At 63.0% G+C, this 115343-nt stretch carries 101 protein-coding genes, 1 tRNA gene and 1 riboswitch (2 of these 103 only partly in view); of the genes, 49 read left to right on the top strand and 53 right to left on the bottom strand.

Translation table 11 applies throughout. The features are described 5' to 3' along the window. Both hutU and CTR2_RS00750 read right to left on the bottom strand, forming a co-directional pair. A protein-coding gene (gene hutU, locus CTR2_RS00755; protein WP_087085481.1) for a urocanate hydratase crosses the window boundary here: on the bottom strand, positions 1-52 show its beginning. It extends 1670 nt beyond the left edge of the window; 52 of the gene's 1722 nt are visible here — the first part of the coding sequence; the start codon lies at positions 50-52; its stop codon lies beyond the left edge, outside the window. 31 nt (positions 53-83) lie between these two features. Further along, positions 84-1556, bottom strand: a complete 1473-nt coding sequence (locus tag CTR2_RS00750; protein ID WP_087085482.1) for a purine-cytosine permease family protein — start codon at positions 1554-1556, stop codon at positions 84-86. A 145-nt stretch (positions 1557-1701) separates the two neighbouring features. Here CTR2_RS00750 and hutC (CTR2_RS00745) point away from each other — a divergent pair, with 145 nt between their 5' ends. Continuing rightward, a complete protein-coding gene (gene hutC, locus CTR2_RS00745; protein ID WP_087085483.1) occupies positions 1702-2418 on the top strand; it encodes a histidine utilization repressor in 717 nt (238 codons plus the stop codon). 93 nt (positions 2419-2511) lie between these two features. On the opposite strand, the gene hutH is transcribed toward hutC (CTR2_RS00745), so the two are convergent. The 6 genes from hutH to CTR2_RS00715 form a co-directional block, all read right to left on the bottom strand. Beyond that, on the bottom strand, positions 2512-4071 hold the full coding sequence (gene hutH / locus CTR2_RS00740) for a histidine ammonia-lyase (protein WP_087085484.1): 1560 nt from the start codon (positions 4069-4071) through the stop codon (positions 2512-2514). 67 nt (positions 4072-4138) lie between these two features. Next, positions 4139-4906 (bottom strand): histidine utilization repressor, encoded by a 768-nt coding sequence (gene hutC / locus CTR2_RS00735; RefSeq protein WP_087085485.1) that lies wholly within the window; start codon positions 4904-4906, stop codon positions 4139-4141. Positions 4907-4916: 10 nt separating this feature from the next. Then, a complete protein-coding gene (locus tag CTR2_RS00730) occupies positions 4917-5696 on the bottom strand; it encodes an ABC transporter ATP-binding protein (RefSeq protein WP_034351586.1) in 780 nt (259 codons plus the stop codon). Beyond that, on the bottom strand, positions 5696-6559 hold the full coding sequence (locus tag CTR2_RS00725) for an ABC transporter permease (protein ID WP_202980781.1): 864 nt from the start codon (positions 6557-6559) through the stop codon (positions 5696-5698). Before CTR2_RS00725 ends, CTR2_RS00730 begins: the two co-directional genes overlap by 1 nt. 17 nt (positions 6560-6576) lie before the next feature. Then, positions 6577-7545, bottom strand: coding sequence for an ABC transporter substrate-binding protein (locus tag CTR2_RS00720; protein ID WP_087085487.1), 969 nt, complete (start codon positions 7543-7545; stop codon positions 6577-6579). Between the two features lie 261 nt (positions 7546-7806). After that, positions 7807-8739 (bottom strand): LysR substrate-binding domain-containing protein, encoded by a 933-nt coding sequence (locus CTR2_RS00715; protein ID WP_087085488.1) that lies wholly within the window; start codon positions 8737-8739, stop codon positions 7807-7809. On the opposite strand from CTR2_RS00715, the gene CTR2_RS00710 reads away from it, so the two are divergent. The 8 genes from CTR2_RS00710 to CTR2_RS00675 all read left to right on the top strand — a co-directional run bounded on the left by CTR2_RS00710 (position 8718) and on the right by CTR2_RS00675 (position 19134). Beyond that, a complete protein-coding gene (locus CTR2_RS00710) occupies positions 8718-10007 on the top strand; it encodes a CaiB/BaiF CoA transferase family protein (RefSeq protein WP_176391755.1) in 1290 nt (429 codons plus the stop codon). The two genes, CTR2_RS00715 and CTR2_RS00710, sit on opposite strands and share 22 nt — an antisense overlap. Before the next feature lie 32 nt (positions 10008-10039). Next, entirely contained in the window at positions 10040-11188 is a 1149-nt protein-coding gene (locus CTR2_RS00705) for an acyl-CoA dehydrogenase family protein (protein ID WP_087085489.1), read from the top strand. Between the two features lie 45 nt (positions 11189-11233). After that, positions 11234-11968: a histidine utilization repressor gene (gene hutC / locus CTR2_RS00700; RefSeq protein WP_223305653.1), complete on the top strand. Its 735-nt coding sequence runs from the start codon at positions 11234-11236 to the stop codon at positions 11966-11968. Positions 11969-12105: 137 nt separating this feature from the next. Further along, the gene (recQ, locus tag CTR2_RS00695; protein WP_087085774.1) at positions 12106-14016 is read left to right on the top strand and encodes a DNA helicase RecQ; all 1911 of its coding nucleotides are present in this window, start codon (positions 12106-12108) and stop codon (positions 14014-14016) included. Positions 14017-14265: 249 nt separating this feature from the next. After that, the gene (locus CTR2_RS00690) at positions 14266-15639 is read left to right on the top strand and encodes an aspartate aminotransferase family protein (RefSeq protein ID WP_012836646.1); all 1374 of its coding nucleotides are present in this window, start codon (positions 14266-14268) and stop codon (positions 15637-15639) included. 188 nt (positions 15640-15827) lie between these two features. After that, the gene (locus CTR2_RS00685; protein ID WP_087085490.1) at positions 15828-16889 is read left to right on the top strand and encodes a GNAT family N-acetyltransferase; all 1062 of its coding nucleotides are present in this window, start codon (positions 15828-15830) and stop codon (positions 16887-16889) included. After that, a complete protein-coding gene (locus CTR2_RS00680; RefSeq protein WP_087085491.1) occupies positions 16886-17785 on the top strand; it encodes an arginase family protein in 900 nt (299 codons plus the stop codon). Before CTR2_RS00685 ends, CTR2_RS00680 begins: the two co-directional genes overlap by 4 nt. Positions 17786-17832: 47 nt before the next feature. Then, positions 17833-19134: an SAM-dependent methyltransferase gene (locus tag CTR2_RS00675; RefSeq protein ID WP_087085492.1), complete on the top strand. Its 1302-nt coding sequence runs from the start codon at positions 17833-17835 to the stop codon at positions 19132-19134. A gap of 27 nt (positions 19135-19161) precedes the next feature. Here the strand turns inward: CTR2_RS00675 and CTR2_RS00670 are convergent, their stop codons facing one another. The 12 genes from CTR2_RS00670 to CTR2_RS00615 form a co-directional block, all read right to left on the bottom strand. Then, entirely contained in the window at positions 19162-20166 is a 1005-nt protein-coding gene (locus CTR2_RS00670) for an ABC transporter substrate-binding protein (protein WP_087085493.1), read from the bottom strand. 14 nt (positions 20167-20180) lie between these two features. Then, positions 20181-20510 carry a 4Fe-4S dicluster domain-containing protein gene (locus CTR2_RS00665; RefSeq protein WP_003069544.1) on the bottom strand — a complete coding sequence of 110 codons (330 nt, stop codon included), beginning with the start codon at positions 20508-20510 and terminating at the stop codon, positions 20181-20183. Then, positions 20507-22138, bottom strand: coding sequence for an FAD-dependent oxidoreductase (locus CTR2_RS00660; RefSeq protein ID WP_087085494.1), 1632 nt, complete (start codon positions 22136-22138; stop codon positions 20507-20509). Before CTR2_RS00660 ends, CTR2_RS00665 begins: the two co-directional genes overlap by 4 nt. Before the next feature lie 139 nt (positions 22139-22277). Next, positions 22278-23483 carry a DegT/DnrJ/EryC1/StrS family aminotransferase gene (locus tag CTR2_RS00655; RefSeq protein WP_087085495.1) on the bottom strand — a complete coding sequence of 402 codons (1206 nt, stop codon included), beginning with the start codon at positions 23481-23483 and terminating at the stop codon, positions 22278-22280. A gap of 1 nt (position 23484) precedes the next feature. Beyond that, positions 23485-23871: a DMT family transporter gene (locus CTR2_RS00650; RefSeq protein WP_087085496.1), complete on the bottom strand. Its 387-nt coding sequence runs from the start codon at positions 23869-23871 to the stop codon at positions 23485-23487. A gap of 12 nt (positions 23872-23883) precedes the next feature. Beyond that, a complete protein-coding gene (locus tag CTR2_RS00645) occupies positions 23884-24252 on the bottom strand; it encodes an EamA family transporter (RefSeq protein ID WP_003071857.1) in 369 nt (122 codons plus the stop codon). After that, entirely contained in the window at positions 24245-25153 is a 909-nt protein-coding gene (locus CTR2_RS00640; protein ID WP_087085497.1) for an alpha/beta hydrolase, read from the bottom strand. The genes CTR2_RS00645 and CTR2_RS00640 overlap by 8 nt, the downstream gene beginning before the upstream one ends. After that, a complete protein-coding gene (locus tag CTR2_RS00635; RefSeq protein ID WP_087085498.1) occupies positions 25150-25863 on the bottom strand; it encodes an MtnX-like HAD-IB family phosphatase in 714 nt (237 codons plus the stop codon). Before CTR2_RS00635 ends, CTR2_RS00640 begins: the two co-directional genes overlap by 4 nt. Further along, on the bottom strand, positions 25856-26791 hold the full coding sequence (locus CTR2_RS00630) for an HlyD family secretion protein (protein WP_087085499.1): 936 nt from the start codon (positions 26789-26791) through the stop codon (positions 25856-25858). The genes CTR2_RS00635 and CTR2_RS00630 overlap by 8 nt, the downstream gene beginning before the upstream one ends. Further along, positions 26788-27549, bottom strand: a complete 762-nt coding sequence (locus CTR2_RS00625) for an ABC transporter ATP-binding protein (RefSeq protein ID WP_087085500.1) — start codon at positions 27547-27549, stop codon at positions 26788-26790. The genes CTR2_RS00630 and CTR2_RS00625 overlap by 4 nt, the downstream gene beginning before the upstream one ends. Before the next feature lie 10 nt (positions 27550-27559). Beyond that, a complete protein-coding gene (locus CTR2_RS00620; protein ID WP_087085501.1) occupies positions 27560-28708 on the bottom strand; it encodes an ABC transporter permease in 1149 nt (382 codons plus the stop codon). Continuing rightward, the gene (locus CTR2_RS00615) at positions 28705-30081 is read right to left on the bottom strand and encodes an efflux transporter outer membrane subunit (RefSeq protein ID WP_087085502.1); all 1377 of its coding nucleotides are present in this window, start codon (positions 30079-30081) and stop codon (positions 28705-28707) included. The genes CTR2_RS00620 and CTR2_RS00615 overlap by 4 nt, the downstream gene beginning before the upstream one ends. 233 nt (positions 30082-30314) lie before the next feature. On the opposite strand from CTR2_RS00615, the gene CTR2_RS00610 reads away from it, so the two are divergent. Next, positions 30315-31064 (top strand): response regulator, encoded by a 750-nt coding sequence (locus tag CTR2_RS00610; protein ID WP_003069560.1) that lies wholly within the window; start codon positions 30315-30317, stop codon positions 31062-31064. After that, positions 31049-32221, top strand: coding sequence for a sensor histidine kinase (locus CTR2_RS00605; RefSeq protein WP_087085503.1), 1173 nt, complete (start codon positions 31049-31051; stop codon positions 32219-32221). Before CTR2_RS00610 ends, CTR2_RS00605 begins: the two co-directional genes overlap by 16 nt. Here the strand turns inward: CTR2_RS00605 and CTR2_RS00600 are convergent. After that, positions 32196-33755, bottom strand: a complete 1560-nt coding sequence (locus tag CTR2_RS00600) for a DUF3482 domain-containing protein (RefSeq protein ID WP_176391756.1) — start codon at positions 33753-33755, stop codon at positions 32196-32198. The two genes, CTR2_RS00605 and CTR2_RS00600, sit on opposite strands and share 26 nt — an antisense overlap. Continuing rightward, positions 33755-35203 (bottom strand): DUF2868 domain-containing protein, encoded by a 1449-nt coding sequence (locus CTR2_RS00595; protein ID WP_087085775.1) that lies wholly within the window; start codon positions 35201-35203, stop codon positions 33755-33757. The genes CTR2_RS00600 and CTR2_RS00595 overlap by 1 nt, the downstream gene beginning before the upstream one ends. Positions 35204-35388: 185 nt before the next feature. Between CTR2_RS00595 and trpB the strand changes: the two genes are divergently transcribed. Together trpB and CTR2_RS00585 are read left to right on the top strand one after the other, a co-directional pair. Then, complete coding sequence (trpB, locus tag CTR2_RS00590; protein WP_087085505.1) at positions 35389-36591, top strand: tryptophan synthase subunit beta; 1203 nt, start codon at positions 35389-35391, stop codon at positions 36589-36591. Positions 36592-36712: 121 nt separating this feature from the next. Then, the gene (locus CTR2_RS00585) at positions 36713-38101 is read left to right on the top strand and encodes a glycerophosphodiester phosphodiesterase family protein (protein WP_254913479.1); all 1389 of its coding nucleotides are present in this window, start codon (positions 36713-36715) and stop codon (positions 38099-38101) included. 114 nt (positions 38102-38215) lie between these two features. On the opposite strand, the gene CTR2_RS00580 is transcribed toward CTR2_RS00585, so the two are convergent. Continuing rightward, on the bottom strand, positions 38216-38536 hold the full coding sequence (locus CTR2_RS00580; RefSeq protein ID WP_087085506.1) for a hypothetical protein: 321 nt from the start codon (positions 38534-38536) through the stop codon (positions 38216-38218). Positions 38537-38562: 26 nt separating this feature from the next. Then, entirely contained in the window at positions 38563-39795 is a 1233-nt protein-coding gene (locus CTR2_RS00575; protein WP_087085507.1) for an ammonium transporter, read from the bottom strand. Positions 39796-40004: 209 nt separating this feature from the next. On the opposite strand from CTR2_RS00575, the gene cls reads away from it, so the two are divergent. From cls to CTR2_RS00560, 3 genes are all read left to right on the top strand, one after another. Further along, complete coding sequence (cls, locus tag CTR2_RS00570; protein ID WP_087085508.1) at positions 40005-41450, top strand: cardiolipin synthase; 1446 nt, start codon at positions 40005-40007, stop codon at positions 41448-41450. A gap of 245 nt (positions 41451-41695) precedes the next feature. Next, a complete protein-coding gene (locus CTR2_RS00565) occupies positions 41696-43036 on the top strand; it encodes a C4-dicarboxylate transporter DctA (protein ID WP_087085509.1) in 1341 nt (446 codons plus the stop codon). Positions 43037-43044: 8 nt separating this feature from the next. Next, complete coding sequence (locus tag CTR2_RS00560) at positions 43045-43737, top strand: GntR family transcriptional regulator (protein ID WP_087085510.1); 693 nt, start codon at positions 43045-43047, stop codon at positions 43735-43737. 75 nt (positions 43738-43812) lie between these two features. Here CTR2_RS00560 and metH read toward each other — a convergent pair whose 3' ends face one another. Then, positions 43813-46572, bottom strand: a complete 2760-nt coding sequence (gene metH, locus CTR2_RS00555; protein WP_087085511.1) for a methionine synthase — start codon at positions 46570-46572, stop codon at positions 43813-43815. A gap of 36 nt (positions 46573-46608) precedes the next feature. Then, positions 46609-46718: riboswitch (S-adenosyl-L-homocysteine riboswitch) on the bottom strand. A gap of 419 nt (positions 46719-47137) precedes the next feature. On the opposite strand from metH, the gene gltS reads away from it, so the two are divergent. Next, positions 47138-48376 (top strand): sodium/glutamate symporter, encoded by a 1239-nt coding sequence (gene gltS, locus CTR2_RS00550; RefSeq protein ID WP_087085777.1) that lies wholly within the window; start codon positions 47138-47140, stop codon positions 48374-48376. Between the two features lie 111 nt (positions 48377-48487). Here gltS and CTR2_RS00545 read toward each other — a convergent pair whose 3' ends face one another. Further along, complete coding sequence (locus CTR2_RS00545; RefSeq protein ID WP_140401088.1) at positions 48488-49012, bottom strand: PACE efflux transporter; 525 nt, start codon at positions 49010-49012, stop codon at positions 48488-48490. A gap of 72 nt (positions 49013-49084) precedes the next feature. On the opposite strand from CTR2_RS00545, the gene CTR2_RS00540 reads away from it, so the two are divergent. Together CTR2_RS00540 and CTR2_RS00535 are read left to right on the top strand one after the other, a co-directional pair. Continuing rightward, the gene (locus tag CTR2_RS00540) at positions 49085-49996 is read left to right on the top strand and encodes a LysR family transcriptional regulator (RefSeq protein WP_087085512.1); all 912 of its coding nucleotides are present in this window, start codon (positions 49085-49087) and stop codon (positions 49994-49996) included. 126 nt (positions 49997-50122) lie between these two features. Beyond that, positions 50123-51232, top strand: coding sequence for a PPK2 family polyphosphate kinase (locus CTR2_RS00535; RefSeq protein WP_176391757.1), 1110 nt, complete (start codon positions 50123-50125; stop codon positions 51230-51232). 152 nt (positions 51233-51384) lie between these two features. Here the strand turns inward: CTR2_RS00535 and CTR2_RS00530 are convergent, their stop codons facing one another. Then, positions 51385-52308: a fumarylacetoacetate hydrolase family protein gene (locus CTR2_RS00530; protein WP_087085513.1), complete on the bottom strand. Its 924-nt coding sequence runs from the start codon at positions 52306-52308 to the stop codon at positions 51385-51387. A gap of 209 nt (positions 52309-52517) precedes the next feature. Between CTR2_RS00530 and CTR2_RS00525 the strand changes: the two genes are divergently transcribed. Next, on the top strand, positions 52518-53825 hold the full coding sequence (locus CTR2_RS00525) for a Glu/Leu/Phe/Val family dehydrogenase (RefSeq protein WP_012836621.1): 1308 nt from the start codon (positions 52518-52520) through the stop codon (positions 53823-53825). A 163-nt stretch (positions 53826-53988) separates the two neighbouring features. Here the strand turns inward: CTR2_RS00525 and CTR2_RS00520 are convergent. Beyond that, positions 53989-54065, bottom strand: a tRNA-Met gene (locus tag CTR2_RS00520). A gap of 181 nt (positions 54066-54246) precedes the next feature. Here CTR2_RS00520 and radA point away from each other — a divergent pair. From radA to CTR2_RS00500, 4 genes are all read left to right on the top strand, one after another. Continuing rightward, entirely contained in the window at positions 54247-55632 is a 1386-nt protein-coding gene (gene radA, locus CTR2_RS00515; protein WP_012836620.1) for a DNA repair protein RadA, read from the top strand. 180 nt (positions 55633-55812) lie between these two features. Beyond that, on the top strand, positions 55813-56268 hold the full coding sequence (locus tag CTR2_RS00510; RefSeq protein WP_087085514.1) for a glycerate kinase: 456 nt from the start codon (positions 55813-55815) through the stop codon (positions 56266-56268). Positions 56269-56349: 81 nt separating this feature from the next. Continuing rightward, entirely contained in the window at positions 56350-57288 is a 939-nt protein-coding gene (locus tag CTR2_RS00505) for a branched-chain amino acid transaminase (protein WP_087085515.1), read from the top strand. Positions 57289-57430: 142 nt separating this feature from the next. Then, positions 57431-57640 (top strand): zinc-finger domain-containing protein, encoded by a 210-nt coding sequence (locus tag CTR2_RS00500; RefSeq protein WP_003059801.1) that lies wholly within the window; start codon positions 57431-57433, stop codon positions 57638-57640. Positions 57641-57686: 46 nt separating this feature from the next. Here CTR2_RS00500 and CTR2_RS00495 read toward each other — a convergent pair whose 3' ends face one another. Continuing rightward, positions 57687-58652: a glycosyltransferase family 32 protein gene (locus CTR2_RS00495; protein ID WP_176391768.1), complete on the bottom strand. Its 966-nt coding sequence runs from the start codon at positions 58650-58652 to the stop codon at positions 57687-57689. Between the two features lie 62 nt (positions 58653-58714). Between CTR2_RS00495 and CTR2_RS00490 the strand changes: the two genes are divergently transcribed. After that, complete coding sequence (locus tag CTR2_RS00490) at positions 58715-59848, top strand: glycosyltransferase (RefSeq protein ID WP_087085516.1); 1134 nt, start codon at positions 58715-58717, stop codon at positions 59846-59848. On the opposite strand, the gene CTR2_RS00485 is transcribed toward CTR2_RS00490, so the two are convergent. After that, complete coding sequence (locus CTR2_RS00485; RefSeq protein WP_087085517.1) at positions 59838-60602, bottom strand: glycosyltransferase family 25 protein; 765 nt, start codon at positions 60600-60602, stop codon at positions 59838-59840. The genes CTR2_RS00490 and CTR2_RS00485 overlap by 11 nt on opposite strands. A gap of 76 nt (positions 60603-60678) precedes the next feature. On the opposite strand from CTR2_RS00485, the gene CTR2_RS00480 reads away from it, so the two are divergent. Further along, entirely contained in the window at positions 60679-61977 is a 1299-nt protein-coding gene (locus tag CTR2_RS00480; RefSeq protein WP_087085518.1) for an O-antigen ligase family protein, read from the top strand. Here CTR2_RS00480 and CTR2_RS00475 read toward each other — a convergent pair. Then, positions 61968-62867, bottom strand: a complete 900-nt coding sequence (locus CTR2_RS00475; protein ID WP_176391758.1) for a lysylphosphatidylglycerol synthase transmembrane domain-containing protein — start codon at positions 62865-62867, stop codon at positions 61968-61970. The two genes, CTR2_RS00480 and CTR2_RS00475, sit on opposite strands and share 10 nt — an antisense overlap. Before the next feature lie 32 nt (positions 62868-62899). Then, positions 62900-63916 carry a glycosyltransferase family 2 protein gene (locus CTR2_RS00470; protein WP_087085520.1) on the bottom strand — a complete coding sequence of 339 codons (1017 nt, stop codon included), beginning with the start codon at positions 63914-63916 and terminating at the stop codon, positions 62900-62902. Between the two features lie 265 nt (positions 63917-64181). Here CTR2_RS00470 and CTR2_RS00465 point away from each other — a divergent pair, with 265 nt between their 5' ends. Genes CTR2_RS00465 through CTR2_RS00455 form a run of 3 tightly spaced genes read left to right on the top strand, consistent with a single transcriptional unit; the run spans position 64182 to position 67902 of the window. Further along, positions 64182-65561, top strand: coding sequence for an ArnT family glycosyltransferase (locus CTR2_RS00465; protein WP_087085521.1), 1380 nt, complete (start codon positions 64182-64184; stop codon positions 65559-65561). Next, positions 65558-66568 carry an NAD-dependent epimerase gene (locus CTR2_RS00460; RefSeq protein WP_087085522.1) on the top strand — a complete coding sequence of 337 codons (1011 nt, stop codon included), beginning with the start codon at positions 65558-65560 and terminating at the stop codon, positions 66566-66568. The genes CTR2_RS00465 and CTR2_RS00460 overlap by 4 nt, the downstream gene beginning before the upstream one ends. Further along, positions 66565-67902 (top strand): UDP-glucose dehydrogenase family protein, encoded by a 1338-nt coding sequence (locus CTR2_RS00455; RefSeq protein ID WP_087085523.1) that lies wholly within the window; start codon positions 66565-66567, stop codon positions 67900-67902. Before CTR2_RS00460 ends, CTR2_RS00455 begins: the two co-directional genes overlap by 4 nt. 52 nt (positions 67903-67954) lie before the next feature. On the opposite strand, the gene CTR2_RS00450 is transcribed toward CTR2_RS00455, so the two are convergent. The 3 genes from CTR2_RS00450 to CTR2_RS00440 all read right to left on the bottom strand — a co-directional run bounded on the left by CTR2_RS00450 (position 67955) and on the right by CTR2_RS00440 (position 71407). Then, positions 67955-69175, bottom strand: coding sequence for a HAMP domain-containing sensor histidine kinase (locus CTR2_RS00450; protein WP_087085524.1), 1221 nt, complete (start codon positions 69173-69175; stop codon positions 67955-67957). Next, entirely contained in the window at positions 69175-69924 is a 750-nt protein-coding gene (locus CTR2_RS00445; protein WP_003059830.1) for a response regulator, read from the bottom strand. Before CTR2_RS00445 ends, CTR2_RS00450 begins: the two co-directional genes overlap by 1 nt. 124 nt (positions 69925-70048) lie before the next feature. Next, on the bottom strand, positions 70049-71407 hold the full coding sequence (locus tag CTR2_RS00440; protein WP_254913481.1) for an AmpG family muropeptide MFS transporter: 1359 nt from the start codon (positions 71405-71407) through the stop codon (positions 70049-70051). A gap of 103 nt (positions 71408-71510) precedes the next feature. Between CTR2_RS00440 and CTR2_RS00435 the strand changes: the two genes are divergently transcribed. The 4 genes from CTR2_RS00435 to CTR2_RS00420 all read left to right on the top strand — a co-directional run bounded on the left by CTR2_RS00435 (position 71511) and on the right by CTR2_RS00420 (position 75836). After that, positions 71511-72206 (top strand): helix-turn-helix domain-containing protein, encoded by a 696-nt coding sequence (locus CTR2_RS00435; RefSeq protein WP_087085526.1) that lies wholly within the window; start codon positions 71511-71513, stop codon positions 72204-72206. Positions 72207-72319: 113 nt separating this feature from the next. Beyond that, entirely contained in the window at positions 72320-73192 is an 873-nt protein-coding gene (locus CTR2_RS00430) for a DMT family transporter (protein ID WP_087085781.1), read from the top strand. A gap of 38 nt (positions 73193-73230) precedes the next feature. Further along, positions 73231-74064, top strand: coding sequence for a M48 family metallopeptidase (locus CTR2_RS00425; protein WP_087085527.1), 834 nt, complete (start codon positions 73231-73233; stop codon positions 74062-74064). A 95-nt stretch (positions 74065-74159) separates the two neighbouring features. Beyond that, a complete protein-coding gene (locus CTR2_RS00420; RefSeq protein ID WP_310222454.1) occupies positions 74160-75836 on the top strand; it encodes an acyl-CoA dehydrogenase family protein in 1677 nt (558 codons plus the stop codon). A gap of 6 nt (positions 75837-75842) precedes the next feature. Here the strand turns inward: CTR2_RS00420 and CTR2_RS00415 are convergent, their stop codons facing one another. Then, positions 75843-76745 carry a helix-turn-helix transcriptional regulator gene (locus CTR2_RS00415; protein ID WP_087085528.1) on the bottom strand — a complete coding sequence of 301 codons (903 nt, stop codon included), beginning with the start codon at positions 76743-76745 and terminating at the stop codon, positions 75843-75845. Positions 76746-76912: 167 nt separating this feature from the next. On the opposite strand from CTR2_RS00415, the gene CTR2_RS00410 reads away from it, so the two are divergent. From CTR2_RS00410 to CTR2_RS00380, 7 genes are all read left to right on the top strand, one after another. Then, positions 76913-78475 carry a 3,4-dehydroadipyl-CoA semialdehyde dehydrogenase gene (locus CTR2_RS00410; protein ID WP_087085529.1) on the top strand — a complete coding sequence of 521 codons (1563 nt, stop codon included), beginning with the start codon at positions 76913-76915 and terminating at the stop codon, positions 78473-78475. Between the two features lie 3 nt (positions 78476-78478). Continuing rightward, positions 78479-80041: a benzoate-CoA ligase family protein gene (locus CTR2_RS00405; protein WP_087085530.1), complete on the top strand. Its 1563-nt coding sequence runs from the start codon at positions 78479-78481 to the stop codon at positions 80039-80041. Between the two features lie 190 nt (positions 80042-80231). Further along, complete coding sequence (locus tag CTR2_RS00400; protein WP_087085531.1) at positions 80232-81395, top strand: ABC transporter substrate-binding protein; 1164 nt, start codon at positions 80232-80234, stop codon at positions 81393-81395. A 157-nt stretch (positions 81396-81552) separates the two neighbouring features. After that, positions 81553-82422 carry a branched-chain amino acid ABC transporter permease gene (locus CTR2_RS00395; protein WP_046461729.1) on the top strand — a complete coding sequence of 290 codons (870 nt, stop codon included), beginning with the start codon at positions 81553-81555 and terminating at the stop codon, positions 82420-82422. Positions 82423-82551: 129 nt separating this feature from the next. Further along, positions 82552-83646 carry a branched-chain amino acid ABC transporter permease gene (locus tag CTR2_RS00390; protein WP_087085532.1) on the top strand — a complete coding sequence of 365 codons (1095 nt, stop codon included), beginning with the start codon at positions 82552-82554 and terminating at the stop codon, positions 83644-83646. 19 nt (positions 83647-83665) lie between these two features. Next, positions 83666-84409, top strand: a complete 744-nt coding sequence (locus CTR2_RS00385; protein ID WP_087085782.1) for an ABC transporter ATP-binding protein — start codon at positions 83666-83668, stop codon at positions 84407-84409. Between the two features lie 142 nt (positions 84410-84551). Further along, positions 84552-85253, top strand: coding sequence for an ABC transporter ATP-binding protein (locus tag CTR2_RS00380; protein ID WP_087085533.1), 702 nt, complete (start codon positions 84552-84554; stop codon positions 85251-85253). Between the two features lie 733 nt (positions 85254-85986). On the opposite strand, the gene CTR2_RS00375 is transcribed toward CTR2_RS00380, so the two are convergent. The 4 genes from CTR2_RS00375 to CTR2_RS00360 form a co-directional block, all read right to left on the bottom strand. Then, positions 85987-86460 carry a PaaI family thioesterase gene (locus tag CTR2_RS00375; protein ID WP_003069658.1) on the bottom strand — a complete coding sequence of 158 codons (474 nt, stop codon included), beginning with the start codon at positions 86458-86460 and terminating at the stop codon, positions 85987-85989. Positions 86461-86731: 271 nt separating this feature from the next. Then, positions 86732-88246: an acetyl-CoA hydrolase/transferase family protein gene (locus tag CTR2_RS00370; protein WP_087085534.1), complete on the bottom strand. Its 1515-nt coding sequence runs from the start codon at positions 88244-88246 to the stop codon at positions 86732-86734. A gap of 237 nt (positions 88247-88483) precedes the next feature. Further along, the gene (locus tag CTR2_RS00365; protein ID WP_003069662.1) at positions 88484-89806 is read right to left on the bottom strand and encodes a solute carrier family 23 protein; all 1323 of its coding nucleotides are present in this window, start codon (positions 89804-89806) and stop codon (positions 88484-88486) included. A 232-nt stretch (positions 89807-90038) separates the two neighbouring features. Continuing rightward, entirely contained in the window at positions 90039-91958 is a 1920-nt protein-coding gene (locus CTR2_RS00360) for a B12-binding domain-containing radical SAM protein (RefSeq protein ID WP_087085535.1), read from the bottom strand. Positions 91959-92100: 142 nt separating this feature from the next. Here CTR2_RS00360 and CTR2_RS00355 point away from each other — a divergent pair, with 142 nt between their 5' ends. Then, complete coding sequence (locus CTR2_RS00355; RefSeq protein ID WP_087085536.1) at positions 92101-94242, top strand: acetoacetate--CoA ligase; 2142 nt, start codon at positions 92101-92103, stop codon at positions 94240-94242. Between the two features lie 71 nt (positions 94243-94313). Here CTR2_RS00355 and CTR2_RS00350 read toward each other — a convergent pair whose 3' ends face one another. Then, positions 94314-95063: an enoyl-CoA hydratase/isomerase family protein gene (locus CTR2_RS00350; RefSeq protein WP_087085537.1), complete on the bottom strand. Its 750-nt coding sequence runs from the start codon at positions 95061-95063 to the stop codon at positions 94314-94316. 149 nt (positions 95064-95212) lie between these two features. On the opposite strand from CTR2_RS00350, the gene minC reads away from it, so the two are divergent. Genes minC through minE form a run of 3 tightly spaced genes read left to right on the top strand, consistent with a single transcriptional unit; the run spans position 95213 to position 97090 of the window. Then, the gene (gene minC, locus CTR2_RS00345) at positions 95213-95947 is read left to right on the top strand and encodes a septum site-determining protein MinC (RefSeq protein WP_003069670.1); all 735 of its coding nucleotides are present in this window, start codon (positions 95213-95215) and stop codon (positions 95945-95947) included. Positions 95948-96005: 58 nt separating this feature from the next. Further along, positions 96006-96818, top strand: coding sequence for a septum site-determining protein MinD (gene minD, locus CTR2_RS00340; RefSeq protein WP_034375015.1), 813 nt, complete (start codon positions 96006-96008; stop codon positions 96816-96818). A gap of 5 nt (positions 96819-96823) precedes the next feature. After that, the gene (gene minE / locus CTR2_RS00335; RefSeq protein ID WP_003071985.1) at positions 96824-97090 is read left to right on the top strand and encodes a cell division topological specificity factor MinE; all 267 of its coding nucleotides are present in this window, start codon (positions 96824-96826) and stop codon (positions 97088-97090) included. 124 nt (positions 97091-97214) lie between these two features. On the opposite strand, the gene gorA is transcribed toward minE, so the two are convergent. The 6 genes from gorA to CTR2_RS00305 form a co-directional block, all read right to left on the bottom strand. Next, positions 97215-98579, bottom strand: coding sequence for a glutathione-disulfide reductase (gene gorA / locus CTR2_RS00330; RefSeq protein WP_087085538.1), 1365 nt, complete (start codon positions 98577-98579; stop codon positions 97215-97217). A gap of 129 nt (positions 98580-98708) precedes the next feature. Continuing rightward, complete coding sequence (locus tag CTR2_RS00325; RefSeq protein WP_087085539.1) at positions 98709-99620, bottom strand: TauD/TfdA dioxygenase family protein; 912 nt, start codon at positions 99618-99620, stop codon at positions 98709-98711. Positions 99621-99751: 131 nt separating this feature from the next. Next, positions 99752-100276 (bottom strand): flavin reductase family protein, encoded by a 525-nt coding sequence (locus CTR2_RS00320; RefSeq protein WP_034406713.1) that lies wholly within the window; start codon positions 100274-100276, stop codon positions 99752-99754. A gap of 197 nt (positions 100277-100473) precedes the next feature. After that, entirely contained in the window at positions 100474-101115 is a 642-nt protein-coding gene (locus CTR2_RS00315) for a 3'-5' exonuclease (protein ID WP_087085540.1), read from the bottom strand. Between the two features lie 26 nt (positions 101116-101141). Further along, entirely contained in the window at positions 101142-101633 is a 492-nt protein-coding gene (gene hpaR, locus CTR2_RS00310) for a homoprotocatechuate degradation operon regulator HpaR (protein ID WP_087085541.1), read from the bottom strand. Between the two features lie 113 nt (positions 101634-101746). Further along, positions 101747-103123, bottom strand: a complete 1377-nt coding sequence (locus CTR2_RS00305) for a D-amino acid dehydrogenase (RefSeq protein WP_087085542.1) — start codon at positions 103121-103123, stop codon at positions 101747-101749. A gap of 42 nt (positions 103124-103165) precedes the next feature. Here CTR2_RS00305 and CTR2_RS00300 point away from each other — a divergent pair, with 42 nt between their 5' ends. Continuing rightward, positions 103166-104080 (top strand): LysR family transcriptional regulator ArgP, encoded by a 915-nt coding sequence (locus CTR2_RS00300; protein WP_087085543.1) that lies wholly within the window; start codon positions 103166-103168, stop codon positions 104078-104080. 160 nt (positions 104081-104240) lie between these two features. Here the strand turns inward: CTR2_RS00300 and CTR2_RS00295 are convergent, their stop codons facing one another. From CTR2_RS00295 to CTR2_RS00285, 3 genes are read right to left on the bottom strand one after another with little or no spacing between them, the layout of a single operon-like run. Then, entirely contained in the window at positions 104241-104663 is a 423-nt protein-coding gene (locus tag CTR2_RS00295; protein WP_034375000.1) for a universal stress protein, read from the bottom strand. A 29-nt stretch (positions 104664-104692) separates the two neighbouring features. Continuing rightward, on the bottom strand, positions 104693-105571 hold the full coding sequence (locus tag CTR2_RS00290) for a metallophosphoesterase (protein ID WP_087085544.1): 879 nt from the start codon (positions 105569-105571) through the stop codon (positions 104693-104695). Positions 105572-105584: 13 nt separating this feature from the next. Beyond that, positions 105585-106565, bottom strand: a complete 981-nt coding sequence (locus CTR2_RS00285) for a LysR family transcriptional regulator (protein WP_034351561.1) — start codon at positions 106563-106565, stop codon at positions 105585-105587. A 135-nt stretch (positions 106566-106700) separates the two neighbouring features. Between CTR2_RS00285 and CTR2_RS00280 the strand changes: the two genes are divergently transcribed. After that, positions 106701-107129, top strand: a complete 429-nt coding sequence (locus tag CTR2_RS00280) for a hypothetical protein (RefSeq protein WP_003065220.1) — start codon at positions 106701-106703, stop codon at positions 107127-107129. A 187-nt stretch (positions 107130-107316) separates the two neighbouring features. On the opposite strand, the gene CTR2_RS00275 is transcribed toward CTR2_RS00280, so the two are convergent. Beyond that, positions 107317-109173, bottom strand: coding sequence for a phosphoenolpyruvate carboxykinase (GTP) (locus tag CTR2_RS00275; RefSeq protein WP_087085545.1), 1857 nt, complete (start codon positions 109171-109173; stop codon positions 107317-107319). 321 nt (positions 109174-109494) lie between these two features. Next, complete coding sequence (locus tag CTR2_RS00270) at positions 109495-109632, bottom strand: hypothetical protein (protein WP_003059912.1); 138 nt, start codon at positions 109630-109632, stop codon at positions 109495-109497. 304 nt (positions 109633-109936) lie between these two features. Here CTR2_RS00270 and CTR2_RS00265 point away from each other — a divergent pair, with 304 nt between their 5' ends. Next, positions 109937-110707, top strand: a complete 771-nt coding sequence (locus CTR2_RS00265) for a slipin family protein (RefSeq protein ID WP_003065227.1) — start codon at positions 109937-109939, stop codon at positions 110705-110707. A 21-nt stretch (positions 110708-110728) separates the two neighbouring features. Here the strand turns inward: CTR2_RS00265 and CTR2_RS00260 are convergent, their stop codons facing one another. Continuing rightward, complete coding sequence (locus CTR2_RS00260) at positions 110729-111928, bottom strand: threonine ammonia-lyase (RefSeq protein WP_087085783.1); 1200 nt, start codon at positions 111926-111928, stop codon at positions 110729-110731. Between the two features lie 304 nt (positions 111929-112232). On the opposite strand from CTR2_RS00260, the gene boxC reads away from it, so the two are divergent. Together boxC and boxB are read left to right on the top strand one after the other, a co-directional pair. Next, a complete protein-coding gene (gene boxC / locus CTR2_RS00255; RefSeq protein ID WP_087085546.1) occupies positions 112233-113891 on the top strand; it encodes a 2,3-epoxybenzoyl-CoA dihydrolase in 1659 nt (552 codons plus the stop codon). A gap of 88 nt (positions 113892-113979) precedes the next feature. Further along, on the top strand, positions 113980-115343 hold the 5' portion of the coding sequence (boxB, locus tag CTR2_RS00250; RefSeq protein ID WP_087085547.1) for a benzoyl-CoA 2,3-epoxidase subunit BoxB. The gene runs 61 nt beyond the window's last position; the window shows 1364 of its 1425 coding nt (coding positions 1-1364); it begins with the start codon at positions 113980-113982; the stop codon falls past the right edge of the window.

The following is a 115343-nucleotide window of genomic DNA, read 5'->3' as shown; positions in this document are numbered from 1 at the left end:
CGTAGCGAGGGTCTTGCTTGGCCGCGCTGATGATGGCGTCGTTGGCGTTCATGGTCGTATCCTTCAAAAATAGGTGGGAGGATTCAGCCGGCTTGCACGGCGTAAGTGGCACCAGAAAAGTTCCTGTCTGCGCCTGTGGTCGCGGCAGGAGCCGGGCTGGGGTAAATCATCTGGCCGGGCACATTCATGCTTCTCCTGGCCAGCGGGTAGTAGACGAGCGAGGTGACGATCAGGCTCACGATCCACGAGATGTCGGCGCCGTTCATGGCCTTGGCCAGCGGGCCCACATACATGGCCTGGTTGATGAAGGGAATCTGCACCACAACGCCCATCACATAGCAGCACAGGGCCGTCCAGTTGTAGGCGCCATAGCGGCCCTGGCTGTCGTAGAGCGCCGGGATGTCCACTTTTTCCTTGGAGACCAGGTAGTAGTCCACCAGATTGACGGCGCTCCAGGGAACGAAGACGGTGAGCAGCAACAGCACGAAATTCTTGAAAGTGGCCAGGAAATTGGAGCTGGCCAGCAGGGCCACCAGCACCGTCACCAGCACAAAGCCCAGGATGTAGAGCAGACGCGATGTCGCGGTGAACTGCGTTTTCCGGTTGAAGGCGCTGACCGTTGTCAGCACGGTCATGAAGCCGCCATAGGCATTGAGGCAGTTCACGGTGAGCTTGCCGGTGACGATGACCAGGTAGATCACCACCGCCAGCGGGCCGGCCAGCTGGCCCATGAAGCCGACCTGGTTCTTGATGAAGTTGGCGCCCAGGGCGGCCACCAGCACGCCGAAGCTCATGGCCAGCTGCGAGCTGATGACGCTGCCGCCGAACGTGGTCCAGAAGGTGGCTGCGGTCGAGGTCCTGGTGGGCAGATAGCGCGAATAATCAGCCACATAGGGGGCAAACGTCATCTGCCAGCCTGCCGACAGGGCCATGGCGGTCAGAAAGCTGGCCCAGGTGAAAGGCTTCTGGCCGAACGCCGAGGCCACATCGAACTGGTGGCACAGCTGCCAGGCCAGATAGCCAAAGCCCAGAATGCCGACCACGGTGGAAATGCGCCCCACCACATGGATGAGCCTGTAGCCCACCACCGCGACCAGGGCCGTGAGCGCGCCGAAGATGATGATGCCGGCCGCAGGGCTGTGAAAGCCGAACATCAGATTGATGGCCTGGCCCGAGAGCACGGTGCCCGTGGCGGCGAAGCCCACATACATCAGGATCACCAGTACCAGCGGCAGGGCTGCGCCCTTGACGCCGAACTGCACGCGGCTGGAGATCATCTGGGGCAGCCCCAGGCGCGGCCCCTGGGCCGAATGCAGCGCCATGACGATGCCGCCGAGAATGTTGCCGATCAAAAGACCGAGGATGGCGGTCATGGCTTCGGCACCGAACACCACGGCCAGGGCGCCGTCCACCACCGCCGTGATCTGCATGTTGGCACCGAACCAGAGGGTGAACTGGCTGGAGGGCGTGCCGTGGCGCTCGCTCTCCGGAACCATGTCGATGGTTCTGCTCTCGATGGCGCCAGAGGAACCCAGCGTTGCTGTATCAATACTCATGAAATTGCTCCGTCAATCCCTCTGGATGTCTCTTATATGTCCGAACAACTTTCATTAATTCTCGATAAGTTGTCTAGACGAATTTTGTGATTTACTCCTGACAACGTCAATCATCTAGACAGCTTTTCTAATCCAAACAAACCCTATGTCGCGAACCGATACCACCGCCGCCGTACCTGCGTTCCAGCGCATCAAAGACCATGTGCTGCAGCAGATCCACAGTGGCGTATGGCAGGAAGGCCAGGCCATTCCCAGCGAGGCCGCGCTGGTCAAGCAGTTCAATGTGGCGCGCATGACCGTCAACCGTGCCTTGCGCGAGCTCAGCGACGAAAAGACACTGACGCGTGTCCAGGGCTCGGGCACGTTCGTGGCCCAGCAGAAGTACCAGGCCACCCTGGTCGAGCTGCGCAATATTGCCGACGAAATTGCGGCTCGCGGCCACCGCCATCGGGGGGAGCTGCAGCGGCTCGAGCGCTGCAAGGTCGACACCGCCCTGCTGCGCCAGTTCGAGCTGGGCACCGCCACCCATCTGTTTCACTCCGTGGTCGTGCACTTCGAAAACGATGTCCCCATCCAGGTCGAAGACCGCTATGTGAACCCGGCCGTGGCTCCCGACTATCTGAGCCAGGACTTTGCAAGCCAGACGCCCAATGCCTATCTGGTGCGCGTGGCTCCGCTGCAGGGCGTGAGTTTCTCCATCGAAGCGAGCATGCCCACGGCCGAGGTCGCGGATCTGCTGCGCATGGAAGCCTCCGAGCCCTGCCTGGTGCTGCGCCGCAGAACCCGCTCCCAGGGCCAGGTGGCCTCGGTTTCGGCCCTCTGGCACCCGGCTTCGCGCTACCAGTTCGCGGGCAGCTTCTGACCTGCCGCCCCGGCAAGCGCTGCCGGAATGCCGCCCCGCCGCAGCGAGAACCGCTACTGCCCGATGCTTGCGGCGTGACGACATGGCGCTGGCTCAGGCCGCGCCGCTCGGCAGAATGCTCTGCAACACCTCGGGCCAGGCGGTTTCCAGCGCCCACAGACGCATGATTTCGATATCGGGCGCCAGGTAGCGGTCCTTGTCCAGATAGGGCACCTGACTGCGGATCAGCATGTACTGCTCCTCGATCAGCGGCGAGCTCTTGAGTCGGCGGTCGAAGTCCATCCCCTGGACTGCGGCCATGGCCTCCACGCCCACGATCACTGCCGTGTTCCTGGCCATGTCGGCCAGGCGACGCGCGCCATAGGTGGCCATGGAGACATGGTCTTCCTGGTTGGCCGATGTCGGCAGGCTGGTCACGCTGCTCGGGTGCGCCAGGCACTGGTTTTCGGCCGCCAGGGCGGCCGCCGTGACCTGGGCAATCATGAAGCCCGAGTTGACGCCGCTGTCCTCGATCAGAAAGGCCGGCAGACGCGACAGCCCGGTATCCAGCAGCAAGGCCATTCGACGCTCCGAGATGGCGCCGATTTCAGCGATCGCCAGCGCCAGGATGTCGGCGGCGAAAGCCACGGGTTCGGCATGGAAGTTGCCGCCCGAAATCACGTCGCCGTTGTCGAACACCAGCGGATTGTCCGAGGCTGCATTGGCTTCTATGACCAGCACGCGCGCAGCATGGCTGAGGTTGTCCAGGCAGGCACCCATGACCTGCGGCACGCAGCGGATGGAATAGGGATCCTGCACGCGTCCGCAATTGGGGTGCGAGGGATCGATGGCGCTGCCGTCCAGCAGGGCACGCACGGCGGCGGCCACGGCAATCTGGCCCTGCTGGCCTCTGGCCTCGTGAATGCGCGCATCGAAGGGCTTGATGGAGCCCTGTATGGCTTCCAGCGTCAGGCAACCGGCGACCAGGCCTGCGGCCAGCACGCTTTCGGCCTGGAACAGACCCGCCAGCGCCAGCGAGGTGGAGACCTGGGTTCCATTGAGCAGTGCCAGCCCTTCCTTGGGGCCCAGCACAAAGGGCTCCAGGCCGATATGTTTCATGGCTTCACGGCCGGAGACGAGCTTGCCGCCCACCTTGGCCTGCCCCTCGCCGATCAGCACGCAGGCCAGGTGCGACAGCGGCGCCAGATCGCCCGAAGCGCCCACCGAACCTTTGGAGGGAATCACGGGCAGGACATCGGCGTTGGCCAGCGCCAGCAACGCGTCCACCAGCGCCGTGCGGGCTCCCGAATGCCCGCGGGCCAGACTCACGGCCTTGGTGGCCAGAACCAGACGCACCACATGGTCCGGCAACGGCTCGCCCGTGCCGACGCTGTGCGAAAGCACCAGATTGCGCTGCAGCTCGGCCAGACGCTCATGCGCGATCTTGGTCGAAGCCAGTTTGCCGAAACCGGTGTTGATGCCATAGACCACCTGGTCTTCATCGACGATGTGCTGCACATGCGCCTCGGCCTTGCGCATGGCGCCATAGGCGGCCTGCGCCATGCTGAGCTGCACGCCGCCGTCCTGAATGCGGCGCAGCTGAGCCAGCGTGAGCTCGCCGGGATGCAGTTCCAGTTCGGAGTTCGAGAGCTCTTGGGTGGTGGTAGTGTTCATGGCTATACCTGTCTATACAGTCAAGAGAAACAAAAACGTACTGAGGGATTCAAGGGCCAGGCCGGTATCAGCCGCCGTGCACTGAATCGGTTCGGAAACGGCTACCGAGTCGGTAGCGCATGCCTGGATGCACGCAATGCACCCAGGTGATCGGGACGCCGCGCAGCCAGGTACGGCGCGTGAGCATCAGGCAAGGCTGGTCGGTAGCCATCTGCAGCAGCCGGGCCTGCTCGGCCGTCGGCAAGATCGCATCGACCACATGTTCGATCTGGTCGTACTGCACATTGCGCACCAGATAGACCGAGGGTTGCACGGCAGAGAAATCCTGGTCCATGAAGTCGGGGACCAGGCGGGGGTTCACATAGCGGTCTTCGATCTGGACCGGCAGTTCGTTTTCGAAGTGCACGCCGTGCAGATGAAAGACCGAGGCGCCGACCGCCAGGTCCAGCGCCGCAGCGACTTCGGGCGAGGCGGACTCGCGGCGCATATCGAGCAGCTCGAAGCGATGGTCATGCCCGCGCTGGGTGATCTCTTCACCGATATTGGCGATGCGCAGCAGGGTCGATTGCGGCTTTTCCTCGGCCACGAAGGAGCCGACACCCGCCACACGCACGATCACGCCCTGCTCGGCCAGCTCGCGCAGGGCACGGTTCACCGTCATGCGCGCCACGCCGAACTCGTTGACCAGCTCCTGCTCTGAAGGTACGCGCGCACCTGCGGCCAGCGAACCGTCGCTGATCTTGCGCAGCACATGGTCCTTGACCTGCTGGTACAGCGCGAGCGGCATCTGGGCTGCAGGAGCTGTCTTGCGCGGCGCAGGGTCTCGGACATTCATGATGCAGGCCTCAGTGAGCTGCCGCAGCCAGTGACTCGGCGCGAATCTCTTCCGTCAACCGGGCCTTGAGCTCCATGAACTCTGGCGAGGTCTTGACGGTGTAATGCCGCGGGTGCGGTAGATGGACCGGGATGTCTGCCTTGATGCGGCCCGGACGCGCGCTGAACACGGCCACGCGATTGGCCATGAAGATGGCTTCGTCGATATCGTGGGTCACGAACATCACCGTCTTGCGCTCGGCCTCCCAGATGCCCAGCAGCAATTCCTGCATCAGAACCCGGGTCTGGTTGTCCAGCGCCCCGAAGGGCTCGTCCATGAGCAGGATCTTGGGGTCGTTGGCCAGCGCACGCGCGATCGCCGTGCGTTGCTGCATGCCGCCCGACAGCTGCTTGGGGTAGTGATTCTCGAACCCGCGCAGACCCACCTTGGCAATGAAGTAGTCGCTGCGCTCCTTCTGGATGGCTTCGCTCACGCCTTTCTCGCGCAGTCCGAAGCGGATGTTCTGCGCCACGGTCAGCCAGGGGAACAAGGTGTAGCTTTGAAACACCATGCCACGGTCAGCGCCGGGCTCCTGCACCAGCTTCCCATCCAGCAGCACCTGCCCCGTCGTCGGAAAATCCAGACCCGCAACAATGCGCAGCATCGTCGATTTGCCGCAGCCGGAGGGCCCGAGAATGGTCACGAAATCGTTCTCCCGGACCTCGAAATCCACCGGCAGCAGCGCCTGGGTGCTGACACCTTTGTGGCTGGTGAAGGTGCGCGAAACGCCTTGAATGGACAACTGATTCATCACAGGGAACTCCATTCGAACATGCGACGGTTGACGGTTTTGAAGATGAAATCCGACACCAGACCGATGAGCCCGATGATGATGATGCCGAAGATGATCTGTCCGGTATTGAGCAGCGCCTGGCTGTCGGTGATCATGTGTCCGATGCCCGAGGACGAGCCGATCAGCTCGGCAACGATCACATAGGTCCAGGCCCAGCCCAGAACCAGGCGCAGGGTTTCCGCGATTCCCGGAGCGGCACCGGGAATCAGCACCCGCTTGACGATGCCGGTATTGCTGGCGCCCAGGGTGTAGGCGGCCTCCACCAGATCCTTGCGCGCACCGCCCACGGTCACGGCCACCATGAGGGTGATCTGGAACACCGAGCCGATGAAGATGACCAGCAGTTTCTGGGCTTCGCCCACGCCGGCCCAGAGAATCAGCAGCGGAATGAAGGCCGATGCGGGCAGGTAGCGGCAGAACGAGACAAAGGGCTCGAAGAACGCCTCCACAGGCTTCCAGGCTCCCATGGCAATGCCCAGCGGAACGGCCACGACGCTGGCCAGTATGAATCCCCCCATGACACGCCATACGGTCATGCCGATGTCATGGTGAAAGTCGAACTCCGTGAACAGCAGAATGCCTTCGCGCAGCATCGTCAGAGGGCTGGCAAGAAAGGTCGGCGACACCAGGCCGCCAAAGGTCACGGCGGACCAGACCAGCACAAACAGCGCGAAGAAGCCCGTGCCGAGCAGCCACTTGGCCTTGGGGCTGACAGGCTCCAGAGGGGCCATATAGCGCCGGCGAGCCGGACGTCCGGAAGGCGATGCCACCTGAACCGATGCGGGCGATGCTGACTTGATAGAAGGTGATACCGCTTCCATGTGCAACCTCTTTGCGCTTACTTGATGAAGCTTACGTCGTACATGACGCCGTAGTTCTCAGGAATGCTGCGAATCACGCCAGCCTCCTTGAGGATGGCGGCAGACTCCTTCATGAAAGGCAGCAGGTCGCTGGCAAAGAATTTCTGATTGGCTTCCTTGTCCGACCATTTCAGGAAGGCCGCCGACTTGCCGAACTGTTCACCGCTTTGCTTCACGGCCGCGCCCATGATCTCGTAGCTCTTTTCCTTGTCGGCGTTGATCATGGCGATCGCATCGAAGTAGGACTGGGTCAAGGCCTTGGCCGCCGGTGCATTGGCCTTGAGCCACTTGGGATCGCAGCCCACGGTGTCCATCACCATCGGGTAGTCGATGGTGGTGGCCAGAATCTTGCCGGCGCTGGGGTTGGCGCGGACGGTGGACAGGTATGGCTCATAGGTCATGGCTGCATCGTTCTGCCCGGAGACAAAAGCCTGTGCCGCAGGCTGCGGCTCCAGCGATACGGTCTTGATGTCTTTCATGGTCATGCCGTTCTTGTTCAGCATCCAGGCCAGGCCGAAGTAAGGAGCCGTACCCGGCGCACTGACGGCGACGGTCTTGCCTTTCAGATCGGCAAAATTCTTGACGTCGTTGCGCACGGCAATACCGTCTGCGCCATAGGACTTGTCCATCTGAAAGATCTGCACGATGGGCACACCATTGGTGTTCCAGGCGACATGCGTCTCCACGGTGGTGGCGGCACATTGCACGGCACCCGAGGCCAGCGCCAGATGACGATCCTTCTGGGGAATCATCTTGATTTCGACATTGAGGCCGTTCTTCTTGAAGATCCCTGCCTTGTCCGCGAGCGTCAGTGGCGCGAAGCCAGTCCATCCCGACATGCCCAGGACGATCTTGGTCTCCTGAGCCGCTGCATGTTGTGCAGCAGACACTAGAACGGTTGCGGCGAATGCCAATTGCCAGATTGGAACGCGACGTGTCGATTTCATGGGACTCTCCTCGGTCTATGCCAGAGCAGTTCGGTTGTTGATGTGGACTTCAAGCCTTGCACGACAGTGCAGGCAGCGAAGTTTGCGGTTGCTGATTGAACAGGTATATACAGGCTTACCCGAGCGCCATAGATGACGTATTTCCCAGCTGTATAGACATGAGTCAACCATCGACAAGAGCAAGCTATGTGCCAACTCGCTCGCCCAGGAGCCGCCTCCACCGACTCCTGGGACACGCACCAAAACAGCACCCGAGTTGCGCTAGTCGGGTGCAATCACGCTCTGGGCCACGGTCAGAAACGGTGCAATCAGCGCCGAGGCATTGCTCCTGGGCACCGACAGCACCACGGCCTGCTTGGCGACGCGGCCCTTGATTCGTTTGCAGACCAGTCGCTTGCCGTCATGGGTTCTGTCGACCACCGGGCGCGTGGTCAGCACGCTGACGCCATGGCCGTTGGCGACCATGGAACGCACCAGCTCTATCGAAGCCAGTTCATAGTTCACCGTGGGAACCACCCCCGCCTCGCGGAACAGCGAGAGAAAGTACTCGCGGCTCTGGGGCAGATTGATCAGCAGCAACGGCGACTGGGCCAGCTCCGACAGACTCACGCTGGAGGCTGCGGCCAGCGCATGTCTGGCGGGCAGCAAGGCATAGGGCGGCAGCGCGGCAACCGCGTGCATGTCCAGCAGGGGCCGGGCCAGGCCCAGGTCATATTGCAGGGCAGCATGAATCTCCCCGCGCTCCAGTTGTCGCGTCAGCGAGGCGATGTCTCCCTCGACCAGTTCGATGTCTATGGACGGATGGCGCTTTTGCATCTGGGTGAGCAGCTGCGGAATCCACAGCGCGCCAAAAGTGCTCAGAAAGCCCAGCCTCAGCGTGCCGGCAAGCGCCTGCTTGCGCGGCTCCTGAAGCCGCTGCGCGGCTTCGAGCAGGCTCAGGGCCTCGCGGCTTCTGGCCAGCCCCGCCGCGGTCAGATCCAGCCCGACAGCGTGTTTGCGCACAAACAGCTTCTCGCCCCATTGGGCTTCGAGGTCGGCAATCGCCTTGGAGATGGAGGGCTGTGAAACATTGATGGCCAGCGCCGCCTTGGCCGTGCTGCCGTGGCGTGCGGCGGCGACAAAATATTCGAGCTGGCGCAGATTTATCTGAATCAATTTTTTGAATCCAGTGAATGGGAAATGAATATTTTCCATTGATTCATGTTTTGGGCAGCATGCAGGCATCGCTTCAGATCAACAGCAGGACTCCCATGCTTGCATCCACCGAAAAATTTGCCTCCCGTCCGCTGGACGGCATCCGCATCCTGGACTTCACCCGGGTTCTGGCGGGCCCCATGTCCACGGCCTTGCTGGCCGATCTGGGCGCGGAAGTCGTGAAGGTGGAGCCGCCCCAGGGCGACGACTACCGCGCCATCGGCCCGATGAAGAATGGGCAAAGCGCCTTGTTCACGGTCATGAATCGCAACAAGCAAAGCCTGGTGCTGGACCTCAAGCATGCGGATGCGGTCACCGTGGTGCATGAGCTGGCCCGGCAGGTCGATGTGGTGGTCGAGAACTTCAGGCCAGGCGTGGCCGAGCGCCTGGGCATCGGCCCCGAAACGCTGCGCGCCCTCAATCCCCGGCTGGTGTATGTCAGCGTCTCCGGCTTCGGCCAGACCGGCCCGCTGGCCCATCGTCCGGCCTACGACATCATTGTTCAGGCCATGAGCGGCCTGATGGAAGCCACCGGCGAGCCTCAAGGCGCGCCCACCCTGGTCGGTGAAGCGGTCAGCGATGTGGTTGCCGGCCTGTTTGCCTCCTGGGCGACACTGGCGGCCCTGTTGCAGGCGCAGAGAACCGGAGACGGCCAGCATGTCGATGTCGCCATGTTCGACACCACGCTGAGCTTTCTGGCGACATCGATGTCGCGCTATCTGTTCACCGGCCTGCCTGCACGGCGTGTGGGCAACCGGCATCCGCTCTCGGCGCCGTTTGGCGTCTACAGGGCTCGGGACGGCCACTACGCCCTGGCCGTGCTCAACAAGAAGCTGTTCGATGCCACTGCGGCCGCGATGGAGCAGCCCGAGCTGGCCAGCGATCCGCGTTTTGCCAGCGATGAAACCCGCTCGGCCAACGAGCCTGCATTGCGCGCCGCGCTGGAGGGCTGGAGCACGCAGCACGATGTGGCCGATGTGATGGCGCGGCTCGAAGCCGCTGGCGTTCCCGCAGCCCCCATCTGGAACATAGAGCAGGCCCTGAACTCCGAGCAGATCCGCTCACGTGGCCTGCTCTGCGAGGTCGAGGACGAGCGCCTTCCGGGCCTGCAACTGCCGACACAGCCCGTGCATTTCAACGGCGCTCTGCCCAATCGTGCGCAACGCGCACCGGCCCTGGGCGAGCACACGGAGCTGCTGCTGCAAAGCTGGCTGGGCCGCAGCACGGACGCCATTGCCGCCTTGCGCGAAGCAGGCGCCTTGGGTTGATTTTGATTGACAGAACACAAGGAGAGACCGCCATGTCATTGATTCGTCTGGGCGCGACCGAAGAAGATCAGGCCGTTGCCGATGCCGTTGCACGCTTTGCCGAGGAAACCCTGGCGCCCGTGGCCCAGGCCATGGACGAGGAGGCTTTTTCTGCCACACGCCATGTGCCCGGCCTGTCCGCGCTGGGCGTGATGGGCATGAATCTGCCGGAACGCTTTGGCGGACCGGGCGTCACCCCCACCGCCATGCTGATGTCGCTGGTCGCCATCTCGCGCGCCTGTGCCGCGACCTCGTCCATGATCGGTGCTCACTACCTGGGCACGGATGCCGTTCTCATAGCCGGCGACGAGACGCAGCGCGAGCAATGGCTGCCGCGCTGCGCCAGCGGGGAATGGCTGGCGGCCTTTGCGCTGACCGAGCCGCGCGGCGGCTCCCACCCTGCAGACATGCGTACCCGGGCCGTGCGCGACGGCGACGACTATCTGATCACGGGCGTCAAGCACTTCATCTCGAATGCGGCGGAGGCCCGCTTCATGGTGGTGTTCGCCAAGACCGATGCGGAGGCTGCGGCACGCGGGGTCAGCGCCTTCATCGTTCCGCGCGATCTGCCCGGCATCCAGGTGTCCTCACCCGAGAAGCTCATGGGCATTCGCGGCGGCCATGCCTTTGAAGTCTCGCTGGACAGCGTGCGCGTTCCTGCAGCCAACCGCCTCGGAGCCGAGGGCAGTGGCTTCAAGACCGCCATGAAGGTACTGGACAACAGCCGCCTGGACGTGGCTGCGACCTCTCTGGGCATCGCCGAGGCCGCGCTCAAGGCAGCGGCCGACTGGGCCAACCAGCGTCTGGTGGGCGGCGAACCGATAGCCAACAAGCAGGGCATACAGTTCAAGATCGCCGACATGAAGCTGCGCCTGGAAGCCGCCTGGGCGCTGACCATGCAGGCCCTTGCACTGCGCCAGCAGGGCCAGCCCTTCACCCAACAGTCGGCCATGGCCAAGCTGTTCGCCTCGGAAATGGTGGGCTTCGTGACCGACGAGGCGCTGCAGATCCATGGCGGCTACGGCTATACCCGTGAAATGCCCCTGGAGCGCTATGTGCGCGACGCCCGCATCCTGCGCATCTACGAAGGCTCTTCCGAGATTCAGCGCACCATCATCGCGCGCTCCGTATTGAACGCTTAGAAGGCGCAGCGGCACCCGGCCGGATTTGCTGGTGTAATCCACTCCATGGACAAACACTCTTCGATGTCGCTGCACGGGAAAATTCTCACCGAGATTGAACAGAACATTCTCAGTGGCCGCTGGCCACCCGGCTATCGCATTCCGTCGGAGATGGAACTGACCGTCCATTACCAATGCTCGCGCATGACGGTGAGCAAGGTGCTCAACAAGCTGGCAGAAGCCGGTCTGCTGGTGCGCAAGCGCAAGGCGGGAAGCTTTGTGACGCGCCCACAGACCAGCTCTGCCGTGCTGGAGATTCCCGATCTGCGTCAGGTGGTGCTGGGCATGGGGCAGGAGTATTCGAGCAGGCTGCTCGGACGCACGCAGAGGCGCAGCACGCGCGAGGACATGGAGGCCATGCGCATGGCCCGACCAGCCTCCATCGTCCATGTGCTGTGTCTGCACATGGCGGGATCGCGTCCGTTCTGCATCGAAGACCGTCTGATCAATCTCGAATCCGTTCCGGACGCCGAGCATGAGCCGTTCACCGAGCACAGCCCCAGCTCCTGGATGGTCAACCATGTGCCCTGGAGCTCGGCCGAACACCGCATTCGCGCCGAGGCGGCCAGCGAGGAAACCGCCGGCCTGCTGGAGATCAAGCCCGGCTTTCCCTGCCTGGTGATCGACCGCCGCACCTGGACCGGGCAGTTGCCCATCACCTTTGTGCGCCTGACCTATCCCGCCGATCTCTACGAGCTGGATGCGCATTTTTCGCCCTCCACCATAGGGCAGGCTGGCTGATTGCGCATAACCCGGCCCGGGCAGCGTGCCGGGTCGCGGCGCACAATAGGGCCAGTTCTGTTGCTTGCATCTGAGGTCAAATCAGCCTCAAACCCATTTACAGCAAGCGCTACCAGCTATTGATTCAAGAGTACCCGGTGTCTTCCGCGCAATCCATTCTGCAAGCCGTTTTTGGCTACGAGCAATTCCGTGGCCCCCAGCAGGCCATCGTCTCGCATGTCATCAACGGCGGCGATGCGCTGGTGCTCATGCCCACGGGCGGCGGCAAATCGCTGTGCTACCAGGTTCCGGCCATTGCGCGCCAACAGCTCGGCCATGGCGTGACCATCGTGGTCTCGCCGCTGATCGCGCTCATGCACGACCAGGTCGGTGCGCTGCATGAGGCCGGCATCAGCGCTGCCTATCTGAACTCCACCCTGAGCTACGACGAGACGCAGGAGGTGGAGCTGCGCCTGCAAAGCGGCGACATCACCCTGCTCTACGCCGCTCCCGAGCGGCTGAACACACCACGTTTTCTGGGCCTGCTCGACGATCTGCATGCCCAGGGAAAGCTGTCGCTGTTCGCCATCGACGAAGCGCATTGCGTGAGCCAGTGGGGACACGACTTCCGCCCCGAATACCGCGCACTGAGCGTGCTGCACCAGCGCTATGCCGATGTGCCGCGCATCGCGCTGACGGCCACTGCCGATGCGCTGACGCGCGCCGACATCATCGAGCGCCTGCAGCTGGAAGAAGCCCAGCATTTCATCAGCAGTTTCGACCGCCCGAACATCCGCTACAAGATCGCCGAGAAAAAGGACGTCAGCAACCAGCTGCTGCGCTTTATCGAGCGCGAGCACGAGGGCGAGGCCGGCGTGGTCTATTGCCAGTCACGCAAGCGTGTCGAGGAACTGGCCCAGACCCTGGTGCAGAACGGCATCAATGCCCTGCCCTATCACGCCGGCCTGCCCCAGGACATGCGCCAGAACCACCAGGACCGCTTCCTGCGCGAGGACGGCGTGGTCATGGTGGCGACGATTGCCTTCGGCATGGGCATCAACAAGCCCGATGTGCGCTTTGTGGCCCATGTGGACATGCCCAAGAACATCGAGGGCTACTACCAGGAAACCGGCCGTGCGGGCCGCGACGGCCTGCCCGCCGATGCCTGGATGGCCTACGGTCTCAGCGACGTGGTCAACCAGCGCCGCATGATCGATGAAAGCCCGGCCGAGGAACAGTTCAAGCAGGTGATGCGCGGCAAGCTCGATGCCCTGCTCGGTCTGGCCGAGGCCACCGACTGCCGCCGTGTTCGCCTGCTGGCCTATTTTGGCGAGCAGTATGGACAGGAGCCGAGCCTGGATGGCAAGCCATTGCAGGCCGTTGCCCGCACCCATTGCGGCAACTGCGACAACTGCCTGGAGCCGCCGGCGCTATGGGATGGCACGGATGCGGCACGCAAGCTGCTGTCCACCATCTTCCGCGTGTACGAAGCCAGCGGCCTGACCTATGGTGCGGGTCACATCATGGACGTGCTGCGCGGCAAGGAGACGGACAAGGTCACGCAGTACGGGCATGACAAGGTGTCCACCTTCGGCATCGGCAAGGAGTATTCGGAGCCGCAGCTGCGCGCCGTGATGCGCCAGTTGCTGGCCACGGGGGCCCTGGGCCTGCACAAGGTGGTGAGCGAGAACAGCGGCCATGTGTTTGACACCTTGTGTCTGGCCACCGGCTCGCGTGCCGTGCTCAAGGGCGAGATACAGGTGCAGCTGCGCGAAGCCGTGGCCGCTTCACGCAGCAAGAAGCAGAGCAAGAAGTCTGCGGCCAATGCGGCTGCGGTCAATCTGGGCCCCGATGCACAGGTTCGCTTCATCAACCTCAAGGCCTGGCGCGCCGAAGTGGCCAAGTCCCACAACCTGCCGGCCTACGTGATCTTCCACGATTCCACGCTGGCATCGATTGCCGAGCTCAATCCCCAGAGCCTGCAGGAGCTGCAGGGCGTCAGCGGCATGGGCACCAAGAAGCTCGACGCCTATGGAGCCGAGGTGCTGCGCGTGGTGGCCCTGGGCTGATCGGCCCGCAGCAGCGGCCCCGGTGCCGCCTGGCCAGCCCGTGGCGGCTCCGCCCCGAGCCTTGGGCCAGCAGGAACCACAGCGGGAGGGCTGCCACGCCGGTTTCAAATCCTTGAGGCCGCAGGAAACCGGCCAATAGGGAGCTCTCCACAATTCCCACACAAATGCTCGACAGCCCGGAAATATTGCAAACGCACACTGCTGCCGCATACCGTTGACCGAATCCATTTTTGCGGAGCGCTTTCTGCTGTGATCAATACTGCCCAATTGCTGGCTGACGAAGCCAAATACTGCTCGTTTGGCGACACCGTCCACTACGTCAATCCTCCGAAGATCTTCACGGGCTGCGAAGGCAGCTATATGTACGACGATGCCGGCACGTCCTACCTCGATCTGCAGATGTGGTATTCGGCCGTCAACTTCGGCTACAAGAACAAGCGTCTTGAAGCCAAGATGATCGAGCAGCTGCAGGAGCTGCCCCAGGTGGCCAGCCAGTATCTGCACCCCACCAAGATCGAACTGGCCAAGTTCATCGCCGAAGACGCCAAGGGCAAATGGGGCCACGACGGCCGCGTGCACTTCAACGTGGGCGGCGCGCAAGCCATCGAGGACTCGCTGAAGGTCGTGCGCAACGCCAGCGGCGGCAAGAGCCTGATGTTTGCGTTCGAAGGCGGCTACCACGGCCGTACGCTGGGTGCATCGTCCATCACCTCCAGCTACCGCTATCGCCGCCGTTTCGGCCACTTCAGCGACCGGGCACAGTTCATTCCCTTCCCCTACCCCTTCCGCCGCCCCAAGGGCATGACGGCAGAGGAGTACGCGGAATCCATCGTGGCCGACTTCCGCCGCAAGTTCGAAAACGAATACCACGCGGTCTGGGACCCCAAGACCAACCAGTGCGAATACGCAGCCTTCTACATCGAGCCCATTCAGGGCACCGGTGGTTACGTGATCCCGCCTGCCAACTTCTTTACCGGCCTGAAGAAGGTACTGGACGACCACGGCGTACTGCTGGTGGTCGATGAAATCCAGATGGGCTTCTGGCGTACCGGCAAGCTGTGGTCGGTGGAAAACTTCGGCATCCAGCCCGATGTGCTGGTGTTTGCCAAGGCCCTGACCAATGGTCTGAATGCGCTGTCCGGCCTGTGGGCTCGCGAAGAGCTGATCAACCCCACGGTGTTCCCGCCCGGATCCACCCACTCCACCTTTGCCTCCAACCCGCTGGGCACGGCCCTGGGCCTGGAAGTCATGAAGATGACCCACGAGATGGACTTCGGTCGTCAGGTGCGCGAATCGGGTGCCTACTTCCTCGAAGGCCTCAAGGAGCTGCAGAAGCGCCACAAGGAAATCGGCGATGTGGATGGTCTGGGCCTGGCGCTGCGTGCCGAAATCTGCACCGAAGACGGCTTCACGCCCAACAAGGCGCTGCTGGACAAGATGGTGGACATCGGCCTCGAAGGCGGCCTGGAATACCAGGGCCAGAAGCGCGGCCTGGTGCTGGACGTGGGCGGCTACTACAAGAACGTGATCACCTTCGCGCCTTCGCTGATGATTTCGCGCAGCGAGATCGACGAAGCCATGGTGCTGCTGGATCAGCTGCTGACCAAGGCTAAAAAGGCGTAACCCCCTGAGCGGCTTTGCCTAGGCGGCCCCGCCGCTTCCCCCTCTCTCTTCGGGAAGGGGACGACAGCCTCGCTGTGCGGCGGCGGGGGCCGCCCAGGTCTTGCTCGCTGTCTCTTGCCTGGGTTGTGCCAGTTTTCTGCGCTGCAGACACACTCAGGCACCATCAAAACCGACTACAAAAAGGCGAAATGGCGACGGAAAATTTCCGCAACCGGCTCGAACCCAGTGGCTTGCTGCAGCAGTTCACCAACCATCCTCCAGAAGGCTTTGCCTTGCTGAAGGAATGGCCGGCGCCAGCATTCACCGCCCCCTTCGATTTGCTGACCACCGCAGATGACGCGCTCAAGGCGCGTCTTTTGTCGTTGCCGGGCGGGCGCTGGCTGAGCGCCAGACTCAGGCTGAAGACGGACTTCATCGGCAGCACGGTCAGCGAGTATGCGCCCCTGCCCCAGGGCGTGGAGGCCGCCACCCTGGCGCGGCAGCTGCGTGCCGTTGCGGGCCGGACCATGCTCACCATCGTCAAGGATCTGCCGCAGGCATCGCCCCTGTTGAGCGCCAGCGACAATGACTTTGCCAAGGCCTTGTCGCAGGCACTGGCCGAGCAAGGCTTTGTGGCACTCGAGGGCCAGGCACTGGCCTATGTGCCACTGGACTTTGCCAGTGCCGATGAGTATCTGGCCGGACTGTCCAAGAACCGCCGCAGCAGCCTCAGGCGCAAACTCAAGAGCCGCGCCGGGCTTGACATCCGCCGCATGCCGACCGGCGCCGCCTTTGCCGACGAGAGCCACATCGACGCCTACTACGCCTTGTTCGAAGCGGTGTATGCGCAAAGCGAGATCCATTTCGACAAGCTCTCTCGCGCCTTCCTGGCCGGCCTGCTGCGCGATGCGGACAACGGCGGCATCGTGTTCGAATACCGGGATCGGCAAAGCGATGCTCTGCTGGGCTGGAATCTTTGCTTCGAGCATGACGGCAGGCTGATCGACAAATACATAGGCCTGTCCTACCCGGCAGCGCGCGAGGCGAATCTCTATTTCGTGAGCTGGATGGTCAACCTCGAGTACGCACTGGAGCGGGGTCTGTCCCACTATGTGGCGGGCTGGACCGATCCAGAAGTCAAGGCCCAGCTCGGCGCCAGCTTCACCATGACGCAGCATCTGGTCTTCGTGCGCAACCCCGTGCTGCGCGCGTTGGGGCGACGCTTCTCCGGCCTGTTTGAAAGCGATAGCCAGTGGGGCTACAAGCCATGATGCAACAAACACCTGTGGTGCTCGATGTCGATGGGTCGGTAGGCCCGCTGGTCCAGGAAAAGCGGCTTGCGCTTGCCCAGTGGCAGGAGCTGGTGCGCTTTGGCTGCGGCCTGCGCAGCTTCAGGCGCTTCAGCCAGGCGGTGCATGAACAGCTGCCCGCACTGCACGGCACCGTGCTCATGGGCAGCGGCGACTTTCACCATCTGAGCTGGCCGCTGATCGAGCGCTGCATCGCCCAGAAGGGCTTCAGCGCCAAGCATCCGCTGCGCGTGGTGGTGCTGGACAACCACCCCGACAATATGCGCTTTCCCTGGGGCGTGCACTGCGGCTCCTGGGTGAGGCGCGTGGCCATGCACCCGGCCGTGTCGCAGGTTCATGTGGCAGGCATCACCTCCCAGGACATAGGCTCGGGCCACGCCTGGGAAAACTATCTGCGGCCGCTGCGCGCCGGCAAGCTCACCTACTGGAGCTGCGGCGTGGACACCGGCTGGGCCCGGCGCCTGGGCGCGGGCAAGGCGTTTCGCAGCTTTGCCGATATCTCGGAGCTGGTACAGGCGCTGTCCAACCATCTGCATGACTGGCCGCAGGACACGTATCTGAGCATAGACAAGGATGTATTCGCCGCCGAAGTCGTGCGCACCAACTGGGACCAGGGCCGGATGCTGGAAGAGCAGGCCGTGCAGCTGATCAATGCGCTGCGCGGGCAGATCACGGGCAGTGATATCACGGGTGACGTGTCGTCATGGCACTATGGCACCTGGTGGAAACGACTGATGAGCGCGGGCGACGGCCAGGACACACAGATTGACGCCGCTACGCTGGCCGGCTGGCAGGCCGGGCAGCATGCATTGAACCAGCGGCTGATACAGCACATAGCGCTCAGCAGCACGAATTAGAGCGATTCCACCGACCACTTTTCAACACTTCGCTTCAAGGAGCTGACATGCTGGACCGGCTGACCGAAAAATTGCTGCAACAGGTATTTGCACCTCTGGTCAAAACGGGACGGCTCGAAGTCATCACCCCTTCAGGCAAGGCGCTGATCTTCGGCGACGGCGGCCAGCCCCAGGCGCGCCTGCGCTTTGCCGACAGACGCGCCGTCCTGGCGCTGCTGCGCGACCCCGACCTCAACTTTGGCGAGCTGTTCATGCAGCAGCGCCTGCTGGTCGAGCAGGGCACGGTCTACGACGTTCTGGAGCTGGTGCTGCGCGGCGCCAAGCAGGTGCCCGTCAGCGCCACGGTACGCATGCTCGATGCCTGGCGCATGAAGCTACGGCCCTTGCTGCAGAACAATCTGCGCGGCAGATCGCGTGCCAACGTGGCACATCACTACGATCTGGACGACCGGCTCTATCAGCTGTTTCTCGACAGCGAGCGCCAGTACTCCTGCGCCTATTTCGAGCAGGGCAACGAAGACCTGGAAACGGCCCAGCTGGCCAAGAAGCGCCATATCGCTGCCAAGCTGCTGATCGAGCCGGGCCAGCGCGTGCTCGACATCGGCTGCGGCTGGGGCGGTCTCTCGCGCTATCTGGCCGAGGTGGCCGGTGCCGGTCATGTCACCGGCATCACGCTGTCCACAGAGCAACTGGCCGGCGCGCAGTCCAGGGCCTCGCAGTCCCTCCATGGCGAACGGCTGGAGTACCGGCTGGAAGACTACCGCGATACACAGGGGCCGTTCGAGCGCATCGTCTCTGTCGGCATGTTCGAGCATGTGGGCACGAAATTCCACGACGCCTTCTTCCGCAAATGCCATGAGCTGCTCAGCGAGGACGGCGTGATGCTGCTGCACTTCATAGGCAACAGCGATGTGCCCGACTTCAACAATCCCTGGATAGAGCGCTACATCTTTCCTGGCGGCCATATTCCGTCGATGTCGGAGTTCACGCCGGCCATAGAGCGCGCGGGGCTGGTGATCTGCGATATCGAGGTGCTGCGCCTGCACTATGCCCAGACCCTGCGCCTGTGGCGCGAACGTTTCATGGCACGCCGTGCCGAAGCCGCAGCACTGTATGACGAGCGCTTCTGCCGCATGTGGGAGTTCTATCTGTCCATGTCGGAAACCGCGTTCCGCTATCAGGACATCGCCATCTTCCAGGTTCAGCTGGCGCGCAGGCAGGATGCCGTGCCGCTCACGCGCAGCTATATCGCCGAGCATGAGACAGCACTGAAAGCCAGGGAATCCGGACAGAAATGCAGAGTTTCCGCTATGACAGATCCCATTGAAGCAAGAGCAAATATCGCTTGATTCAAATGATCTTGTCAGAGGAAAAGCTCATGAAAACCCGGAAATCTTCCAGCTCTCAACGGAAAAATCCTTGCGCACCAGCTTTTCATTGAGCAGGAAGCGTTTGGCCTCGGAGATCAAATGCAAGCCTTGCTCCGGATAGGCCTGACCGGGCAGATTGCTCAATGCCACAGAGGCTTTGACCGCAGGCACCGGGAAACCGCTGGCCTCGGCATGAAACGCCAGATACGCTGCGCTGTCGCTACGAATCTCCCCCAAGGCAATGCTGCGTGCACGGCCCCATGCAACAGGAAATTGCGGCAACCTCGCAAGCAGTTTGGGAGAAATCACAATGACCGATGTGCCCAGCAGCGTCGGATATTGCACAGCCTCTGCCAGAACCGGAAAGCCTTGCTGCGCCAGCAACGGCCCCATATTGATCGGTGCTGCAAACGCAGCCACATCCCCACGCTCCAACGCCGGTGCACCATCGCGCGGCAGCATATGCACCACCTTGACCCTGCCGCTCAAACCGTGCTGCCTGAGCAGACCCAGCACAAAGCGGTGCATGTATGAGCCCAGAGCCACGCCAACGACTTTGCCCTTGAGCTCCTCCACCGTCTTGATGCCAGCCTTGGGCGTCAGCAGCCAGGTGTTCATGCCCACGCAATCAAAACCCAGCAACTTACCTTGAAAGCCTTGCGCATGAGCGACCACTGCGGGTGTGTCGCCATAGATGCCAATGTCCAGATGGTTGGCAATGAATGCTTCATTCAAGTCCGGTCCATTGGGAAACACTCGGGTCACGACCTGGGAGAAGCCCAACGTGCTCAGTTCTCGCTGCAAGATGCCCTGCTGCAGCGCCCAGCCCGTGGCATAGGCAGGCTTCTTTCCAGGACCGATATAGCCGATACGCAAGGTCTGCTCCGCGCTTTGAGACTGCGCTTCACCCAGCATGGGAATGCCTGCCGCCAAAGCGCCAAGCAGCCATTGACGACGATTGAAAGCGGCACAAGATCCTGCTTCCGACAAACGGATTTCATGTTCTGACATGGATGACAAAATTTCTAATGCGCACGCGCCAGCAGCTCGTAGCTGGCATCCAGTGCCGCGGTAGATTGGCGACCTTTGCCCCAACCAACGGAGGCGCGATAGCTGCCCAGCAAAGCTTGCGTGGCAGGCGAAAGCTCATCAACATGGGCAGCAGCATCTGCCACCGGTGCGACATACAGAGCGTCCTCAGGGCAATACAGCTCGCACATAAAGCAAGTCTGGCAATCGCTTTGTCGAGCAATTCGTGGAGCCTGCCCTTTGACCATGTCGAACACATTGGTAGGACAGGCATGGACGCAGATATTGCAGCCGGTGCAACGCTCTGAACTGATGATTTCGATCATGCGAGCACTCCTTCGGAAGACTGCACTTCTTTGACCCGCTGACGACTCACCCAGACTTCATCAAGGCCGCCAGAGATCAATCGATGTCTCTGGCCAGGGTCCAATTCTTGATGATCGCGGCGGCGATGCATGCCTCGGGTTTCGGTACGCTGCAAGGCACTCCGGTACATCCATCGCGAGGTAGCCAGCATGGCAGTTGCCTCCCTCAGGCGCAGTCGCTCTTCGATGGACTGGAACTGCACACCAGTACGCAGGCGCAGCCACAAGGCATCAAGGTTCTGCAGAGACTGCTGCAACTCATCGGATTGTCGATTCCAGTTGCGCTCATACGGGAAGACTTCGGCCTGTACCGCTTGAATCAGCTGACTGCTGTCCAGCCGAGCTTGCCCCTGCTCCTCAAGACCTGGACTGCCAGCGCGGTAAAGCTGCCGTGTTTTCATCGGGTTATGCAAGGCAAAGCGCGCAGCGCCAGCACCAGCCCAGAATCCCGAAGAGAGCGCCCAGGCTGCGTTATGACTGCCGCCCCCGGTGAAGCCACCACAGATCAGCTCGCGCGTTGCTGCATCGCCTGCAGCGTACAGCCCCGCCACGGAGGTTGCACAGTCGGCATCCACCACATTCAGACCGCCAGTGCCACGCACCGTTCCTTCCAGCCGCAAGCTGACCGGGAACATTTCATGAAAAGGGTTGATGCCTTTGCGATCAAACGAGACAAAGAAGTTGGGCTGTGCCGTGCGCATCCATGCCTGAATGCTCGCATCGGCTTTGTCCAAGCGCGCAAAAACAGGCTGTGTTTGCAAGGTCTGCGCAATGATGCTGCGCCCGCGCGAAGACCCTGCACCCTCGATCAGCGAGCCGTCTGCATAGTAAAAACGGGCCCAGTTGTAGAACAGTGACTTGGTGACCGAAGAAAACGCCGGCCCCAGCCCATAGGCATTGGAGAATTCCATGCCCGAGAGCTGAGCCCCCACCTCGGCTGCCATCAGGTATCCATCACCGGTCAGCACATTGCAGCCCAGCGCGCGGCTAAGGAAAGCGCAGCCGCCGGTGGCAATGATGGTTGCACTTGCACGCACAACCCAGGTATCTTCGGCTTGCCTGCGCACACCTGTTGCGCCGCATACCGTGCCAGCATCATCCACGAGCAATTCCAGCGCCGGGCTATGGTCAAGAATACGTACACCGGCAGCCTTGACCTGCTTGCGCATCAAACGCATATATTCAGGGCCTTGCAGGGAGTTGCGCCGCAGCTTGCCTTCCACATCGACAGGGAACGGGTAGCCCCATTCAGTCAGCAGCTCGATGTTGTTCCAGGTCTGCTCCAGCACCCGATCCATCCATGCCTGCTCGGCCAGCATGCCTCCCATGGTGTAACGGCTGGCTTTGGCTTTCTCACGCAAATCCCCGGTATTGTCGACATGCCAAACTCCGCAGCCCGAAGGTGCAGTTGCGCCCGATGTTCCGCAATATCCCTTGTCGACCAGAAGCACGTTTGCTCCCTGACTGGCTGCGCTGATGGCAGCCCATGCCCCTGCTGGCCCAGCACCGATAACCAGAACATCCACATCGTGCTGGCAGGCCCCCGCCGCGCTTGACAGCGCTTGCCTCGAGCGTTTTCCTACTCCCATTTTCGCCACTCCTTGTGCCTTGATCTGCGGGGCAATAGGCCATGCAGTCCGTTCAAGTTCAGTGCAGAAACGAGCCGGCGAAAACAGAACGAATGGATTTCTATATCGTTATTGCAGACAGATTGCAGGCGTAGGCGTATCAGCGTGCAGCCAGCGTGTCCAGCAAATCCGCAAAGCGCTCGTCATCCAGCCACGGGCTATTGCTGATGGCCAGCAGGCGCTGCGCCCAGTCGCGCGCCTGGCCGACCGTGTCGCCCCGCGCAGCACCCAGCACATGGTCGTAGCGGCCATAGTCGGGCAGCACATGGACAAAGGGCAGGGACAGACCCCAGCCACCGCCCCAGTGTGCGCGCAGCACGGCATCCCTGGCCTTCTGGCTGGGCATGCGCAGCAGTATCACCGGCCACACGCCCTGCGCCCCGGGCACGGCATCCTGCACGACCTCCAGCCCGCAGGCCTGCAGCTGCGCGATGCGCAGGCCGGCCTGCGTGGATGTCTGTTGCTGAAATGCAGCCAGCCGCCGCAATGCCTTGGCGCCCACGCTCTGGCGCCAGTGCCCCAGACTGTGCTGGGGAATGAGATCGTCGAAGTCATCGCCTGCGGCCTCTACCCAGTCGCCGCGGGACAGCGATTTCTCCAGCGGCCTGCCATAGGCCATGCGCAGGCCGCTGGGACGGTAGAGCATGGCGTAGCCCAACAGCTCGATGCTGCGGCGCAGCTCCCACCATGGGCTCAAGCGCGTGGCGGCGCCTGCGGCGCGCAGCGCAGCACGCATGGAAGGCTCGCGCGCCATCAGCACGCCGCCTTCAAAAGTGCTCAGTCCCTTGCCGACGGCCAGGCTGAAAAAGCCGATATCGCCCTTGAGGCCCACCGAAACTCCGTCGCTGCGCGCTCCCAGCGCCTGGGCGGCATCCTCGATCACATAGGCGCCCACGGCGCGCGCGCATTGCAAGGCAGCATCCACATCTGCCACACGCCCGCACAGATGCGTGGGCAGCACGGCCAGCGTGCGGTCGCTGCACAGGCGCTTCAGACAGACAGGGTCCATGTCCAGCGCATCGGCGCGCAGATCGCACAGGCGCAGCTGCAGCCCGCACTGCGCAATCGCCAGCGCCACCAGCGGACAGGTATAAGCCGGTGCAACGACCTCGCTGCGCCCCTGACTGAGAGCCTGCAGGCTGCGCAGAGCCACCATCAGGGCCGAGGTACCCGAACATTCGAGCTGCACCGCCTCCACGCCCAGCCATGCGGCCAGCTGTCCTGCCAGGCTGCCCGCCCCCGAGGGCCAGAGATCGCCGAGCTGCAGTGGCAGTCCGGCCGTTGGCGGCACGGTGGGCTGGCGCATCTCAGGCGGCCTGCTCGGCCTCTGGCTTCTCGCTCAAGGCCAGGCACATGATGCCGGCCACGATGAACAGACAGCCAATGATCTGCGGCCAGCCGATGGGCTCGTTGAACAGCCAGTACGAGATCGCCAGCACCGAGATGATCTCCAGATGCGAGGCGGCGAATGCCGGGCCGATGGGAGCGTGCTTGAGCAGGCTCATCCAGGTGAAAAAGGCCCCGATGTAGCCCACGAAGGCACCGTAGATCCAGGGCTGGCTGAACACGCGCAGCAGCCAGCCGGTCGAGAACTCCAGCGGCAAGGCGGAATCACCGGCCTGTTTGAAGCTGAGCTGCGCCAGTGTGTCAAAGGCCATGAGTACCAGAAAGCCGACAATGTAAAAACGCTTCATAACCGACGGCCCTCAGTGCAATCCAACGATGGCCACGCCTATGGACACCAGCACGATGCCGGCCACGCGCATGGGCGCGAGCTTTTCACGGAACAGCACCCGGCCCAGAATCATGATGGCAACGATGTTGATCGAGCCCAGCAGCACCCCGTCCGACAGCGGCACCAGCGACAGGAACGCCAGCCAGACCAGAAACTCCGCCACATAGCAGGCAATGCCCACCCACAGCCAGGGCCTGGCCAGCATGAAGCGCCAGCGCTCCGTGCCATTGCGATGCCCCGGCTCGCTGGCCGCGGCCTTGAAAGCCAGCTGTCCACCGCTGTCCACCAGCACATTGAGTATCCACAGCGTCACCACCAGGGGCGAGAGATCACTACCCATTCGCACCCCTGGCAGGCGCCGCCGAGCTGGCAATGCGCGCGATGAATTCGTTGAGCTTGGCAATCACGGTGCGGCGCTCGCGGTCGATGGTGATCATGTGATAGCAATTGTCCAGCAGCACCAGGTCGACATGGGCGTTGACCGCGCCGCGCTGGATATCGTGGGCATTGCTGACCGAGGAAATATCGTCTTCCCGGGCATGAATGACCAGGCAGGGCGAGCGCAGCTGCGCCAGCCGGGTCTGCACATTCGCGGACAGGGCGCGCAGCTCGATGACGCTCCACCAGGGATTGCCGGGCAGGCCCGCGGCAGAGCTGTCGCCGCTGTTCATCTGCTCGACCACGCGCGCGCGCAAGGCCTCGTCCTTGATGCCGTAGGGCGGCGCCTCCATGAAGACGCTGTTGCGGCCGATGCCCAGCAGACGGAACAGCGGCAGCAGGAACGCCAGCTTGGTATAGGCCGGAATGCTCCAGCCGTCATAGCGGAAGGTGGTGGACAGCGCACAGACGCCGGCCACCTTGTCGGGATGGCGTTCGGCCACGGCCAGCGACAGCAGCGCCCCCATGGACAGACCGCCGACCACCACATGGTCCACGTGCAGCGAAAAGCGCTGCAGACCCGACTCCACACTTGCCAGCCAGTCGGTCCAGCGGGCGGCCACCAGGTCTTCCATGCTGCCGCAATGTCCTGCCAGCTGCACCCCGTAGACCGTGAAGCCCTGCTTGTTCAGACCTTTGGCGAGCAGGCGCATCTCGGCGGGCGTGCCGGTCAGGCCATGAATCAACAGCACGCCCGTGCGGGCATTGCGGCCTTCGCCGGGCATGACGAACTCATGCGGCGTCACGCACAGCTGCTGCAAATCCGGCTGCTGCAGCAGCCCCAATCCATCGGCGGCATTCATGCAGTCTGCTCCATGCCGAGCAGGACCTGCTCCAGCAGCTGGGTGGCCTGCGCAAAATGCTCGAAGCGCGCATGGGCAATCCCCTGGCTCTCGCAATAGTCGATGAGCTTGTACTTGGCCAGCACGAAATCCGCCTTGCCGGAAACGCAGAAATCCGAGGTGCTGTCGCCGATATAGAGCACCCGCCCGTGCACGGCCTGCTGCTCGGCCAGGCGTTCGCACTTGCAGTTGCCGCTGGCCCGTGTGCAGCGATTGCTGGCCCAGGGCGAATCCAGCCGCCAGCTGCGCTCGCCCGTCTGCACCAGATGATTGGCGATGACTTCCAGATCCCCGAGGCCATGGCGTGCGAGCACATGGCGAATCGCATAGTCGATGCCGTCGCTGACGACCTGCACCTTGATGCCATGCAGCCTGGCCTCGGCCACGAAGCCGGCAAAGTGCTCGTCGATCTCTATGCCGTCCAGATGGTTCTGCAGCTCGGCCTCGCTCATGTCCAGCAGGGCCACCTGCCCCTTCATGCATTCTCGCGAGCCGATCTCGCCACGCTCCCAGGCATCTTCCAGCTCCTGCCAGCCAGGCTTGCCAAAGCGGTTGAGCAGGGTATCGGTCACGTCCAGCAGGCTGATGGTGCCGTCGAAATCGCTTTGCACCATCCAGCCGGTCGAAGCTGTAGCTGCAGGCGACGGGAAAATCTGAATGCGCTTATTCATGGAAACTGACCCTCACGTTCTGACCGACCTTGACATTGGCGGGCGGCTGGTCAAATGCCAGCACGCATTCCACAACTCTTACCGGGCCGCGCTGCGCGTCGTCCTGCAGCCGGGCCGTGCCGTAGACGGGACTGATGCGCAGCACGGTGGCGGCGGGAAACTCCTGACGGGCAGCGCTGCCGTCTGCGTCAACGGCCACCTGGGCCTTCATGCCTTCGCGAATCGCCGTCACATAGCTTTCGTTGACTTCGGCCCGCACGATCAGGGGCCGCTTGGGCAGCAGTACCGCCACCGGGCTGCCGCTTTGCAGCATGCTGCCGCCCTGGGCCAGCAGGCGCACCACGACGGCGGCCTCGGGCGCACGCAGCTCGTGGCGCTGCAGCAAGGCCCGCAGCTGTTCGGCCTTGCGCTTGGCGACCGTGACTTCCGCAGCCGCAATATCCACTTCGGACTGTGCGTCGCGCAGTGCCTGCACGGCTTCATCCACGCTCTGCAGATCCGCCGCACCCTGCTTGGCAGCGGCCTGCCAGCGCGTCAGCGTGGCCTTGAGCGCGGGCAGGCGATCCTGGCGTGTCTTGAGCTTGGTCTGTGCCAGCTGCAGCTCGGACTCCGCCACCGCCAGATCGGCGCGCGCCGCATCGTCCGCGAGACGCAGCACCGGCTGGCCTTTCTGTACGCTCTGGCCTTCCTTGACCAGCAACTGCTGCACCACGCCCGATGCGGCCGACGAGAGATCGAGCAGACCGCCCTCGACGTCGATCTTGCCCCGCGCAACCGCCACCTGGCTTTGAGGCTTGACCTGGGCTGCAGCCGGGGTGACCACGGAGGCCGCGTTCTGAGACGGAGAGCACCCGCCCAGCATCAGCACGGCCGCCACCAGCAACGGCGCGCCCGACACAATGCTGAGACGAAATGGGCTTGGGTTCATGTTGATTCCTTGATGGGGCTGTTCTGGCGCCAGTCGCTGCGAATGGCGCCGTCTTCCATGCCCAGCACACGATCGGCGTGGCGCACCAGACGCGGGTCATGGCTGACGCAGAGCACCGTTGTGCCGTGCGTGCGCGCTGCACGGTGCAGCAAGTCAATGACGCGCTGGCCGCTCTCGGCATCCAGCGCACTGGTGGGCTCGTCGGCAAACAGCAGACGCGGCTGCTTGGCCATGGCACGTGCGATGGCAACACGCTGCTTCTCGCCGCCCGACAGCTGGGCCGGGCGCATATGACTGCGGTGGGAGAGCCCCACTTCATCGAGCGCCTCCTTGGCACGGCGCAATGTCTCGGCGCTTCTGAGCCCCATATAGCCCAGCGGCAGTTGCACCTGCTCCAGTGCCGTCAAGGCCGGAAACAGATTGAAGCCCTGGAAGACAAAACCCGTATGGCGCAGACGAAATTTCTCCAGCGCCGCCGTGCCGAGCTTGGCCAGATCCTCGCCCAGTGCGATCGCGTGACCGGCATCGGGCTTTTGCAGACCCGACATCAGCGACAGCAGCGTGCTTTTTCCGCAGCCCGAAGGGCCAGAGATCAGACTCAACTCCCCCGCATAGAGGCTGACGGACAGCCCTTGCAACACATGCACCTGCACGATGCCCGACACAAAGGATTTGTCGAGACGCACGGCCTCAAGGCTGGGCGCTGCATCCTTGACTGCAGCAGAATTTTTGATGCGTTCCATGGTCCCGGCTTGCATGTTTCAGGCCTTAACGCAACAGGGTTGCCGGATCGGCGCGCAGCAGGCTGCGCATGGCGCCCAGACCCGACAGCAGCGACAGCACGGCCACCAGAAAGCCGCAAGCGAGTACCGCTGACAAGTTGAGGGCCACAGGGACGCGATAGGTGGATGCAATGCTGAGCAGCACCGCGCTGGCCAGTGCCGCCAGCACAAAGCCCAGGCCGCCAATCCAGCAGGCCTGCTCGACCACCACACGACCCAGTGCCGCTCGGCTCACGCCCAGAGCATTGAGCACCGCATACTCGCGGGCGGACCCCGCCACCACCGCCTTGAGCGACTGGCTGGTCACGATGGCGCCCACCAGGCAGACGATGACGGCCATGAAGAGCACGCCGGCACCGGCTCCGGTATCGAGCATCCAGTAACGCTGCGAGCGGCGCGCAAAAGCATCCGCCGTCCAGACCTCGTACGGACCGAAGCTGCTGCTGGGCTGGCTCAATCTCGCCTGGGCCTCGCCGGCCTTGGCCGCTTGCTTCAGGCGCGCCACGAAATAGGTGCTGCCACGCTCGGCACTGGTTTCTGCAATTTCGCGGGCCGTGCTGAGCGAGGCGATCACGTTGACACCGCCCAGACCGCGCAAGCCGTCTACGGCAGCCACGATCTTGACCGCATGGTTGTTGATCCAGGCCGTGCTGCCTTCCTGCGCGCCCAGAGTCCCCAGGTCCGCCCTGTCCACAATCACGGCACCGGGCTCGCGCAGCAGCTGTCGCTGCCAGGAGGTGAGCACCTTGGTGAACATCATGGAGTTGTCCGCAGTGCTGACGCCCGAAAGATAGACCGAGACTCCGCCTCCGGTCGCACCCTGGGCACCGGCACGCGCGCGCCAGTCGCCATCGACCCAGACATAGGATTCCACGGCCGCCACATCGGGGTCCATGCGCAGACGCATCTCCACATCGCTGCCGATATTGCGCCCGAAATTCACGCTTTGCGTACCCGGATAGCCCACCCAGAGGTCGGCCGAAGAAGCCGTCACGTAGATCGCGGCAGAGCCGAAGATGCCCAGCACCAAGGCAGCCTGCATGGCCAGCAGAACGCCTGAAAAGCCCACGGCGAACACCGAGGGGACAAAGCGTCTCCACTCATGGATCAGCGTCTTGCGCGCCAGGGCAATCATGGCTGGACCTCGGAGACTGCGGCATCGATGGGCGCAGCGCCCACGGCCTTGTAGAGCGCCACATAGGCCAGTGCCTCGGCAGCCCTGGCGGTTGCCAGCTCGCTCTGGTTTTGCAGGCTGGCACGGGTGCTATCGATGCCCGCAAGCTCGCTGGACAGGCCCAGCTGCTGGCGCACTGCCTGAGCCTTCTCGAGCCCGGCATGAATCTGCTGCTGGGACTGCAGCTGCTGCTGTCTTTGCTGCTGGGCGGCAACCGCCGCCAGCGCCGATTCCGCCTCGGCCATACCGTTGAGCACGGCCTGGCGGTATGCCTTGATGCTGGCCTGCAGCGCCAGCTCCTTGCCGTCCGCCACGGCACGGCGGCGCCCCCAGTCAAAGAGCGGAATATCGATCTGCGGACCGACCATGGGGATGGAGTCCGAGGTCGTGCGGTGATTGCGCGTCAGGTTGTAGGCATACAGCAGGGACCCTGTCAGGGTCAGCCGCGGATAGAGCGCCGCGCGCGACACGCCGACCTCGGCTGCGGCCTGTTCCACAGCAGCCTCGGCACTTTGAATATCGGGGCGGTTGCGCAGCAGGTCTGCCGGCAGCACGGTAAGCGCCTGCACTGCGGGCAGCGCGGCAGCGGCACCGGGCTGCAGCCATTGCGGCTCGGCGCGCTCGCGCCCCAGCAGGGCTGCCAGCGCATGGGCAGCACGTGCCTGGGCTTCGTTCAGTGTGGACAGCTGAGACTCTGCGGTGCGCAGCTGCAACTGTTGCTGCTCCAGAGTCTGGGCATCTGTCAGTCTCTGCTCATGCCGAACCTGCAAGAGCTGCAGCTGTCGCTGTGCCTGCTGCAACTGCTTTTCGGCGAAACCACGCTGCACCTGGGCCAGCCGGATATCGAGATAGCGGTGCACCACATCGGCCACCAGGGCCACCCGCGCCGCATGCAGCTGGGCTTGCGCGTCCAGCACGCCGGCTGCGCCTGCACGGCGTGCCGCGGCGGAATCGCCAAACAGGCCCAGATCCCAGCTCACATCAATGCTGGCATGAAAGTAGGTATCAACTGCCGCAATATCCTGCAGGGTCCGCGCTCCGGTATTGACTATGGGGCGGAAAGCCGCATCGGCCGTACCTGCCAGCAAGCGCTGCTGACGCAGGCGCAGCACGGATTGGGCTACATCAAGGTTCTGGGACAGCGCCTCGTCCACCAGCGCATTGAGAGCAGGGTCATTCCAGGCACGCCACCATTGAGCCAGCTCCGCGGGGTCCGACTTTTGAGCCGACTCCTGCTGCTGCCATTGAGGTGGTGTGGTCCGGTCCAGCTTGACTGCCTCGGGCGCAGCACAGCCTGCCAGCAACGACAAGGCACACAGGCACAGACTGCCCATGCGAAGACGCGAGACGTGAGAGGGAAATATCACAGCGCAGTTGGCTCAAGCTATAGGTGTCACCCGGGAACCTGCAGAAAGCGGAAACAGCTTTCCATCCTCGCCATTGGACGGCAGCAAGCTTTCGCCAGATTGCAGGGTTTATGTAGGAATTATGGAGAGCCGCCTCCATTCGGCTATTGCAGCGGCAACGCACATAATGTGCAGATAACAAGTTTCAGGGAGTCCAGCAGATGCATGACTTTGCTGCACACAAAACCATGACTACTTTTACTCAACCTGCTTCCACGCCCATGGTGCTTGTAGTCGAAGACGAACCCGGAATTGCCGGCGTTCTCAGCGCCTATCTGGAGCGCGACGGCCTGCGCATCCGCATGGCGCAGGACGGCGAGGAAGCCCTGCAGAGCTTTCGGCAGCTGCGCCCGGACCTGGTGCTGCTAGACATTCATCTGCCCAAGGTCGATGGAGTGGATGTGCTGCGCATGATTCGCAATGACAGCGATGTCCCCGTCATCATGGTGACGGCCCTGGCAGACGATGTGGACAAGCTGCTGGCACTGCGCCTGGGGGCGGACGACTATGTGGTCAAGCCTTTCAACCCTCCCGAGGTGGTGGCCCGGGTGCGTGCCGTGCTGCGCCGCACCCAGGCCAAGCCTGCGCCGGTGGCCGCGCCTATACGCGTCGGCCCCATAGAGATCGACGTGGAAGCCCATAGTGCAGCCGTCTATGACGATGCGGGCCAGGCCGTGCCTCTGGCGCTGACGCTCACGGAATTCCGTCTGCTGGCCTGCCTGGCGGCCCAGCCACGCCGCTGCTTTTCACGTGCCTACCTGATTGAGAACTGCCTGCCGGAAAGCGATGCGCTGGAGCGGGTGATCGACTCCCATCTCTCCAAACTGCGCCGCAAGCTGCAGCTGGCCGGCCAGGATGGGCTGATCGAGACCGTGCGCGGTATTGGCTATCGTCTATGGCCCTGGGACTGAACCGCATCTGGGTCCGCTTTGGTCTGTGGATCACGGCGGCCGTGCTGCTGGCCATTGCCTCGCTGGCGATTGGCGTGCTGGCGTTTTCCGAGCTGCAGTACCGCGAGTTCTATCGCCATCTGCCAAGCCCCGTCAAGACCGAGCTGGAAGCGCTGAAGTCCCAGGATCTGGAGGACAGCCCCAGAGCCTTGCAGATCTACTCCGAGTACTGGGAGGGCGATCGCCTGTTCGGCGAGAAATGGTCGCTGGTCATCGGTCTGGCCGTCAGCCTGCCTTTCGGCATGGCCGTGGGTTTCTGGATCTCCCGCCGCATCACCAGTCCGCTGGCCTCGATGGTGGAAGTGGCTGCGCGCGTGGAGCGTGGCGACCTGGCCTCCAGAGCCGTCAAGGGCAATGCCCATGGCGAGATGGCCGAGATGATCGATGCCTTCAACGGCATGGTTGATTCGCTGGAAACGCTGGAGGCGGAACGCCTGGCCACCGCCGCCTCCATCTCCCACGAGCTGCGCACCCCATTGACGGTGCTGCAGGCAAGACTGCATGCGATCTGCGACGGCGTCATCGACTCCAGCCAGGCCGAGATGAAGACGCTGCTGGCCCAGGTCGAGCATCTGGGACGGCTGGTCGGCGATCTGCACACCCTGTCCATGGCCGACGCCGGACAGCTGTCTCTGCGCAAGGAACGCATAGACCTCGCCGCACTGGTCGGTGACGTCGTCGAGGACTTGCACCCGCAGCTGCAAAAGCTGGACATGGCCCTGTCACTGGATCTGCCCATGCAGGACGGCGATGGCAGCACCGACATCAAGGCCGACACCGATCGCTTGCGCCAGATCACCACCAACCTCATCAGCAACGTGCTGCGCCATGCCAGCAGCGGCCATTGGCTGAGCATCCGGGTGCATACGAGCTCCGACCACCAGAACCAGTCATGGGTGATCCTGGAAGTGGGCGATGCGGGGCCCGGCCTTGCCGACGAAGTTCAGGCCCACCCCTTCCAGCGCTTTGTCCAGGCCCCAGGCAAGCGCCGCCGGGAAGGCTCGGGCCTGGGTCTGTCCATCGTCAAGGCTCTGGTGACTTCGCAGGGCGGCACCGTCAGCACGGGCATATCCGAGCGTGGCGGCGCGCTTTTCACCGTGCGCTTTCCCCGTCTCTGACACCGGACTCTGCGTTCAGCCCCGGATAGAGGTCGGCCATGATCTGCTGCAGGCTTTGCGAGAGCAGCTCCATCATGGAGACTCTCTGCGCATCGGTAGCAGCTCCTGTGGCATGTGCTTCGCGCAGCTGCGCCCAGAGTGCGGCCCATTGCGCGGCATGCGTCTGCACCGTGCCCTGGGTCAGCTCACTCCATTGACTGGGCGCCGCAGGGCTGGTGTAGCGACCGCGACCACGGCCGAAATGCGAGATCAGCAGGTACTTGAGCAATACCTGGCTAGCTGCGGCGTTCAGATAGTCGGTCGAGAGTTGAAAGCTCTGCTGCTCCTGGTCGAACATCTTGTTCGCTCCCCAAGCCGCGCCCCCAAAGGTGAGGGCCCCCAGCAGCGCCCCCACCAGGGCACCGGCACCCAGCGTCAAACCTCCTGCCATCAGATCGGCCCCCAGCCCTGTGGCTGCGCCGGCAGTCAACGCCCCCCACAAGCTGGCTGCCTGCGCATCGACCGGCGTGGTGATCTGAAGCTGGCTGCGCAATTGCTCCTGTATCTGACTGGCCGCCTGACCGTCGAGTCCATGAATCTCGAGCAAGCGCTGGGTAGCCTGCACATCGGCCTGACGCAAAGCCTGCATCAGCCGCTGAACGGCGGCCTTGGCCTGGGCTCCGAGCCGCTCTTCACCCTCTGCCGATTTACCCAATTTGGCGGTGAGCTGGCTCAGGCTTTGCCAGGCACGCGCCAGCAGTTTGCCTTGCTCGGGATCGAGCTTTTCATGCAGACCTGCCGCAGCTATCAGCTGATCTGCCATGACCCCCAGGCTCGCCTGCTCGCGCTGCTGCTGCTGCAAAGCTCGCTGCTCCAGCAGGCGCTGATAGGCAGACTGTTTGGACTGAGGCAACAAAGGCGCAATGCTTTGCATCATCTTGCGCTCATGCCACCAGCTGCGCGTGAAGGCATCCAGCACCAGCACATCGCGCACCACGCTTTGAAAGCTCTGCGTCGCCTGCTGCCAGCGCCGCAAATCTTCCTGTGTCTGCTCTGCCGTGGTGTCGCTGCCAATCTGGTTGAGAAGCACGATGACCGGCTTGTTCATCCAGGCCAGAATGTTCATCTCGGCGCTCCAGTAGCCAGCATCTGCCGGGTCTTCGGCCGCGTTGACGAGGTAGAGCATCACATCCGCATGATCGCGCGCAGCAAGCAATGCACGCTGACTCAGATAGAAAGACCTGTCGCGCCAGCGATCCCAGACATTGCTGAGAAACCAGCCCAGCGGATTGCCCTGCTGCCGCAGGCGTTCATAAAGCCGCACCGAGTCGCCGAAGCCCGGCGTATCCCAAAGCCACAGCTCATCGCCCTGCGGCGTCTTCTGAAGCAGATAGCGCTGCGACTGAGTGGTCACATGTGCGGCATCGTCAATCTCGCCGACATCATCGGCCATCAGCGTACGGGTCAGCGTGGTCTTGCCGATATTGGTGTGCGACAGCAGACACCACTGAATGCTGCTGTCAATCGGAACCAGCTCCTTGCTCTCACTCATCATCACACTCCTGCGCCGGGCACCAGGGTCGCGTTCAGGCCCGCGCCACGCACAAATTCCCGCCACAGCTGTTCGCGCTCCTGCACTCGCGCCGGGGCACCGCTGTTGCGCACACGAAAGTCCGCCGCCCATAGCCACACATCGGTATGCGCGCCCCAGCGGTTCAATACCTGCGCCAGCAGGACTCCATGAATTTCCGCCTCGGGCGTGGCAGCCAGATTGAGCAGCAGCACCTGCTGTGCGTCAACAGCCGAAGCGTCCGGCAAGGGCGATCCATAGGCCAGCACGGGCAGCAACGCAAGCTGCGCCCCGGCGCCGTAGCTCTGCGCCACATGGCTGCGCAGGGCGGCTTCGCGCTCGGGCGTGATGTCCAGGCTGTAGGGCTGCACCAGCAGCGCCGTTGCACGCCCCGCCCAGTCACGCTGCAGCTTCTGGAAATAGGGCTGCTGCAGCGGCAATGCCAGATGCTGGCTCAACCACCAGACCCTGGCACCTTGCCACAGCGCCAGCAGCAGACGCGGTGCCACCACCATCAACCCTAGCAACCAGCTGTAGAGCTGCACCCAGCGCGGCCCCGCATCTGCAGCATCACCGGCCGACCAGCCCTGCAGTGCCTGGATCTGCGCCAGACTCCACGGTGCCAGGCCCAGCAGATGCTGCACCGGCGCAAACAGCATGTTCAGACAGGTCTGCACGGCAGACGGCGAGAGGAAAGTGCTCTCCCACCCCACTTGATAAGCCTTGGTGAGACCGGTGAGCCATAGCGATGTCAGCGCACCCAGTGCCAGCATTGCCGCACCCAGATGCAGGCACACAAGCCATTGCGCATGGCGCGGTCTCTGGTTGACCTGCCACCAGTTGCGCTCGAAGTTCAGCGCCATCTTGCGCAGCCCCGTGCCGCGCGAAACACTCCACCTTTTCGTCTGCAGTTTTTGCAGCCAGCCACCGGGGGCTGCCACGGTCCGCTGTGCCGCAGCGCCCTGACCTGGCTCAGGCTCCAGCGGTGCAATCACTGTTTGCCTGCGCCGAACAAGACTGCGCAGCCAGGACAGCAGCAACAGCACATAGACCAGCAGGTTCCACAGCACGATGCCGATCAGGGAAGCGGAGAGCAGATCCACACGATGCGGGTCCGTGATCGCATGACCCGCAAAGCCCAGCACAAATGCCGCAGCCATCACGGCCAGCACCAACCAGCGTGAAATACCGGCGCGCTGCCAGACCACGGCGCGTATGTCGGCAGGCAGCTGCGCTGCGGCGATCACGCGTTGTGCCCGCTCCTGCAGAAAGCTCTCGAACGCTGCACGACCGCCGCCCCTGGTCTTGCCCTGGGCGTGCAGGCACTCCTGCGTGATGGCAGTGCAACGCTCGGCCGTGGGCAGCGCCTCGTGCGGAGCGGCGGTTTCCAGAGCGTGGGCAAAGACAATATCGCGGACTGAGCTGGCTTTCATGTTGCTATTGTGTTTCAGAGCAAGAAGGGGCGTTGCAAATATCAAAACAATAGCTGTCAGCGCTTTCATCTTGGGGGCTGCGTTCATTTCTGTGCTGATTCCATCCGGACTTGCCTGCAAGCGCCTTGAGCCCGCCGTGTGCTATGAATGCAGCTTCGCAGAACCACACACCAAGGAGACAAGCCATGACCCAGAACCCCCAGGCCATGCCCGATGCGCAAGGCTTCTTCGGCCCCTACGGCGGCCAGCTCGTGCCGCCCGAGCTCAAGCAATGCATGGACGAGATTGCCGCTGCCTACGAGGAGATCGTCAAACGCCAGGACTTCCAGGACGAGCTGGCCGCGCTGTTTGCCGACTATGTGGGCCGGCCCAGCCCCATCTTTCACGCCAGGCGCCTGTCCGATCAATTGGGCGGCGCGCAGATCCATCTCAAGCGCGAGGATCTGAATCACACGGGGGCGCACAAGATCAACCACTGCCTGGGCGAGGCGCTGCTGGCCAAGTTCATGGGCAAGAAAAAAGTCATTGCCGAGACCGGCGCCGGCCAGCATGGCGTGGCCCTGGCCACGGCCTGTGCACTGGTGGGCATTCCCTGCGAGATTCACATGGGCCAGGTGGATATCGAGAAGGAGCACCCCAACGTCACCAAGATGCGCATCCTGGGCTGCAATCTGGTGCCCGTCACGCGCGGCGCGGCCACGCTGAAGGAGGCCGTGGACAGCGCCTTCGAGGTCTATCTGCAAGACCCCGTCAACACCATCTACGCGATTGGCTCGGTGGTCGGCCCCCACCCCTTTCCCATGATGGTGCGGGACTTCCAGTCCATCGTCGGTCGTGAGGCTCGCGAACAGTTCCATACCCGGCATGGCAAGCTGCCCGACCATGTGGCGGCCTGCGTGGGCGGGGGCAGCAATGCCATGGGCATCTTCACGGCCTTCCTGGGTGACGAGTCCGTGCATCTGGTGGGCGTGGAACCTGCCGGTGAGGGCGTGGACAAGCCCGGCCGCCATGCCGCCACGCTGTCGGCTGGCAAGCCCGGCGAGATTCACGGCATGAAGTGCTATGTGCTGGAGAACGCCGACGGCACACCGGCCGCCGTGCACAGCATTGCCTCGGGCCTGGACTACCCCGGCGTGGGCCCGCAGCACAGCTATCTCAAGGATATAGGCCGCGTGGACTACCAGTCCGTGGACGACAAGGAATGCCTGGATGCCTTCATGACGCTGTCGCGTGTGGAGGGCATCATCCCGGCTCTGGAAAGTGCGCACGCCGTGGCCTGGGCCATGCGCGAAGCGCCCAAGCTCGGCAAGGACCAGCATATTCTGGTCAACCTCTCGGGTCGCGGCGACAAGGATGCCGATTACGTCGCCAGGAAGCTGGGACTGTAACTGCCGCATCCCGCACAGGGCTGCCGCCCCGGCAGCCTTGTGCTTCGGAGCATGAACACGCTCTGAGGGCACGGTCACACAGCCGTCATCAACAACCGCAAGCATGAGGCGATCTCCATCCATGCCCGAACCCATGTCCCATACCCGCCACCCCGTCTTTGCTCTGACCTTGCTTGCCGCCCTTGCCCTGAGCGCCTGTGGTGGCGGAGACGGCCCGACACCTGCGCCTGCGCCTGCGCCTGCGCCGCAGTTTCTGACGCTGGACGGCAAGCAGCCCCAGGTCATCGCCCACCGCGGCTATTCGGGGCTGTACCCCGAGCAGACACAGATGGCGTATGAGAAAGCCATCGATGCCGGTGCCGACATGATCGAGCTGGACATGCACCTGAGCCGCGACTGCCAGCTGGTGGCACGCCACAACGCCTGGCTCAGCGACAGCACCAATGTCACCGAGGTCGCCAAGATCAATGCCTATGTGGCGGGCCGCAAGCGCAACACGCCCGGCGTGCTGGTCAACGTCAAGTACCCGGCCATTGCCGCCAACGGCCCCGCGCAATACCTGAGCGACCGCATCGACCCAAACAATCAGAAGTCGGTGCTGCAGGCTCTGGTGGTCGACGGCGAGGACCACACCGGCGACTGGTCCATCTCGGACTTCAGCCTGCATGAGCTGCGCACGCTGTTTGGCGGCACCACGCTGGACAACCGCGCCGATCGCCCCAGCGAATGGAATGGCAAGCTGCCACTGATCAGCGCACAGGATGTGATCGATATCGCACTCGCCAAGGGCAAGGCGGCAGGCCGCACGATTGCCGTCTACGCCGAGACCAAGAACCCTTACTGGAACAACCAGCAAGCCATTGCCAACAGCTGCGGAACGGGTGAGCACCCCTTCGAAGACGCCGTGATGGCGCTGCTGGACAGGAACAATCTCAACCGCAAGGAAGCGCCCATCTACATCCAGAGCTTCGACCCCGACAGCCTGAAGTATCTGCGCAAGGTGGGCATGCGGGCCAAGGGGGTGCAGCTGATCGATGGCAACGACTACAACTTCAGGGACGGCTCCGTAGGCTATATCACCGCCGACGAATGGACCTTCATCAGCGGCCGCCCCTATAGCTGGACGCTGGCAGGCGATGCGCGCACCTTCGCGGTCATGCAGACGCCGGCAGGCCTGGCCGAGATCAAGACCTATGCCGACGGCATCGGCCCCTGGAAGCCCCAGGTGCTGGCCCATTCCGTCGCTCCCTACAAGGACGGAGCGGGCCTCAAGGACGTCAACACGCTCAAGGACACCGGCCTGATCGCCAATGCGCACAAGGCCGGTCTGGTGGTGCACAGCTTCACCTTCCGCAGCGAGGCCAGCCGGCTCGCGGGCATCTTCAAGGGCTACCCGCTGCAGGAATACCTGGCTTACTACCGCCTGGGCATTGACGGCGTGTTCACCGACTTCACGGCCGATGGCGTGAAGGCCCGCGATGCCTATATTGCCGAGCTGAAAAAGCAATAGGCCAGGCTTGTTGCCGACACAGCCTGCGCCGGCGTGCTGCAGCGGACCGTCACGGGTCACAGGCATTGTGATCCGTGGCGCCAGGCCGTCCCGGCCTCGGATCCGGCTTGTGCCTCAGCGCAGCCCGCCGATATAGCGTGCCGAGGTGCGCAGTATCTCGGCGGCCTTGGCGGTGACGGAGCCATCGCTCTGAGCGGTCTCGGCAGGCGCTGCATGCCGGGGCATGTCGCCGCTCCAGCTGTCCTGCAGACGCCGGGCCAGGCGCGCCAGCTCCTCATCCTGTTGCTCTCGTGCATGCTCCAGCGCAAAAGCCGCCATGGCCTGTGCATAGGCCTGATTGCAGGCCATCCATTCGGTATCGGTCACCCGGCCCGTCTTGCGGCGCAACACCACATGCAGATGTGCGGCCACCGCCACTCGCTCGCTGTCCTCCATACACCGCTCCTGTCTTTGATGGATCACTAGTGCTGACGCTCCAGATGCAGGCTGATATCCAGGCCTTCCATTTCCTGCACGGCATCCACCCGCAACGGCATCAGCAGACGGATCAGCACCAGCACCCCGGCCGTGGCAGCGCCGCTGTAGACAGCCACCGCCGCCACCGCAATCAGCTGATTCAGCACCGTGGCACTCGTGCCCGCGATCAGGGGATCGGCAAACACCGCCGTGAGGATGGAGCCGGCAATGCCGCCCACGCCATGCACGCCGAACACATCGAGCGAGTCGTCGGCTCCCAGCCGGCGCTTGAGCCAGGTTGCGCCCCAGAAACAGACGGCGCCCGCAATCAGGCCTATCCACACCGCACTGCCCACCTGCACAAAGCCCGCGGCCGGTGTGATAGCCACCAGTCCGCCCACCATGCCCGAGAGCAGGCCCAGCAAGGTCGGAGCGCCGCGCACCAGCCACTCCACCACCATCCATGCCAGACCGGCGGCCGCAGCCGCCACGAGCGTGACCACAAAGGCCAGCGCTGCGCGCCCATCGGCGGACAGGGCCGATCCGGCGTTGAAGCCGAACCAGCCGAACAGCAGCAAGGCCGTGCCCATGGCCGTCCAGCCCAGGCTGTGCGGCTCGAATGGCTCGGTTCCGTAACCGCGCCTGCGCCCCATCATGAAGGCACAGACCAGTGCCGCCACGCCCGCATTCACATGCACCACGGCACCGCCGGCAAAGTCCAGTGCGCCCAGCTGGTTCAGCCAGCCCCCGCTCTCCCACACCCAGTGGGCCACGGGCGCATAGACCACCACGCTCCACAGCGCGGCAAACACCAGCAGAGCCGCAAAGCTCATGCGCTCTACCACGGCCCCCACGATCAGCGAGGTGGTGATGATGGCGAATGCGGCCTGGAACAGGGCATAGGCCGCTTCGGGCAGATGCGGCGCCAGGTGGCTGACCGAGATCACGCTGCGCCGGCCATCAAGGTGCAAGGATGCAAACCAGGCGCGCCCCAGATTGCCGAGCCAGGGGGAATCGGCGGTGAATGCGAGCGAGTAGCCCAGACCGAACCAGGTCAGGGTCACCACACAGGCCACCGCGAACACGGCCACCATGGTGTTGACCACATTCTTGCGCCGCACCAGCCCCGCATAGAACAGGGCGATGCCCGGCAAGGTCATCAGCAGGACCAGCGCCGACGCAACCATGACCCACCCGGTATCTGCCTTGTCGATGGCAGTCAATGGCACCATTTCCATGCACTCCCCCCTGCTTGTTTGCTTTGACAAAAAAAGGAAGCAGGTTCCATGCCAGAGCCATGCCGGTCTTCTGTCGCTGCACTACTGATAGCAGGCCGCGCCTTCTCATCAATGAGTTCAAGCTCGCTGCCTATGAATCACGGCTTGCAGCTTGTGCTTGGAGCAGAGCCCGTTATGCTCGACAAGATCCATCGTTGCCGCACTGATTCATGACCTGGCTGCTGCTGACTCTTCATGTATTGCTGATTGCCGGCTTCGGCCTGCGCATCCTGCTGCGCAGAGACATGCGGCCCGATGTGCGGCTGGCCTGGCTCATGGTCATCGTGCTGCTGCCCTATGTGAGCTGCCTGCTGTACTACCTGTTTGGGGAAGTAGCCCTGGGCCGTGTACCAGGCCGCAGAAGACTCAATGTGCGCGAGTTCTGCCAGACCCAGGGCAGCGCCCTTGCGCCCGCACCCGGCTCCATGCCGCAGGCACGGCCCGCCATTCCCGATCAATGGCTGCCGGCCTTCCGCTATGCCTCGTCCATCAACGGCTTTGTACCGCTGCCCGGCCATAAGGCCGAGCTGATGCGCGATGGCGCACATGCCCGTGCGCAGATGCTGGCCGACATGGATGCCGCACGCCACGAGATCAACGTGCTGTACTACATCTGGCTGGACGACGGGACCGGCACCGATGTGGCCCATGCCCTGATGCGTGCCGCGCAGCGCGGCGTAACCTGCCGGGCCATGGTCGACGGACTGGGATCGCGTGCCCTGACGCGCTCGCCACTGTGGCAGCAGATGCGGCAGGCCGGCGTGCACCTGGCGGTTGCCCTGCCCATCAGCAATCTGTTCAAGGTCATGCTGACCAGCCGCATCGACCTGCGCAACCACCGCAAGATCACGCTCATAGACGGCAGGATCAACTATTGCGGCAGCCAGAACTGCGCCGACGAGGGCTTTCACATCAAGGCACGCTATGCCCCCTGGGTGGACATCATGCTGCGCCTGCAGGGCCCCGTGGTCATGCAGATGCAGCAGGCTTTTGCCAGCGACTGGGCGCAGTCCGATGCGAGCCTTGCACCACCGGCTATCGAGGCCGAGGCCGGCGCTGCCGCCGACGGCTTCCATGCCGTTGCGATTGCCGAAGGGCCGACGGAAAGAGCACGCTCAACACCCCAGTTGGTTGCCAGCCTACTGGCCTGTGCTCAGCGCGAGGTCGTGATCTCCACCCCCTACTTCGTGCCCGACAGCACGGTGCTCGATGCCTTGTGCGCCGCCGCGCTGCGCCAGGTGCAGGTCACGCTGATCCTGCCCGCCCGCAATGACTCATGGATCGTCGGTGCCGTCAGCCGCAGCCATTACTGGCGGCTGCTGAGCGCCGGCGTCCATATCCACGAATTCCGCCCCGGCCTGCTGCATGCCAAGACCCTGTGTCTGGACGGATCGGTCAGCCTGATCGGCTCCACGAATCTGGATCTGCGCAGCTTTGACCTGAACTTCGAAAACAATGTATTGCTGCACGACGAAGCTATCACCGAGGCCATCCGGCATCGGCAACAGAGCTATCTGCACGAATCCGATGTGGTGACGCTGGCACAGGTGCATTCGGCACCCTGGTGGAAGCGCATCTGGGACAACCTGCTGGGCGCCCTGAGCCCGCTGCTGTAAGCGCCATGCCCTGGCTTTGGGCATGCCGAACGCCCGCGCACCACGCGCGTGCACACTGGCGCCTCCTGTCGCACCAAGGCGGAACGCCGCTTCATTTCATACGTGAAAGTCAGGGCTGATCCTCCCCTAATTTACACAAATCTGCAGGAATACCCTCTGCTGGCACGCCTTTCGCTTGCCTACATTCTTGTATGCAAGTTGCAGACAACTTGCATACAAGATTCCACAACTTGCGAAAGACGACTATGCGCCGCTTTGTCAGATCACTGTTCGGACAGGTGGTGATCGCACTCATACTGGGTGTGCTCGCCGGACTACTGGCCCCTGAATGGGCCGTGAAACTCAAACCCCTGGGCGATGGCTTCATCAAGCTCATCAAGATGATCATCCCCATACTGGTGTTCTGCGTTGTCGTGCACGGCATTGCCGGTGCAGGCGACCTCAAGCGCGTAGGCCGCGTGGGCGTCAAGGCCCTGATCTATTTCGAGGTGCTGACCACCATCGCCCTGGGCCTGGGTCTGGTGCTGGCCTTTGTCTTCGAACCCGGCGTTGGCATGAACGTGGACACCAGCAAGCTCGACGCCTCGGCCATGGCAGCCTATGCCAGCAATGCCGACAAGCTGACCAGCGGCGGCACGGTGGACTTCCTGATGAAGCTCATTCCCACCACCGTGGTGGAAGCCTTCGCCAAGGGCGACGTCCTGCAGGTGCTGCTGTTCGCCGTGCTGTTCGGCTGCGCGCTGACCATGCTGGGCGAGCGCGGCAAGCCTGTTTCCGAACTGGTGGACACCTTGTCCATGGCCCTGTTCAAGGTCATGGGCATCATCATCAAGCTGGCACCTCTGGGCGTGCTGGGCGCCATCTCCTTCACCGTGGGCCAGTACGGCATAGGCTCGCTCAAGCAGCTGGGCATGCTGGTGGCGCTGTTCTACGTCTCGGTGCTGCTCTTCGTGTTCGTGGTGCTGGGCCTGGTGATGCGTCTGTCGGGCTTCAGCCTGATCAAGCTGCTGCGCTATCTGCGCGAGGAACTGACCATCGTCTTCGCGACCACCTCCTCCGACAGCGTGCTGCCCCAGATCATGGCCAAGCTGCGCAACATGGGTGTGCGCGACTCCACCGTGGGCCTGGTGATTCCCACCGGCTACTCCTTCAACCTGGACGCATTCTCCATCTACATCACACTGGCAGCGGTCTTCATCGCCCAGGCCACCAACACCCCGATCAGCATGTCCGACCTGCTGACCATTCTGGCCATCGCGCTGGTGACCTCCAAGGGCGCGCACGGCGTACCGGGCTCGGCCATCGTGGTGCTGGCCGCCACCCTGCATGCCATCCCCGCCATCCCTGCGATCGGCCTGGTGCTGGTGCTGTCGGTGGACTGGTTCATGGGCATTGCACGCGCTCTGGGCAATCTGATCGGCAACTGCGTGGCCACTGTGGCGATTGCAGCCTGGGAAGGCGACATCGACCGCGAACGTGCCCATGCGGTACTTGACGGCAAGGCCGAGCCACTGACCGAAGAAGAAGACCATGCATCTGCTATCGTGCCGCCTGTCGTAGTCCCCATCCCTCAGTCCAGCCATTAAAGCCAGCAATGACTCCTGCCTCTCCACAACACATCGCGGAACGCGTCGTCGAAGCCATCCTGGCCCAGAAACTGGCCCCCGGCGAACGACTGGGAGAGCAGGAGCTGGCCAACAACTTCGACGTCAGCCGCACCGTGGTGCGAGAAGCGCTGATGCAACTGCAGGCCCGCGGCTTTGTCCAGGTCCAGGCCCGCAGGGGCTGGTACGTGGTCCAGCCCTCGGCTGCCGAGGCCATGGATGCATTCTCTGCCCGGCGGATCATCGAGACCGGCATATTGCAGGAGGCCGGCAAGCCGCTGCAGCGCGTCATCACCAGGCTGCGCCGCCATATCGCCCAGGAGCAGAAAGCCATTGCCGGGGCGGACAGTGCCACGCGCGCCTTCCTGCTAGCGGATTTCCATGTCTGCCTGGCCGAGCAGATGGGTCACCGGTTGCTGGCCGACACGCTGCGCGATCTGACAGCGCGCACCACCCTGGCCGCCACGCTCTATCAGTCCACGCACAGCGCCAGCCAGTCCTGCGCCGAGCACGAGCGCATCGTGGCCGCCCTGGAACGCGGCGACACCGATGGTGCCAAGGCGCTGCTGCTGGAACATATAGGCATGGTGGAGCGCTCGCTGGAAATCCGTGCGACTGAGACCGAAGTACCTGGCGACCGCCTGCGTGCCACGCTCGCTCCCGTGCTCAAGCAGCGCCTCTGAGCACCGCGCAACAAGCAAAAAAGCCAGGGTCGACCCTGGCTTTTTTCATTTGCGAAGTGCGATCTCGAAGCTGGTTCAGCCCAGATTCGGCGCCAGATAGCGACGCAGCTCCTCGACATCCATAGCACGTCGCTGAGCCATGTCGGCGAGCTGGTCCTCGCCGATCTGGCCCACGTTGAAGTAGCTGGCCTCGGGGTTGCCGATGTAGAAGCCGCTCACGCTGGATGCCGGGTTCATGGCCAGGCTCTCGGTCAGCGTCATGCCGATTTCATCGGCCTGCAGCGCCTTGAACAGGTCGATCTTGGCCGTGTGATCGGGACAGGCAGGGTAGCCGGGCGCAGGACGGATGCCCTGGTAGGCTTCCTTGATGAGTTCCTCGTTGCTCAGGTTCTCGTCTTCGGCATAGCCCCACAGATCCTTGCGCACGCGCTGGTGCAGGCACTCGGCAAAGGCTTCGGCCAGGCGGTCGGCCAGGGCCTTGAACATGATGCCGCTGTAGTCGTCCAGCGCCGCCTCGAATTCCTTGTCCTTCTTTTCGGCACCGATGCCGGCGGTCACGGCAAACAGACCGGCATAGTCGGCAATGCCCGACTCCTTGGCGGCCACAAAGTCGGCCAGGCAGCGGCTGGGGCGCATCACGGGCCGGCCATCCGGGCCGGCCACGGCCTGCTTCTCGGTCTGCTGACGCATGCCGTACCAGGTGGTCAGTACCTGGCTGCGCGACTCATCGGTATAGAACAGGATGTCGTCGCCCACGCGGTTGGCGGGGAACAGGCCCATCACGCCATTGGCCTGCAGCCAGCGGCCGTCGATGATCTTCTGCAGCATGAGCTTGGCATCGGCCAGCACCTTGCGCGCCTCCACGCCCACGACCTCATCGTCGAGGATGGCAGGGTACGGCCCCGCCAGATCCCAGGTCTGGAAGAACGGCCCCCAGTCGATGTACTGGGCAATTTCGGCCAGATCGAAGTTCTTGAACACGCGGCGGCCCAGGGTGCGCGGCACCACGGGGGCATGGTTCACCACGGCAGCATTGGCGCGGGCCTGCTCCAGCGTCCACAGCGGCGTCTTCTTCTTGTTGGCATGCTGGGTGCGCACCTTGTCGTAGTCGGCGCTCAGCTCGTCCAGATAGGCCTGCTTGCCTTCGCCCAGCAGGCTCTGCGCCACACTGACCGAGCGCGAGGCGTCGGGCACATAGACCACGGGGCCGTCGTACTTGGGCGCAATCTTCACGGCCGTATGCACGCGCGAGCAGGTCGCACCGCCGATCAGCAGCGGAATCTTCTTGATGCGGAAGTAGTCGTCCTTGTCCATCTCACCGGCCACATACTGCATCTCTTCAAGGCTGGGAGTGATCAGGCCCGACAGGCCGATGATGTCCGCGCCCTCGGCCTTGGCCCTGGCCAGGATCTCGTGGCAGGGCACCATCACGCCCATATTGATGACTTCGAAGTTGTTGCACTGCAGGACCACGGTGACGATGTTCTTGCCGATGTCGTGCACATCGCCCTTGACGGTGGCGATGACGATCTTGCCCTTGCTGGTGACGTCCAGGCCCGCCGCTTCCTGCTGGCGCTTCTCTTCCTCGATATAGGGCACCAGATGGGCCACGGCCTGCTTCATCACGCGCGCGGACTTGACCACCTGGGGCAGGAACATCTTGCCGGCACCGAACAGGTCGCCGACGATATTCATGCCGTCCATGAGCGGGCCTTCGATCACGTGCAGCGGGCGGCCGCCGCCCTGCACCACGATCTGCTGGTAGGCCTCTTCGGTGTCTTCGGTGATGAAGTCGGTGATGCCGTGCACCAAGGCGTGCGACAGACGCTCGCCCACAGTCTTCGGTGCCTCGGGCGTGCCGCGCCACTCTAGCTTCTTGCTGTCGTCCTTGGCCGCGCCCTTGGCGCTGTCGGCGATCTCCAGCAGACGCTCGGCCGCATCGGGGCGACGGTTGAGCACCACATCCTCCACGCGTTCGCGCAGCTGTGGCTCCAGGTCGTCGTACACACCGACCATGCCGGCATTGACAATGCCCATGTCCATGCCCGCCCCGATCGCGTGATAGAGGAACACGGTGTGGATGGCCTCGCGCACGGGGTCGTTGCCGCGGAAGGAGAAGCTCACGTTGGAGACGCCGCCCGAGACCTTGGCACCGGGCAGGTTCTGCTTGATCCAGCGCACGGCCTCGATGAAATCGACGCCGTAGTTGTTGTGCTCTTCGATGCCGGTGGCCACGGCAAAGATGTTGGGGTCGAAGATGATGTCCTCGGGCGGGAAGCCCACTTCGTCGACCAGAATGCGGTAGGCGCGTTCGCAGATCTCGATCTTGCGTGCAAAGGTGTCGGCCTGGCCTTTTTCGTCAAACGCCATCACCACGGCGGCAGCGCCATAGCGCTTGACCAGCTTGGCGTGCTTCTTGAACTCCTCGACGCCCTCCTTCATGGAGATCGAGTTGACGATGCCCTTGCCCTGCAGGCAGCGCAGGCCGGCCTCGATCACATCCCACTTGGAGCTGTCCACCATCACCGGCACCTTGGCGATATCGGGCTCGGAGGCAATCAGGTTCAGAAAGCGCACCATGGCGGCCTTGCTGTCCAGCATGGCCTCGTCCATGTTCACATCGATCACCTGGGCACCGTTTTCCACCTGCTGGCGCGCCACGGCCAGCGCTTCTTCGTACTGCTCGTTGAGGATCAGGCGCGCAAAGGCCTTGGAGCCGGTGACGTTGGTACGCTCGCCCACGTTGACGAACAGCGTCTCATCGCCGATGAAGACGGGCTCCAGGCCCGACAGGCGCATGGGAGGAATGGCGGTGGAAGGGGTAGCAGCGGACATCAGCTCACCTGTGTGAAAACCAGAAACAGAATCGAAAACAGGTGAGCGCCGTTGTGGGTACGGGCAGATCGCCAAACGGATCTGCCACCCCGAGCCTGACGGGTCAAACATCTCTGGGATGACCGGCTGCAGCGCTCCTCGGGGTGAAGCCCGTCATTCTACGGCGAGGGCGGGCAATCGGGGGTTCAAGGCGCTTTGCCCCATTGGCGGCCGAGGCGCGCGGCTTGCGGATGGCTATAGCAGATTCGACTTTCCGCATCCCAAAAACAGGAGCACGGCAAAAGGTAATTTCGCAAAACACGAATGCAGCCATCTCATTTCAAGCATATTCGTGGCATGGTGCGCATCCGCAAGGAATGGCGCACACCGCTTTCCTGCTCTCAGGCTGCCCGGCACCAACGGGTCCGCCTGCCATGAGTGGACAAGCACCTACAGCCCCTATCTTTGAGTCTTTGGCACCATCGACAGCAAATGTCTGGTCCATGTGCTCAGCCGTGCACAGCCGATTGCCAGCCATGACCGGGCAGGCCGTTCGGCCATCGCATGGAACACCCAGGAGATCTTCATGAACGTGACCTTCGGCGCGTACTACACCCTCATCATGGCCGTGCTTGTGCTCATGCTTGGCAAGCTCATGACAAGACATATCCGCTTTCTGCGCGACTTCAATATTCCCGAGCCCGTCTCCGGCGGCCTGGTCGTGGCGGCCATCATTTTCATGCTGCATCAGACCACGGGACTGGCGCTGAGCTTCGAGGGCGGCCTGCAGTCGGCGTTCATGCTGGTGTTCTTCTCGTCCATCGGCCTGAGCGCGAACTTCGCCAAGCTGCGTGAGGGCGGCTCGGCGCTGTTCCTCTTCCTGGGCGTGATTGCCGTCTTCATCATCATGCAGAACATCGTGGGCGTAAGCTTGGCCACTGTTCTGGGACTGGATCCGCTGATCGGCCTGGTCGCGGGCTCCATCACGCTGGTGGGCGGTCACGGTACGGCCGGAGCCTGGGGCTCGGTGCTGGAAAACCAATACGGTCTCACGGGAGCCACCACCCTGGGCATTGCCTGCGCCACTTTCGGCCTGATCATCGGCGGCCTGGTGGGCGGCCCGCTGGCCAAGCGGCTGATCACGCGCCATCAGCTGGCCCAGCCGCTGACCGAGTCCGAGCAGCTGCGCGCCGATGCGCCCACCGTGAGCGAAGGCAGCGAGGTCGCCAACTTCGAGTCGCCCAACAAGGCTCCGCGCCTGATCACGGCCGATGCGGCGGTGGAGACGCTGGCCCTCTTCGCGGGCTGCCTAGCCTTTGCCGAATTCATGACCGGCCTGACCATGGGAACGGTCATCCAGCTGCCTACCTTTGTCTGGGCGCTGGGCGGCGGCGTGATCATCCGCAACGTGCTGGACTATATGTTCGGCTTCAAGGTCTTTGACCGCGCCATCGACGTCTTCGGCAATGCCTCGTTGTCCATGTATCTGGCCATCGCGCTGCTGTCGCTCAAGCTCTGGGAGCTGACCGACCTGGCCGGCCCGCTGATGGTCATTCTGGCCGCGCAAGCCATCGTCATGACGCTGTATGCGGCCTTCGTGACCTTCCGCATCATGGGCCGCAACTACGACGCCGCCGTGCTGGCCGCCGGCCACTGCGGCTTCGGCATGGGCGCCACGCCCACGGCCGTGGCCAATATGCAGGCCATCACCAACCAGTACGGCCCTTCACACAAGGCCTTTCTGATCGTGCCCCTGGTCGGAGCCTTCTTCATCGACATCATCAACGCCTTTGTGCTGCAGGCCATGCTCAGCATTCTTCGCTGACCGCCACATCAGTCCCCAAAAAAAAAAGCGTGTTCCTGCCAGACAGGAACACGCTTTTTTCATGGCTGCCCACGCTTGCCGGGCAAGCGCCAAAGGCAGCTCAGGCCGGGATCAGGCCGCCACTGCCTGAGCCGAAGCCGGCAGACCGAAGATGCGGTCGAACGCCCAGTTGAAGGCAAAGGTGTAGACCATGAAGAACACCAGCAGGCCGGCTTCCATGACGGCGGCTTCCCACAGCGAGATGCCGAACCACCATGCCATCAGCGGAATCAGCATGGCGGCGATGCCGCCTTCGAAACCGATGGCATGCACCACGCGGCGCATCAGGGAACGGCCCTTGACGCTCTGGCGCGCTTCCCATCTTTCGAACAGGTAGTTGAAGCTCAGATTCCAGCAGATCGCGATCACCGAGGCGGCCACGGCCATGACGCCGGAATCGCTGGCCTTCTGGCCGATGGCCATGAAGATCAGGCTGGAGACGATGATGGCAATGGTTTCGTACAGACCCACATAGAGGATGCGGCGCTTGGGACCTTGAAGGCCACTGGCCTTGGCGGGGGCCGCAAAAGCGGCGGTATTTTTGAGAGACGCGGCAGAGGAAGAAGCGGATGCCGTCGCTGAGGCTTGTTGAGACATGGGTCGCAGTGTATGTTCTGGAAATTGAAGATAAAAGTCAGTTCCTTTCAATTTTTCTGACAGATCGACACCATGCCCTTTAGCGCCGACCAGGTTCCGCTGTTTCTCGCCGTGCTCGATGCCGGCTCCTTCTCGGCGGCTGCACGCAAGCTGGGGCGTGTGCCCTCGGCCGTGAGCATGGCCATTGCCCAGCTGGAGGCCGAGCTGGACCTGCAGCTGTTCGACCGCAGCGGACGCGAGCCCGTGCCCAGCGCTGCCGCCCGCGCGCTCGAGCCGCAGGCACGCCTGCTGGCCGAGCAGTTGCAGTTGCTGAACTGGCAGGCCCAGACCCTGCACGCAGGGCTGGAAGAGCGGCTGACGCTGGCCATCGCCCCCGAGCTGCTGGCCACGCACTGGAGCGAGCCGCTGAATCAGCTGGTGCACGAATTTCCGGCCCTGCCCATCGAGGTACTCGCAGCGCCCCAGGTCGATGCGCTGGAGCTTTTGCATGCGGGCCGCGCCCATCTGGCCCTGGTCTTCGAGCGGCCCGCCATGGACGGGCGCGAGGGCTTCCAGGAAATGGGCCGCGAGACGCTGGTGGCCGTGATGTCGCCGCAGTTCGAGCCCTGGCAGCAGGCGCTGGCCGAGCATGAGCAGGGCCGCACCACACGGCCACAGCTCACGGTGGAGCAGCTGGCCGCCACGCGCCAGGTGCTGGTGGCCAGCCGCGATCCGCAGCAGACCGACCCGCGCTTTGTGTTTGCGCGCCAACTCTGGCGCACGGACAGCCACCAGGCAGCGCTTTCGCTGATAGGTGCAGGTCTGGCCTGGGGCTGGCTGCCCAAAGGCCTGGTGGAATCGCATATCGGCAGCGGCGCGCTGATGGAAATTCCCGTGCTCAATCTGAGCAACGGCACGACCTTGTGCGTGGACTGGGTCTGGTCCAAGGAGCGCCCGCAAGGTCTGGCAGCACGGCTCTTTGTGCAACTGCTGCGCGAGCGCTGAGCTTCCATGAAGCGGCCTCCAACATTTAGCCTTGAAGCCCAAAAAGCTTAAGGAGCAGAATGTACAAGCGCCAGCCGCTAGTCATTCCATAGCGAATCAATTTGCACTGCACAGGAGTTTCACTACATGCCCCGTCAGCCCGCCAAAGCCGCCCCCGCCACATCGTCTGCTGCGACCACCGAACCGGACCGCAAGCCGGCACGCAAACACCTGCCGTTTCCGACCAGCGAATCGGTACAGGCCTCCGAGGCGGCCAAGCCATCGCCCTCCCGGCCTGTGCCGCGCAAAAAGCCTGCCGCCAAAACCGTGACCCGGACCGCTGCGCCTGCGGCCAAAGCGCCCGCCGCTGCCCAGGTCTATCCTTTCGAGACCAAGGACAAGGCGCTGCGCAAGCTATGGCAGCCATGGCAACCGGGCCAGCCACGGGACAGTCGTTTGACCACCGGGCACCCTCGGCCCGCAGTGGATCTGCAGAAGTTCGACCCGGCCGCCAAGCCCTTCTCCTCGGACGAGGGCAAGCAATATGACAAGGAGAGCGTGAACCAGCTGGCCGAGGCGCTGGACGAGCTGCAGAACATCTTCTATGCCGACCGGCGCTTCAAGCTGCTGGTCATACTGCAGGGCATGGATGCCGCCGGCAAGGACGGCACGCTGCGCGCGGTCTTCGGTCGCATGTCGCCGCTGGGCGTGCGCACCGTGGGCTGGAAGGCGCCCACCGAGACCGAGAAAGCACATGACTATCTGTGGCGCATCCACCAGCAGATGCCGGGTGCGGGCGAGATCGTGCTCTTCAACCGCAGCCAGTACGAGGACGTGCTGGTGCCCGTGGTCAACGGCTGGCTCACGCCCGAGCAGCAGAACCAGCGCTATGCGCAGATCAATGACTTCGAGCGCATGCTCAGCGAGACCGGCACGGTGGTCGTCAAGTTCATGCTGCACATCAGCAAGGACGAACAGCGCGAGCGGCTGCAGCAGCGGCTGGACGACCCCAGCAAGCACTGGAAGTTCGACGAGAACGACCTCAAGGTGCGCGCCCAGTGGGACGACTACCAGCAGGCCTACGGCCAGCTACTGGGCGCCACGCACACGCCCTGGGCGCCCTGGACGATCGTGCCCGCCGACTCCAAGACCCACCGCAATCTGATGGTGGCCACGGTGCTGCGCGAGGTGCTGGGCAATCTGGAGCTGCAATATCCGCCCGGCGCACCAGCGCTCGATCACATCAAGGTCCGCTGACGCGGCCAGCGCCCGCAGCCATCAGCGTTCGCGTTTCGCTCTTAAAAACAGAGCTTCTAACGCATGCAAGCAAAGAATTTCAGATTCAAAGGCATCTGAAATCATTCATCAACAAGCGCCAGCAGCTCCTGTTCTTGAGACCTCAGGATGGATCAGAACTGCCAGCCCAGTGCGCCCAGGCCGTCGAATTCCATCTCGAAGCGATCGCCGGCCTGAAGCGGCATGCAGCCGCACCAGGTTCCTGTCGTCACCACGGTGCCGGCAGGCACACTGCCGTATTCGCGCGCCACATGCTGCAGCCAGTCCACGAGCAGCCAGGCCGGATCACCCAAGCTGTGCGTTCCGGTAAAGCGCTGCGGCGGGCCGCCGTTCACGATCACCGTGCACAGTTGCCGCGCCCAGTCGCGGCCGGCGATGGCGGAAGCGCTCTGCCACTCGCCCAGCGCCAGTCCGCCATGGCATTGGCCGTCGGCCAGCAAGGCCAGGGCCGGGGCCTTGAGACCGTCGCGCCAGCGCACATCCACCCATTCCACGGCCACGCAGGCGGCATCCACCAGCGCCAGCGCGCTGTCGTAATCGAGGGCTGCGGCCTGCTCGGCGCTCACCTCCCGGCCTATGCGCAGGGCGATCTCGGCCTCGGCACAGCGCAGATTGAAGACGGTGTCGGGCGCGGGCACCGGATTCACGCCCTGGCGAATGCCGTCCTCGGGCAACGGCACATGCAGCAACTCGGCGTTGCGGCCCGGGCCACCGGACTTCCAGTAGCGCGGCGCGCGATCGGCGGGCCACCAGTTCCAGGTGCGCGCCAGCGCGCTTTGCACGGCACGGGCATCGGCGGCATCGCGCATCAGCGCAGCCACGTCGGCGCCCTGGGCCTGAGCCGTGCCCAATTTGCGCGACCACCACAGCGCATCGGCCGTGGCATAGCTGTCCTCGGGCAAATCGGGCCACAACGTCTCCCAGTCGGGCAGCACCTCGTCCTGCGTCTGCAACTCGGGAGCCAGACCGATGGGCGGGGTATTGGCGAACGGTGCCGGGCCGCACCAGCCGCTTTTGCAATCATTGTTTTCAGACATGACGGCAATGATTGCAAATTTCCGGTCTCCATGTCAGCAGCTCAGTGCTTGGCCCACATCCAGAGCGGCTTTCAGATGGTTATGCACAAAATGCATAGCATCGCAAGCAAGAAGCCTTGGACAGGAAAATTCGGCGCGCGCACACTGTGAATCCCGGACAGCAAGGGCTTACAACGACCTTGCTCCACTCAGTCAACCAGGCCTACATCATGCAAGCCAAAGACTCTTCAGCGCTGTCCACAGCGCATGCTCTGCCCTCCTACCTCAACCCCGATCATCTCGGTCCCTGGGGCATTTATCTGCAACAGGTCGACCGTGTCACCCCCTACCTGGGCTCGCTGGCCCGCTGGGTGGAAACGCTCAAGCGCCCCAAGCGCATCCTGGTCGTCGATGTCCCCATCGAGATGGACGACGGCCGTATCGCTCACTTCGAGGGCTATCGCGTGCAGCACAATCTGAGCCGCGGTCCCGGCAAGGGCGGTGTGCGCTTCCACCAGGATGTGACGCTGTCCGAAGTGATGGCACTGTCGGCCTGGATGAGCATCAAGAATGCAGCCGTGAACGTGCCCTACGGTGGCGCCAAGGGCGGCATCCGTGTCGACCCGCGAAAGCTGTCCAAGGCTGAGCTGGAGCGCCTGACACGCCGCTATACCAGCGAAATCGGTCTGCTGATCGGCCCCACCAAGGACATTCCGGCACCTGACGTGAACACCAACGGCCAGGTCATGGCCTGGATGATGGACACCTACTCCATGAACACGGGCGCCACGGCCACCGGCGTGGTCACGGGCAAGCCCGTGGACCTGGGCGGTTCGCTGGGTCGCGTCGAGGCCACGGGCCGCGGCGTGTTCACCGTGGGCGTGGAAGCCGCCAAGCTCACCGGCCTGAATGTGCATGGCGCACGCGTGGCCGTGCAGGGCTTCGGCAATGTGGGCGGCACTGCAGGCAAGCTGTTTGCCGATGCCGGCGCCAAGGTCGTGGCCGTGCAGGACCATACGGGCACCATTCAGAACGCCAATGGCCTGGATGTGACGGCATTGCTGGAGCATGTGGGCAATACCGGCGGTGTGGGTGGCTTTGCCGGTGGCGAGGCCATGGATGCAGCCGCCTTCTGGGGCGTGGATTGCGACATCCTGATCCCGGCGGCACTGGAAGGCCAGATCACCGAGGAAAATGCCGGCCAGATCAAGGCCAAGCTGGTGATCGAAGGTGCCAACGGCCCCACCACTCCTGAGGCCGACGACATCCTCAGCGAAAAAGGCGTGCTGGTTCTGCCCGACGTGATTGCGAATGCCGGCGGCGTGACCGTGAGCTACTTCGAGTGGGTGCAGGATTTCTCCAGCTTCTTCTGGACCGAAGACGAAATCAACGCCCGTCTGGTGCGCATCATGCAGGAAGCCTTTGCCGGCGTCTGGGCCGTGGCCCAGGAGCACAAGGTGACACTGCGCACCGCCACCTTCATCGTGGCCTGCAAGCGCATTCTCCATGCCCGCGAGGCGCGCGGCCTGTATCCATGATCTGCCTCTGAGCGGCTTTGCCGCTTCCCCCTCTCTGGCATCAACCGGAAGGGGGATACCGGCTTCGCCATCGGTCCAGCCCTAGCTTGCCGTCTCTTGGAGAGGGCAAGCGGGTTTGAGGCCCAAACGAAAAAAGCCTTCTGTTTCCAGAAGGCTTTTTGTTTGGTTGCGCGAGAAGGATTTGAACCTCCGACCTTTGGGTTATGAGCCCAACGAGCTACCAGACTGCTCCATCGCGCGGTAATTTGTTTCTCAACAGCTGCTGCTGTGTCGATAGGCGCAATTGTAGCCTAAATCGGCCTGTCATGCGGAGCAGTTATATAAACGCGCGCTTTTTATGGTTACTGGCTCTGAAATTTGTCACCCTCTCCGCATTGACGGCAGCAATTGCCGCCTGGGCCAGTCGGTATAGTTGCCGCCCATGGCCAAAGAGAAAACCACTTTCACCTGCAACGCCTGTGGCGGCACCAGTCCGCGCTGGCTGGGCAAATGCCCGGGCTGCGGCGCCTGGAACACCCTGGTCGAGACCGTGGCCGACTCCGCCTCGGGCGGCAAGAATCGCCTGAGCCAGCCTCAGGGCTATGCAGGTCTGGCCAATGCTCAGCCCGTCACCCCGCTGTCGGCCATCGAGGCCCAGGATGTGGCGCGCACCCCCAGCGGCATCGAGGAGCTGGACCGCGTGCTGGGCGGCGGCGTGGTCGAAGGCGGCGTGGTGCTGATCGGCGGCGACCCCGGAATAGGTAAGTCCACACTTCTTTTGCAGGCCATGGATGCATTGCACCGCATCGGCCTGCCCACGCTCTATGTAACGGGCGAGGAAAGCGGCGCCCAGGTGGCGCTGCGCTCGCGCCGGCTCGGGCTGGACAACAGCCAGGTCAATGTGCTGGCCGAGATCCAGCTTGAGAAAATCCTGGCCACCGTGGAGGCCACCCAGCCCGCCGTGGTGGTGATCGACTCGATCCAGACCGTGTATTCGGACCAGCTCTCCTCGGCCCCTGGCTCCGTGGCCCAGGTGCGCGAATGCGCGGCCCATCTGACGCGCGCGGCCAAGACCACGGGCATCACCATCATTCTGGTGGGCCATGTGACCAAGGACGGCGCGCTGGCCGGCCCGCGCGTGCTCGAGCACATGGTGGACACAGTGCTCTACTTCGAAGGCGACACGCACAGCAACTTCCGCCTGGTGCGCGCCATCAAGAACCGCTTCGGTGCCGTCAACGAGATCGGCGTCTTCGCGATGACGGAAAAAGGCCTCAAGGGCGTGACCAACCCCAGCGCCATCTTTCTGAGCCAGCACAGCGAGCCCGTGCCCGGCAGCTGCGTGCTGGTGACACTCGAAGGCACGCGCCCCATGCTGGTGGAAATCCAGGCCCTGGTGGACCAGGGCGGCCCGGCCGCGCGCCGCCTCTCCGTCGGCTTGGACCGCGACCGGCTGGCCATGCTTCTGGCCGTGCTCAACCGCCATGCGGGCGTGGCCTGCGCCGACCAGGATGTCTTCGTCAATGCCGTGGGCGGCGTGCGCATCAATGAGCCTGCAGCTGACCTGGCGGTGATGTTGGCGATCACTTCCAGTTTGCGCGGCAAGTCGCTGCCCAAGGGTTTTATCGCGTTTGGCGAGGTCGGTCTGGCCGGCGAGGTGCGTCCCGCCCCTCGCGGTCAGGAGCGTCTCAAGGAAGCAGCAAAGTTGGGATTCACTATCGCCGTGGTTCCCAAGGCCAATGCCCCCAAGAAGCCCATCGCCGGCCTGACCATCCATGCCGTGGAGCGCGTTGATGAAGCCATCAACATCGTGCGCGGCATTGGTTGATGTATTTTGATAGCTGCTTGCGCCTATTAGTTATCGATATCAGCCAATAAATGATCTGAAATCGTTGATTGAAATACGTATTCAGCTACTGTTTTTGAAAACCCCTTGGTCACAGCGGCCTGTGCGGACATACGCACTGTCCGCAACCTCAAACCCACACCCTCGTAAGACAATAAGCCCATGAATTTGCGCAATATTTTGGTTCCCCTGGGCTTGATCGTGCTGACGATTGCAGCCTACAACTCTGCGGGCTGGCCGGGCGTGGCGGCCGTGGCAGGCGGCATCCTCATGTGGGGACTGCTGCACTTCACGCGCCTGATGACCATCATGAAGAAGGCGTCGGACCGGCCTATCGGCTATGTGGGCAGTGCCGTGATGCTCAATGCCAAGCTCAAGCCCAAGGTCCCGCTGGTCCATGTGGTGGCCATGACCCGCTCCCTGGGCCAGCGCCTGTCCGAAGAAGGCCAGAGCCCCGAGATCTACCGCTGGACCGACGGCTCGCAGTCCCATGTGACCTGCGAGTTCGTCGCTGGCCGTCTCATGAAGTGGGAGCTGCAGCGTCCCGAGCAAAAGGAAGACACGGCAGCGGCTGATGTGCAAACAACAGACCGGACATCGGCCCCGACCTCCCCCTAAAATGGCAGCTTCAGGAGACAAGCGCTGCCGCCGACCCGGCTGCAGCGCCCGCCGAACACACAACCCATAGAGGATGGTTTTATGAGCCCTGTTGTTCCCTCGATGTCCGACCGCGACGGCAAGATCTGGATGGATGGCCAGTTGGTGGAGTGGCGCGATGCCAAGATCCACGTGCTGACCCATACGCTGCACTATGGCTGCGGCGCCTTTGAAGGCGTGCGCGCCTATGAAACCGCGCAGGGCACGGCCATCTTCCGCCTCGAAGAGCACACCAAGCGCCTGTTCAACAGCGCCAAGATCCTGCGCATGCAGATCCCGTTCAGCCAGGAGCTGGTCAATCAGGCCCAGGTCGAGGTGGTCAAGGCCAACGGCCTCAAATCCTGCTATCTGCGCCCGCTGACCTGGATCGGCGACCGCAAGCTGGGTGTCTCGCCCAAGGGCAATACCATCCACCTGATGGTGGCTGCCTGGGCCTGGGGCGCCTATCTGGGCGAGGAAGGCATGCAGCGCGGCATCCGTACCAAGATTTCCAGCTACACGCGCCACCATGTGAACATCACCATGAGCCAGGCGAAGGCGGTGAGCAACTACACCAACTCCATCCTGGCCAATACCGAGGCTCTGGACGACGGCTACGACGAGGCCATCCTGCTGGATGCATCGGGCTTTGTCTCCGAAGGATCGGGCGAGAACATCTTTGTGATCAAGGATGGCGTGATCTACACCCCCGACCTGTCCGCCGGCGCACTCAACGGCATCACGCGCAACACCGTGCTGCACATCTGCAAGGACCTCGGCCTGGAAGTGGTGCAAAAGCGCATCACCCGCGATGAGCTTTACATTTCGGACGAGCTGTTCTTCACCGGTACCGCCGCAGAAGTCACGCCCATCCGCGAAGTGGACCGCGTGCAGATCGGCGAAGGCCGCCGCGGCCCGATCACCGAGAAAATCCAGGCGGCCTACTTTGACATCGTCAACGGCCGCAATCCCAAGTACACACACTGGCTGACCTTGGTATAAATCACCCCCGGGCGGCTTTGCCGCCTCCCCCTCTGGGGACAGCACCGTCGCTGCGGGACGGCCCTTGCTTGGTGCTTCTGACCTCAATTGCGCCAGTATTTCCGGCCATGCTTCATTATTGAAAACACGAAAGACACGAGAAATGACCACGAATGCCGTCGTCGAACTGGCCGCCAAAGACCTCAACGCACAAGGTGGCGTGTTCTGCCCCAGCCCCAAGGCCGACATGAAGCTGTGGAACAGCCACCCCAAGGTCTATCTGGACGTGGCCAAGACCGGCGACGCCAAATGCCCTTATTGCGGCACGACCTACCGCCTCAAGGCCGGTGAGGTGTTTGCTGGCGGGCATTGAAGCAGCCACCGCTCATGAAAGAGGCTCCCGATAGGAGCCTCTTTTTTTATGCCTCGGGATTGAGAGCCCGATGCCAGGTGCTGCCTGGCACTGCCCCGCCGTGGGCCTTGAACATTTCCGTGAAATGCCGCCTCTCTCCGCCTCTGAGCTTGACGATGGGAGCGCTGATCTTCGGCCCCTGAACCCGACACAGCTGGGGATACAGCAAATACCATTTCCAGCGCAAGGCACGGTGATAGTAATAGGCCGAGTCCTCGGCCTTGAACAATGCCATGCGTGAATACTGTCCTTGGCGCAGAACCTGCTGTGCAGTGACATGGATCAGCAGGTAATGGGGATCGCCAATGTTCTGCCGGATACCGACCCAATCGGGCTGTGCCTGAAGCCGCTGCAGATAGGCCTCGGTTCCCTCGACAATCAAGGCTTGGTGAAATTCCCGCTGCCAGGCGACGATGAAATCGGAGCCCGCCAAAGCGCCAAATGCCCAGCTTTCGATCACAGGCCTCTGCACCAGGGTGGTGAATTTCTCGAGATAGAAACCCACAAACTCAGTCCTGGAGTCGACGGCTGCCTGCATCCAGCCCAATGAGCGCGTCAGCAGGGTGCTGGCATCCAGCCAGAAGCCTCCATGCAGGGCCACCAGGTACAGGCGCAGCCAGTCAGATTGTTTGGTGGGATGCAGCTCATGGAACCGGGCAGGCAAAGCTTCTTGTGCCACGTACTGGGCCAGGTTGCCAGGATGCACAAGGCATACTTCATAATCCGGACACTGCAAACGCCAGCTCTGGATGCATTCGCGCACAAACGAGTCGGGCTGAGCATGGTTCCAGTAGGTCCACAATTTCTTGGGAATCGCAGCGCCCGGCGACGCCGCTAGTTGCGGTGCGGAAGCAGCTATCTCGCCTTCGACAATGACCGGTATTGCGTCGCAATAGCTTGCTGAGGATTTCAGCGTCCGGGGCTGAACCAGCTTCAATGCACTTTTGAATAATTGGGCAGGAATCCGGGTCATGGTGCGAAAAACAAAAAGAAACAATAGACGCAAATGATCTGTGCAGATTGTCCACCAGAACAATGAACTCACACTCTTTCCCTGAGCCAAAACCTGACGCTACAACGCCGGCCCGAATCCTGCACTTCGTGACCGGAGGATTTTCCGGCGCCACCCAGGTCGCGGTAGACCTGAGTCTGGCCGCACTACACACGCCAGGATATGAAGTTCTGCTGGTGCTGCGCCGCAAGCCCAGCACGGATGAGCGCAAGATCGATGCCCTGCGCCAGCAAGGCCTTCAGGTCAAGGTGGTGTCCAACTGGCTGCATGCACTCACCGTCTGGGAGTTGCGCAAAGTCATTCGAGACTTCAAGCCCGATGCGATGTTCGCCCATGGTTTCAGCGACCATATCTGGGGCAGGCGCGCTGCTGCTGCCGAAGGTGTGGCGCATATCTTTCATGTGGAGCACAACTCGCGTGAGCGCTACACGCCGCGTCGTCTGCGCCAGGCCCTGGCACTGGAGCCGTTCACCCAGGCCCATATCGGCGTCTCTGAAGGCGTCAGAACCAGTCTGGTCGAACGAGGTTTCCCGGCCGAAAAATGCATTGCCATCTGCAACGGCATCGATCTGACACGCTTTGCTAAAGACTCCATGCCCCAGCTCTGGCAGGAACGCGAGCCGGCCATTTACATGGCGTCGCGCTTTGCGCGCCAGAAAGATCACGACACGCTGATCAGGGCTCTGGCCGCGCTCAGGCAACGCGGCCTGACGCCCACACTCTATCTGGCCGGGGCAGGCAAGAGTTCGCTCAGAGCCAGAGCCGAGCGACTGGTGGCTGAGCTGGGACTTGAGCAGCAGGTCCGCTTCCTGGGCAATGTCTCGGACCTGCCCCAGCGACTGTCCAGAACTCAGATCTTTGTTCTGGCTACGCACTGGGAAGGCATGCCTCTGGCTCTGGTGGAAGGCATGGCCGCAGGCTGTGCCTGTGTGGTTTCCGATGTCATCGGAGCCCGGGAAGTCGTCACCCCCGAGGTGAACGGCCTGCGGGTGCGGGAGTCAGACCCCGACTCCATGGCCGACGCATTGCAAAGACTGCTCCAGAATCCAGCGCTGGCCCAGAGCCTGGGCGCAGCGGCGCGTGTCCACGCACTAAGCCACTACGGACGAGAGCAGATGTGGTGCCACTATCAAAGACTGCTGCCGGTCAGCGCTTGAGAACTGCCGTTACAAGAGGTTTTGAAGCCCGAAAGTTCCCCCAGCTCAAAGCCAGCTTCATCTTGAATTTGCGCATTTTTTGCAAACGACTCGCCGGTGCTTCTTTTTGGGCCCAGATGCTGCTGATCTCGCTGGTGTCATCCAGAGCAATGACCGAGGGGTAAACCCCGTACACACGCAGGTCGTTCTCAAACCAGAAGCGAATATCCACATCGACTGGTCTATCGAAGGGAATACGTGCCTCCAGCATCTTGCGGGCACCGGACCGACTGATGACATAGCCTGCGGCAAAGCTGGGCACCCTTTTATAGGAGATCAGTTGCAAAGATCCCTCAACCAACGGGCCTTGATCCGCGATCTTTTCCGGCTCGCGCCCGTAGAGCTTGATCATGTCCCAGCTGCCATCGACGGGCAGTGCTTCAATCGCGGCCAGTGCCTGGGGCAAATCCGGCAGAAGCCGCACATCATCTTCGAAGACCACCATGGCAGGAGCGTCGCTATCCATGAGTTGCTGCCATGACCTCAGATGGCTGGCGTAACAGCCCTTCTCTCCGTTGCTCAGAGGTTTGAAGTAGCGGCCATGGCTTTGCGGCGCACAAAAGTAACGTTTTTGCTCAGCCTCGGACAGATCCGCCCACCACACTGCAGGCAAGCGCGACGCTGTCAACCCCATTTGCGAGAGCTGGGCTGTCATCCGCTCGTGGCGCTTTGCATCCTTGGACAGATTGATAAAGACAATGGGTAATGACGACATACACTTCTGCACCGAATACAAGACCTGCAGTGTAGGTTGAAGCCAACTGCCTCGCAGGAGAACCTGATTGACAACTATGAATGTGCCTACACAAGTCACACCTAAAGCCGGCAAGCGGGCTGCTGCTCTTGCTCATGCCCTGGATGCCGCCTGCTTTGCATTCTTTGCGCTGAGTCTTTGCGTCCCCTCGGGCTACTCTTACGGATCCACGGCCCTGGCTCTTTTGACTCTCGCCGGTTGTATCGCAGCCCGCCCCAGAGGCCCCGCTCGACGCGAAACTTTCGTGCTGGTGGGGCTGATGCTGGTGCTGGGCCTGCTCTGGAGCCTGTCCTTCGACCACTGGTTCTCGGCGGCGGGCTGGGGCTATGGCGCGAAATACGCGCTGGCCGCTCTCAGCCTCTGGTATCTGAGCAAAACAGGTATCCGGCTCACGGCCATTGTCTGGGGCCTGGCTCTGGGGAGTGTGGGTGCTCTGGCGATTGCTGCGTATCAAGCCGGCGTGCTCAAGATGCTACGTGTCTCCGGCTTCACCAATGCCATCCAGTATGGTGGCATCGCCATGTATATGGGTTTTGCCACCTTGTCCCTGGCTTTGCTGGGCCGCTGGAGCAAGTCTCAAACAATAGCTCTGGGACTAATGGGTGCATGCGGTATTTATGCGTCCTTTCTTTCCGACTCCCGCGGCTCCTGGGTCGTGATCCCGCTGCTGATTGCGGCCATCTGGCTGATGGCATGGCTCAATGGCTACAAGCGTCTGGCCAGCATGACGGCGGCAGCCATGCTGCTGCTCGGGCTGATCGTGGCAGTGCCGGCCTACCAGAAGCTGGAACAACGAAGCAGTGAAGCTGCTCGGGAAGTCTCACAGTATCTGCAAGACCCGCAGAAATATGCAGTGACCTCTGTCGGCCAGCGTCTGGAGCAATGGCGGCTTGCCATACATCTGATCGAGCAGCGCCCCTTCAGCGGCTGGGGATTGACCGGCTATTCTGCAGCCAAGCAGCAAATGGTCGATCAAGGCCTGGCCCACCCTTCGGTCATGGAATATGGGCATGCGCACAATGAGATCCTGGACATGTGGGTCAAGCGCGGGCTGCCAGGTCTGATCCTGCTGCTGGCGTTCTACGCCGTGCCTGCAGCCATTTTCTGGCCCACGCAGCGCCGTCTGGCGCACGCCGATGCGGCGCAGCGCTCCAAGCTGCTGGCTCTGCGCGCGGCCGCCACACTGCTGCCGCTGGCCTACTTCGGCTTTGGCTGGACCCAGGTGTTCTTCGCGCACAACAGCGGAAACATGTTCTATATTTTCAGCCTCGCCGTGCTCTGGGGCGGTATTTGCAGAATGGAAACCCCGTCTGCAGTCACCCAAACTCAGTCCTGAGACCTGCCAGGCAAACCCAGGGCCAGAGCTCCCAGAGCTCCCTGGCCCAGGGCAAAGACACCATACAAGAGCCCAACCCCAACCGCTAGCACCGCAGGTACTCCGAAGGGCGCCAGGGCTGCCACTGCAGCGGCTTCACGGGTGCCCCAGCCGCCCACACTGACAGGCAGTGCCGCCATCAGAAACACGGGGGCGATGACAAAGGCCCATATGGCCAGCGGCAAATGCAGGCCCAGAGCCATGGCCCCACATGCCAGCGCAGCAGCGGACAGCAATTGCACCAATGCCGAGGATGCGGCTTGCACCCACAGTTGCCGCAGGAGGTTCGGGCTGCTTGCCGCCATGCGCACAGGCTCCAGCCATGCACCAGGCAACTTGAACCAGTTGCTGCGCAAGCCCTGCAGGGCAACCCAAGGCAGCAGCAACCACAGCATGATGCCGACAAGCAGCAGCGCGATGAAAACCGTGGTGTTCATGTGCAGCCAGGGAGCCAGTGTGGAAGCACAGGCCACCGCCCCCAGGCCACCGATCGCACACAGCATCCACAGACCGCTGACGCGATCCAGAATCACTGAAAGATTGCTTGCCGCCTTGGCCTGCCCGGTCTTCTGCAGCGCAATCGCACGATAGACATCTCCGCCCACAACAGCGCCAGGCAGCAACACATTCAGGCCAATGGCCTGAAAGTACCAGCGTATGCCAGAGGTCACCGACATCTCGGCTCCCAGCCACCGCGCCATGGCACGCCAGCGCCATGCCGACACAGCGTTCGAGGCAATGGAAATCCCGAAGCCCCCTAGCAACCACCAGGGGCTGGCCTGCTGCAGCCGACCCCACAGTTGCACAGGGTTGGCGAGATAGACAACGGCTGCCAGCAAGGCGATGCCCATCAGGGCCCGGACAACCGCCTTCCGCGCCTTGCTCACAGGACCGGGGTCTCGGTTTTCGCTGTTTTTTCTTCGGGCTTGTGCTTGGCTGCGCTGTAATCCTTGGCGTGGTACTGAAGGCCGCTGCCCGACTCGTAATAGATACGCGTCAGCAGCTCGCCGATCAGGCCCGCTGCGATGAACTGCATGCCCATGAGCACCAGCATGACTCCCGCCATCAGCAGGGGACGGCCACCAATCGATTCGCCCATGATCTTCTGCGCCAGCAGCCACAGCAGGATCAGCACGCCAGGCGTTGCCATCCACAGTCCCATGCCGCCGAAGGCATGCAGCGGACGCTGGCGAAAGCGCATGAAAAAGACAATGAAGATCAGATCCAGAATCACCCGGAAGGTGCGATCTATGCCGTATTTGGAGACACCGCGCGTGCGTGCATGGTGACGCACCGGAATCTCCGTGATACGCGCACCGGCATCACGCGCCAGCGAGGGGATGAAGCGGTGCATCTCGCCATACAGGCGAATGCGGTCAATGATTTCGCGGCGATAGGCCTTCAATGCACAGCCATAGTCATGCAGCTGCACATTGGTGAATTTGGAAATCAGGCGGTTGGCCAGCACCGAGGGCAGGCGGCGCGACAGGGCCTTGTCCTGGCGATTCTTGCGCCAGCCCGAGATCATGTCCACATCGGGATCGTTTTCCAGACGTTCCAGCAACAGCGGAATATCACCGGGCTCATTTTGCAGATCTGCATCCAGGGTCACCACATACCGGCCGCGCACCCGGTCAAAACCGGCCTGCAGGGCACTGGACTGACCGTAATTGCGCACCAGGCAGACGGCGCGCACCCAGGGATGCTGTTCGGCCAGCTCACGCAGACGTCTGGCACTGCCATCCGTCGACCCATCGTCCACCGCAATCAGTTCGTAGCTCAGTGACTGGGTGCGCATGGCCTCGTCAATACGGGCCACCAGATCGGGCAGATTATCGAACTCGTTATAAACAGGAACAACGATGGAGACTTCGGGATTGGAATCGTGCACGGACGTCATGCTCAATGATTTTGGATAACAGTCACCTATACTAACTGAATACCCTAGGTGCCATTTGCGCCAGGCCCATTGTTTGGCCTGCAAAGCCAAGCGCAATCGTAAGTGCACACTATCAAAATATGTGCACCCGCCAAATCCTATGGCATCAAACTCCTCGACTTCTATTCGCCCAGACTGGCAGCAGACCCTTTATGCCAAGCCATGGATATGGCTGGCTCTTTTAGTTTGTGCCCATATCGTTTCCCGTATCAGCATTTCAGCAGGCATGAAATGGGATGAGTCCGAACAGATTCTCTGGGCCCAGCAATTGCAGCTGGGTTATGGCCCGCAGCCGCCTCTGTATACCTGGATGCAATGGGCGGTCTGTCAGCTTCTCGGCCCTTCTGTGCTGGCTCTTGCATTGCTCAAACATCTGCTGATTGCCCTGGCCTATTGCCTGGCATGGCTGGCTGGCCGGCAGGTGCTCAATCAGAAAGGTGCCTGGTGGGTTGCCGCAGGTCTGCTGCTGATGCCTCCCTTCGGCTGGGACTCGCTGCGCGACCAGACTCATACGGTGATGGTGACGGCCATGACCATGGGGCTATGGTGGGCCGTGCTGCGCCAGGTGCAAAGGCCGCAAGCCATCAATTTTGTTTTGATCGGCCTCTTCTGCGGTCTGGGCATGCTGTCCAAATACAGCTATGCCATGCTCATTGGCGCCTTGTTCGTGGCCTCCATGACGGTGGCACAGGTCCGCTCGGCCATCTTCGCCAGGGGCTGGTGGCTGGCTCCGCTGGTGGGCTTGCTGGTGTTTGCGCCTCATGGCTTCTGGCTGGCTTCGCACTGGGGCATGGCAACCACCGAAACCGTACAGAAGATGTCCATCTCCACCGAGGCCTCGCATCTGAAAGGTCTGGGCAATCTGCTCAAGGCCCTGCTTTCGACCTTGGGCCTGTGGCTGATTGCCGCTCTGATCAGCTACCGCTCCAGACTCTGGAAACCCGGAACCAAAGCGTCTTTGCCGGGCCAGGAGTGGGCCAGGCCTTTGCTGCGCAACTACCTGCTCATCATTGCCATCTGCCTGCTGGGCATGGTGCTGGCGGCAGATGTCACGGACTTCAAACAGCGCTGGATGCTGCCTCTGACGGCTGTTGCGCCCTTGACCCTGTATGTCTGGCGCCCGGCACTGCTGGAGCAGGGCGTGGGCCGCATGTTCACCGTCTTCGTCATCGTCTTTGCCCTGATCTTTCTGATCATGGCCACGCTGCGTCCCTGGCAGGGTGGCCGCAAGAACGATCCCGACGAACTCAACCATCCGGTCAAGACGCTGGCCCAGGAACTACGCAAGGCCGGTTATGACGGCAAGGGCGTCATCGTTGGCTCGGACCATATGATGGCAGCCATGCTGCATTCGCAGTTCCCGCAAACCTACGCCCTGGGCTGCTCCGATGGCGCACAGCTGAGGCAGTGCCTGTCTCAGGCCAAAGCCGATACCGCTGGCGGCCTGCTGTTGATTACACGCGCCGACAAGCCCGTCGCGGACTGGTGGGACGGCGTCTTCACCACTCAGACAAAAACCGCGGTGCAGACACTGAGCATCCCTTTCGAGAAAATGCCTGCCAGCGCAACATCTGCGCAATACCAATACCTCTGGATTGCCCCATGAATCCCGTTCTGATCACCGGCTGTGCCGGCTTTATCGGCATGCATTGCGCCAAGCGACTGCTTGAGCAAGGCGTGCCCGTGGTTGGCATCGACAACCTCAACAACTACTACGACGTGGCGCTCAAGCATGCCCGCCTCGCCGAGTTGCGCCCACACGCCCACTTCCGCTTTGTGGAGCTCGATGTGGCGGACCGGCAAGGCATGTCCGACCTGTTTGCCGAGGTAGCCCCGAGCAAAGTTCTGCACCTGGCCGCACAAGCCGGTGTGCGCTACTCCATCGATCAGCCTGACGACTACACCGACTCGAATCTGCTGGGCTTTGGCAATATCTTGCAAGGATGCCGCAAGCACCAGGTCGAGCATCTGGTCTATGCCAGCAGTTCCAGCGTCTATGGCGGCAACACCAAGATGCCGTTTGCAGAAAGCGACGCGGTGGACCACCCCATCAGCTACTACGCAGCCACCAAGAAGGCCAATGAGCTGATGGCCCATAGCTATGCGCACCTGTACGGGATACCCACCACAGGCCTGCGCTTCTTCACGGTGTACGGCCCCTGGGGCCGCCCCGACATGGCCTTGTTCAAGTTCACCAAGGCCATACTCGCGGGCGAGAGCATCGATGTTTATGGCGAAGGCAAGCTGGTGCGCGACTTCACCTATATCGACGATATCGTCGAAGGCATCATGCGCGTGCTGGACAAGCCCGCCACGCCCGACGCCAGCCATGACAGCCAGAACCCCAACCCTGGCACCAGCACCGCGCCCTATCGCATCTTCAATATCGGCAACAACGCACCCACCGTGCTGATGGACTACATCGCGGCACTGGAAGGCGCCCTGCAAATGACCGCTCGCAAGCAAATGCTGCCCATACAGCCCGGGGACATGCACAGCACCTCGGCCGACACACGCGCCCTGCAGGCCTGGGTCGGCTTCTCGCCAGCCATGCCCGTGGTCACGGGCGTGCAGCATTTTGTGGATTGGTATCGCTCTTTTTATCGCGTATGAAAGTTACTGTCTTTGGTACCGGCTATGTCGGTCTTGTGCAAGGCGCCGTGCTGGCCGATGTGGGCCACCAGGTGCTTTGCGTGGATGTGGATGAGAAGAAAGTCGCGGCACTCAAGGCCGGACAGATTCCCATCCATGAACCTGGCCTCGATGCACTCGTCACCAGCAACCAGCAACTGGGCCGCTTGCAGTTCACCACCAATGCCGCCGAAGGCGTGGCACACAGCGAGTTGATCTTTCTGGCCGTGGGCACACCACCCGATGAAGACGGCAGCGCCGACCTGCAATATGTGCTGGCTGTTGCCCGCACCATTGCCAAGCACATGGACGGCCCGCGCATCGTCATCAACAAATCGACGGTGCCCGTGGGCACGGCGGACAAGGTCTCGGCCGTGATCGCCGAAGGCCTTGCACAGCGCAATGTGCAATACCCGTTCGATGTGGTGTCGAACCCCGAGTTTCTCAAGGAAGGCGCGGCCGTGGGCGACTGCCAGCGCCCGGACCGCATCATCATCGGCACCGGCAACCCGGCTTCCGAAGCCAAGCTGCGCGAGCTCTACGCCCCCTTCAACCGCAATCGCGACAAGATCGTGACGATGGATGTCCGAAGCGCCGAGCTGACCAAATATGCGGCCAATGCCATGCTGGCGACCAAGATCAGCTTCATGAACGAGATTGCCAACCTGGCGGAAAAGCTGGGTGCCAATGTGGAGGCCGTGCGCCGCGGCATCGGCAGCGATCCGCGCATCGGCTATCACTTCATCTACCCGGGCGTGGGCTATGGCGGCAGCTGCTTTCCCAAGGACGTGAAGGCGCTGATCCACACCGCCAGGGAGGTCGAGTTCGAGCCCCTGCTGCTCAATGCCGTAGAGGACCGCAACCATGCCCAGCGCAATGTGCTGTTCGAGCGCATCAGCGCCTTCTACAGCGGCCAGCTTGAGGGCAAGACCATCGCCGTCTGGGGCCTGGCCTTCAAGCCCAATACCGATGATATGCGCGAAGCGCCCAGCCGCAATCTGCTGGAGTCGCTCTGGGCCGCCGGTGCCAAGGTGAAAGCCTACGACCCCGTTGCCATGAAGGAAGCCCGTCGCATCTACGGCGAGCGTGCCGACCTGCAGCTGGTGGATAGCCCCCTTGCTGCCGTGCAGGATGCAGACAGCCTGGCCATCGTGACCGAATGGCAGATCTTCCGTGCGCCGGACTTCGACCTGCTGGCCGCAACGCTGAACGACAGAATGATTTTTGACGGCCGCAACCTCTACGAGCCTGCCCTGCCTGCCAGCCATGGCCTGGGCTATGTCTCCATAGGCCGCCCCGCCCAGCCTCCGCGCTGAAACAAAAAGCCCCGCAGGCCGAAACCTGCGGGGCTTTTTTGAGGGCGCCGGATCAGACCAGCGGCAGACAGATCACAAAGCTCGCGCCGCTACGGCCGTCCTTGCGTGCCTCGCAGTGCACCGTGCCACCGTGCCGCTCGGCAATCGAGCGCACCAGCGACAGGCCCAGGCCCACACCGCCAGACCTCTCGCTGGCGCCAGGTAGGCGATAGAACTTCTCGAAGATACGCTCACGCTGCGCCTGGGGAACGCCGGGGCCGTGGTCCTCGACACGGATCAAGGCCATGCCGTCCTGCCTCGACAGGGACAGCGTGATCTCGCCCTCGCTGTAGCGGCGCGCATTCTCCAGCAGATTGCGCACGGCGCGGCGCAGCAGTTTCGCGATCCCCTGCACCTCCAGCGGACCCTCGGTCTGCATCTCCAGATCGGCGTCGATGCGCGCGCATTCCTCGGCCGCCAGACCGATCAGATCGACCGACTCCACCGTGCCCACATCGACCTCGCTGGAGTCCAGGCGGCTGGCCAGCAGGATCTCGTCGACCAGTTGGTCCAGTTCGCCGATATTGCGCTGGATCTCGGCCTTGGCACGGGCACTGGCCGGATCGTTCCCCATGAACTCCAGGCCCATGCGGATGCGCGTCAGCGGCGAGCGCAGCTCATGCGAGGCATTGGCCAGCAGAGATTTGTGAGACGTCATCAAGGTCTCGATGCGCGCGGCAGCGGCATTGAACTGGTGCGCCAGATCTGCCACCTCATCATGGCCGTGCTCGGGTACTCGCACCGACAGATCGCCCTCGCCGAAGCGCTTGACGCCGCGCTGCAGGTTTTCCAGACGCTTGAGCAGGCGGCGGATGATGGGGAACACGCCCACAACCACTGCCACACCGACCAGGCCCAGCATCCACAGAAAGCCGAACGGTGGCCGCAGCCAGAAGGCCACGGCACCATCACGCGGCGGAGGGCGGCCCTCACGCCACTCGCGTGGTGCCATCCACAGCTCATAGACCTGCCCGTCCCTGGCGGCAATTTCAAAACGCACACCATCTACGGGCGAGCCGGAGATGCGGTTGCCACGCCCTTCCACCAGAACCTCGCCCTCGGGGCCTTTGAGCACCATCTCGCGCGAGGGAGGCGTGGTGCTGTTCTGAGCGCGCTGCTCTTCGGCAATATTCCAGGCCCATGCCACGCACAGCGTGAGCACGGCCACGCCGACTACCACCGCCAGCCAGATGCGCAGATACAGGCGCTGAGAGAAAGCATGCAGCAGCTTCATCAGTCTTGTTGCTTGGCAAAAACATAACCCACACCGCGCACCGTGAGAATGCGCTTGGGAGCCTTGGGGTCGGCCTCGATCGCGGCACGGATGCGGCCCATGTGCACGTCGATGGACCGATCGAAGGCCTCCAATTCGCGCCCGCGCACGGCTTCCATGATCTGGTCGCGCGTCAGCACGCGACCGGCGCGCTCGGCCAGCGCCACCAGCAGATCGAACTGGTAGGAAGTGAGATCGGCCTGCTGCTCGCCCACCGACACGGTACGGGCATCACGATCGATTTCCAGGCTGCCGAAGCGCATGACGGCATTCGCGGGCGCCGCCTGGCTCTCGCCGCCTTTGCGGCGCAGGATGGCACGAATGCGGGCCAGCAACTCGCGCGGCTCGAAAGGCTTGGGCAGATAGTCGTCTGCGCCCAGCTCCAGGCCGATGATGCGGTCCATGGGATCGCCCTTGGCGGTCAGCATCAGCACCGGGACCTGTGCAGGGGCACCAGGCATGGAACGTATGCGGCGGCAGACTTCAAGGCCGTCCATGTCGGGCAGCATCAGGTCAAGGATCACCAGGTCGGGCAACTCGACCGAGCCACCATCGCTGGGCTGCAGCTGTTCCAGGCCGCTTTTGCCGTCAGCCATATGGGTCACTTCCAGGCCGTTATTGCCCAGGTAATCGCTCACCATTTGCGCCAGGCGAACGTCGTCCTCAATCATCAGAAGTTGGTGCGTGCTCATAGGGGGCAGTGTAGTCATGCTCGCGCCTCGGTATTTCTTCAAGACGTCATGCTGCAGCACGCAGGTGACCTGCTCTTGTCTGGTGCGTAAAGTTGGGTAAACGCCGAATCGCTCAAAAACAATAGCTGTCAGCGCTTACCCATCAAGCGTCAGAACCAATTTTCACTCTGGAAGCCAGGAAAATCAGCAGCAGCACGGGGAAGCCCATCAGTGCCGTGGTGTGGAAAAACGCCTCGTAACCATAAGCATCGACAAACGCTCCCGAGAAGCCCGCCAGCCACTTGGGGGCCAGCAGCATCATCGAACTGAACAGCGCATATTGCGTGGCCGAGTACTGCACATTGGTCAGGCCCGAGAGATAGGCGATGAAGGCCGCCGAGGCGATTCCCCCGGCGAGATTGTCGGCGCTGACCACCCAGACCAGTGCCGAGACATCGTGGCCGCGCGTGGCCAGCCAGGCAAACAGAATATTGGTGCAGGCCGACAGCACGGCGCCCAGCATCAGCACGCGCATCACGCCCCAGCGCACTGCCATGGTGCCGCCCACAAAGCCACCCAGCAGCGTCATGATGACGCCGAACACCTTGGTCACGGCGGCAACCTCTTCCTTGGTGTAGCCCATGTCCACATAGAACGGATTGGCCATGATGCCCATCACCACGTCGCTCACGCGATACAGACCGATCAGCGCCAGCAGCAGCAACGCCTGCCAGCGGTAGCGGCCGATGAAGTCGGCAAACGGAGCAATCAACGCGCCCTGGATCCACTCGGCCGCATTGCGTGCCGGTGCCATGGGACGAGCTTCAGGCTCGGGCGAGAGCAGCACTGTGATCATGCCCACCAGCATGCTCGCCGCCATTGCCGTGTAGGCCACATGCCAGGCCTGCACCATATAGCCCTGCACATCACCTTGGACCTGGGCCGCTACCCACAACACGCCGGCGCCAGCCCAGATCATGGCCAGGCGATAGCCGGTCTGGTACGTGGCAGCCAGAGCCGCCTGATCGTCGACCTTGGCGGACTCGATGCGATAGGCATCCAGCGCGATATCCTGCGTGGCCGAGCCGAAAGCCACCAGCACCGCGCACAACACCAGCGGCTGCAGGGATTGCTTGGGGTCCATGAACGACATGCCGAGCAGGCCCGCCACGATCAACAGCTGCGAAAACAACAGCCAGCTGCGGCGACGCCCCAGCATCCGCGTCAGTGCCGGCAAGGGCAGACGATCCACCAGCGGAGACCACACCCATTTGAAGGCATAGGCCAGGCCCACCCAGCTCAGGAATCCTATCGTCGTGCGGTCGATATCGGCCTCACGCAGCCAGAAGCTCAAGGTGCCCAGCACCAGCAGCAGCGGCAGGCCGGCCGAGAAACCCAGGGCCAGCATGCGCAGGCTGGTGGGCTGGGCATAGACCTTGAAGGCCTGGCTCCAGCTGCGCTTGGGCTTGATGACGACATCTGCGGAAGTGGGGCTGGTGCTTGTTTGGGACGACTCGGTCATGGTCTGGTTCTCTGAGGCAGAGGGCATTATCGGTTGCCCGCGCCAGTCGCAGGGCGCTACCATTACCGTGACCGCCGTCTCTTTCTGTAAGCAGGATTGCCCCATGAGCCGTGACACCGCATCCCCGCGCCCTGTGCTTGACCAGGCACAGACCTCGGTGCGCAGCTACAGCGGCGAGCATCAGGCCCATGCCCATGACCATGCCCAGATTCTGTTTGCGCTGCAGGGCCGCATGGAGCTGGAGGTGGGTGGCAGACCCAGCTTTGTGGACAGCGCCTGCGGCATGGTCATACCCGCAGGTACCGGCCACGGCTATCTGGCCGCACCGCAAACCCAGGTGCTGGTGATCGACGCGCCCATGATCCAGGGGCTGGACAAGCTGCGCCGGTTTGCCGTGCCCCCGGCGTTGCGCTTCCCCCAGTCAAGTCTGTCAGCCGCCGCGCAGATGGCTCTGGTGCTGCAGGCTCCCACCTTGCTGCAACGTCGCGGCATGGATCTGCTGTGGCTGCAGCGCCAAGTGCAGGCTGCTTTGCATGAAAGCTGGCCCACGGCCCGGCTGGCGGACCTGGTGCATCTGAGCGTGGCCCAGTTCCACGCCCGTTTTGTGGAGTTGACGGACCGCACCCCGCAGGACTGGCTGCGCGGCCTGCGTCTGGATGCTGCCGTGCTGCAGCTCAAGCAAGGAGCGGCACTCGAAGCGACCGCACTGCGCTGCGGCTACGCATCGGCCAGCGCCCTGGCCTATGCACTGCGGCGCGAGCGCGGCCTGACATCGCGCCAGCTGCGCGAGCGCCGCTGAGCCGCCCCTCGCACTTCAAGCGTTTCTCGACAGATGAGCGGCCCTGGCCCGCGCATGATGGCTCACTCATGTCTGTCACTTCCGCTATCTCTTCTCCCTCGCCCCGCAGCGCCTTGGGCCCTGTCGGCCTGGTGCTGGCCGCCGCCATGCTCTGGGGCACCACGGGCACGGCGCAGCATTTCGCGCCTGCACAGCTCTCGCCCTACTGGGTGGGCGGCCTGCGCATGGTCATGGCCGCGCTGTTCTTTGGCGCGCTGGCGCTGCTGCTGGACCGAGGCCATGCGCGCCAACCCATGCGCTGGGCGCGTATCGTGTTCTGCGGCCTCTGCATGGCCATCTACAACCTCAGCTTCTTTGCCGGCGTCAAGGCCAGCGGCGTGGCCCTGGGTACGGCGCTGGCCATAGGCAGCGGCCCCATCTGGGCCGGCCTGATGCAGGCCGTGGTGCAAAAGCGCATGCCTAGCGCCCAATGGTGGCTTGGCACCTGCACCGGCGTGGGCGGAGGCATTGTCATGGCGCTGGCTGCCACCGACAGACAGCATCTACCATGGGCGGGCATGGCCCTGTGCCTGCTGGCCGGCCTGTCCTATGCCGCCTATGCGCTGGTCAACCAGGCGCTGGTGCTTCAGGCGCGTGTGGCCACGGTCAATGCCTGGGTGTTTGCCTGCGCAGCCCTGCTGTCGCTGCCCGTTTCGGCCTGGCTGGGCGGGCCGCTGCAGATCAACGCCGGCGGCTGGGCCGTGGTGATCTATCTGGGCATGGTCGCCACGGGGCTTGCCTATCTGCTGTTCTCCGTGGGCCTGCGCGGCATGTCTGCCGCGACTGGCGTGGCACTGAGCAAGGCCGAGCCGATCACCGCTTTTGCACTGTCTTTGCTGGTGGTCGGCGAGCGCCCCGCCTGGTGGTCCGTGCTGGGTCTGCTCGGCGTGATCGGCGGCCTGTGGCTGGTGGTGCAGGCAGAGCGCAAGACTGCAGAAACCGTCTGATCCGAGGCGAGACTGCAGCTCGCATAGACTTGGCGCTCATGCACGCCCTCATCTCATCCCTGCGCCTGCCCACCACCCGCAACTGCCTGCTGCCCGCACTGGTCTGCGCTGCACTGATGCACGCGCCAGCGCAGGCTCAGGTGGAGGTAGGCAAGGCCTCGGTGATGCGCCAGCTGGTACCGGCCGAAACGCTGGAAAACTCTGCGACCCAGCAGTACCAGGAGCTGCTGCAAAAAGCCAAGGCTCAGGGTGCGCTGGCAGACGCTGGCAACCCGCAGCTGCAACGCCTGCGCGGCATTGCCCAGCGCCTCATTCCCTATGCCGCGCAATGGAACCCGCGCGCCGGCCAATGGCGCTGGGAGGTCAATCTCATAGGCAGCAAGCAGATCAACGCATTCTGCATGCCCGGCGGCAAGATCGCCTTCTACACAGGCATCATCGACCAGCTCAAGCTGACGGACGACGAGATCGCCATGATCATGGGCCATGAGATGGCCCATGCCCTGCGCGAGCATTCGCGCGAGCAGTTGGCCAAGAACCAGGCCACCAGCATAGGCATATCGCTGGGCGCGCAATTGCTGGGTCTGGGCGATATCGGCAATGCCGCGGCACGCCTGGGCGGGCAATTGCTCAGCCTCAAGTTCAGCCGCAATGACGAAAGCGATGCCGATCTGGTCGGACTGGAGCTCGCTGCCCGCGCCGGCTTCAACCCGCAGGCCGCCGTGAGCCTGTGGCGCAAGATGGGCCAGGCCACGGGCGAAGGCGGCATAGGCTTTCTCTCCACGCACCCGACAGGCCCCGATCGCATCCGTCAGCTGGAGGGCAATGTGCCGCGCGTCATGGGCTTGTATGAACAGGCCCGCAGGCGATAAGCCTGTGCGATACAGCGGCTGAAAACCCGCTTTGCTTCGGCCATGCGGCGCTCTATATTGGCCTGTGACAAGCGCACAGCTACAGGAGTTTTCGCATGCAGGCCCTGGACACCCATGACGTCTTCAACCAGTTCGATGAGCTGACCGACTTCGATCTGCTGCAGGCCGACACGGCCTTGCAGGAAGTGCTGCAACGCCAGCAGGCCCAGGGCTTTGTTCCGGCCCTGAGCCGCTTTGCGCAACAGCTTGGCCAGAAGCACACCTGGGAGCATGCCGAACTCGCCAACCGCCACACACCCGAGCTGCAGCGTTTTGACGCACGCGGACGTGTGCTCGATGCCGTGGAATTCCACCCCAGCTGGCATCGCCTCATGGAGCTGTATCGCAAACAGGGCCTGATCTCCTTGCCCTTTGAGAGCCAGAGCAGCGGTCGCTGGAGCGCCTGGGCCGCCGGCTTTTACCTGCACGGCCAGGTGGAGCAAGGCACGCTATGCCCAGCCACCATGACCACGGCTGCCATCCCCGTGCTGCAAAAAGAGCCCCGGCTCTGGAGCCAGTTGCAGGCCCAGTTGTTCAGCCGCGAGTACGACGCACGCGATCTGCCCTTGAGCCAAAAAAAATCCATCTGGATAGGCATGGGCATGACGGAGAAACAAGGCGGCTCGGACGTGCGCGCCAACACCACGGTGGCACGCCCCGTGCATGAGGGCGGCCGCGGCAGCGAGTATCTGCTGCGCGGCCATAAATGGTTTTTCTCGGCCCCCATGTGCGACGCCCATCTGGTGGTGGCTCGCATGGCCACGGCAAGCGGTGAGCTCGGCGGTCATGCCTGTTTTTTCGTGCCGCGCTGGCGCCCTGATGGAAGCAAGAACCCCGTGCGTGTGCAGCGCCTCAAGGACAAGGTCGGCAACCGCAGCAACTCCAGCTCGGAAGTGGAACTGCAGGACGCCTGGGGCATTCTCATGGGCGAGGAAGGCCGAGGCATTCCCACCATCATCGAAATGGCCAGCTACACGCGGCTGAACTGCGTGCTGGGCAGCGCGGCCATTTTGCGCAGCGCAACCGTGCAGTCGATTGCCTATGCGCGCCAGCGCTCGGCCTTCGGCAAACATCTCGCGGATCAACCGCTGATGGCCACCGTGCTCGCGGACCTGGCCCTCGAAAGCGAAGCCTCCATGCAGCTCGCCATGCATCTGGCTCAGGCCTATGAGCTGGAGGCCGAAGGCGATCTGCTGGCTCGCGCCTGGAAGCGCATCATGACTCCGGCCGCCAAGTTCTGGGTCTGCAAGCGCTCGGTGGAGATCACGGGCGAAGCCATGGAGATCTTTGGCGGCAACGGCTATGTACAGGACAGCATCGTCGCGCGCCTGTTCCGCGAAGCGCCGGTCAACTCCATCTGGGAAGGTTCGGGCAATGTGATGTGCCTGGACGTGCTGCGCGCCATGGGCCGAGAGCCCGAGGCCACGCGCCTGCTGTTGCAGGATCTCGGCGATATGGCTGCCGGCCAGCCCCTGTTGACGTCCATGGCGCAATCGCTGGCCAAACGCCTGTCTGCTTCCCCCGAAGCGCTGGAGCCGCAGGCCCGCCGACTGGTGCAGGACTTGTGCCTGCTGGCCCAGGCCTGCCTGCTGCACCGGCACGCGCCCGCCCCCGTGGCCGATGGCTTCATACACACCCGCCTGGGCGCACAAGGCGGGGCCATGGTGGCCGGAGCGTTCGACCCTGCGGGGCTGGACATGGCGGCCATTGTGGAGCGCGCCCTGCCCGTCTGAATCCGCTCAGGCAGCGACCAGTGTCTTCAGCTGCCTGAAGCTTTGCGCCAGGCTCTTGCCGCTGGTGTCCAGCACATGGTCGGCCTTGGAATAAAAGGCCGATCGGCCGTCCAGAATCCGGCGCAAATCATCCATGGCCTCGGGGTTGGCCGCCATGGGCCGCGTGTCGCCCTGGGCCACGACACGGCTCATATGCTCATCGGGCTGGGCCTGCAACCAGACCGTGGTGCAATGGCTGAGCAGTTCGTTGAAGGTTGCGGGGTCTGACACGATGCCGCCCGGGGTGGCTATCACCACGTCGCTGTAGATCTGCACGGCCTCTTCGAGTGCACGGCGCTCGTAGCGGCGATAGGCTCCTGCGCCATAGAGGTCATAGATCTCGCGCACGCTGCAACCCGCGACGCGCTCGATTTCCTGGTTCAGTTCCAGAAACGGCACATTCAGCTGCTCCGCCAGCATGCGCCCCAGCGTGGACTTGCCCGCGCCACGCAGGCCTATCAGGGCAATGCGCGAAGCCCGGTGCGGATCGCCCATGGGCGCCGTTCCAAGAATCTCTCCGGCGGCCAGTCGCACGCGCTTCAGGTCGGCCTCGCTGCGGCCTTCCAACAGCTCGCGCAGCAACAGCCATTCGGCACTGGCCGTCGTCACATCGCCCAGCAGCTCGGCCATGCTGCACTGAAGTGCATTTGCAATCTGCTGCAGCACCAGGATGGAGACATTGCCCGTGCCGTATTCGAGATTGGCCAGATGGCGCTCGGACACCACGGCCGCCGAAGCCAGCCCGCGGCGCGTGAGACCGCGGCGCGCACGCAGATTGCGCACCCTCTCGCCCAAGGCCTGCAGCAGCGGGCTTTTGCCCGCTTCATCCCCTTCCGCAACCGACGCGGATGCCATGTCTAACTGATCCATAAAGCTCCTCAGAGGCCGTGAATGATAAACAGTCGGGGTTAACGCGAATCATGCAATATATTGCTTGACACTGCATTGTCTCGTATTTATCTTTTGTTTGCACGCACAATATTGCATGTTTCGCCGAAGATTTGATGCTGATCAGAACAGCACTTCAGGAGACCCCCATGACTGAGTTACTGGCCAACCATGTTGCTGGCCGCTGGCAAACCGGCAGCGGCCCGGGCAGTTTGTTACGCGACCCGGTACTGGGAGCCGAGCTGGTGCGTGTCGATGCCACAGGGCTCGATCTGGGCGCCGCCTTTGCCTTTGCACGCGATACCGGCGGCAAGGCGCTGCGCGCGCTGAGCTATGCGGAGCGCGCCAGGCTGCTGGCCGATATTGCAGCCGTGCTGCAAAGCCGGCGTGACGCGTATTACGAGATATCCACCGCCAACAGCGGCACTGTCAGAAACGACACCGCCGTCGATGTGGACGGCGGCATCTACACCCTGAACCAATACGCCAGATGGGGTGCAGCGCTCGGCGATGCGAGGCATCTGAGCGACGGCGAAGCCGTGGCGCTGGCCAAGGACGGCGTTTTTCTGTCGCGGCATATCCAGGTCCCGACGCGCGGCGTGGCGCTGTTCATCAACGCCTTCAACTTCCCGGCCTGGGGGCTGTGGGAAAAAGCGGCACCGGCCCTGCTCTCGGGCGTGCCCGTCGTCGTCAAGCCGGCCACGGCCACCGCCTGGCTGACCCAGCGCATGGTCAAGGATGTGATCGATGCCGGCATATTGCCGCCGGGCGCGCTGTCCATCGTCTGCGGCAGTGCCGCCGGATTGCTGGATCAGCTGCAGCCCATGGATGTCGTCTCGTTCACGGGGTCTGCGGACACGGCAGCGACCATCCGCTCTCACGACGCCATCACCCGACATTCGGTGCGCAGCAATATCGAGGCCGACAGCGTGAACTGCGCGCTGCTGCTGCCCGGCCATGGCCCGGACAGCGAAGCCGCCGCCTTGCTGGCACGTGAAGTGGTGCGCGAAATGACGGTCAAATCCGGCCAGAAATGCACGGCCATACGCCGCGTGCTGGTACCGCAAGCTCTGTACGACGATGTGGCCCAGGCCGTCGGTGCGCAGCTGGCGAAGATCGCCGTGGGCAACCCGCGCAATGACGCCGTGCGCATGGGATCTCTGATCAGCCGAGAGCAGTACGACAGCGTGCAGCAGGGCCTGGGCCGCTTGCTGGAACACACGACGGCCCTGCATGACGGCCGGCGCAATGCGCTGATCGATGCCGACCCGGCGACTGCTGCCTGCGCCCAGCCCGTGTTGCTGGGCACTCAAGACCCCGATGGCTGTGCACTCGTGCATGACATGGAAGTCTTTGGCCCCGTGGCCACTCTTCTGCCCTACCGTGACCTGGCCCATGGCCTGGCACTTGCACATCGCGGCCAGGGCTCGCTGGTCTGCTCGGTCTACGGTGATGACGACCAGGCCCTGGCCGCTGCCGCCACCGAGCTCGCCGCCAGCCACGGCCGCGTGCATGTGGTCACGCCCGCTGTCGCCAGGCTGCATACGGGCCACGGCAATGTCATGCCCCAGTCCCAGCATGGAGGTCCGGGCCGCGCCGGTGGCGGCGCCGAACTCGGCGGCCTGCGGGCACTGGATTTCTATCATCGCAAAAGCGCCATACAAGCTGCACCGCAGGTTCTGCAGGCACTGGCCGAAACGACGGGAGCATGAGCCATGACCGACTTCAGCCAAGCCTTCAACTTTGCCCAGCATCTGTTTGATCTCAACCAGGGGCGCGGTGACAAAAACGCCTACACCGATGACCAGGGCACGCTCAGCTATGCCCAGTTGCAGGAGCAGGCGCGCCGCCTGGCCCACGGCCTGCTCGCTGCCGGCATCCATCGCGAGGAGCGCGTGCTGCTGGTCATGCACGATATGCGCGAGTGGGTGATCTCCTTTCTCGGAGCCATGTACGCAGGCGTGGTGCCAGTGGCGGTGAATACCTTGCTCACTGCTGCCGACTACGCCTATATGCTCGAGCATTGCCGTGCGCAGGCGATTTTCACCAATGGCGCGCTGGTTGCCGTGGTGCAGCAGGCCCTGGAGCAGGCGCAGCACGAGGTCAACCATATCTGGGTCGCCAGGCCCGATGAAGCACCGCAAGACCTGCCGCCGGCCTTCGAGCCGCTGCAGCCCTGGCTGCAGCAACAAGCGCCGCTGGCCCATGCCGCCAGAACCATGGGCGACGACCCCGGCTTCTGGCTGTATTCCTCGGGCTCTACCGGCAAACCCAAGGGCGCAGTGCATACCCACGCCAACCCCTACTGGACGGCCGAGCTGTATGGCAAGCCGGTGCTGGGCCTGAGTGAAAGCGATGTCTGCTTTTCCGCCGCCAAGCTTTACTTCGCCTACGGTCTTGGCAACGCCCTGACATTCCCCCTGAGCGTGGGCGCCAGCGTGGTGCTGATGGCCGAGCGCCCCACGCCGGAAGCCACCTTCAGGCGCTGGACCGAACACCAGCCCACGGTGTTCTTCGGCGCGCCGACGGGCTTTGCAGGCATGCTGGCTCACACCGCCCTGCCGGCACGCGAGCAGGTCAGCCTGCGCATGTGCTCCTCGGCCGGTGAAGCCCTGCCGGCCGAGATTGCCCAGCGCTTCAAGACCCACTTCGGCGCCGATATCGTGGACGGCATCGGATCCACCGAAATGCTGCACATCTTCATCTCCAACCGCCCGGACGACATACGCTACGGCAGCACGGGAAAACCTGTACCAGGCTATGTGGTGGAGTTGCGTGGCGAGGACGGCCAGCCCGTGGCCGATGGCGAGATTGGCGACCTCTACATCAAGGGCCCGAGCGCGGCCCTGATGTACTGGGCCAACCGCGACAAGACGCGCGACACCTTCCAGGGCGCCTGGCTCAAGAGCGGCGACAAATATGTGCGCGATGCCGACGGCTACTACACCTATGCAGGCCGCAGCGACGACATGCTCAAGGTCAGCGGCATCTATGTCTCGCCCTTCGAGGTCGAATCCACGCTGCAGCAGCACCCTGCCGTACTGGAGGCGGCCGTGATCGGCGTGACCGACGAACAGGGCCTGACCAAGACCAAATCCTATGTGGTGTGCAAGCCCGGACAGAGCGCCAGCGAGGCCGAACTCAAGGCCTTTGTGAAGAACCGGCTGGCCGCCTACAAATACCCGCGCTTCATTGAATTTGTCGATGAGCTACCCAAGACCGCGACTGGAAAGATCCAACGCTTTCGTTTGCGTGAGCTGGAATCCAAGCCACGCTAATTGCTTATCGCAAGGTTGCAAGAAGCTATCAAAACAGTAGTCAGAAACTAGGGCAATCGCTGGTATTGCTTTAAACCTAAAGTTGTTAGAGTGCGCTCGTGCATCAGTGCGAACCCCAGCACCACAGCCAGTCATAACCGTTGATCTGAGAGTAAGCCGGCATTCGTCCATCAACCAGCAGGAGACAAGCATGAGCAAGCAACGGGCAATATGGAGCGCAATCGCACTGGCTGCCGCCGCAAGCGGCAGCAGCGCCATGGCGCAGGAGAAGATCAAGGTCGGCTTCATGCTGCCTTTCAGTGGCACTTATGCAGCCCTGGGCGTGGCGATCGAGAACGGCTTTCGCATGCAGGTAGCCGAGCAAGGCGGCAAGCTGGGCGGGCGCGAGATCGAATACTTCAAGGTCGACGATGAGTCAGATCCCGCCAAGGCAACGGACAACGTCAACCGCCTCATCAAGCGCGACAAGGTCGATGTGATCATCGGCACCGTGCACTCCGGCGTGGCCATGGCCATGGCCAAGGCCGCCAAGGAAAGCGGCACCGTGCTCATCGTTCCCAATGCGGGAGCCGATGCAGTCACCGGCCCCATGTGTGCTCCCAATATCTTCCGCAGCTCCTTCTCCAACTGGCAGACCGCCTATCCCATGGGTTTGGTTGCCGCCAAGGAGGGCAAGAAGACCGCCATGACCATCACCTGGAAATACGCGGCGGGTGAGGAAGCAGTGAATGGCATGAAGGAAGGCTTCGAGAAAAGCGGCGGCAAGGTCACTAAGCAGCTGACGCTGCCGTTTCCCAACGTCGAATTCCAGGCTCTGCTGACCGAGATCGCAGCGGCCAAGCCCGATGCAGTGTTCTCCTTTTTTGCGGGCGCAGGTGCCGTGAAATTCGTCAAGGACTATCACGCCTCGGGCCTGTCCAAAACCATTCCGCTCTACGGACCGGGCTTTCTGACCGACGGCACGCTGGACGCCCAGGGCGAAGCCGCCCAGGGCATGCTGACCACGCTGCACTATGCCGACGAACTGGGCACGGCGCGCGATCAGGCCTTCCGCACCAACTACGCCAAGAACTACAAGCTGCAGCCCGATGTCTATGCCGTGCAAGGCTATGACGCAGCGCAGATGCTGGCCGTGGGTCTGAAGGCAGCTGGCGGCGACATCGGCAAGAAGGATGTCTTCCGCACCGCCATCGAAAAAGCCACGATTGCCAGCCCGCGCGGCGACTTCACCTTGAGCAAGGCGCACAACCCCGTGCAGGACATCTATCTGCGCAAGGTCGACGGCAAGGAAAACAAGAAGATCAGCGTGGCGGTGAAGGCGCTGGCGGACCCTGCCCGCGGCTGCCGCATGTAATAGACGCGGGCCCTGCCGCCCTGGATACGTCGCTGCTCTGCGCTTGCCGCACCTTCGGTGCCGGCCCCGGCAGAGCGCCTCGTCTCCAACGCGAATCCACGATTCGCCGGGCAGTGGATCCCGCTGTCCTGCCCCTCCCGCTTCAACAAGGATTGCCGTGGATCTCGCCACTTTTCTGGTGCAGTGCCTGAACTCGATTCAGTACGGACTGCTGCTGTTTCTGCTGGCCTCCGGCCTGACGCTGATCTTCGGCATCATGGGGGTGATCAACCTCGCCCATGGCAGCTTCTACATGATCGGAGCCTACGTGGCGTTCTCGCTGGCACCTTATCTGGGCCAGCATTTCATCGCCATGCTGCTGGTCGGCGTGGTGCTGGCCGTGGTGCTGGGCTATTTTCTCGAATGGGCATTCTTCAGCTTTCTCTACGAACGCGATCACCTGCAGCAGGTGCTGATGACCTATGGCCTGATTCTGGTGTTTGAAGGCCTGCGCGCCATCCTCGTGGGCAACGATGTGCATGGCGTGGAAAAGCCGGCCTGGCTGGCCGGCAGCTTCCCTCTCATGGGCATGATGCAATACCCCTGGTACAACGTGTTTGCCGCCGCCGCCTGCCTGCTGGTGGCACTGCTGATGTACTACACCGTCAACCGCACGCGCCTGGGCATGATGATTCGCGCCGGTGCCAGCAACCGCGACATGGTGCGCGGCCTGGGCATCAACATCAAGCGCCTGTACCGCATCGTGTTCGCCGTGGGCGTGGCCCTGGCGGCCCTGGCCGGCATGATCGCCGCGCCCATGAGTTCGGTCTATCCGAACATGGGCTCCAGCGTTCTCATCATCTGCTTTGTGGTGGTGGTCATTGGCGGCATTGGATCTATTACCGGAGCGCTGATTGCCTCGCTGCTGGTGGGCTTTGTGGATACCTTCGGCAAGGTGTTCTTCCAGGAACTCAGCGGCATGAGCATCTATCTGCTGATGGCCGTGATCCTCGTATGGCGCCCGGAAGGCCTGATGGGCAAAAGATGATGAAGCTTTGCGCCCTTCCTTCTCTTGCCACACGGGAGGAGAACAACACCTTCGCTGCGGGACAGCCCTTGCCCGGTGCCTCCTGCTTGGCACACGCCAGTTTTGCAAGCAGTGTCAAGGATCACTGATATGAGCGACACCTCCTATACGCCGCTGCCGCAATCCAATCAGGCCTATGCGGAAGCGCCGGCCGTCACCAACCAGAGCCGCCCCATTCGCGCCCAAAGCGTCTGGGTAGGGGTGGTGCTGCCGCTGGCCGCCGCAGTGCTGCTGGCGGCCGCCCAGCCCTTCTGGTCGGCCTATCTGTCCGATCTGGTCGTCAAGATCATGATCCTGTCCATCTTTGCTCTCAGCCTGCATATCCTGGTGGGAGGCGCGGGGCTGGTCAGCCTGGGCCATGCGGCCTACTTCGGTCTGGGTGCCTATGCGGCGGTGAAGGCCGCCGGCCAGGACGGCAGCAACTTTCTCGTCATGCTCGGCGCCGCAGTCGGCGTCTCGGGCCTGTATGCGCTGGTGGTGGGCGCCCTGAGTCTGCGCACCAAGGGCGTGTACTTCATCATGGTCACGCTGGCGTTCGCGCAACTGGCTTTCTTTGTCGTGCACGACGTGGGCTATTTCGGCGGCAGCGACGGCATCTACCTGATGCAGCGCCCGGCCATAGGTGCACTGGACATGGAAAGCAGCAGCACGCAGTACTTCGTGGTACTGGCCGCGCTGGTGCTGGTCTATGCCTTCATCGCCATGCTGCGCCACTCGCGCTTCGGCCATGCGCTGGCCGGCATTCGCGTCAACGAGCAGCGCATGCGCGCTGCCGGCTTTGCCACCTACGGCTACAAGCTCGCCGGCTTTGTGATTGCCGGTGCGCTAGCGGGACTGGCAGGCTTTCTGCTGGCCGCACGCGATGCCGTGGTCAACCCCGAGCTGCTGGCCTGGCACCACTCCGGCGAGGTCCTGCTGATGCTGATTCTGGGTGGCGTGGGCTCGCTGCGCGGTGCGGTGCTAGGCACCATCACCTTTGTGCTGCTCAAGGAGCTGCTGAGCACGCATGCCATCGTTGGCAATGCCGCGGACCACTGGCAGCTGACACTGGGCATCGCCATCATCGCGCTGGTCGCGCTGCTGCCCAAGGGCCTGGTCGGCATCAACGACAAATGGCAGAAGAAGGCAGCGGCGCAGACGGATAAGTCGCCAGCAGCCATCGAGCAAGGAGCAGACCGTGGTTGATACAGGCAAGGCTCTCAAGATGTCGGTGCGCGGCCTGACGCGGCGCTTTGGCGGGCTGGTGGCCGTGAACAATGTGGACCTGGATCTGCATCAGGGCGAGGTCCATGCCGTCATCGGCACCAACGGCGCAGGCAAGTCCACGCTGATCAATATGCTCTCGGGTGAGATAGCGGCCAGCAGCGGCAGTATTGCGCTTGAAGGCCGGGACGTCACGCAGATGCCGCAGCCGCAGCGCGCCAAGGCCGGCATCGGCCGCAGCTACCAGCGCACCACCATCTTCCCGGAGTTCACGGTGCAGGAGAACTGCCGGCTCACGGCCCAGGCCCAGGCGCTGCCCAGGCCCTGGCGCATCTGGGAGTCGGCCCAGCATTGCGCGGCCAGCATGCAGCGGGCGCAATCTGCGCTGCAGCGCGCCGGCCTTGCCCAGCATGCCGGGCGCATCGCCGGCAGCCTCAGTCATGGCGCCAAGCGTCAGCTGGAAGTCGCCATGTGCCTTGCCACGGCGCCGCGCGTGCTGCTGCTGGACGAGCCGCTGGCAGGCATGGGCGCCGAGGAGACAGAACGCATGCTGGAGCTGCTGCAGGAGCTCAAGTCCGCGCATGCCGTGCTGCTGGTGGAGCACGATATGGATGCCGTTTTCCGCATTGCCGATCGCATCACCGTCATGGTCAATGGCAGCGTGGTGGCCACGGGAACGCCCGATCAGATTCGCAACGACCCGGTCGTGCGCACCGCCTACCTGGGAGAGGAAGAGCATGCTTGACATACGGCCCCCCCTGAGCGGCGCTGCCGCTTCCCCCCCTCTCGCTTCGCGAGGGGGAGACGACACCTTCGCTGCGGGACGGCCCTTGCCCGGTGCATCTGGCACAGGCACGCGCCCACTTTCCGGGCCTTCGAACCATGCCATGTTCAGCCTGCAAGAGGTGCACAGCTTTTACGGAGACAGCCATATCCTGCACGGCATCTCGCTGGATCTGCCCCAGGGCCAGGCCGTGGGCCTGCTGGGCCGCAACGGCATGGGCAAGACCACGCTGATCCGCACGCTGATGGGCTATGTGACGGCACGTTCGGGCCGGGTGTTTGCCGACGGCAAGGAGGTGACGAATTCCGCCCCCGAACGAATGGCACGTCTTGGCATTGGCTATGTCCCCGAAGGTCGCGGCGTATTCCCCAATCTCTCCGTCAAGGAAAACCTCCTGATGAGCGCCAGAGCCGGCCTGGACGGCAGCCGGGGCTGGACCTACGAGCGTGTGCTGGAAACCTTTCCACGCCTCAAGGAGCGACTGTCCAACGGCGGCGATCAGCTCTCGGGCGGCGAGCAGCAGATGGTCTCCATCGGCCGCGCGCTGATGACCAATCCGCGCCTCATGATCCTGGATGAAGCCACCGAGGGCCTGGCTCCGCTGGTGGTGGCCGAAATCTGGCGCGTGATCGCCCAGATTCGCGAGACCGGCATCTCCACGCTGATCGTGGACCGCGACTACAAGAAGGTGCTGGCGCATACCGACAAGGCCGTGGTGATGGAAAAAGGCCGGCTGGCCTTGCAGGCGGAGTCTGCGGATCTGTTGCAGCAGCCTGAGAAGTTGTCGGCGTTGCTGGGAGTTTGAGCGGGGAAAGGTTTTTAAACCGTTCTTCCATGGCCACGTTATGTTTTTTGACTTGCGGCAGAGGGCGGGTCTCGGCCCGCCGGCCGACCTACTTTCTGTTGCCAGAAAGTAGGCAAAGAGCCTGCCCCTGCTGCCCACGACCCTCCGGCTTCGCCTACGGGCAACCTGCGCTGTCAACCTCTTGTGACTGTACGGCAAAACTCGCTGCGCGCTTGCAGCGCTTCACTCAGACACGTTGCCGTAAAAGTGATGACGATGCAGTTGCACTCTGCGGTGCAACTGCCAGCCCCAAGAGGCAGCCGTCGCATGCGTGGTCAAAAGGGACAATACCAGAGCTTCTTTATCAAACCGATAGCTGTTACCGCAATCTGCATAAGCGCTAGAAGCCAATTTCGTCATAGCTCTCGCAGGCCGTCCGATCCCGCTTTCACCCGTCTGGCTGCGCCTGCGGCACGCAGTTCAGGCTGCGGGCATTGGCACCGAAGAGTGCCAATGCTTCGTGCTCTGACTTGCGGCAACGTGTTTGAGCGGAGTGCGCCAGCACACAGCGAGTTTTGCCGCACCGCGGTCTGGATTGCGTGACACAGGTTTGCCCGGAGCGAAGCGCAGGGACGCAGACACCCGGGTCGCATTCTTTGGGTTACGTTTCTTGTGCGAGCAAGAAAGGTAACTCGCCTGCCGGGGCGAGTCCCGGCCTCTGCCCTCAAAACAAAGCGGTCTCGCAAACCAAAACCTACTGCACCCCGCCCAACGAAGCCGCATCCAGCCGCGCATTCTTGGCTGCCTCTGGCGGCAGGATCGCCATCGTCAGGCTGCAGTTGCAGGTCAGCTTGCCCTCTTCATCGCGCAGCTCCACCGCCCAGACATGCGTGGTACGCCCCAGGTGCGTGGGCCGCGCCGTGGCGGTGATCCAGCTGCCCTTGCGGCCTGCGCGCACATGATTGGCAGTCACGCCCAGGCCCACGCAGCGGTAGCCTTCGGGAATGCTGCAGGCCGCGGCCATCGACCCCAGCGTCTCGGCCAGCACCACGCTGACACCGCCGTGCAGAATGCCGTAGGGCTGGCAGGTGCGTTCATCCACATGGATGCGGGCGCGCACATAGTCGTCGCCGTATTCGGTGAACTCAATGCCCAGATGGGAAATTGCAGTGTTTGCGCTGCCTGCGTTCAGCGCTTTCAGATCGAGCTCTCGGGTCCAGATCGCCATACCAGTCCTTGTGGTGCATGAAAAAAGGACGCTCCTTGCAGAGCGTCCTTCGATGCTAAGGACTTGGAGCAGCAGACGCCAGCACCAAGCGGACTAGGCAGCAGCTCCCAGTCAATGCCTCAAGCCATGTGGCACAGCGGACAGTGCACCCACACCCCGAGTCAGAGACACCAAGCAAGGGCCTAGGCGGCCCCGCCGCCCCGCAGCGAGGGTGTCGTCCCCCTTGGGGGAAGCCGCGGAGCCTCCCAGGCGCAGCGGCTCAGGGGGTAGCTCAGCTACGCATATCGCCCTTGTCCATGAAGCGCTGGTGCCAGGACAGTGCCTCGGTCAGGATATGCGGCGTGTGCTGCGCACCCTGCTGGCGCGAGCGATCGAAATAATCCTGCAACTGGGCGCGATAGTCCGGATGGACACACTTGTCGATGATGACTTGCGCACGCTGCTTGGGCGACAGGCCGCGCAGATCCGCCAGGCCTTGCTCGGTGACGATGATCTGGGTGTCATGCTCGGTGTGGTCCACATGCGAGCACATGGGCACGATGCAGCTGATCTTGCCGTCCTTGGCCACCGAAGGCGTGACGAAGAAGGACAGATAGCCGTTGCGAGCAAAGTCGCCCGAGCCGCCGATGCCGTTCATCATGCCTGTGCCCATGACATGGGTCGAATTGATGTTGCCGTAGATGTCGGCCTCGATCATCGAGTTCATGGCGATGATGCCCAGGCGGCGCACCAGCTCGGGGTGGTTCGAGATTTCCTGCGGGCGCAGGATGATGCGCTCGCGGTAGAAGTCGATGTTGTCCTCGAAGTCCTTGTAGGCCGCAGCAGACAGCGAGATGGAGGTGGCCGAGGCCTTGCTCATCTTGCCCGCGCGCAGCAGATCCAGCATGCCGTCCTGCAGCACTTCGGTAAAGCCCAGCAGGTTCTCGAACGGGCCGGTCAGCAAGCCTGCCAGCACGGCGTTGGCCACGTTGCCCACGCCCGACTGGATGGGCAGCATTTCCTTGGGCAGGCGGCCCATCTTCATCTCGTGGGCCAGGAAGTCGATGATGTAGCCGGCTATTTTCTGGGAGTTCTCGTCCGGTGTGGCAAACACGTTGTCGCGGTCGCCCTTGTGGGTCTCGACCACGGCCACGACCTTGGCCGGGTCCACCTTCAGGTAGGCATCGCCGATGCGGTCATCGGCATGCGTCATGTTGATGGGCATGCGGCGCGGCGGGATGGCCGTGCCGTAGTAGATGTCGTGCATGCCCTCCATCCGGGCGGGCGGCTTGGTGTTGACTTCCAGAATCACCTTGTCGGCGATCTCCAGCCAGGTCTTGTTGTTGCCCACGGCAGTCGACGGGATCAGCAGGCCGTCGGCGGTCACGCCCAGCACCTCGATCACGGCGATGTTCATATGGCCCAGAAAGCCGAACCAGGCATGCTGCGCCACATGGGACAGGTGCATGTCGATGAAGTCGATCTCACCCGAGTTCACTGCCTTGCGCGCGATGGGATCGGTGTTGAAGGGCAGGCGCTGACCCAGTGCATGGGCTTCGGCCATCACGCCGTCGCATTCGGCGGCGGTGGACGCACCGGTCCAGACATTGATCTTGTAGGGCTTGCCCTGGGCATGCTCGGCCTTGGCACGGGCCGCTATAGCCTGTGGCAATGCCTTGGGATAACCGGCTCCGGTAAAGCCGCTCATGCCGACATTGACACCGTTGGGAATCAGGGCGGCGGCCTCTTCGGCCGTCATGACGCGCGAGAGGAATTCTGGGTAACGTACGCGATCTGCGATGGACATTGCATGCTCCAAACTCAGAGGTCCCGGCCCGGCACGCGAGCCTGACCGGCGCCAACGCGCTGGCATTCTTGCGGCTCATGCTCGGCGCTCAGGCTGGCACCTCTAAAAAAAACCGCCCGGGTAGGGCGGCATATCTCCAGAGAGAAATGTTACCAGCGCGGAACATTAATACCGGGATTCTCGGCAAAGGCCCCGCGCTGCTGTCAGGGGAATGTTCCCCCGATTACATGTTGGCACTCACTTGGCCTGTACCTTGGTTTCAGATTTGCGCTCGCCCATGGTCAGCAGTGCATACAGGATGATGGCGCCAAAGGTGGCGCAGCCGATGCCGCCCAGCGCGAATTCGCCAAACCTCAGCGTGAATTCTCCGGTGCCCAGGATCAGGGTGATGGCAGCCACAATCAGATTCTTGGTGTCGGAGAAGTCCACCTTGTTGTCCACCCAGATCTTGGCGCCGGCAATGGCGATCAGGCCGAACACCACGATGGAGACACCGCCCATCACGGGCAGGGGAATGGCCTGGATCAGCGCACCGAACTTGGGCGAGAAGCCCAGCAGCACGGCCAGCAGGGCCGCCACAAAGAACACGGCCGTGGAGTAGATGCGGGTCGCCGCCATCACGCCGATGTTTTCGGCATAGGTGGTCACGCCCGTGCCGCCGGCTGCGCCGGAGACCATGGTGGCCACGCCGTCACCGATGAAGGCACGGCCCATGTACTGGTCCAGGTTCTTGCCCGTCATGGCCGTCACGGCCTTGATATGGCCCAGGTTCTCGGCCACCAGGATGATGACCACAGGCACGATCAGCAGCATGGCATTGCTGGTGAACACCGGCGCATGAAAGCTGGGAATGCCGAACCAGGCGGCATTGAGCACGCCGCTCAGATCCACGGGCTTGCCCCAGCCCAGGCCGTTGGTGAAGACGGCATAGAGCACACTGGCAATGATCAGGCCGATCAGAATCAGCAGGCGCTGCAGCATGCCGCGCGTGAACACGGCCACCAGCGCCACAGATACAAAGGTCAGCGCCTGCATCCAGGATTCGAAGTTGTTGGACGCCATGTTCTTGATGGGAATCGAGGCCAGGTTCAGGCCGATGATGGCCACCACGGCGCCCGTCACCACGGGCGGCATGAAGCGTTCGATCCAGGCCGTTCCCACCATCTGCACCAGCAGGCCGACCAGCATGTAGACAAAGCCGCAGGCAATGATGCCGCCCAGCGCCACGCCGATATTGGCGTTGGCAGGTCCCTGGCTGGCCACGTAGCCGGTGGCGATGTTGACCACGCCGATGAAGGCAAAGGAAGAGCCCAGATAGCTGGGCACCTTGCCGCCGGTGATGAGAAAGAAGATCAGCGTGCCGATGCCGCTCATCAACACCGCCAGATTGGGATCGAACCCCATGAGGATAGGGGCCAGCACGGTGGAGCCAAACATGGCGATCACGTGCTGGATACCCATCAAACCGGTCTGCGTCCAGGGCAGTCGCTCATCGGGGCCGATGACGCCACCGCCCTGCAAGACATCGGACGATCGCTCCGTCCATTGAAACATTCCCATCCCATCGCTCCTTGGAGATATCAAAAACGGAGCAGATTATGGCAAGCAGTGCTTGCCCGCTGGGGTCGTGCAAGCACTGGTAAACCAGGGACTGTGGTCTCTTGCACACGCGGGAAAACGGCGACTGAATGTCAAACTATCAAATACATAGCTTCCAGCGCCAACCCGTCAATGATTTCATTGATAAATAGACATGAAGTTATTGATCAGCAAGCGCAAGAAGCTATCAAATTCATTGCTTCTGCTGCAGCGCGCGCGCAATGCGATCGCGCTTGACCGTGGGCTTGGGCACCTTGAACGGGAACCACATGCGCACATCCTCCTCCAGCGCTATGCCGTGCATGAAGTTGTAGATGGCCTTCTTGAGCGCCGCGCCCAGTGCGTCGTGATCGACGCCCGTGGGATCGATGAAGGGACGGTCGTTCTTGGCAAAGTTGCCCTCGGGCAGCGGCGGCAGCTCGATGCCGTATTCCTCGGGGTTGAGCCCCACGGGCGAGTGCACGGTGCAGCTGAAGCGGTGAAAGAAGCCGCTTTGAATGCAGCCGTTGAGGAACAGCTGGCGCACATACTCGAGCGCGTCCACCGTGTCCTGCACGGTCTGCGTGGGAAAGCCGTACATCAGATAGGCATGGACCAGGATGCCGGCCTCCGAGAACGCCTTGGTCACGCGTGCCACCTGGTCCACGGTCACGCCTTTTTTCATCAGCGCCAGCAGCCGGTCGGACGCCACTTCCAGACCTCCGGAGATGGCGATGCAGCCGCTGTCGGCCATCAGATCGGCCAGCTCGGGCGTGAAGGTCTTCTCAAAGCGCACATTGCCCCACCAGGAGATGCCGGCGTTGCGCGCAATCAGCTCCTGCGACAGCGCCTTGAGCGCCTTGGGCGGCGCGGCTTCATCGACAAAGTGAAAGCCGGTCTGGCCGGTCTCGGCGACGATGGCCTCGATGCGGTCGGCCAGCACGGCAGCGCTGGCGCCCTCGTAGCGGCCGATATAGTCCAGGCTCACATCGCAAAAGCTGCACTTCTTCCAGTAGCAGCCATGGGCCACGGTGAGCTTGTTCCAGCGCCCGTCGCTCCACAGACGGTGCATGGGGTTGAGCATGTCCAGCAGCGACAGGTATCGGTCCAGCGGCAGGCCGTCCCAGGTGGGCGTGCCGACCTCGGCAAACGCGATGTCGGATTCCATCATGTTGATGTACTGGACCTTGCCACCTTCGTCATCACTGCCGCGCACAAAAGTGCGCACCAGGCGCGATTTGCCGCGCTCGCCGCGCAGGTGCTCGAGCAGCGCTAGCAGCGGGCGTTCGCCCGCATCCAGCGTCACGAAGTCGAAGTAGTCGAAGACGCGCGGCTCAGCCAGCTCGCGCAGCTCGGTGTTGACGAAGCCGCCGCCCAGCACGAGGGCAATCTGGGGATGGTGCTTTTTGATGGTCTGGGCAATGCGAAACGCCGCATACACCGCACCGGGAAAAGGTACGGACAGCAGCACCACCGTGGGCTGGTGGCGCTCCACGGCCTCCAGCGTCAGGCGCTCCAGCACCTCGTCGACCAGATTGGGCTCTGCCGCGAGGGCATTGGCCAGCGGATCGAAGCTGGGCTGGCTGCCGGCCAGCGACTCGGCATAGCGCACGAACTCGAAGCGCTCGTCCACGGCATCGCGCAGCACATCGGCCAGATCGTTGAGGTACAGCGTGGCCAGATGCTTGGCCTTGTCTTGCAGGCCTAAAGCGCCAAAAGCCCAGCCCAGCGGATCGCCGCCTTCCTCGTCCTCATACACTTCGAGCGTGGCAAAGCGCGGGCCTTCGGGCAGAAAGTGGCGCCCCACGATGCGGTGGGCCAGCGTGGAGTCTCGCCCCTGCAAAAACGCAATCGTGGGCGCAATCGTGGCCAGATAGCGCTCCTGCTGCGCGACAAAGGACTGGACGGCAGGCGTGTGCTTGCCGACCGGCAGGCTCCGGATACGCTCAGCCACGGCGCGCAGGCCATCGGGCGAGAGCAGCTGCAGCACCAGGGCCAGTGCCAGGTCTTCCTGCATGGCGGTGATGCCGCGCGAACGCAGAAAGCCGGTCAGATAGGCCGTGGAGGGGTAGGGAGTGTTGAGCTGCGTCATCGGCGGAATGACGGCCAGCACGCGGGTGGGCAAAGCGGACATGGGGTGCGGGTCGCCGGCATGCGCCGTTGACGGTGTAGACAGGCCCCGATTATCGGTTTGACCGCGCATCCGTGCTGCACAGGTGACATCTGACGGGGCCACCACCAATGACGCGCACGGACTGCAGCGCTAGGCTGAGGCCATGTCCTCCGCCCCCCAACACCCCGCCCCCTACATTCCCCAGATCCGGCTGTACCAGAACTGGCTGCGTGAAACGCGTGGCCTGAGCTTCGCCGACTACGACGCGCTGTGGCGCTGGTCGACCAGCGATCTCGATGCCTTCTGGCAAAGCATCTGGGATTACTTCGACCTGCAGTCGCCCACGCCGCACAGCGCGGTGCTGGCCAAGAACACCATGCCCGGCGCACAGTGGTTCCCGGGCGCGCAGGTGAACTATGTGCAGCAGGTGCTGCGCCATGTCCAGCCGGCCCATGCCGCCGGCATGCCGGCCGTCATCAGCCGCAACGAGCGGGGCCTACAGCGCGAGCTGAGCTGGCCCGAGCTGCAGGGCCAGGTGGCGGCCCTGGCCCTGCATCTGCGTGCCCAGGGCGTCGCCAAGGGCGACCGCGTCGCGGCCTATCTGCCCAATATTCCCGAGGCCATCGTCGCCTTTCTGGCCTGCGCCAGCCTGGGCGCCATCTGGAGCATCTGCGCGCCCGATATGGGCACCCATGCCGTGCTCGACCGCTTCAAGCAGATAGCGCCCAAGGCGCTGATCGCCGTGGACGGCGTGCATTACGCAGGCAAGGACATAGACCGCCGCGAGGTCCTGCAGGAGCTGCGCCAAGGCCTGCCCAGCGTGCAACACGTGGTGCTGGTGCCCAATCTGAATACTTCGATAAAGATAGCTGACACCGCAGACTACATCAGCGTTACTTCGCGAAATGATGCAGAAACGGCAGCCTTCACACCAGAGTGGCTGCCCTTCGATCACCCACTGTGGATCGTCTACTCCAGCGGCACCACGGGCCTGCCCAAGCCCATAGTCCACGGCCATGGCGGCATGGTGCTGGTGGCCTTGCAGCTCAAGGCCCTGCACAACGACATCGGCTGCAGCTACGAGCCCAATAGCTGGGGCGAACGCTACCACTGGTACAGCTCCACGGGCTGGGTGATGTGGAATGCCCAGGTCTCGGGCCTGCTGGGCGGCACGAGCTGCGTGATCTTCGACGGCAGCCCCGGCGGCAGCAAGGACAAGCCCGACTGGGGCACGCTGTGGCGCTTTGCGGCCGAGACCGGCGTGACCAGCTTTGGCTCGGGCGCGGCCTTCTATGCCAACTGCATGAAAGCCGGCCTTGAGCTGTCCAGCTGCGGCGACCTGTCACGCATACGCGGGCTGGGCAGCACGGGCTCGCCGCTGTCTGCCGAGGTGCAGCAGTGGGGCACGGAGCAGTTCCGCAAGATCCGGCAGACGAACGGCGCAGGGCCGTCCCAGGCCGAAAAGGCCCCCTTGGGAGAGCTTGGGGGCGACATCTGGTGGAACAACCTGTCGGGCGGCACCGACTTCGCGGGGGCCTTCATCGGCGGCAACCGCGATCTACCGCTGGTGCCCGGCGTCATGCAATGCCGTCAGCTGGGCGCTGCCGTCGAGGCCTGGAACGAGCAGGGCCAGCCCGTGATGGACGAGGTCGGCGAGCTGGTCTGCACCCAGCCCATTCCATCCATGCCGCTGTTCCTGTGGGGAGACACGGACGGGAAAAGATACCTTTCCAGCTATTTCGACATGTATCCCGCCGGTCATGGCCGCCAACCCGGTGGCGGTGACGGCCCGCAAGAGATGGGACCGGTCTGGCGTCATGGCGACTGGATCAGGCTGCTCGGCGAGGGCGGCTGCATCATCTACGGCCGCAGCGACGCCACCATCAACCGCCATGGCCTGCGCATGGGCACCAGCGAGATCTACAGCGCCGTCGAGGCCCTGCCCGAGGTGCTGGACAGCATGGTGGTGGATCTCGAATATCTGGGCAAGGACAGCTATATGCCGCTGTTTGTGGCCCTGCGTCCGGGCGCGGAGCTGGATACGGCCCTGCGCGAGCGCATCAACAAGGCTATCCGCTCGGCGCTGTCGCCCCGCTTTGTGCCCGACGATATCTTCGCCGTGGCCGAGATACCGCGCACGCTCAGCGGCAAAAAGCAGGAGCTGCCCATCAAGAAGCTGCTGCTGGGCCAGCCGCTGGCCAAGGTGGTCAACAAGGACGCCATGGCCAACCCAGGCTGCCTGGACTGGTACGAGGGCTTTGCCAGGGAATACCTGGCCAGGGCCGAAGCAGGCACGGTGTCCTGACGCGGCAGGCGCGAGGCAAGGGCCTGGGTGGCTCCGCCGCCTTGCAAAGGGACACCGCCTTTTCTTGGGGCTCAGTGTCCCTGAAAGCGGGCGGCTCTTTTTTCGCGCCAGGCCGCACCGCCCTCCTTCAGATCGGCTGACTCGATGGTGGCCTGCACGGCGGCATCGATACTGGCCCTGTCATGCACGCCACGGGCAATGGCGTTGAGGTGTTTCTTCATGCCCAGCAAGGCCAGCGGCGCCATGCCTGACAGCGTGGTCTGCAGCTGCGCCACGCGCTCGCAGATATCGGTGCCGTCCACCAGATCGGTCAGAAAGCCGCAGTCCTTCATGGCCTGGGCCTGCAGCTTTTCGCAGGTCAGAAACAGGCGCTTGGCCGTATCCAGGCCCAGCCGGGTCACATAGCGCTCCAGGCCCGAGCCATAGAAATGCAGACCCAGCCGCGCGGCGGGCATGAACATCTGACTGTTGGCACCGCCGACGCGGAAATCGCAGGCCAGCGCCATATCGGTAGCCCCGCCAAACACCCCGCCCTGAATGGCGGCAATGGTCACGGGGCGGCAGTTTTCCACGGCATCCACCATTTCGCCGAAGGAGCTGCCCTCGTTCTGGCTGTTGGCAATCTCGCCAATGTCGTAGCCGCTACAGAAATGCTTGCCCACCGCCTGCAGCGTCAGCACCAGCACCACAGGGCTGGCGTTGACCTCATCGATCTGACGGCGCAGCACGAGCAGGTCTTCGGGCAGCAGTTTGTTGGCAACTTCGGGTCGGCGCAAGGTGATGCTGGCACAGGCGCCCTGGATCAAAAGCTCTGGAGACATGACTGTATTTTCATCCAGACCGACACAAACAGAGGCCTCTGAGGTGCATCAAGTGTTGCAGTGCAAACACTCGGTGACCATATCTTTTGCCGGTAGGCAGGTACACTTTGTCGTCCTCATAGAGCACCTGATGTGCGCTGATCCCATCCATGTCTGTTGAATCGACCGGCGCCGAGCGCCCCAGCTTTGACCTCAAGAGCGCACAACTGCCGGTGCTTTCCGTGGTACTTCGCAGCACCGACATGCAGGCGCTGGCCCAGGATCTGGCCCGCCGTCTTGCCGACGACCCGGACTTCTTCGACAACGACCCCGTGCTGATCGACCTCAGCCAGGTGCGCGAAGCAGAGGAAGAAATCGACTTCCCGGCCCTGATCGAGGCCCTGCGCAACCACCGCACAGTGCCCGTTGCCGTGCGCAGCGGCAGCGAGGCCCAGATGGAAGCAGCCAAGGCCCTTGGTCTGAGCGCAGCCCCCGATGCCATGCCGACGCGCCGCGCCGAGCCGGAAATCCACGAAATCATTCGCGAAGTGGAGGTCGAGGTGCCTGCTCCGCTGGCCGATGCCGTCATCGTGGACCGGCCGCTGCGCTCGGGCCAGCGCGTCTACGCCAAAGGCACCGACATTGTGGTTCTGGACATGGTCAGCTATGGTGCCGAGGTGATTGCCGACGGCAACGTCCATGTCTATGCGCCGCTGCGCGGCCGCGCCGTGGCCGGGGCCAGCGGCAATACCAGCGCAAGAATTTTTAGCACTTGCATGGAGGCGCAACTGCTTTCCATCGCAGGTATCTACCGCACAATTGAAACCGATCTCCCCAAGGACGTCGCCGGCAAAGCCGCCAAGGTGCGCCTGGAGGGAGAAAGAATCGTTATCGAGCCGGTATGAGAGACACACCGGACACCCTATCAACCTGCCCCATTTGTCTTAAAGGAATCGTGCAAACATGGCCAAAATCGTCGTCGTGACCTCTGGCAAAGGCGGTGTCGGCAAGACCACCACCAGCGCCAGCTTCGCATCCGGCCTCGCACTGCGCGGCCACAAGACCGCAGTGATTGACTTCGATGTGGGTCTGCGCAATCTCGATCTGATCATGGGCTGCGAACGCCGCGTGGTCTATGACCTCATCAATGTCATCCAGGGCGAAGCCAATCTGAACCAGGCCCTGATCAAGGACAAGCAGTGCGAAAACCTGTTCGTGCTGGCCGCTTCGCAGACCCGAGACAAGGAAGCCCTCACGCAGGAAGGCGTGAAGAAGGTGCTGGACGATCTGTCCGCCATGGACTTCGAGTTCATCATCTGCGACTCGCCCGCCGGCATTGAAAGCGGTGCACTGATGGCCATGCACTATGCCGAAGAGGCCCTGGTGGTGACCAACCCCGAAGTCTCGTCGGTGCGTGACTCGGACCGTATTCTGGGCATGCTCAGCTCCAAGACGGAGCGTGCGGCCAAGGGCGAGCGCATCAAGGAACATCTGCTGATCACGCGCTACAACCCCAATCGCGTGGAAGACGGCCAGATGCTGTCGCTGGAGGACATCCAGGACATTCTGCGCATCGAGCTGATCGGCGTGATCCCCGAATCCGAAACCGTGCTCCAGGCCTCCAACCAGGGCATTCCCGCCGTGCACATGCAAGGCACGGATGTGGCAGAGGCCTATCAGGACGTGGTGGCCCGATTCCTGGGCGAAGAAAAACCCATGCGCTTTACCGAAGCCGTCAAACCCGGTTTCTTCAAGCGCATGTTTGGCGGGAGGTAAGCCTGATGTCCATGTTGTCGTTTCTGCTCGGAGAGAAGAAGAAGTCCGCCTCGGTCGCCAAGGAGCGACTGCAGATCATTCTCGCGCGCGAGCGCGTGGGCGGCGAAAGCGGAAAGCCCGACTATCTGCCTGCCCTGCAAAAAGAGCTGATGGCCGTGATTTCCAAGTATGTGGACATCAACCCCAATGACATCAAGGTACAGCTGGAGCGCCAGGAAAACCTTGAGGTTCTGGAAGTCAAGATCGAGCTGCCGGACGCCGCGCGCGGCTGATACCAACTCATCTATCCTCAGCGCATAGCGCTTGATGGACAAGAAAATGGGCCTGAAAGGCCCATTTTTCATTGCGGTGTCGCCGCGCGGCCCTGCTCCCTGCAAAAGCGCGGGGGGTCGTTTCTCATTCGCGCACCGGCTCCCGCATGGTCACCAGCTCCTCGGCCACGGTCGGGTGTATGCCTATGGTCGCATCGAACTGCTGCTTGGTCGCGCCGCATTGCAGCGCCACGGCAAAGCCCTGCATCAGCTCGCCCGCGCCCTCGCCCACCATATGCACGCCGCGCACGCGCTGGTCGGCCTTGGAGACGATGAGCTTGAGGAAGACATTCTCGGGCTCGGCCCCCATGCGGTTGGTCAGCGGCCTGAAGCCGGACTGGAAGACCTGCACCGCGCCGAAGCGCTCTCGCGCCACCTCCTCCGACAGGCCCACGGTGCCCACCTGCGGATGGGAAAACACCGCCGTCGGCACCAGCTCATAGTCGGGAGCGCTCTTGCCGCCCTGGCCGAACAGATGATGGGCGAGCACCGTCCCCTCGGCCAGCGCCACGGGTGTCAGAGCCATGCGATCGACCACATCACCCACAGCATGGATGGAGGGTACGTTGCTGCAGAAATGCTGATCCACCTCGATGGCCCCCTTGTCGTTGACCTTGACACCCGCAGCCTCCAGTCCCAGGCCTTCGATCAGGGGCACGCGACCCGTGGCGTACATCACGCAATCCACGACCAATTGCTCGCCGCTCTTGAGCTGCAGATGCAGGCCGTCCGCCTGCTTGCTGATGGCCTGGATTTCTTCGCCCCAGCGAAAGTTCACACCCAGCTGAGCCATCTCCTGGCCCAGATGCAGACCCAGGTCTGCATCAAAGCCGCGCAGCAGTTGCTGGCGGCGGTGCAGCAGGGTCGTCTCGGCGCCCAGGCCATTGAAGATGGAGGCGAACTCCACGGCGATATAGCCTCCGCCCACGACCACCACCCGCCTGGGTAGATGCGGCAGATGGAAGGCCTCGTCAGAGCTGATGGCATGCTCCACGCCAGGAATATCGGGCAGGCTGGGCGTTCCGCCCGTTGCAATCAGGATATGGCGGGCATGGATGGTCTGGTCGTTCACCCGCACGCTATGCGGCCCCGAGAGCGCCGCACGACCGTGGATAAGGGTAATGCCTGCACCGGCCAGCATGCGGCCGTAGACGCCGTTCAGGCGCTCGATTTCGCGGTCCTTGTTGGCAATCAGCGTGGGCCAGTCGAAGCGCGGCTGCTCCAGCTGCCAGCCAAAGCCCCGGGCCTCCTCGGCCAGCTGGCTGAAGTGCGCGGCATGGCTGAGCAGCTTCTTGGGGATGCAGCCCACGTTGACGCAGGTACCGCCCAATTGGGCAGCTTCCACCACCGCCACACGGGCCCCCAGGCCGGCAGCCACACGGCTGGCGCGCACGCCGCCCGAGCCACCGCCTATGACCAGAAAGTCGTAATCAAAGTCTTGTTGCTGCATGTTCTGTCTCGCTGTTTGGGAGGTTCAAAGCAGATGCTTGCCGCTTTGAACTCTACAAGACAAGACTGCCGCAGGTGGTTTAACGCAACGTTAAACCACCTGCACGACCCAGTTTGATTGGTGGGCGGCTCAGAACGGTTTGTCGCCCACGACCGTGGCGCGGTGCATGCGGCGCACGGCCGGGAAATAGTCCTGAATCGCGTAATGCTGGGTGGAGCGGTTGTCCCACATGGCGATGGTGTTGGGCTCCCAGCGCAGACGCATCTGGTATTCCAGAATCGCGGGCTGGCGCAGCAGATAGTTCATCAGATCCTGCTGCTGGGCATGAATTTCGTTGGCCGAGCGGAAGCTGTCGAAGTTCGAGCTGAAGTTGGCAAAGTGCGTGACGAAGGTCTCGTTGACGTAGAGAATCTTCTTGCCGCTTTCGGGGTGGGTGCGCACCACCGGGTGCACTACGGGCGGGTATTTGCCACGCGCCTGAGCCTGCTGTGCGGGCGTCATGCGCGCACCGAACGAGGGCAGGATGTCATGCACGGCATGCAGGCCGGCGATCTGCTGCTTGCGCATCTCGGGCAGCTGCTCGTAGGCCTGCTCCATATTGATCCAGACCGTGTCGCCGCCGACCTCGGGGCATTCCACGCAGCGCAGCACCGAGGCCATGGAAGGCGTCTCGCGCCAGGAGACATCGGTGTGATAGACGTTCTCGGTGCCTGGGATCTTGCTGTTGCCGCCCAGCAGCACCAGTTCGGCATGGTCGGGGTGATGGGGAAATACCGGATGCAGCTCCAGCTCGCCGAAGCGGCGCGCAAACGCCACATGCTGGGCAGGCGTGATGTTCTGCTCGCGAAACACCAGCACCTTGTGCGCCACCAGCGCCTGGCGCAGCTCGCGCGCCTGCTCCTCGCTCATGGGCTGGCGCAGGTCTATGCCCGAGACCTCCACGCCTATGGCGGGAGAAATGCGCCTGAGCTCGATACCCGTCCTGCTTGCCGCGGCCACCTTGAGCTGGGTATGGGCCGGCCTGTCTTCGCAATCGATCATGATGTGTCTCCAAAGCGTTGCAACCACTGTCCTCGGGCCTGACGCAGCAGGCCTGGGGGCAATCTAGGGCGGGCCTTGGAGATCGGTATCGTTCAAGCCGACTAGGTAGGGTTCCCAGTCGGCAGCCGGCACTACCTGACGAAGCCGTGGGCGTGCATGTGGCCCGAGTGGTAGAGCAGCGGCGCGCGGTCGGCATGGTGCTCGCAGCGTTCCACCTCGCCGATGAAGAGCAGATGGTCGCCTTCCTCATGCTGGCGCAGATTGCGGCACTCGAAGACCGCGCTGCAGCCCTCGAGCAGCGGCACGCCATGCTCGGAGTCATGGTGCTGCGTATGGCTGAAACGGTCCGCGCCCTTGCGTGCAAACAGCTCGGCCAGCGGCTTTTGCGAAGCCGCCAGCACATGGATCGCGTAGTGGGTGCTGTGGCGGAACACAGGCAGGGAATTGGCCTTCAGACCCAGGCTCCAGAGCACCAGCGAGGGCGCCAGCGACAGTGCATTGAAGGAGCTGACCGTGGAGCCCACCGCATGGCCCTCTGCACTGCGCGCCGTGATGATGGTCACGCCGGTGGCAAATTGCCCCAGCGCATCGCGAAATTCGCGCTGCGAGAAAGGCAAGGCCGAACGCAAGACGGAGGTAGGCAAGGCGGAGTTCACGAAATTCAGAGCTCAGGTCAGCGACCACAACGGTGCGCCACGGTTCAAGATCAGCAGATCCAAAGAGCATCTGCAGGACTTGATCAATTATCAACTTGAACCTTGCCGGTCACAATCCGTAAGGGCTTAAGGCCAGAATCATCAATTTTGATAGCTTGTTGCGCAGTAACACAAAGGCCTGCAGGCCTAAACCTTCATCAATCCGGGGTCTGAGCTGCCAGCAGCCCCTGACCGGCCTGCTGCGCCAGCCAGCCGCCGACCTTGGCTTTGCTGCAGCGTTGCAGCTGCATCAGCAACTCGTGCTCGGGCCAGGGCAGGGCATGGCGCTCGCACAGGTCCTGCTGCATGCGGGCCAGCAGGGCCGCCGCCATCTCGGCATCCGCCAGCGCCCGGTGGGCGCGGCCCGTGGAAGGCAGATGCAGATAGCGCGCCAGATTGCCCAGGCTGTGGCTGGGCGCCTGCGGGTAGATGCGGCGTGAGAGCAGCACGGTGCAGGCAAACAGCTGGGGGGCGGCTTCGCCTGCCAGCGCCAGCTCGGCCTGCCAGAACTTGCTGTCGAACGATGCGTTGTGGGCCACCATGGGCGCAGCGCCCACAAAGCGGGCCGCATCGCGCATCACCTCGGCGGCGGGCGGCGCCGTGCGCAGCATGGCATTGGTGATGCCGGTGAGTTCGGTGATAAAGGGCGAAACCCAGGCCCCGGTCTGCATCAGGCTCTGGAAACGGTCCACCACGCGGCCCTGCTCCAGCAGCACGATGGCCACCTCGGTGGCCCTGGCGCCCTGGGCGGGCGTCATGCCCGTGGTTTCGAAGTCGATGACGGCAATCGCAGCACTCATGACTGCATTGTGCCGTGGCCGGTGCCTCAGTCCTGGCCCAGCTCGTCTTCGCCGGGCAGACCCAGGCGCTGCACCACATGCTCGAGTATGCGGAACAGCTGCTCGCTCTCGGCGCTGCCCAGTTGCTCCTCGATCTCGGTGTAGATGGTCTCGAAGTGCGGCACGATCTGGGCCACCATCTCCTGACCGGCAGGCGTGAGGGCGAACTCGGAGCCCCGCAGATCAGCCACATGGCGGCCGCGCTTGATGAGCAAACGGCCTTCCAGCGTCTTGAGCAGGCGCGAGAGGCTGGGCATGCTGATGAAGGTCAGCTGCGACAGCTCCATGGGACGCAGGCGCTTGTCTGCCACCCACATGATGCGCAGCACGCGCCATTGCTGCTCGGTCAGGCCGTGCGCACGCAGCGAGGGGCGAAAGCGCACCATGACCGCCTCGCGGGCCTTGAGCAAAGCCATGGGCAATGAGCGCGCAAAGGAACGTGAGGTTTCAAGGGCAGGAGTGATGTCGTGCTGGATCATGGCATGGACGAGTTGCTGGCGTGATTGTATGTAAGAGCCCCACGCAGCGATACCGTCAATCCGGGCAAAAGAGTCAGCCAGCCCGTACTCGTCCTGCAGTCCTATGCCCTGTCTCAGGCCGACGCAATCCGCGCGCCGCGTGCGACCTCGGGGGCCGGCTCATCCCAGAACCGGAAATCCAGCGCCGGGCGCTCGCCGCTCATCAGGGCCGCCATGGCCTTGCCCGAGCCTGCACCATGCGTCCAGCCCAGGGTGCCATGCCCGGCATTGACCCAGATGCCTGCAGCCTGGGTTGCACCGATGCAGGGAATATTGCTGGGCGTGGCGGGCCGCAGACCGCACCAGAACTGCGGATCGCCGCCCTGCTCGGGCAGGCGCGTGTCGCAGACGCCGGGCATCAGCTCCTCCACGCGCCTGACCAGCATCTCGCAGCGTGCCCTGGCCGTGGGCGTGTCCAGACTCAGATCGAAGCCGCCCAGCTCTATGGTGCCGGCCACGCGCAGGCGGTTGCCCAAACGGCTCATGGCGACCTTGCGGCTGTCGTCGATGGTGGAGACCATGGGGGCTTTTTCGGGCCGCAGCAGCGGCAAGGTGGCGCTATAGCCCTTGCCCGGATAGATAGGCACATGCACGCCCAGAGGCCTGAGCAGCAGCGGCGTGTAGGAGCCGCAGGCGACCACCACGGCATCCGCGCTCAGCATGTGTGGGGCGCCATCGCTACCGTCGCGAATCTGCACCTGGGCAGGCTTGCCCCGGCGCGCCGGCTGCAGGTTCAGGATGTCGTGGCCGTAGAGGAACTGCACACCGACCTGGGCACAGAGATCGGCCAGCTTTTCGGTGAACAGACGCGCATCGCCGGACTCGTCGGTGGCGGTGAAGGTACCGCCCGCAATCTGCGCCGCATAGGGCGTGAATGCGGGCTCGATGGCCAGCAGCTCGTCGCGGCTGACCAGCCGGCGCTGCACGCCGTATTGACGCATCAGCTCCACACCTTCGGCGGCCTCGGCAAACGCCTGCGGGCTGCTGTAGAAGTGGGCAATGCCGCGCTCCAGCCGTTCGAACTCGATACCGGTCTTCTGGACCATGTCCTTGAGCGCCAGATGGCTGTAGGCGCCCAACGCCACGATCTGCTGCACATTGCGCGCGAACGCCTGGTCATTGCACTGGGCCAGGAACTGCAGGCACCAGCGCCATTGCGCGCTGTCGGCCTGGGGCCTGAACAGCAGCGGAGCCTCTTTGTCGAACATCCATTTGAGCGCCTTCCAGGGTGCCTGGCGATTGGCCCAGGGCTCGCAGTAGCTGACCGAGATCTGGCCGCCATTGGCATAGCTGGTCTCCAGGGCCGGACCGTTCTGGCGGTCCACCACGGTGACTTGATGACCGCGCTCGCGCAGATGCCAGGCGGTGCTGATGCCGATGATGCCGGCGCCCAGGACGATGATGTTCATGCGACCAGTGTCTGCACTCTTGCGGGCAAACAAAAGCAGCATTAAATTTTCAGCAGTTTCATCAGAAATGCTAATGAAGTTGCCATGAGTTCCTGGGACCCTGTTGCGCTGGAATGCCTGGCCGCCATCGTGGAGGAAGGCGGCTTCGAGCGCGCGGCGCAAAAGCTGCACATCACCCAGTCGGCCGTGTCCCAGCGCCTGCGTGCACTGGAAGCCCAGGTGGGCTCGGTACTGGTGGAGCGCACGCGTCCTGTCAAGCCCACCAGCGCCGGGCGGCTGCTGCTCAAGCATGCCAAGCAGCTGCGCCTGCTGCGCGCCGATCTCGCTCATGAGTTGCAGGAGCTGGCACCGCAGACCGGGCAGAGTCTGGCCGGAGAAATCGTCTCCATCGCCATCAATGCCGACAGCATTGCCACCTGGGCCATGACGGCCCTCGACGAGCTGGTAAAGAGCGGCCTGCCGCTGGAGGTGGTGGTCGACGATCAGGACTTCACGCAGGAGCTGCTGCGTTCGGGCCAGGTGATGGGCTGCGTCACCACGCTGAGTCAGGCCCTGCGCGGCTGCACCGTACAGCCCCTGGGCGCCATGCGCTATGTGGCCGTCGCCTCTAGCGAATTTGCGCAGCAAAGACTGCCGCAGGGGCTGACGCGCAAGAACTTCAACCAGCTGCCCTATCTGTCCTTCAATCGCAAGGACGATATGCAGGCCGAATTTGTGGCGCGTTGCCTGGGTCTGCGCAATGTGTCGCTGCAGCATCAGATTCTGCTGCCCAGCTGCGAGGCGCAGGTGCGTGCCGTGCGTGCCGGCTGGGGCGTGGGCGTGCTGCCGCAGTTGCTGGTGCAGCCTGCGCTGGATGCCGGTGAGCTGATCGACGTGGCAACAGGCCATGTGCTGTCCATCGCATTGTTCTGGCATTGCTGGAATCTGGAGTCACGCGTGCTGGCCCGTGTCAGCCAGGCCTTGCTTGGCAAGGCCCGGCAAGTGCTGCAAGCTGTTTGATGCAGACAAGAAAAAAGGCCGTGCTTTGCAGCGCGGCCTTGAGAGCTTGATGTCAAACGGAGGTACTTGGTTTTTGTAGCTGTGGACGCTCATCTAACCTTGATTTGAAGCTGATTTGAGCCTGATATGCATGTAAATCAAGCACAAGCAGCTATGAAAATCAGCGAATCAGCAGCACGGGGATGGTGCAGCCCGCCAGCACCTGCGAGCTGACCGAGCCCATGACCAGACGGCCCAGCGCGCCGTGGCCATGCGTGCCCATGGCGATCAGGTCGAACTTCCCGTCCTGGGCGGCATGGATGATGGTGTCGGCAATGGGGCCGACCTTGGAGATGCTTTGCGCCTCGACGCCACGCCCCTTCAGGAACTCCAGCACGGGCTGCAGGATCTTGGCGGATTCTTCGTCGTAGTACTGCTCCACCACTTCCTTGCCCAGCGCAGCGCGTGCGCGCGGGGGCAGCAGCGGCTGCACGGTGATGATGGTGTACTCGTGGCCCGTGCCCAGCATCTCCTGATGCGAGGTCAGATAGGCCAGCATTTTCTGGGTGTAGGCACTGCCGTCCACGGCGAGCAAGATCTTCATACCAATTTCTCCTTGTTGATGTCTCAAGCCTAAGGGCTGGGGACAGTCAGCATCTTGACTTGGCTCAAGTCAATTGTCGATGCCGGCAGAAAGTCATCCTGCTCTCCCTTGCGGGCATAGCCCAGGGGATTGGCCACCACACGGCATTGCCATTCGCTGCCGTCCTCGCGCTGGCCGCACGCGATGTAGTCGCTGGCGCAATGCAGATGGCCGTGCAGCCAGAGCTGGGCATGGGGCAGAAAGTCGTCCATCACATTGCAGAAACCGGCCGTGCCGGGTACCAGGCCGTAGCGCGGATCGGCACTGCGCAGGCTGGGCGCAAAGTGCGTCACGGCCACCGTGGGCCCGTCAAACGGCTGCTGCAGCGCGGCGCGCAACCAGTCCTGGCAGAGCAGGCTTTCCTCGCGCATGGGCGCGGCCAGAAACGGCTCGCCCTGGCGACTGCCGCCGGTCTTTTGCAGATAGAAATTGGCGGCGCGAAAGGCCTTCTCGCGCAGCCTGTGCAAGCGCGTGGCATCGCTCACGCCTTCATGCATGGCCATGGCGTCGAAGTCGCTCCACAGCGTGGTGCCTATGAAGCGCACCCCGTCCATGACCACGGTTTCACGATCGAGCCAGATCAGGCCCAGCCTGTCGCACACACGCTGCAGGCGCAGTCGTGCCTCATCGAAGTCCTGCATGTCGTATTCGTGATTGCCGGGCACGAACAGCACGGGCGTGGGCCAGTTGGCGTATTGCGGCAGCGGCGAGAAACGCTCCAGCCCGAAGTTCTCACCGTCGACCTGGGTGCAGCTCTGGTAGGAGCCGATGTCGCCGGCCAGCACCAGTACATCGGCGCCAGCGGCAGGCTGGGCCACGAATTGGGGGTGGACTTCGAGGTGCAGGTCGGACAGCAGCTGGATCTTCATGTGGCTAGTTTAGTCAACCATGGTGAGTGACCTGGGCCGAACCGTTGGCAAAGGTGATCTCGGCCGAGCGCGTCAGCGTTTTCAGCAGCCAGTCATAGGCCTGCGGGTGCGGGCCGCGCCGACGCCACAGTGCATCCACATGCACGGGCGTGACATCGAAGGGCAGATCGCGCAGCTCCAACTGGTCGCTCATGCCGGTCACGGGCACAAAATGGCGCGGCAAGATGGTCAGCAGATCGGAGTTGAGCACCACGCGCGCAGCGGTGAAGAACTGGTTGACGGTGAGCACCACTTCGCGCGAGCGCCCCAGCGAGGCCAGGGCCTCGTCGATGAAGCCGAAGGAGCGGCCCGAGAAGCTGACCAGCATATGGCGGGCCGCGCAGTAGTTGTCCAGCGTCAGCGGAACATGCGCCAGCGGATGGCCTTTGCGCATCACGCACAGGTACTCGCCCTCATACAGACGACGGCTGTCAAACGCCACCAGACCGCCAGCCTGGGCACGCGCCGTCAGATCGGCCAGTACTGCAGGGAAATAGCCCACGGCCATATCGGCCTCGCCATCATCGAGCAAGGGCCTTGGATCGCGCGTGGTCAGCGGCAGCAGGCGTATGCCCAGGCCCGGAGCCTCGCGCGCCAGAATCGGGTACAGCGGCGGAATCAGCGTGGCGGCCGTGGCATCGGCCATGGCGATCACGAACGTGGTGGCGGCCGTCTCGGGATCGAACTCATCGGGTGCGAGTGCGCCCTCCAGATGCTGCAAGGCCTCGCGTATCACCGGCCACAGGGCCTGGGCACGCGGCGTGGGCTCCACGCCCTGTCCCTGGCGCACCAGCAGCTCGTCACCCAGGACCTCGCGCAGCCGGCGCATGGCATTGCTGACCGCCGGCTGGGTGATGCTGAGCTTGTGCGCCGCACGCGTGAGACTGCGCTCGGACATGACCTCGTCGAAGACGCGCAGCAGATTGAGATCCAGAGAACGAAAGTTCAAAGACATGGCATCACCCAATACATCACTGCCGTGAATGCTACAGATTCAAAATATAAATTTGAACACACCTAGGGTAATCCCTATAGTTACACCTATTCCCCGGGCAATTCGCCAAAAGCGTGGGTCAAAGGGTTAACTGCCATGAGCAACTTTATCTACAACTCCTACTGTGTCGAGCACCCTGGTGTGGTGCGTATCTATCAAGCCAGCGATGAACGCATGGCCGCCATTGCCGCCGAGCACGAGGCGCAATCCCAGTCCAGGTCGTACTGGATGGTGCTGGCTGTGGTCCTGGCCGCCCTGGCCGCCGGCGTCTTCCAGGCTACGGAAACCTGGAGCGACGGTCATATGATGGCTGCCTGGATGGTTCTGTGGGCCATGGCTTTTGCCAGCATTGCCCTCTTCTCCACTCCCGCACGCCGTGCCATCAATCTGGTGCGCACCGGCTACCGCGCCTGGGTCAAGAGCCGCCAGCAAGCTGCTGCCGATGAACGCGTCTGGAACGCCGCGCTGCAAGATGCCCGCCTGATGGCCGATCTGGCCCGTGCCATGGATCGCCAGAGCCGCTGAGCGCCCGACCGTTCCCCCGAAAAGCCGCTGCCCACAAGGCCGCGGCTTTTTTCATGCCCGCTCAGCGCCTCATGAAATCGGCGCCAACCCCTTGTCCGGCAAGCGCCAACAGCTATCAACACAAAGGTTCAAAAACAAAAAGCCCTGCGGCCAAAGGCCTGCAGGGCTTTTTTATTCCATCAAAGGCTTAGGCGGACAGGCGCTCTTCGAGCTTGGCCTTGGTATCCAGCATGGCCTTGGGCAGGTTGTAGGCCAGCTTGTCGAAATGCTCGCCGTGCAGCTTCATTTCCTCGGCCCAAGCCGCCTTGTCGATATTGGTCACGCTGTCGAACTGGGCGGCATCGAAGTCCAGGCCGCTCCAGTTGATTTCAGCGTACTGGGGAGCAATACCGAAGGCGGTTTCCTGACCTTGGACCTGGCCTTCCAGGCGGTCGATCATCCACTTCAGAACGCGCATGTTCTCACCGTAGCCGGGCCAGACGAACTTGCCTTCGGCATTCTTGCGGAACCAGTTGGTGGTGAAGATCTTGGGCTGGGTTGCGCCCTGGCCTTCGATCTTGGCGCCCAGGTCCAGCCAGTGCTGGAAATAGTCGCTCATGTTGTAGCCGGCAAAAGGCAGCATGGCGAAGGGGTCGCGGCGCACCACGCCTTGTGCGCCAAAGGCGGCGGCGGTGGTCTCGGAGCCCATGGTCGCAGCCATGTACACGCCTTCGGTCCAGTCGCGGGCTTCGGTCACCAGAGGCACGGTGGTGGAGCGGCGGCCGCCGAAGATCATGGCATCGATCTTCACGCCGGCGGGATCGTCCCAGGCTTCGTCCAGCGCGGGGTTGTTGGTGGCAGCCACGGTGAAGCGGGCATTGGGGTGGGCGGCCTTGGCGCCGGTTTCCTTGGCGATCTGGGGCGTCCAGTCCTTGCCTTGCCAGTCGATCAGGTGATCGGGCAGCTTGCCCTGGTCCTTTTCCATGCCTTCCCACCACACGTCGCCGTCATCGGTCAGGGCCACGTTGGTGAAGATCACGTTCTTGTCCAGGCTCAACATGCAGTTCGGGTTGGTCAGCATATTGGTGCCGGGAGCCACGCCGAAGTAACCGGCTTCGGGGTTGATGGCGCGCAGCGAGCCGTCGGCCTGGGGCTTGATCCAGGCGATGTCGTCGCCGATGGTCGTGACCTTCCAGCCGTCGAAGGCCTTGGGCGGCACCAGCATGGAGAAATTGGTCTTGCCGCAGGCCGAGGGGAAGGCGGCAGCCACGTGGTACTTCTTGCCTTCGGGGTTGGTGACGCCCAGGATCAGCATGTGCTCGGCCAGCCAGCCCTGGTCGCGGCCCATGGTGGAGGCGATACGCAGCGCAAAGCACTTCTTGCCCAGCAGCGCGTTGCCGCCGTAGCCCGAGCCGTAAGACCAGATTTCGCGGGTTTCAGGATAGTGAACGATGTACTTGGTCTTGCTGCAAGGCCAGGTGGTCTCGTCCTTCTGGCCTGCGGCCAGAGGTGCGCCGATGGTGTGCACGCAGGGCACGAACTCGCCGCTGGTGCCGATCACGTCATACACGGCCTTGCCCATGCGGGTCATGATCTTCATGTTGACGGCTACATAGGGGCTGTCGGACAGCTCGATGCCCACGTGGGCGATGGGCGAACCCAGCGGGCCCATGGAGAAGGGCACCACGTACATGGTGCGGCCAGCCATGCAGCCGTCGAACAGCGGGTTCAGCGTGGCACGCATTTCCGCAGGTTCCATCCAGTTGTTGGTGGGGCCTGCGTCTTCCTTCTTGGCGGAGCAGATATAGGTGCGGTCTTCCACGCGGGCCACGTCCGAAGGATCGGTCCAGGCCAGGAAGGAGCCGGGGCGCTTGGCCAGGGGCTTGAAGGTGCCGGCATCCACCAGTTGCTGGCACAGCGCGTCATATTCGGCTTGCGAGCCGTCGCACCAGTGGATCTGGGCAGGCTTGCACAGCGCGGCCATTTCGGCGACCCAGGCAATGAGCTTGGGGTTCTTGACGTAATCGGGAGCCTGGATGTTCAGGCTTTGCACAGCGGCGTTCATGGGGGAAGTCCTTCAATTAAAAAACCAGTTTTTCAAAGAAGCATCCTTGGCTGCGTCTTTGAAAAAAGGCTTTTGAAGGTGTCTCGCTTGCTTTCCCTAGCGCTTGTTGGCGCCTGAAATCCGTCTGAAATAGTCAAAACAACCTTGTTTTGAATAGCAGCGGGAGATCGATTTTAGGTAGGGGCCTTGAATTTGTCAGCAAATCACTGGCAATATCTATGCATTTTGCGCATCAATGTATGCACATTGCATTCATTCATAACCTGCACAGACGTAAAAAAACCCCGCGTCGCGGGGTTGGGCTCGGGAAGGTTGGAATGCCTAGGCCATGTTCACGGCAATAAAGGCCAGCAGGAACATCATCACGGCGCCAGCGGCGGGAATGATGATGGGAATATAGGGCACAACGGCTTCGGCCGCATCCTGTGCCTCGTGGTTCACTGCGGAATCATCTGACATGTGATCAATGCTCCTCCTGAAAGCAGGCGGTGAAACAAGCAAGCTCTGCAGCCATTCTAGGCACAGCCCTGGCGACATGGCTCAGGGAAAGCCATAGCCGTTCCTGGCGCTCAGATCCGCGTCTCGTGCGCTGCCAATGGCGAACAGCACTTCTTCGATGTCGACCATGCGCGGACAAGTTCACACTCGGAGTGCAACAGCATATGCTGGGCTTGCGGACGACCCGGCGCCGATTGCGAAATCGATGTGCACCGTCCAGCGTCAGATCGCAGCGCCGAAGTCCCTCGCTGAAAGGATGGCTTCTATGGTTAGCGCTTCTTTCCTGTTCTGGCTGATCCTGCTGATGCTGGTGATTGGCCTGGGGACGGCGTCGATCCGGATTTTTCGCGAGTATGAGCGCGGCGTGGTCTTCACGCTGGGGCGCTTCTGGAAGGTCAAGGGGCCGGGACTGATCTTCATCATTCCCGCCATCCAGCAGGTGGTACGGGTCGATCTGCGCACCGTGGTCCTGGAGGTCCCGGCGCAGGATGTGATCTCGCGCGACAACGTCTCGGTCAAGGTCAACGCCGTGATCTATCTGCGCGTGGTGGATGCGGAAAAGGCAGTGATCCAGGTGGTCAATTATCTGGAGGCCACCAGTCAGCTCGCGCAAACCATGCTGCGCTCCGTACTTGGCAAGCATCAGCTCGACGAAATGCTGGCAGAGCGCGAATCGCTGAACCTGGATATCCAGCAGGCGCTGGATGCGCAAACCGACACCTGGGGCATCAAGGTCTCGAACGTGGAGATCAAGCAGGTCGATCTGACTGAATCCATGATCCGGGCGATCGCACGTCAGGCCGAGGCCGAGCGCGAACGCCGCGCCAAGGTGATCCACGCCGAAGGCGAGTTGCAGGCTTCGGAAAAACTGTCTCAGGCAGCGAAGGTTCTGGCGCAGGAGCCTCAGGCCATCTTGCTGCGCTACCTGGAGACGCTGACCGTGATCGGCGCGGACAGGAACACCACGGTGGTGTTCCCCTTGCCCATGGACCTGGTAACTCCGCTGATCAAGAAGATCACGCCCCTGCAGGCCTGAGCAAGGCCTGCGGCTCAAGCCTCACACCAGGGCCGCCTCCATGCCTGCGCGGCGCAGTTGCTCCAGCACCTCGCTCACATGGGCGTGGCCGCGTGTCTGCAGCACGAATTCGATCTCCACATTCTGCGCAGCCAGCATGGTGAAGGCACGCTGGTGATGGACTTCCTCGATATTCGCGCCGGCACCGGCCACCGTGGCCGTGATCTGGGCCAGCACGCCTGGTACGTCGCGCGCGCTGACACGCACGCGTGCCAGACGGCCGGAGCGCACCATGCCGCGCTCGATGATGGCGGCCAGCAGCATGGGGTCGATGTTGCCGCCCGACAGCACCAGGCCCACCTTCTTGCCCTTGAACTGCGCCGGATAGCGCAGCAGCGCCGCCAGGCCTGCCGCCCCCGCACCTTCGACCAGTGTCTTCTCGATCTCCAGCAGCATGAGCACGGCCTGCTCGATATCGCCCTCGTCCACCAGCAGCAGATCGTCCACGCAACGCTGCACCACTTCCTGGGTGATGAGCCCTGGCTGGGTCACCGCAATGCCCTCGGCAATCGTCGACGTGCCCATGGGCAGATCGGTATGGCGCAAGGCGTTGAGCATGGAGGGAAAGCGCTGGGTCTGAACCCCCACGACTTCGATCTCCGGCTTGATGGCCTTGGCCGCCGTGGCAATGCCCGCGATCAGGCCGCCGCCGCCAATGGCAATGACCAGCACATCCAGATCGCTCTGGGCCTGCAGGATTTCCAGTGCCAGCGTGCCCTGGCCGGCGGCAATCGCTTCGTCGTCATAGGGATGGACAAAGGTCAGCTGCTGCTCCTGCGCCAGCTGGTAGGCATGGGCGCGGGCCTCGGCCAGGGTGTCGCCATGCAGCACCACCTCGGCGCCGAAGCCGCGCGTGCGCTCCACCTTCACACCTGGGGTGAAACGCGGCATGACGATGACGGCACGCAAGCCCAGACGTTGTGCGTGATAGGCCACGCCCTGGGCGTGATTGCCCGCACTCATGGCGACCACGCCGCGTGCGCGCTCGGCATCGCTGAGCATGAGCAGCTTGTTCAGCGCGCCACGCTCCTTGAAGGATGCAGTGAACTGCAGGTTCTCGAACTTGAGATAGACCTGCGCCCCCGTGATCTGCGAAAGCGTGCGTGATTCCACGAAAGGGGTTTGAAGGACGGCGCCATTCAGGCGCGCAGCGGCGGCTTGGATATCTGCAAAGGTCAGCATGGTGAAGCCATTTTGCAAGCAGCTCATCACCCCGCGCCAGTGCTGGGTTTGCCGATCAGCGGCCTCCACCCCTGTTGCTCTTCAATTGATAGCTTCAAGCCTTTCATATGAAAGGGATTGCTCGCAAAAATACCTGAATTTCAGCGCCGCGCTGCGATGGACGAACAGCTAAGGATTTCCCTTAGTTAACGCAAAACATGCAACATAGTGCTTGAAATAGCGTGCATTTTTTTAAGTCGCCTGCATAATTGTGCCTACACCCAGTCAATAACTGCACTATTTTTCATCTCAGCAGGAGCCGAGCATGCAGCAGCAAACCGTCGTCGATTACCGCACCGACCCCAGCCAGTATCGGCACTGGTCGTTTGAAGTGGATGGCAATATCGCCCGGCTCAAGCTGGACATTGCCGAGGACGGCGGCATACGCCCCGGCTACAAGCTCAAGCTCAACAGCTATGACCTGGGCGTGGATGTGGAACTGCACGATGCGCTCAACCGCATCCGCTTCGAGCACCCGCAGGTGCGCTCCGTCATCGTCACCAGCGGCAAGGAACGCATCTTCTGCTCTGGCGCGAATATCTTCATGCTCGGAGTCTCGTCCCACGCCTGGAAGGTGAACTTCTGCAAGTTCACCAACGAGACCCGTAACGGCATGGAGGACAGCTCCCGGCACGACGGACTCAAGTTCGTTGCCGCCGTCAACGGTGCCTGCGCGGGTGGCGGCTACGAGCTGGCTCTGGCCTGCGATGACATCGTGCTGATCGACGACCGCTCCTCCTCGGTATCGCTGCCCGAGGTTCCGCTGCTGGGCGTGCTGCCCGGCACGGGCGGGCTGACGCGCGTCACCGACAAGCGCCATGTGCGCCACGACCTGGCCGACATCTTTTGCACCAGCGTGGAAGGCGTGCGAGGCCAGCGCGCCGTGGACTGGCGACTGGTGGATGCGATCGCCAAGCCCGCGCAGTTTGCCGAGGTGGTGCAGCAACGTGCCACGGCCCTGGGCGAAAGCAGCCCGCGCCCGGCTTCCGCCCAGGGCATACAGCTCGCCAGGCTGCAGCGCGAGCAAAGCCCGGACGGCCTGCACTATCGCCACGTCAGCGTGCAGATCGATCGCAGCAAGCGCAGCGCCACCATCACGGTCAAGGCCCCCAGCGGCGAACAGCCCGTCAGCCTTGAAGCCATAGAAAGCGCAGGCGCCGCCTGGTGGCCGCTGGCCATGGGCCGCGAGCTCGACGACGCCATCCTGCATCTGCGCACCAACGAGCTCGATGTGGGCACCTGGATTCTCAAGACCGAGGGCGATGCGCGCGCCGTGCTGGCGGCAGGCCAGTCTCTGATGGCGCACCGCGATCACTGGCTGGTGCAGCAAACCACAGGCCTGCTGCGCCGTACCTTTGCACGCCTCGATGTGTCGTCGCGCTCGCTGTTCGCCTTGATCGAGCCCGGCTCCTGCTTTGCCGGCATGCTGGCCGAGCTGGTCTTCTGCGCCGACCGAGCCTACATGCTGGTGCTGCCCGACGAACCCGAGCGCGAACCCGTCATCGAGCTCGATGCCTTCAACTTCGGCCTGCTGCCGCTGGTCAACGATCAAAGCCGTCTGCAGCGCCGCTTCTACGAGGAGTCCGGGCCCCTGGAAGCCGCGCGCGCAGCGGTGGGCAAGCCGCTCAACGGCGATGCGGCCCAGCAGCTCGGACTGGTCACCGCCGCGCTTGACGATATCGACTGGGAAGACGAGATCCGCATCGCCATGGAAGAGCGCGCCGCGATGTCGCCCGATGCGCTCACGGGCCTCGAAGCCAATCTGCGTTTCGCCAGCCAGGAAAACATGGTCACGCGCATCTTCGGGCGTCTGTCCGCCTGGCAGAACTGGATCTTCAACCGCCCCAACGCGGTGGGCGAAAAAGGCGCGCTGAAGCTCTACGGCACCGGACAGAAAGCCGGCTTCGATTTCAACAGGGTATGAGGAAACTCCCCCTGAGCGGCTACGCCGCGCCAGTTTCGCATCGAGTACGCGGTTTCATGAATCGGCAAAACATCACAGGAGACTTCCCATGAGCAGCATCGACTACAGCCAGAAGATTCCCAACAACGTGGACCTCAGCGGTGACCGCACGCTGCAGCGTGCGCTGGAGAGCTGGCAGCCCAGCTTCATCCGCTGGTGGGACGATGTGGGCCCCGAAGGATCGACCAACTACGATGTCTATCTGCGCACCGCGGTGAGCGTGGATCCGCAGGGCTGGGCGCAGTTCGGCTACGTCAAGATGCGTGACTATCGCTGGGGCATTTTTCTGAACCCGGCGGATCAGGAACGCAGCATTCACTTTGGCGATCACAAGGGCGAGAAAGCCTGGCAGGACGTGCCCGGCGAGCACCGCGCGAACCTGCGCCGCATCATCGTCACGCAAGGCGATACCGAGCCTGCATCGGTGGAGCAGCAGCGCCACCTGGGCCTGACCGCGCCGTCCATGTACGACCTGCGCAATCTGTTCCAGGTCAATGTGGAAGAAGGCCGCCATCTCTGGGCCATGGTCTACCTGCTGCACAAGCATTTCGGACGTGACGGACGCGAGGAAGCCGAGGCCCTGCTGGAGCGCCAGAGCGGCGATGAAAACAACCCGCGCATTCTGGGCGCCTTCAATGAAAAAACGCCGGACTGGCTGGCGTTCTTCATGTTCACCTACTTCACCGACAGAGACGGAAAATTCCAGCTCGCAGCGCTGGCCGAATCCGCGTTCGACCCGCTGGCGCGCACCACCAAATTCATGCTGACCGAAGAGGCGCATCACATGTTTGTCGGCGAGTCCGGCGTCTCGCGCGTTCTGGCCCGCACCTGCCAGGTCATGAACGAGCTCAAGACCGACGATGTGAGCAAGCTGCGCAACGCGGGCGTCATCGACCTGCCCACAATCCAGCGCTATCTGAACTTCCACTACAGCGTGACCATCGACCTGTTCGGCGCCGACCAGTCGAGCAATGCCGCCACCTTCTACAGCTCGGGCCTCAAGGGCCGTTACGAAGAGGGCAAGCGCGAGGACGACCACAAGCTGCACGACCAGAACTACAAGGTGCTGGAGGTGGTGGACGGCAAGTTGCAGGAGAAGGAAGTGCCCATGCTCAACGCCTTGAACGAGGTGCTGCGCGACGACTACATCAAGGACAGCAATGCCGGTGTGGGCCGCTGGAACAAGGTGATGGAGAAGGCCGGCATCGACTTTCGCCTGACGGTGCCGCACAAGGCCTTCAACCGGCAGATCGGAGCGCTGGCGGGCGTGCGCATCAGCCCCGACGGCCGTCCCGTGAGCGAGCAGGAATGGCTGGCCAGAAAGAGCGAGTGGCTGGCCGGCGACGACGACCGCAACTTTGTCGCATCGCTGATGAAGCCATGTCTGGAGCCCGGCAAGTTTGCCGGCTGGAT

Source organism: Comamonas thiooxydans, assembly GCF_002157685.2.
Lineage (GTDB): Bacteria > Pseudomonadota > Gammaproteobacteria > Burkholderiales > Burkholderiaceae_C > Comamonas > Comamonas testosteroni_H.
Note: the sequence above shows the minus strand (reverse complement) of the source record. Positions and strands in the feature narration are given on the sequence as shown.

Excerpts from the sequence above, each read along its gene's own strand:
- hutC (WP_087085485.1), bottom strand. The coding sequence starts at position 4,906 with ATGAATGTCCGAGACCCTGCGCCGCGCAAGACAGCTCCTGCAGCCCAG.
- CTR2_RS00380 (WP_087085533.1), top strand. The coding sequence starts at position 84,552 with ATGTTCAGCCTGCAAGAGGTGCACAGCTTTTACGGAGACAGCCATATC.
- CTR2_RS00710 (WP_176391755.1), top strand. The coding sequence starts at position 8,718 with ATGGGAAATGAATATTTTCCATTGATTCATGTTTTGGGCAGCATGCAG.
- CTR2_RS00490 (WP_087085516.1), top strand. The coding sequence starts at position 58,715 with ATGAACTCACACTCTTTCCCTGAGCCAAAACCTGACGCTACAACGCCG.
- CTR2_RS00640 (WP_087085497.1), bottom strand. The coding sequence starts at position 25,153 with ATGAATGCCGCCGATGGATTGGGGCTGCTGCAGCAGCCGGATTTGCAG.
- minD (WP_034375015.1), top strand. The coding sequence starts at position 96,006 with ATGGCCAAAATCGTCGTCGTGACCTCTGGCAAAGGCGGTGTCGGCAAG.
- CTR2_RS00560 (WP_087085510.1), top strand. The coding sequence starts at position 43,045 with ATGACTCCTGCCTCTCCACAACACATCGCGGAACGCGTCGTCGAAGCC.
- boxC (WP_087085546.1), top strand. The coding sequence starts at position 112,233 with ATGCAGCAGCAAACCGTCGTCGATTACCGCACCGACCCCAGCCAGTAT.
- CTR2_RS00525 (WP_012836621.1), top strand. The coding sequence starts at position 52,518 with ATGCAAGCCAAAGACTCTTCAGCGCTGTCCACAGCGCATGCTCTGCCC.
- CTR2_RS00300 (WP_087085543.1), top strand. The coding sequence starts at position 103,166 with ATGAGTTCCTGGGACCCTGTTGCGCTGGAATGCCTGGCCGCCATCGTG.
- CTR2_RS00625 (WP_087085500.1), bottom strand. The coding sequence starts at position 27,549 with ATGCAAGCCGGGACCATGGAACGCATCAAAAATTCTGCTGCAGTCAAG.
- CTR2_RS00750 (WP_087085482.1), bottom strand. The coding sequence starts at position 1,556 with ATGAGTATTGATACAGCAACGCTGGGTTCCTCTGGCGCCATCGAGAGC.
- CTR2_RS00645 (WP_003071857.1), bottom strand. The coding sequence starts at position 24,252 with ATGGGTAGTGATCTCTCGCCCCTGGTGGTGACGCTGTGGATACTCAAT.
- CTR2_RS00455 (WP_087085523.1), top strand. The coding sequence starts at position 66,565 with ATGAAAGTTACTGTCTTTGGTACCGGCTATGTCGGTCTTGTGCAAGGC.
- minE (WP_003071985.1), top strand. The coding sequence starts at position 96,824 with ATGTCCATGTTGTCGTTTCTGCTCGGAGAGAAGAAGAAGTCCGCCTCG.
- CTR2_RS00450 (WP_087085524.1), bottom strand. The coding sequence starts at position 69,175 with ATGAAGCTGCTGCATGCTTTCTCTCAGCGCCTGTATCTGCGCATCTGG.
- hpaR (WP_087085541.1), bottom strand. The coding sequence starts at position 101,633 with ATGATCCAGCACGACATCACTCCTGCCCTTGAAACCTCACGTTCCTTT.
- hutH (WP_087085484.1), bottom strand. The coding sequence starts at position 4,071 with ATGAACACTACCACCACCCAAGAGCTCTCGAACTCCGAACTGGAACTG.
- CTR2_RS00265 (WP_003065227.1), top strand. The coding sequence starts at position 109,937 with ATGGTTAGCGCTTCTTTCCTGTTCTGGCTGATCCTGCTGATGCTGGTG.
- CTR2_RS00720 (WP_087085487.1), bottom strand. The coding sequence starts at position 7,545 with ATGAAATCGACACGTCGCGTTCCAATCTGGCAATTGGCATTCGCCGCA.
- CTR2_RS00670 (WP_087085493.1), bottom strand. The coding sequence starts at position 20,166 with ATGTCAGAACATGAAATCCGTTTGTCGGAAGCAGGATCTTGTGCCGCT.
- hutC (WP_223305653.1), top strand. The coding sequence starts at position 11,234 with ATGGACAAACACTCTTCGATGTCGCTGCACGGGAAAATTCTCACCGAG.
- CTR2_RS00315 (WP_087085540.1), bottom strand. The coding sequence starts at position 101,115 with ATGAGTGCTGCGATTGCCGTCATCGACTTCGAAACCACGGGCATGACG.
- CTR2_RS00505 (WP_087085515.1), top strand. The coding sequence starts at position 56,350 with ATGAGCCCTGTTGTTCCCTCGATGTCCGACCGCGACGGCAAGATCTGG.
- CTR2_RS00545 (WP_140401088.1), bottom strand. The coding sequence starts at position 49,012 with ATGTCTCAACAAGCCTCAGCGACGGCATCCGCTTCTTCCTCTGCCGCG.
- CTR2_RS00480 (WP_087085518.1), top strand. The coding sequence starts at position 60,679 with ATGAATGTGCCTACACAAGTCACACCTAAAGCCGGCAAGCGGGCTGCT.
- cls (WP_087085508.1), top strand. The coding sequence starts at position 40,005 with ATGACCTGGCTGCTGCTGACTCTTCATGTATTGCTGATTGCCGGCTTC.
- CTR2_RS00365 (WP_003069662.1), bottom strand. The coding sequence starts at position 89,806 with ATGGGAATGTTTCAATGGACGGAGCGATCGTCCGATGTCTTGCAGGGC.
- CTR2_RS00730 (WP_034351586.1), bottom strand. The coding sequence starts at position 5,696 with ATGAATCAGTTGTCCATTCAAGGCGTTTCGCGCACCTTCACCAGCCAC.
- CTR2_RS00615 (WP_087085502.1), bottom strand. The coding sequence starts at position 30,081 with ATGGGCAGTCTGTGCCTGTGTGCCTTGTCGTTGCTGGCAGGCTGTGCT.
- CTR2_RS00460 (WP_087085522.1), top strand. The coding sequence starts at position 65,558 with ATGAATCCCGTTCTGATCACCGGCTGTGCCGGCTTTATCGGCATGCAT.
- CTR2_RS00680 (WP_087085491.1), top strand. The coding sequence starts at position 16,886 with ATGATGCAACAAACACCTGTGGTGCTCGATGTCGATGGGTCGGTAGGC.
- CTR2_RS00650 (WP_087085496.1), bottom strand. The coding sequence starts at position 23,871 with ATGAAGCGTTTTTACATTGTCGGCTTTCTGGTACTCATGGCCTTTGAC.
- CTR2_RS00580 (WP_087085506.1), bottom strand. The coding sequence starts at position 38,536 with ATGGAGGACAGCGAGCGAGTGGCGGTGGCCGCACATCTGCATGTGGTG.
- CTR2_RS00500 (WP_003059801.1), top strand. The coding sequence starts at position 57,431 with ATGACCACGAATGCCGTCGTCGAACTGGCCGCCAAAGACCTCAACGCA.
- CTR2_RS00285 (WP_034351561.1), bottom strand. The coding sequence starts at position 106,565 with ATGTCTTTGAACTTTCGTTCTCTGGATCTCAATCTGCTGCGCGTCTTC.
- CTR2_RS00295 (WP_034375000.1), bottom strand. The coding sequence starts at position 104,663 with ATGAAGATCTTGCTCGCCGTGGACGGCAGTGCCTACACCCAGAAAATG.
- CTR2_RS00535 (WP_176391757.1), top strand. The coding sequence starts at position 50,123 with ATGCCCCGTCAGCCCGCCAAAGCCGCCCCCGCCACATCGTCTGCTGCG.
- CTR2_RS00390 (WP_087085532.1), top strand. The coding sequence starts at position 82,552 with ATGAGCGACACCTCCTATACGCCGCTGCCGCAATCCAATCAGGCCTAT.
- CTR2_RS00420 (WP_310222454.1), top strand. The coding sequence starts at position 74,160 with ATGCAGGCCCTGGACACCCATGACGTCTTCAACCAGTTCGATGAGCTG.
- CTR2_RS00410 (WP_087085529.1), top strand. The coding sequence starts at position 76,913 with ATGACTGAGTTACTGGCCAACCATGTTGCTGGCCGCTGGCAAACCGGC.
- CTR2_RS00350 (WP_087085537.1), bottom strand. The coding sequence starts at position 95,063 with ATGTCTCCAGAGCTTTTGATCCAGGGCGCCTGTGCCAGCATCACCTTG.
- CTR2_RS00260 (WP_087085783.1), bottom strand. The coding sequence starts at position 111,928 with ATGCTGACCTTTGCAGATATCCAAGCCGCCGCTGCGCGCCTGAATGGC.
- CTR2_RS00290 (WP_087085544.1), bottom strand. The coding sequence starts at position 105,571 with ATGAAGATCCAGCTGCTGTCCGACCTGCACCTCGAAGTCCACCCCCAA.
- CTR2_RS00605 (WP_087085503.1), top strand. The coding sequence starts at position 31,049 with ATGGCCCTGGGACTGAACCGCATCTGGGTCCGCTTTGGTCTGTGGATC.
- trpB (WP_087085505.1), top strand. The coding sequence starts at position 35,389 with ATGACCCAGAACCCCCAGGCCATGCCCGATGCGCAAGGCTTCTTCGGC.
- CTR2_RS00445 (WP_003059830.1), bottom strand. The coding sequence starts at position 69,924 with ATGACTACACTGCCCCCTATGAGCACGCACCAACTTCTGATGATTGAG.
- CTR2_RS00665 (WP_003069544.1), bottom strand. The coding sequence starts at position 20,510 with ATGATCGAAATCATCAGTTCAGAGCGTTGCACCGGCTGCAATATCTGC.
- minC (WP_003069670.1), top strand. The coding sequence starts at position 95,213 with ATGTCTGTTGAATCGACCGGCGCCGAGCGCCCCAGCTTTGACCTCAAG.
- CTR2_RS00270 (WP_003059912.1), bottom strand. The coding sequence starts at position 109,632 with ATGTCAGATGATTCCGCAGTGAACCACGAGGCACAGGATGCGGCCGAA.
- CTR2_RS00470 (WP_087085520.1), bottom strand. The coding sequence starts at position 63,916 with ATGACGTCCGTGCACGATTCCAATCCCGAAGTCTCCATCGTTGTTCCT.
- CTR2_RS00655 (WP_087085495.1), bottom strand. The coding sequence starts at position 23,483 with ATGCGCCAGCCCACCGTGCCGCCAACGGCCGGACTGCCACTGCAGCTC.
- CTR2_RS00725 (WP_202980781.1), bottom strand. The coding sequence starts at position 6,559 with ATGGAAGCGGTATCACCTTCTATCAAGTCAGCATCGCCCGCATCGGTT.
- CTR2_RS00465 (WP_087085521.1), top strand. The coding sequence starts at position 64,182 with ATGAAATGGGATGAGTCCGAACAGATTCTCTGGGCCCAGCAATTGCAG.
- CTR2_RS00400 (WP_087085531.1), top strand. The coding sequence starts at position 80,232 with ATGAGCAAGCAACGGGCAATATGGAGCGCAATCGCACTGGCTGCCGCC.
- CTR2_RS00600 (WP_176391756.1), bottom strand. The coding sequence starts at position 33,755 with ATGATGAGTGAGAGCAAGGAGCTGGTTCCGATTGACAGCAGCATTCAG.
- metH (WP_087085511.1), bottom strand. The coding sequence starts at position 46,572 with ATGTCCGCTGCTACCCCTTCCACCGCCATTCCTCCCATGCGCCTGTCG.
- CTR2_RS00565 (WP_087085509.1), top strand. The coding sequence starts at position 41,696 with ATGCGCCGCTTTGTCAGATCACTGTTCGGACAGGTGGTGATCGCACTC.
- CTR2_RS00475 (WP_176391758.1), bottom strand. The coding sequence starts at position 62,867 with ATGGGCATCGCCTTGCTGGCAGCCGTTGTCTATCTCGCCAACCCTGTG.
- radA (WP_012836620.1), top strand. The coding sequence starts at position 54,247 with ATGGCCAAAGAGAAAACCACTTTCACCTGCAACGCCTGTGGCGGCACC.
- CTR2_RS00585 (WP_254913479.1), top strand. The coding sequence starts at position 36,713 with ATGCCCGAACCCATGTCCCATACCCGCCACCCCGTCTTTGCTCTGACC.
- CTR2_RS00675 (WP_087085492.1), top strand. The coding sequence starts at position 17,833 with ATGCTGGACCGGCTGACCGAAAAATTGCTGCAACAGGTATTTGCACCT.
- gltS (WP_087085777.1), top strand. The coding sequence starts at position 47,138 with ATGAACGTGACCTTCGGCGCGTACTACACCCTCATCATGGCCGTGCTT.
- CTR2_RS00635 (WP_087085498.1), bottom strand. The coding sequence starts at position 25,863 with ATGAATAAGCGCATTCAGATTTTCCCGTCGCCTGCAGCTACAGCTTCG.
- CTR2_RS00715 (WP_087085488.1), bottom strand. The coding sequence starts at position 8,739 with ATGGAAAATATTCATTTCCCATTCACTGGATTCAAAAAATTGATTCAG.
- CTR2_RS00385 (WP_087085782.1), top strand. The coding sequence starts at position 83,666 with ATGTCGGTGCGCGGCCTGACGCGGCGCTTTGGCGGGCTGGTGGCCGTG.
- CTR2_RS00405 (WP_087085530.1), top strand. The coding sequence starts at position 78,479 with ATGACCGACTTCAGCCAAGCCTTCAACTTTGCCCAGCATCTGTTTGAT.
- CTR2_RS00375 (WP_003069658.1), bottom strand. The coding sequence starts at position 86,460 with ATGGCGATCTGGACCCGAGAGCTCGATCTGAAAGCGCTGAACGCAGGC.
- CTR2_RS00540 (WP_087085512.1), top strand. The coding sequence starts at position 49,085 with ATGCCCTTTAGCGCCGACCAGGTTCCGCTGTTTCTCGCCGTGCTCGAT.
- CTR2_RS00595 (WP_087085775.1), bottom strand. The coding sequence starts at position 35,203 with ATGAAAGCCAGCTCAGTCCGCGATATTGTCTTTGCCCACGCTCTGGAA.
- CTR2_RS00305 (WP_087085542.1), bottom strand. The coding sequence starts at position 103,123 with ATGCTGCTTTTGTTTGCCCGCAAGAGTGCAGACACTGGTCGCATGAAC.
- CTR2_RS00485 (WP_087085517.1), bottom strand. The coding sequence starts at position 60,602 with ATGTCGTCATTACCCATTGTCTTTATCAATCTGTCCAAGGATGCAAAG.
- CTR2_RS00530 (WP_087085513.1), bottom strand. The coding sequence starts at position 52,308 with ATGTCTGAAAACAATGATTGCAAAAGCGGCTGGTGCGGCCCGGCACCG.
- CTR2_RS00575 (WP_087085507.1), bottom strand. The coding sequence starts at position 39,795 with ATGGAAATGGTGCCATTGACTGCCATCGACAAGGCAGATACCGGGTGG.
- CTR2_RS00685 (WP_087085490.1), top strand. The coding sequence starts at position 15,828 with ATGGCGACGGAAAATTTCCGCAACCGGCTCGAACCCAGTGGCTTGCTG.
- CTR2_RS00495 (WP_176391768.1), bottom strand. The coding sequence starts at position 58,652 with ATGACCCGGATTCCTGCCCAATTATTCAAAAGTGCATTGAAGCTGGTT.
- CTR2_RS00435 (WP_087085526.1), top strand. The coding sequence starts at position 71,511 with ATGAGCCGTGACACCGCATCCCCGCGCCCTGTGCTTGACCAGGCACAG.
- CTR2_RS00370 (WP_087085534.1), bottom strand. The coding sequence starts at position 88,246 with ATGTCCATCGCAGATCGCGTACGTTACCCAGAATTCCTCTCGCGCGTC.
- CTR2_RS00610 (WP_003069560.1), top strand. The coding sequence starts at position 30,315 with ATGCATGACTTTGCTGCACACAAAACCATGACTACTTTTACTCAACCT.
- CTR2_RS00325 (WP_087085539.1), bottom strand. The coding sequence starts at position 99,620 with ATGATCGATTGCGAAGACAGGCCGGCCCATACCCAGCTCAAGGTGGCC.
- CTR2_RS00660 (WP_087085494.1), bottom strand. The coding sequence starts at position 22,138 with ATGGGAGTAGGAAAACGCTCGAGGCAAGCGCTGTCAAGCGCGGCGGGG.
- CTR2_RS00440 (WP_254913481.1), bottom strand. The coding sequence starts at position 71,407 with ATGACCGAGTCGTCCCAAACAAGCACCAGCCCCACTTCCGCAGATGTC.
- CTR2_RS00620 (WP_087085501.1), bottom strand. The coding sequence starts at position 28,708 with ATGATTGCCCTGGCGCGCAAGACGCTGATCCATGAGTGGAGACGCTTT.
- CTR2_RS00415 (WP_087085528.1), bottom strand. The coding sequence starts at position 76,745 with ATGGATCAGTTAGACATGGCATCCGCGTCGGTTGCGGAAGGGGATGAA.
- CTR2_RS00630 (WP_087085499.1), bottom strand. The coding sequence starts at position 26,791 with ATGAACCCAAGCCCATTTCGTCTCAGCATTGTGTCGGGCGCGCCGTTG.
- CTR2_RS00510 (WP_087085514.1), top strand. The coding sequence starts at position 55,813 with ATGAATTTGCGCAATATTTTGGTTCCCCTGGGCTTGATCGTGCTGACG.
- CTR2_RS00705 (WP_087085489.1), top strand. The coding sequence starts at position 10,040 with ATGTCATTGATTCGTCTGGGCGCGACCGAAGAAGATCAGGCCGTTGCC.
- CTR2_RS00275 (WP_087085545.1), bottom strand. The coding sequence starts at position 109,173 with ATGAACGCCGCTGTGCAAAGCCTGAACATCCAGGCTCCCGATTACGTC.
- hutC (WP_087085483.1), top strand. The coding sequence starts at position 1,702 with ATGTCGCGAACCGATACCACCGCCGCCGTACCTGCGTTCCAGCGCATC.
- CTR2_RS00355 (WP_087085536.1), top strand. The coding sequence starts at position 92,101 with ATGTCCTCCGCCCCCCAACACCCCGCCCCCTACATTCCCCAGATCCGG.
- gorA (WP_087085538.1), bottom strand. The coding sequence starts at position 98,579 with ATGCAGCAACAAGACTTTGATTACGACTTTCTGGTCATAGGCGGTGGC.
- CTR2_RS00280 (WP_003065220.1), top strand. The coding sequence starts at position 106,701 with ATGAGCAACTTTATCTACAACTCCTACTGTGTCGAGCACCCTGGTGTG.
- CTR2_RS00360 (WP_087085535.1), bottom strand. The coding sequence starts at position 91,958 with ATGTCCGCTTTGCCCACCCGCGTGCTGGCCGTCATTCCGCCGATGACG.
- CTR2_RS00425 (WP_087085527.1), top strand. The coding sequence starts at position 73,231 with ATGCACGCCCTCATCTCATCCCTGCGCCTGCCCACCACCCGCAACTGC.